We start from the raw sequence: 111,562 nt of genomic DNA, 5'->3' as shown, positions 1-111,562 counted from the left end.
AGCCCGTCGAGATCTCGAGCGCCCTGCGGCGCGAGCTCGACACCAAGGCCGCAGTGGTCTCCCGCGAGCGCATCCTCGTGCCGAACGAGTTCACCGTTCGTCTCGCGCCGCCGGACTGCACGCGCATGAACGACGTCGGTCGTCCACTCATCGACGAACTGACCCAGATGGTCCACCAACACGCCGTGGCGCAGAACTACTCGTTCTCCGGCCCGGTCACCATCCGGCTCCAGCAGGACGGCACACTCTCGACGGGCATCCTGCAGGTCGACTCCACCACCGTGCAGCGCGACGTGGCCTGGATCCCCGTGCTCGACATCGGCTCCCAGCGGCACCGACTGCACCGCGGGCGCACGGTGATCGGGCGCGGCAGCGACGCGGACATCACCATCGCGGACACCGGGACGAGCCGCAAGCACGTCGAGGTCCTGTGGGACGGCAAGCACGCGCAGGCCACCGATCTCGGCTCCACGAACGGCTCGAAGCTGAACGGTCAGCACTTCCAGCAGGCGATCGTTGAGCCGGACTCCACCATCGAGATCGGTCGGACCCGTATGGTGTTCCGGGTGATCCCGGAGAACGACGGAGGTGCTCGATGACCACAGGCCTGACCCTGCTCGTCCTGCGCTTCGTGTTCCTCGCGGTGCTCTGGCTGTTCGTCTTCGTGATCGTGTTCGCCCTGCGCAGCGATCTCTTCGGCCAGCGCGTCCGCACGATCCCGACCGATCCCAAGTCGGCCCCGTCCGGGCCGAGCACCCCCACCGTCCCGGCAGCGGCGGCCCCCGGCCCCGCGTCCAGCGGCGCGTTCACGGACGTCATCGGACAGCCCGGTGGTGGGCAGCGTCCCGCCTCGCAGGCCGCGTCCCGCCTGGTCATCACCGAGGGTGCGCGCGAGGGCATGGAGATGCCGCTCGGTGGCGGCCCCATCACGATCGGGCGCTCGAGCGAGTCGAACGTCGTGATCCGCGACGACTACACCTCGACCAACCACGCCCGCCTCGACCTGCGCGCCGACGGCTGGCTCCTCACCGACCTCGAGTCCACGAACGGCACCTTCGTCAACGGTCAGAAGGTGAGCGCTCCCGTCCTCGTGGCAGAGGGCACGCCGATCACGATCGGGACGACGACGTTCGAGCTGCGGCGGTAACCCGGCATGACCGCTCGCACGCTGAGCGCCGCTGTGTCCCACGTGGGGCGCATCCGCGCGAACAACCAGGACTCCGGCTACGCCGGGGCGCACCTGTTCGCGGTGGCGGACGGCATGGGCGGCCACGCCGGCGGTGACGTCGCCTCGGCGATCGCGATCCGCCGCATCCGCGAGGTCGACCGCGAGTTCCCCTCGGCGCACGACGCCGAGTTCGCACTGCAGTCGGCACTCATCGCCGCGAACCAGCTGATCACCGAGACCGTGTTCGAGCACCAGGAGCTCACCGGCATGGGCACCACGGTGTCCGCGATGATCCGCGTCGGCGAGCAGATCGCGATCGCGCACATCGGCGACTCCCGCATCTACCGCCACCGCGACGGCGAGCTGCAGCAGATCACGTCGGACCACACGTTCGTCCAGCGACTGGTCGACAGCGGCCGGATCACGCCGGAGGAAGCCGCGGTCCACCCGCGCCGCTCCGTGCTGATGCGCGTGCTGGGCGACGTCGACGCAGCACCCGAGGTCGACACCGCGATCATGGACATCCAGCCGGGCGACCGCTGGCTGCTCTGCTCCGACGGCCTGTCGTCGTACCTGGCCGAAGAGCGGATCCGGCACGCCCTGGCGTCGAACATGGACGCCAACCAGGTCACGCAGCGCCTGGTGAAGGAGACGCTCGACCACGGCGCCCCCGACAACGTCACCGTCGTGGTGATGGACGTCACGGACACCGAGCCCGAGGACGACGACGACGCGGCCACCACCGTCGGGTCCGCCGCGGCGCCCCTCACCTTCGAGGCGTCGACCGGCCGCAAGCCGATCCGCCTCCCCACGATCCTGCTGCACCCGCTCAAGGTCACCACCGCGCCCGAGGACTCGCACTTCGAGCCCGAGTCCGACCAGTTCTTCGCCGAGCTCATCGCCGAGGACCGCCGACGCCGCATCCGTCGTCGGGTGTCCTGGACCGTCGCGCTCGTGGTCGCCGTCGCCGTGCTCGTCGGCGCCGTGTTCGTCGGTTGGCGGATCACCCAGGACCACTACTACGTCGGCACCGACCGGGGCACCGTCGCGATCTACAAGGGCGTGCAGCAGTCGATCGGGCCGTTGGCGCTGTCGGACGTGTACGAGGACAGCGACATCACGGTCTCGTCGCTGCCGGACTACACCCGCGAGAACGTCCGCTCGACGATCAACGCGCAGTCGCTCTCCGACGCCCGTGACATCGTCGAGCGCCTGCGCAAGGCCGCCGCGACCGGTGAGGACCAGGCCGGCACCGGCGGGGACGGCAACGCGAGTCCGTCGCCGTCGCCCTCACCGACGCGATCGTCCTCGCCGTCGCCGAACCCGACGCGGAGCTCGCGATGAGCACCGCCACGGCCGCCCAGTCCTTCACGCAGGCGATCACGATCAAGCTCCGGGAGCCCGCCCGTGCGCGGAACCTCGAGCTCTTCCTGCTCGTCATCGCCTGCGGCATCTGCGCGGGCGCGATGGTGCTCGTGCAGCTCGGCACCAAGGGCCGGCTGTTCGACCAGTCGGTGCTCTGGGTGGGTGGCGGCATCCTCGGCCTCGCGCTCGTCATGCACGTGGTGTTGCGCGTCGTCGCGAAGAACGCCGACCCGTTCATCCTGCCGATCGCGCTCGTCCTGAACGGCATCGGCATCGCCGAGATCTACCGCATCGACGTCCACAACGGCCTGTCCGGCTGGGACGCCATCGGCGTGAAGCAGATCGTCTGGACGATGCTCGCGATGGTCCTGGCGATCATCACGCTCGTCGCCGTCCGGAACCACCGGTTCCTGCAGCGGTACCGCTACATCTTCATGGCGCTGACGATCGTCCTGCTGCTCCTGCCCATGCTGCCCGGCATCGGCACGAACATCGGCGGCGCGCGGGTCTGGATCAAGATCGGCCCGTTCTCGTTCCAACCAGGTGAGCTCGCGAAGATCACCATGGCGCTGTTCTTCGCCGGGTACCTCGTCACCGCCCGTGACTCGCTGTCGATCGTCGGCAAGAAGTTCCTCGGCATGACGTTCCCGCGTGCCCGCGACCTCGGCCCCATCCTGGTGATGTGGGGCGCCGCGATGGCCGTGCTCGTGTTCCAGCGCGACCTCGGCACCGCCCTGCTCTACTTCGGCCTGTTCCTCGTGATGATCTACGTCGCCACGGCACGGGTCAGCTGGGTCGCGATCGGTCTCACGCTGTTCATCGGTGGCGCCCTCGTCGCACAGAGTCTCCTCGAGTACGTCCGTGGCCGCTTCGAACAGTGGCTCGACCCGTTCAACCAAGAGGTCTTCAGCCGCGACACCCAGGCGAGCTACCAGCTCGTGCAGGGCCTGTTCGGCTTCGCGAACGGCGGGATCACCGGCACCGGCCTCGGCCAGGGCCGGCCGTACATCACCCCGGTCGCCAACGCCGACTACATCGTCGCGTCACTCGGCGAAGAGCTCGGCCTGATCGGTGTCTTCGCGATCCTCGCGCTCTTCATCGTGTTCGCGTCCCGTGGCATCCGCGTCGGGTTCATGGCGCAGGACGACTTCGGCAAGCTGCTCGGTGTGGGCTTCGGCTTCATCATCGCCCTGCAGGTGTTCGTCGTCGTCGGCGGCATCACCCGGATCATCCCCGTCACCGGTCTGACCACCCCGTTCATGGCCGCGGGTGGTTCCTCGCTCATCGCCAACTGGATCATCGCCGCGATGCTGCTGCGCCTGACCGACGCGATCCCCGCCGAACAGCGTGTCCAGCAGGGCGCGATCCCCGCCGCGAGCGGGCGGTCCGCGCGCGCGACCAGGAAGGAGCGTCGTCGATGAACCGACAGCTCCGCGGTGTCTCGACCGTCATCGTGCTCATGTTCGTCGCACTCTTCGTGTCGACGACCTCGATCCAGTTCTTCTCGGCAGACTCGTTGCGCGCCGACTCCCGGAACTCCCGAACCATCTTGGACAGTTACTCGACCAAGCGCGGCGCGATCCTCGTGGACGGCAGCCCGATCGCCGAGTCGACCCCGGTGAACGACCAGTACGAGTACCAGCGCAAGTACACGAACGGCGACCTGTACTCCGCGGTCACCGGCTACTTCACGATCGGCCAGGGCAACACCGGCATCGAGAGCGCGGAGAACACCGTGCTGTCCGGCAACTCGGACGCCTCGTTCTTCCAGAACCTCAACTCGATCCTCACCGGCCAGGACGTCCAGGGCGACAACGTCAACCTGACCATCGACCCGGACGTGCAGCAGGCCGCGTACGACGCCCTCGGCACGAACAGCGGTGCGGTCGTCGCGATCCAGCCCAAGACCGGCAAGATCCTGGCGATGGTGTCGAAGCCGAGCTACGACCCGAACTCGCTCACCTCGCACGACACGGCCGAGGTCAAGCGGCAGTACGACGCGCTGCTCGGTGCCGACACCGCCCCGTTGCAGAACCGTGCCATCGGCGGCGACCTGTACACGCCCGGATCGGTGTTCAAGCTCGTCGTCGCCTCAGCGGCGCTCGAGGGCGGCAAGTACAACCTCGACTCCACGTTCCCGAACCCGTCACGGCTGCAGCTGCCGGGGACGAGCTCGTACATCAACAACGCCGAGGGCGGCACCTGCGGCGGCGGCGACAAGGTCAAGCTGCGCACCGCGATCCAGTACTCGTGCAACATCCCCTTCGCCGAACTCGGTCAGAAGCTCGGGTACGACGCGATCAAGGACATGGCCGACAAGTACGGCTTCGGCGACGCCATCGAGATCCCGATGGCCGCGACCGCCAGTCAGTACCCCGACGTCGACTCGACGGCGCAGCTCATGCTGAGCGCCTTCGGTCAGGCGAGCGTCCGGGTCTCCCCGCTGCAGATGGCGATGGTGTCGGCCGGCATCGCGAACGGCGGCAAGGTCATGCAGCCCTCACTCGTCGACTCGATCACCACGAGTGACCTGAAGACCGTCGAGTCCTTCTCTCCGAGGCAGTACAGTGATCCGCTGTCGTCCTCCGAGTCCGCTGACCTCACCGAGGCCATGCAGAGCGTCGTGAACGCGGGGACCGGTACCAATGCCAAGATCGACGGTGTCGACGTCGCCGGCAAGACCGGCACGGCTGAAGGCGGCACCGGCGATCCGTACACGCTCTGGTTCACGGGGTTCGCCCCCGCGAAGGACCCGGAGGTCGCCGTGGCGGTGGTCGTCGGGAACGGCGGCGGGCTCGGGCAGTCCGGAGTCGGCAACACGGTCGCGGCCCCGGTCGCGAAGAAAGTCATGGAGGCGGTGCTGAACAAATGAGACCCACCAGCGGACTCACCTTCGGTGGGCGGTACCAGCTCTCCTCCCGGGTCGCCATCGGCGGCATGGGCGAGGTGTGGCAGGCGACCGACCTCGTCATCGGCCGAACCGTCGCACTCAAGATCCTCAAGGACGAGTACCTCGGTGACCCCGGCTTCCTCGAGCGCTTCCGCGCCGAGGCCCGGCACGCTGCCCTCGTCAACCACGAGGGCATCGCCAACGTCTTCGACTACGGCGAGGAGGACGGCAGCGCCTACCTCGTGATGGAGCTCGTCCCCGGCGAGGCCCTGTCGACCATGATCGAACGCGAGCACACGCTCCCGGTCGACAAGGTGCTCGACATCGTCGCGCAGACCGCGAACGCCCTGCAGGCCGCACACGCGGTCGGCCTGGTGCACCGCGACATCAAGCCGGGCAACCTGCTCATCACGCCCGACGGTCGCGTCAAGATCACCGACTTCGGCATCGCCCGCATCGCCGACCAGGTCCCGCTCACCGCGACCGGTCAGGTGATGGGCACGGTGCAGTACCTGTCGCCCGAGCAGGCCAGCGGCCACCCCGCCTCGCCGTCGACCGACATCTACTCGCTCGGCATCGTCGCGTACGAGGCCCTGGCGGGTCGTCGTCCGTTCACCGGTGAGTCGCAGGTCGCGATCGCGATGGCGCACATCAACGAGCAGCCTCCGCCACTGCCCGGGGACATCCCCGAGCCGGTCTCGGCCCTGGTCATCTCGTGCATCGCGAAGAAGCCCGCCGACCGTCCCGCGACGGCAGCGAACCTGGCCCGCGCCGCCCAGGCGCTCCGCCGTGGTGACGTCGCCGCCGCCACCGTGGCCGTCCCCGCCATCGCGGGGAACGGCACCGTCGCGTTCAACCCGCCCCAGGGCCAGGGGAACGACGCCGCGACCGCACTCATCGGCACCCAGGCAGGATCGATGGCCGGCGGACCCGGGGCCCCCCGCTCGCCCGTCAGCGACGAGCCCGAGGAACCGAAGAAGAAGCGTGCCTGGATCTGGTGGGTCGTCGGCGTCGTCGTCGTGCTCGCCATCGCCGCCGGCACGGCGTACGCCCTGAACGCGAACAACACCCCGGAGCCCGAGCCCACGAAGTCCTCGAGCACGCCGAAGCCGTCCCGCACGCCCAGCGAGACGCCGTCCCCCGAGCCGACCGAGACCCGCGTCACGGTGTCGGCAGCCGACTACCAGGGGCAGAACGCCGAGGACGTCGCGAACCAGCTGCGTGCCCGGGGTCTGCAGGCCGAGGTCGTCGACGGATCGAACGCGACGACGTCCGACCAGGTCGGCACCGTCGAGTCGCTCAGCCCCGAGGGCAGCCTGGCACCGAACACGCTCGTCACGATCAAGTCCTACGGCGACGTCCTGACCGCACCGGCGCCCGAGCGTGCCACCGGTGGGACCGTCAGTGAGTCCGGTCGCGTGACCTTCAGCTGGCCGGCGTACACGAGCTGCCCCGCCGGGTACTCGGACGTCAGCTACACGTACACGATCGACAACGGCACCGTGACGTCGAACGGCAGCAGCTCCGGCTCCACCTCGGGCACCGCGGTGACCGTCGCCGGTGCCCAGTACGGCAAGGTCGCCCTGTCGTACAAGGTCACCTGCAAGTCGCCGCAGTCCGATGCCTCGGTCGTCTCGGCGTCCTCGCCGGGCGCCCAGGTCGAGTGGACCGAGCCCACGGACCAGGAGACGACGGACCCGGGTGACGGAACGGACCCCGGCGACGGGACCAACCCGAGCCAGCCCGGCCCGCAGGACGGCCAGTGAACGACCCCCGGACGGGGGCTGTCGACACCGTTCGGTAACGGTTCGGTCGACCCCTCTCCGGCCAGCGTCTCACCAGGTCGTGCTGCCGTACACTAGCCGGACGAACAGACGGAGGAGTACGTGCCAGAAGGTGTGACCGCGGGGATCACGCTCCTCGCCAATCGCTACGAGATCGGTGACGTCATCGGTCGGGGCGGCATGGCGACCGTGCACCTCGGCAACGACACCCGCCTCGGCCGCAAGGTCGCGGTGAAGCTCCTCAAGCCGAGCCTCGCCAACGACCCGGCCTTCCGCACGCGCTTCCGGCAGGAAGCCCAGGCTGCTGCGCGCATGGCACACCCGACCGTCGTGCGCGTGTACGACGCCGGCGAAGAGACGGTGTCCGAGCCCTCGGGTGCCGAGGTGCAGGTGCCCTTCATCGTGATGGAGTACGTCGAGGGCCGACCGCTCTCCGACATCATCGCCGAAGGTGCCGTCGCCCCGGACGAAGCCGTCCGCATCACCGAGGGCATCCTCACCGCGCTCGAGTACTCGCACCGCGCCGGCGTCGTCCACCGTGACATCAAGCCCGCCAACGTCATGGTCACGCACAGCGGCCAGGTGAAGGTCATGGACTTCGGCATCGCCCGGGCGATCACCGACACCTCGGCCACGGTGGCCCAGACCACCTCGATCCTCGGCACGGCCTCGTACTTCTCACCGGAGCAGGCCCGCGGCGAGACCGTCGACGCCCGCACCGACCTGTACTCCACCGGCGTCGTGCTCTTCGAGCTCCTCACCGGTCGCGCGCCGTTCCTCGGGGACACCCCGGTGGCGGTCGCGTACCAGCACGTCAGCGAGCAGCCGGTCGCACCGTCGACGATCTCGCCCGAGGTATCCCCGGCCCTCGACGCCGTGACGCTCCACGCCCTGGTCAAGGACCGCACGCGCCGGTTCCAGAACGCGGCCGAGTTCCGCGCGGACCTGCAGCAGGCCGCGGCCGGCCGGGTCCCCACCTCCACCAAGAAGCAGCAGCAGAACGCCCAGAACGATGCGTCGACCGTGCTGTTCGGCGTCGATCCCCGCACGACGACCAACGCCGCCTCGGCGTTCCGCGAGCTCGACGACGACACCGCCGAACACCGCCCGCAGCGCACGCAGAACCGTCCGCCGGTCGCGTGGATCTGGGTGGGCATCCTGCTCACCGTCGCGGTCATCGTGGCCGTGGTGTTCTTCGTCGCGAACCTGCAGCCCGGCAAGCCCCCGGTGTCGTCCTCGGTCAGCGTGCCGAACGTCGCAGGGTCGACGTACAGCTCCGCGGCCAGCGCCATCGAGAAGAAGTCCCTCAAGCCGGTCAAGGTCGAGGAGAACTCCGACAGCGTCGACAAGGGCCTGGTCATCCGGACCGACCCGGGTTCGGGCGTGAACGTCGGACGCAACCAGAACGTCAACGTCGTGGTCTCCATCGGACCGGAGCGCGTCCCCGTGCCCGAGCTGAACGGGCAGTCGCAAGCCGCAGCGCAACAGGCGCTCGACAACGCCGGCTTCCGCTTGGGCGCGATCTCGAGCGACTACTCCACCGACGTCCCCGAGGGCACGGTCCTGAGCTCCGACCCCGAGTCGGGTTCCCTGCACACCAAGGGCATCGTGATCAACCTGACGGTCTCCAACGGCAAGGTGCAGCTGCCCGACGTGACGCAGCAGCAGTACTCGGCGGCGAAGGCCACCGTGGAGCAGCTCGGACTCACCGTGAACCCGGCGCCGTCCTACTCGTGCACCGGCGGCGTGGTCACGCAGCAGGACACCCCCGCTGGCGACGTCGCGCAGGGCAGTGCCGTCACGCTCACCTACTGCGCACGAGCTGCGGCGCCGCCGAAGGCACCGTCGTCGAACAACAACAACGACAGCGGCGGCAACGGTGGTGACGGTGGGAACACCGACCGCGGTGGCGACGACGGTGGCGACGGCCGCTGAGCCGACCACGGGGCCGGGCGGCGAACCCGACCATCTCGTGACGGGGCCGTCCTGACGGACGGGTGACGGGCCTCCAGTCCGCGGACCGGCGTTGCGGTCGCGTGCGCTGGGCGCGTTCGTCACGGCGCCTTCGTCACGGCGTGTTCGTCACAGCCTGGAGGCACAGCGCACGCCCGCCCCAGAACGCGCGGCACGCAGGCGGCCCGGTCCAGTGCCAGGCACACGCCGGCGTGTCAGCGTGACGCCCCGCAACGCACGAGACGCCGCCGATTCCGGCGGCGTCTCGTGAAGACGACGGCGTCTGCCGCCGCGGAGGCTCGTCAGGCGCGGTGCGTCGCGATGAGCGGCCCGAGGCCGGCGGCACGCTCGGCCGCTCCGGACAGCCCGGTGGTCTCGAGCCAGTTGCCGACCATGCGGTAGCCGCCCTCGGTCAGGACCGACTCCGGGTGGAACTGCACACCGAACACGGGGTGCTCGCGGTGCTGCACCCCCATGATGACCCCGCCGCCGGTGCGCGCCGTCACGGTGAGTTCGTCGGGGACCGTGCCGTCGACGATCGCGAGCGAGTGGTAGCGCGTGGCGGTGAACGGGTGGGGGACGCCGTCGAACAGCGGACTGCCGTCGTGGTCGACCTGGGAGGTCTTGCCGTGCATGAGCTCCTCGGCGTGGGTGACCGTGGCACCGAGGGCCTCGGCGATGGCCTGGTGCCCGAGGCAGACGCCGAGGAGCGGGACCTCGGCGGCGATGGCGGCGTGCACGGTGGGGATCGAGACGCCCGCTGCCGCCGGTGTCCCCGGACCCGGGGAGAGCAGCACGCCGTCGTACTCCGCGATGCGGTCGGCGATCTCGGACTCGGGGAAGGCGTCGTTGCGGACGACGTCCGTCTCGGCGCCGAGCTGCTGCACGTAGCCGTTGAGCGTGTAGACGAAGCTGTCGTAGTTGTCGACGACGAGGATCCTGGTCATGGCGGTCCACCGTACTCGTGGGCGATGTGTGCGGCGGTCCGCGGGCCGATCCACACACGTGGTCACGGTAGGATACCGGCCATGGCCAAGGACAAGGACCGCACCAAGCCCGCCCGGAGGACCCGAGCCGACTCGGTCGACACCGCTGGGGATGCCCCCAACCCGGTGTGGTTCAAGCCGGTCATGTTCGGCTTCATGCTCGTCGGCCTGGTGTGGGTGATCGTCTTCTACATCTCGAACGCCACCCTGCCGGTCCCGAGCCTCGGCTCGTGGAACATCCTGATCGGCTTCGGCATCATGTTCGTCGGCTTCCTCATGACCACCCGGTGGCGCTGACTCCAGGTCGCTGCCCCCGACGCCCGTCGCACCGCAAGGTGCGGCGGGCGTCGTCGTTCTCCACAAGCAGGAGCGCCTCCAGACCGCACATCCTCGACGATCCTGCTGTTCTCCACATTTCTCCCCACTCTCCACACGATCATCCACAGCACCGCCCCGGAGTTATCCACAGCTGAGTCCACAGTGGGGATAATCACACTGGTGTAACTCACCACCTTCTCCACACCTGTGGATAACTCTCGGTGGCGCTGTGGACAGCTGTGGACGAGCAGGGCACGGACAGCACCGGGAACGACGAACGCCCCGTCGCAGTGCGACGGGGCGTTTGAGGAGCGCGTTGTGGCGGTGTCAGCCGATCGTGACCGCGTACCCGACAGCGGTGAGCGCGATGCCGAGCACCGCCGCTCCGATGATCAGGGCGATCTGCAGCGGTCGCTTCCGGACGTTGCGCGTCTGTGCGAAGACGAAGCCCATCAGGAACCCGCCGATGATCCCGCCGACGTGCGCCTGCCACGAGATATTGACTCCGGGCAGGAACCCGATGACCAGGTTCAGTCCCATGAGCACGAGGAGTTGCACTGCGTTGTTCCCCAGGCTGCGCTGCAGCACGAAGAACACGGCGAACAGCCCGAAGATCGCACCCGATGCTCCGACCACCCACGTGCCCGGAGCGAGGAACGTCACGAGCATGGACCCGAAGATCCCGGTGATGAAGTACAGCGCCACGAACCGCCAGGTACCGAGCATGTTCTCGAGCATCCGACCGAAGATCCAGAGCGCCCACATGTTGAACAGCAAGTGGAAGATGTACGGGAACGATGCGTGCACGAACAGCGCCGTCACCACGCGCCACGGCTGCGACGGGAGCAACAACGAGTTGTAGGCGAGCAAGCTCGTGAAGAACCGTCCGCTGACCTGGTCGAGCAACCAGATCGCCACCGTGATCGCCACGATGACGGTCGTGCCCTTCTGGTCGAGCATCGCGAACCGACGCCGAGCGACCGTGAACCCGCTGGGGGCTCCGGACGCTCGGCGGTTCGCTGCGAACTGTGCGCGCTGTTCACGCACGCACTCCGGGCAGTGCACCCCGACCGCCGCCGGCGTCTGGCACTCCGGGCAGATCGTCCGCCCACAGCGCTGGCAGAGCACGAAGCTCTGCCGGTCCGGATGCCGGTAGCAGGTGTTGTTCGGGTTGTACGCCTGGTCGGTCACGTGCGGGTCAGACGCCTTCGACGTCGATGCTCTGGATGACGACGTCCTCGACGGGCTTGTCGCGGCCGTCGGTCGGCACGGCCTCGATCGCGTCGACGACCGCGCGGGACTCGTCGTCGGCGACCTCACCGAAGATGGTGTGCTTGCCCTGCAGCCACGGCGTCGCCACCGTGGTGATGAAGAACTGCGAGCCGTTGGTGCCGCGGCCGCCCTGGATGCCGGCGTTCGCCATGGCGAAGATGTAGGGGTTCTGGAACGTGAGCTCCGGGGAGATCTCGTCGTCGAAGCGGTAACCCGGGCCGCCGATGCCCTGGCCGAGCGGGTCGCCGCCCTGGATCATGAAGTCCTTGATGATGCGGTGGAAGATGACGCCGTCGTAGAGCTTGTCGGTCGAGACCTTGCCCGTGCCGGGGTGGGTCCACTCCTGCTGGCCCGTTGCGAGGTCGACGAAGTTCTTGACGGTCTTCGGTGCGTGGTTGCCGAACAGGTTGACGCGGATGTCGCCCTTGTTGGTGTGGATCGTTGCGACAGCGGTGTGCAGAGACATGTTCCGATTCTCGCATGTACTCCTGACCGTGGACGGATCCCACAGCTACGGCTCCGTGACCTGTCAGGCAGTGTGGTGGCAGGATGGGGTCACGCCGATCCGATGGAGGTACCAGATGACGACGATCGAGATCCCGCGAAAGCGTCGGAAGCAGATCAAGAAGCTCAAGGGCCAGACCGCCTCGCTCCTCGGCGAGCAGCGCAAGGTCCTCGAGCACGCGAACGCGATCCTGGCTGAGGCCCGGACCAACGCCGCGGACGCAGCTCGCAAGGACATCGCACCCCGCGTGCAGAACGCGATCGACAACGGGATCCGTCCCGCGTTCGCGACCGGCGTGCACGCTGCCACCTCGGCAGCGCAGAGCGCTTCGCACAAGTTCCAATCCGAGGTGGTCCCCGGACTCGTCTCGACCGCTGGTTCGGTGCTGAGCGTGACCGATCTCGCGAAGGACCCCCGGGTCAAGAAGATCGTGAAGAACGCCCAGAAGAAGGGCAAGAAGGCCAAGAAGGCCGCTGCGAAGTACGTCCCGTCGCAGCAGAAGAAGGGCCTCGGCTTCGGCGGAGTCGCACTCATCATCGTCGGCGTCGTTGCCGTCGCCGGTGCTGCGTACGCCGCGTACCAGACGCTCCGTGCCGACGACGACCTCTGGGTCGCCGACGACGCTGACACGGCGGAGAAGCCCGCCGCCTGACCTCCCGGTTCGTACGAAGGGCCCCGGCACCAGCCGGGGCCCTTCGTCGTTCCCGGGCTTGGCGACCATGCACCCGCGCGCGGTGACGCGCCCTGAGCGCGCCCACCCACCCGCCTGGAGGCCCGCACCGGCCTGGCACCGCGCCTCCCGTCCGGCGGGCCGTCACGCAACACGCCCTGGGGCAGCCACCGACAGGTCGCATCCTGTCGTCCGGAGGACGCGCAGACGACAGTTCCAGCCACCTCGGCAAACCGCACGCGGCATGTCGTGACCACTCGACAAGAAGCAACCTGCAGGGAGAGTGGCAAACCCAACCATCGCGGAGCGGCGCGTCGCCGAAGGCGCGCAGACAAGCACGACGACCGAAGACGGCGGAGCGAGGAACGAGCGAAGCAGGACTCGTGCAGAGGGAGTGGAGCCTGGGAGAATCGAACTCCCGACATCCTGCTTGCAAAGCAGGCGCTCTACCAACTGAGCTAAGGCCCCGAGTGCCACCGAGGTGATCGGCGACAGGATCGGATTGTCGTGCTGTTCCGGAGAACTGGTGGGGCTACAAGGACTTGAACCTTGGACCTCTTCGTTATCAGCGAAGCGCTCTAACCGCCTGAGCTATAGCCCCTCAGACCGGATGAAAGCATACCGTACCGATCCCAGAGAACGAAATCGAGCGGTCGGCCTCATCCGGCCGGGTGTGTCAGTTGTTCGTGAAGCCCACGAGCAGCCCGCCCGTGATCCGCACACTGAGGTTGTAGAGCACGCTCACGATGGCGCCGAGCACGGTGCCGACGACCACGTTGAGGATGCCCACGACGATGGAGAACCCGAGGATCTGACCCAGCGAGAACTGGTCCATGATCGAGTAACTGTTCTGACCGGTGACGTCCTTCAGCAGGGCGTCGATCTGGGTGAACACACCCGTCTGGTTCAGGATGACCCACACCAGTGCCGTGGCGACCACGATCACGATGCTGCCGGCCAGGGCGATGAGGAAGCTCAGCTTCACCATCGACCAGAAGTCGACGTAGACCAGTCGCAACCGCACCTGGCGGGTGCCGACGGGTCGCTTCGCCTTCTTCTGGAGCTTCTCGGCGACACTACTCATTGCTTGACTGGTCCTCTCCGGCCTCGTCTGCGACGGGCTCGGTGTCGATGGGATCAGTGGAATCCGGGGCCGCTTCGGCAGGGCTGACCGTCTCCACCGGGCCCGCGGGCTCGATCTCGGCGTCGTCCTGGTCGTCCAGGTTCCGCTCGGTGTTCCGGGCCACCGCGATGATCCGGTCGTTCTCCGCGAACCTCGCGAAGACGACGCCCATCGTGTCACGGCCCTTGGCAGGGACCTCGGCCACGGCAGACCTTACCACCTTGCCCGATTGCAGCACGACGAGCACTTCGTCGTCCTCGCCGACGATGAGAGCGCCCACAAGATCGCCTCGGTCGAGCGCCAACTTGGCCACCTTGATGCCCAGACCGCCACGGCCCTGCACGCGGTACTGGTCGACCGCGGTGCGCTTGGCGTAGCCACCCTCGGTCATCACCCAGACGAACCCGTCGTCGGAGACGACCCGAGCCGCGAGCAGCGAATCACCGTCGCGGAAGGACATGCCCTTCACACCCGAGGTCGATCGACCCATCGGACGCAGGGTGTCGTTCGTCGCCGTGAAGCGGAGCGACATGCCCTGGCGGGACACCAGCAGCAGGTCGTCGTGCTCGTCGACGAGCAGCGCCTGGCGGAGCTTGTCGCCGTCGCGCAGGTTGATCGCGATGATGCCGCCGGTGCGGTTCGTGTCGTACTCGGTCAGCGCGGTCTTCTTCACCAGGCCGTGCTCGGTCGCGAGGACGAGGTACTGGGCGACCTCGTAGTCGCGGATGTCGAGCACCTGCTGGATCTGCTCGTCGGGCTGCATCGCCAGCAGGTTCGCGACGTGCTGGCCCTTCGCGTCACGGCCGGCCTCCTGCAGCTCGTACGCCTTGGCGCGGTAGACCCGTCCCTGGTCGGTGAGGAACAGGAGCCAGTGGTGCGTCGTCGTGACGAAGAAGTGCTCGACGATGTCGTCGGCGCGGAGCTGGGCCCCACGGACACCTCGGCCACCGCGGTGCTGCGAGCGGTACTGGTCGCTCCGCGTGCGCTTGACGTAGCCACCGCGGGTGATGGTGACGACCATCTCCTCTTCGGGGATCAGGTCTTCCATCGACATGTCGCCGTCGTAGCCGAACATGATCTCGGTGCGGCGGTCGTCGCCGAAGCGGTCGACGATCTCGCTGAGCTCGTCGCGGATGATCGAGCGCTGACGGCTCTCCGACGCCAGGATGTCCTGGAAGTCGGCGATCTTGCGCTCGAGTTCCTCGGCCTCGTCGTGGATCTTCTGGCGCTCCAGGGCCGCGAGGCGACGGAGCTGCAGCTCGAGGATCGCGCGCGCCTGGATCTCGTCTACGGACAGCAGGTCCATCAGGCCGGTGCGGGCCTCTTCGACGTCGGGCGAACGACGGATGAGCGCGATGACCTCGTCGAGGGCGTCGAGCGCAGCCAGGTACCCGCGCAGGATGTGGGCGCGCTTCTCGGCCTCGCGCAGCCGGTACTGCGTGCGGCGCACGATGACGTCGACCTGGTGGGCGACCCACGCCGAGATGAAGCCGTCGAGCGGCAGGGTGCGGGGCACGCCGTCGACGATCGCGAGCATGTTCGCGCCGAAGTTCTCCTGCAGCTGGGTGTGCTTGTACAGGTTGTTCAGCACGACCTTGGCGACGGCGTCGCGCTTCAGCACGATGACCAGGCGCTGCCCGGTCCGACCGGAGGTCTCGTCGCGGATGTCGGCGACACCGGCGAGCTTGCCGTCCTTGACGAGCTCGGCGATCTTGATCGCCAGGTTGTCCGGGTTGACCTGGTACGGCAGCTCGGTGACGACGAGGCAGGTGCGCCCCTGGATCTCCTCCACCGAGACCACGGCACGCATCGTGATCGAGCCACGGCCGGTGCGGTAGGCGTCCTGGATGCCCTTGGTGCCGAGCACCTGCGCACCGGTCGGGAAGTCCGGGCCCTTGATGCGCTGCATGAGCGCGGCGAGCAGCTCTTCGCGGGTGGCGTCGGGGTTGTCGAGCGCCCACTTCGCACCCTCGGCGACCTCGCGCAGGTTGTGCGGCGGGATGTTCGTGGCCATGCCGACCGCGATGCCGACGGACCCGTTGACGAGCAGGTTCGGGAACCGGGCCGGCAGGATCGCCGGCTCCTGCGTGCGGCCGTCGTAGTTGTCCTGGAAGTCGACGGTGTCCTCGTCGATGTCGCGGACCATCTCGAGCGCGAGCGGCGCCATCTTCGTCTCGGTGTACCGCGGGGCGGCGGCGCCGTCGTTGCCGGGCGAACCGAAGTTGCCCTGGCCGAGCGCCAGCGGGTACCGGAGCGACCACGGCTGCACCAGGCGGACCAGGGCGTCGTAGATCGCCGAGTCACCGTGCGGGTGGAACTGGCCCATCACGTCACCGACGACGCGGGAGCACTTCGAGAACGCACGGTCCGGGCGGTAACCGCCGTCGAACATCGCGTAGATCACACGGCGGTGCACCGGCTTGAGGCCGTCGCGGACCTCCGGCAGGGCACGACCGACGATGACCGACATCGCGTAGTCGAGGTACGAGCGCTGCATCTCGAGCTGCAGGTCGACCTGCGAGATGCGGTCACCGGAGACGACGATGTCCCCGCTGTCGCCGTGGACGATCTCGGGCTGCTCGTCGGCGCCGTTCTCGTTGTCGTCAGCCATGTGGCTTCGTTCCCTTTCTGGACAGCCTGGAAGCTGTGGTTCCGTTGGTCGCGCCGGGCGCGACCACAGGTGGTCAGGACTGGTCGACGCGGCTCACACCGCGCCTCCTGGCCGTTAGATGTCGAGGAAGCGGACGTCCTTGGCGTTCTGCTGGATGAACTGGCGACGCGCGTCGACGTCCTCACCCATCAGCGTCGAGAAGGTGCTGTCGACCGCGGCTGCGTCCTCCAGCGTGACCTGCAGGAGCGTGCGGGTGTCCGGGTTCATCGTGGTGTCCCAGAGCTCCTTGTAGTCCATCTCGCCGAGGCCCTTGTAGCGCTGGATCCCGTTGTCCTTCGGGATGCGCTTGCCGGCGGCGAGGCCGGCCTGCATCAGGGCGTCGCGCTCCCGGTCGCTGAACACGTACTCGTGCGCCGAGTTCGACCACTTCAGGCGGTACAGCGGCGGCTGCGCGAGGTACACGTACCCACGCTCGATGAGCGGACGCATGTAGCGGAAGAGCAGCGTGAGCAGCAGCGTCGTGATGTGCTGGCCGTCGACGTCGGCATCGGCCATCAGCACGATCTTGTGGTACCGGGCCTTGTCCGGGTCGAAGTCCTCACCGATGCCGGCGCCGAACGCCGTGATCATCGACTGGATCTCCTGGTTGGCGAGGGCACGGTCGAGCCGGGCCTTCTCGACGTTCAGGATCTTGCCGCGCAGCGGCAGGATCGCCTGGGTCATCGGGTTGCGGCCCTGCACGGCGGAACCACCGGCCGAGTCGCCCTCGACCATGAAGATCTCCGACAGGGTCGGGTCCTTCGACTGGCAGTCCTTGAGCTTGCCGGGCATGCCGCCCGACTCGAGCAGCCCCTTGCGACGGGTGGTCTCGCGTGCCTTGCGGGCCGCGAGCCGAGCCTGCGACGCCTGGATCGCCTTGCGGACGACGTCGCGTGCCTGCGTCGGGTTGCTCTCGAACCAGTGGGTCAGCTCGGTGCCGACGACGCGCTGCACGAACGACTTCGCCTCGGTGTTGCCGAGCTTGGTCTTCGTCTGCCCCTCGAACTGCGGCTCGCCGAGCTTCACGGAGATGACGGCGGTGAGCCCTTCGCGGATGTCGTCACCCGTGAGGTTGTCGTCCTTCTCCTTGATGATCTTCGCCTCACGCGCGTAGCGGTTGACGAGGGTCGTGAGCGCGGCGCGGAAGCCCTCTTCGTGGGTCCCGCCTTCGTGCGTGTTGATCGTGTTCGCGAAGGTGTGGACGCTCTCCTGGTACGAGGTGTTCCACTGCATCGCGACCTCGAGCGCGATCTTGCGGTCCGGGTCCTCGGACTCGAAGCCGATGACGTCGGGGTGGACGAGGTCGGCCTTCTTCTGCGCGTTGATGAACTCGACGTAGTCGGCGAGCCCACGCTCGTACATGAAGGTGTCGTTGCGAGCTTCTTCCCCTTCTTCGGGGGCGCGCTCGTCGCGCAGGTTGATCCGCAGACCCTTGTTCAGGAAGGCCATCTGCTGGAAGCGCGTGCGCAGGGTCTCGTAGTCGAAGACGACGGACTCGAAGATCTCGGCGTTCGGCCAGAACGTGATCGTCGTCCCGGTCTCGTCGGCCGGTTCGTCCTTCGAGACGGGGGCCACTGGGACACCGTCGGTGTAGCTCTGACGCCAGACGTGGCCCTGCCGACGGACCTCGACGTCGAGCTCGGAACTCAGCGCGTTCACGACGGACGAACCGACGCCGTGCAGACCGCCGGAGACGGCGTAGCCGCCACCACCGAACTTGCCGCCGGCGTGCAGGACGGTGAGGACGACCTGCAGGGTCGAGACCCCCTCGGCCGCGTGGACGTCGACCGGGATGCCACGGCCGTTGTCGACCACCCGGACGCCACCGTCTTCACGGATGCTCACGTCGATGGTGTCGCAGTACCCGGCGAGGGCTTCGTCGACCGAGTTGTCGACGATCTCCTGGACCAGGTGGTGCAGACCGCGGGGACCGGTCGAACCGATGTACATACCGGGACGCTTGCGGACCGCCTCGAGCCCCTCGAGCACCTGAATCTGGTCTGCGCCGTAGGACGGTTCGCTCTGCGGGGTCTCCGCTTTGAGCGGGTTCTGCGGGTCGTCTTCAGATTCTGATGCCATGTCGAGCGTGCTCCTGCCTGCGCGCGGAACGCCCGCGCACTGCACCTCCCAGTCTACCGCAGAGCCCCCTCTTTCGAGGGCTCATCTGCCCCACAGACGGGCTTTTCTGGCACTCCAGGATGATTTCGTCGCCTCAACCGTAGGTGTCGCGAGGACCGCGCCCCTGGACCGTCCTGGGGCCGCGTTTCCAGGTGGGGGCGTCCGGGCCGGAAACCCTGATCGACTCGACCCCTGCTTCCGGGTGCCGTTCCGCGATGGTGGTCGTGACCGTCGCGCGCATCAGTCGGAGCTGGGTCGCCCAGGCCGTCGAGTCGCACCGGATGACGAGTGCGCCGTCGTCGATGGTCACCGGGCGGGAGTGCTTCGCCAGCTCCTCGCCGACGACGCTCGGCCAGTCCACGAAGAGCTCGGAGCGGGCGAGTGGTTCGGTCCACCCGAGCTCGTGGGCGAGCGACCCGACGATGTCGGCGAGGCCCTTCGGCTCACGGCCGCGCCCGTACGGCACGGTGTCGGCGTCGAACTCGCGAGCGCGTCGGCGGCGGGCATCGGTGCCGCGCTTGGACGGGTCGCCGAACACGGCGCGCAGGTGCCGGTACACCTGCGAGGGTTCGGTGGGCTTGCGGGGCTTCGGCATCAGGCGTCGGCTCCGGCGGGGGTGGGGTCGTCGTCGGTCGGATCGGTCTTGCTGTCGGCGCCCGCCTTGGTGTCGGCGTCCGCCGGCTCCGTCGCATGGGTCTCGACCGTCGCGCCCGCCCGGTCCGTCGCGCCCGTCCGGTCCGTCCGGTCCGTCGACGGACTGGAGGCGCGGGTCGCGTCCGCCTCGTCGGTCACGATCGTGCCCGCTTCGATCCGCACCGTGTGCGCCGCCAGCTTCGGGGGCACGTCACCGAACACCGCTGCCGTGATGAGCACCTGCTCGTAGTCGGCGACCGCGTTCGCCAGCCGTTCCCGTCGCGATTCGTCGAGCTCGGCGAACACGTCGTCGAGGATGATGATCGGGTCGCCCAGGTTCGACTCCGCGCGCAGGATGGACGCGCTCGCGAGCTGTATCGCCAGCGCGAAGGACCAGGATTCGCCGTGACTCGCGTAGCCGCGGGCCGGTAACCCGTTCAGTTGGAACAGCACGTCGTCCCGGTGCGGTCCGACGAGGGTGAGTCCGCGGTCGAGTTCGTCCCGCCGACGTCGTTCGAGCGCTGCCGCGAACGCCTCGGCCGCCGACGCGACGGTGACCGGTTCGTCGGGCGTCCCGAGCACGGGGTCGGTGGCCGCCGCGGACTCCGGGTCGCCACCGCGGATCGACAGGACCCCCGTGATCGAGGCGTCGTGGTGCTCGCCGGCGACGGTGGCGTAGGCCTCGGCCACGAAGGGGGCGAGGCGTCGGGTCAGGTGGTCGCGGGCCGCGACGATCTCGGCACCGAGCCCCACGAGGCGGTCGTCCCAGACGTCGAGCGTCGACAGGGCGTTGGCCTTCGCACCCGTGGCGCGGGCCGACTTCAGCAGGGTGTTCCGCTGCCGGAGCGTGCGGTCGTAGTCGGCGAGCACACCCTGCATCCGCGGCGCGATCTGACCGAGCAGCTCGTCGAGCATCCGGCGTCGCCCGGCCGGTTCGCCCCGCACCAGGGCGAGGTCCTCCGGTGCGAAGAGCACCGACGTGCAGTAGCGCGGCAGCTCCCGCGGCTTGATCGCCGAACGGTTCACCTGCGCACGGTTCGCACCGGTGCGGTTGATCTGCACCTCGGCGAGGATGCTGCGGTCTTCGTGCGCGAGTCGAGCCCGGACGATCGCGGCGTCACAACCCTGGCGGACGAGCGCTGCGTCGGTGGGGACGCGGTGCGAGCCGAGGGTGGAGAGGTACCCGATCGCCTCGACCAGGTTGGTCTTGCCCTGTCCGTTGCGTCCGACGAACAGGTTCGGCCCGCGTGCGAGGTCGACGTCCGCCTCCCGGTAGTTCCGGAAGTCGGTCAGTTGGAGATGGTCGACGTGCACGCGGGCCGAGGCCGGGTTCCCCCGGGAAGTCCTAGGACTTCTTGACGGCGTGACCGCCGAACTGGTTGCGGAGCGCCGCGACGGCCTTCATCGTCGGCGAGGCACTGCCCTGGCGCGAGACGAAGCGCGCGAAGATCGACGCCGAGAGCGCCGGCATCGGCACGGCGAGCTCGATGCCCTCTTCCAGCGTCCAGCGACCCTCGCCCGAGTCCTCGACGTAGCCCTCGAGCTCGTCGAGCTTCGGGTCTTCGTTCAGGGCGAGGACCATGAGGTCGAGCAGCCAGGAACGGACGACCGTTCCGCGCTGCCACCCGGCGAACACGGCGGGGACGTCGGTGATGAGGTCCTTGGCCTCGAGGAGCTCGTAGCCCTCGCCGTACGCCTGCATGATCGCGTACTCGATGCCGTTGTGGACCATCTTCGCGTAGTGGCCGGCGCCGATCGGGCCGGCGTGCGAGAAGCCTTCTTCGCGGGGGCCCTCGGGGCGCAGGGCGTCGAAGACCGGCATCGCGAACTCGACGTCCGCAGCGTCACCGCCGACCATCAGGCCGTAACCGTTGTCCTTGCCCCAGACACCACCGGAGACGCCGGCGTCCATGTAGCGGATGCCGCGCGCACCGAGCTGCTCGGCGTGCTTGGTGTCGTCCAGCCACTTCGAGTTGCCACCGTCGATGACCAGGTCGCCCTCGCCGAGGACACCGGCCAGGTCAGTGATCACGTCGTCGGTGATCTTGCCGTGCGGGACCATAACCCACACGAGGCGCTTGCCCTCCGGGAGGGCAGCGGCGAGGGCGCCGAGGTCAGCGACGTCGGAGACGGCGGGGTTGGCGTCGTACCCGGTGACCTCGATCCCTGCGTTGCGGAGACGGGCACGCATGTTGTTGCCCATGCGACCGAGGCCGACAAGACCGATGTGCATGATTTCCTCTTCTGTTCGTCGTCGCGCTGATGCTGCCGGTGGTGTGCGCCAGCGCAGGTTGCCTGTTGCGCCTATCGCAGCAGCAGGTTGGGCTGCAGCAGGTACCGGTATCCATCGGTCGCTGCGGCCTCTTGCGAAGTCTGGCCGGTGATCAGCACCGGGCCCGGCTTGTTGGGGTTCTCCGTCTTGGTGAAGGAGATGCGGACGAACTCGGAGTGCACCGCGTTCAGCCCGTCCAGGAGGAAGGCGGGCTTCAACGAGACCACCGTTTCCTCGCCGGTCAACAACGCACTGATCGACTCTGACGCCTGCGCTTGTTCGGATCCGATCGCCTCGAGCGTGAGCCCGTCGACCGTGAAGGAGAACCGGAGCGCGGCTTCGCGCTCCAGGACGAGGGAGACCCGTCGGACCGCTTCGACCAGCTCCGCGGTGTTGATCACCGCGTGGTCGTTGACGGTCTCGGGGAAGAGCCGGCGGACCGGCGGGTAGTTGCCCTTGATGAGCAGCGACGTCACGGTCTTGTCGTCGGCGTGGAAGGCGATGAGCTCGCGGTCCGAGTTGCCGCTGATCGACACCGACACCGTCGACGCCGAACCGAACGTGCGGCCGACCTCTTGCAGGGTGCGGGCCGGGACCAGTGCGTGCAGGGGGTCCGAGCCGACTCGGCCGGAGTCCCACGCGATGGTGCGGACGGCGACACGGTAGCGGTCGGTCGCGATGAGGGACAGGTCGTTGTCGCCGACCTCGAGCTGCACGCCGGTGATCACCGGGGTGACGTCGTCACGGCTGGCGGCGACGGCGACCTGGGACACGGCTTCGGAGAACGCGTCGCCCGGGATGACACCCGTCTGCGGACCGATCTCCGGCAGCGTCGGGTACTCCTCGACCGGCATGGACAGCAGCGTGAAGTGTGCCGAACCGCAGGTGACCGAGATCTTCGCGTCCTCGGTGGTGAACGACACAGGGGCGTTCGGCAGCCGGCTCGCGATGTCGTTCAGCAGCCGGCCGGAGACCAGGACGGTGCCCGGTTCGTCGATCTGCGCCGAGATCGACGTCTGCGCCGAGACCTCGTAGTCGAACGACGAGAGCGTCAGGCGATCCCCGTCGGCGTGGATCAGGACGCCCGACAGGATCGGCAGGGTCGTGCGCTGCGGGAGGAGCTTCACTGCGAAGGAGACGGCTTCGGAGAAGACGTCCCGGTTGACCTCGAACTTCACAGCTGGAACCCCTGTCGATCGGCTTGGACTGTCCGGCCGCCCCATTCTGGCACAGGCGGAGGAGCGCCGGATTTCTTGTCATCCCGCCGTCCACAAGGTTGTCCCGCGGAGATTGATCGTTAACCAGGAGTAATGGTGTTAACGCCTGTGCACACTGTGGATAACCCTGTGCATCCCGGTCCGGAGTAGGGAACTACACGCTTGTGACTTGTGAGCGGTGTGTGAGCGTTAACGGGATGAATGAATCTCATCTATCCACTTCCATCCCCAGTCTCCACAGGCGACCCCTCACCTGTGTACAAGCGGGCGGCGTGTCCTCCACAGTTATCCACAGGCTATCCACACTGTGAGAACTCCGGCCCATGGAACCGTCTCAGATGGTGGATGGGTCCGGGAACCCGCCGATCTCAGCGGTAGCGGCGGTCCTGTTTGATGCGGCTGGTGAGCTCGGTGACCTGGTTGTAGATCGACCGACGCTCCTTCATCAGCTCGGTGATCTTCTTGTTCGCGTACATGACCGTGGTGTGGTCGCGGTTGCCGAACAGTTGCCCGATCTTGGGCAGGGACAGGCTCGTCAGCTCACGGCACAGGTACATCGCGATCTGTCGTGCCGTGGCGATCGCCTGGGAGCGGGACGAGCCGTAGAGGTCGTCGACGGAGAGCTTGAAGTACTCCGCGGTGTGGTTGATGATGTCCGTCGGCGCGACGACGTTGTCCTCGTCGAGGGTGATCAGGTCCTTGAGCACCGTCTGCACCAGCGCCATGTCGACGGCCGTCCGGTTCAGGCTCGCGAACGCGGTGACCCGGATCAGGGTGCCCTCGAGCTCGCGGATGTTGCTCGACACCTTCGACGCCATGAACTCGAGGATGTCGTCGGGCACCTGCAGATGGTCGGACTGCGCCTTCTTGCGGAGGATCGCGATGCGCGTCTCGAGCTCGGGCGCCTGGACGTCGGTGATCAGACCCCACTCGAAGCGCGACCGCATCCGGTCCTCGAACCCGGTCAGGTGCTTCGGCGCCACGTCCGACGTGATGACGACCTGCTTGTTGTGGTCGTGCAGCGTGTTGAAGGTGTGGAAGAAGGCCTCCTGGGTGGAGTCCTTCCCCTGCAGGAACTGGATGTCGTCGATCAGCAGGATGTCGATGTCGCGGTAGCGCTGCTGGAACTGGTTCGACCGGTTGTTCGCGATCGAGTTGATGAAGTCGTTGGTGAACTCCTCGCTCGACACGTAGCGGACGCGGATCCCCGGGTAGAGGCTCTCGGCGTAGTGCCCGATGGCGTGGAGCAGGTGGGTCTTGCCCAGTCCGGAGTCCCCGTAGATGAAGAGCGGGTTGTAGGCCTTGGCCGGTGCCTCGGCGACGGCGACGGCTGCGGCGTGGGCGAACCGGTTCGACGAGCCGATGACGAAGTTGTCGAAGTTGTACTTCGGGTTGAGCCGCGACTCCGGGCGCCCGCTGGTGCCGGGAGAGTCGATCTGGCTCGGGACGAACGGCGCCTCGATGTACTGACGCGGCGCGGCACTCTGCTCGACGGCTTCCTGCACGGGTTCGGCGTACTCCGGCACGCTGGGGTCCACCCGCGGCTCCGACGCCATGTCCGGGTTGACCGTGATCGCGAAGTTCGCGACCGAGTCGTCGCCGATGCGTGCGACGGCCTCGGTGATCGGGATGCGGATTCGCTGCTCGAGCATGCCGCGGGTCAGGTCGTTCGGGACCTCGAGGTACAGGGTGCCGGCGAGCACGCCCTTCGGCTCGACCAGGTTCAGGAACCCGTGGAGCTGCGGCGTGATGCGGGGGTCCTCGGCGAGGATTCGGAGTACGGATGACCAGAGGTCCTCGACGGGGTCGGCCGGCATCGTCATGTCGCGCTCGTCTCCAGGGGTCGTGTCGTGCGTTCGCTGCCGGACGAGAGTGCGTCCCGCGGGGTCGGACATGCCGTGGCGTCCTCGGCGACCGCACTCGGGACAGGGTCGTCTCCGGCGGATCGTCGGTGGCTCCGGAGAGTTCTCCGAAGCCTCGTTGCCACGGAGGTTCCCACAGGGTTGTCCACAGTGTTGTCCACGACCGCTCCGAGTCGTCCGACAGGAGTACTTCCCTGTCGTACCGGGCCTTCGAGGCGATCGATCACACCACTGTAAAGGACCGGACCGAGTCCCACCGAACGGAAGTTGTCCCCAATGTGGAGAATGGGCTCGAGCGACACCAGCCACGGGGTGACGGCACCACCTGTCCGCGTGGGGTTTGACCTGCCCGCCGCTGTCACGTACCGTTAACCAGTTGACTGCGGCCCTTTGGTCGCGCCCATCTGCGTCGTCCGCACCCGGACGACTACACATACGTGACGGCTCGCCGCGAGCAGCCGTGTGGAGAACATCATGAGCAAGCGCACCTTCCAGCCGAACAACCGTCGCCGCGCCAAGAAGCACGGCTTCCGCCTCCGCATGCGGACGCGTGCCGGCCGCGCCATCCTGTCGGCGCGTCGCGCCAAGGGCCGCACCGAGCTCTCGGCCTGATCAGGCTCATCCGCCTGATCCGGTCCTCGGTCTGACCCCGGCGTCGCAGTGTTGGCCAGCGCCAACCGCATCGTGCGCGGGGACGACTACCGGAACGTCGTGCGTCGTGGTCGCAAGAGCGCCACGGCGCACGTCGTCGTGTCCGTGGTCCGCCAACCGGCCGACCGCGACGGACCGACACGGTTCGGCTTCATCGTCGCGAAGACGGTGGGCAACGCCGTGACCCGGAACCTGATCAGGCGGCGGCTCAAGGCGATCGCGCACGACCTGCTCGTCGAGTGCCCAGAAGGGTTCGACGTGGTGGTGCGTGTACTGCCAGCCGCATCGCAGGCCGGATGGCCTACCCTGCTCGAAGACGTCACGCGCTCCTTCGCGCGCGGGGTGGAGAAGGCAGCATGAACCGCACTCTGTGGACCCGGCTGGCCTGGGTCATCGCGTTGCTCCCACGCAACGCGTGCGTCGTCGTGCTCCGGGCCTACCGTGCGGTGATCTCCCCGCTGTACGGCAACGTCTGCCGCTACCATCCGTCGTGCTCCCGGTACGCCCTCGACGCGATCCAGCAGTACGGCGTCGTGCGCGGATCCGCCATGGGCGCCTGGCGCATCGCCCGCTGCAACCCCTGGGCTGCCGGCGGCATCGACGACGTCAAGGAACGTCGTCACCCGTTCGTCGTCAACCGGTTCGGGTTCGTCCTCGCGCCGATCCCGCAGCAGCCGCACCCCGCGGTCGGAACGGCCCGGCCGGTCCTGCTCCCCCAGCGCACTCGAAAGGCGTAGCCGTCCCCATGGACATCATCGGAACGATCCTCTGGCCGCTCAAATGGGTGGTCTCGGCCATCCTCGTCGGCTTCCACTGGATCTTCGAGAGCATCGGGATGGACCCGAGCGCGGGCATCACGTGGGTGCTCTCGATCATCTTCCTGACGTTCGTCGTCCGCGCCGCGTTGATCCCGATCTTCGTCCGGCAGATCAAGTCGCAGCGTCGCATGCTCGAGGTCGCGCCGCAGCTGAAGAAGATCCAGGACAAGTACAAGGGCAAGAAGGACCAGTTCTCGCGCGAGGCCATGAGCCGCGAGACGATGGCGCTCTACAAGGAGACCGGGACCAACCCGCTCAGCTCCTGCCTGCCGCTGCTGCTGCAGATGCCGATCTTCTTCTCGCTGTACTCAGTGCTGCACGAAGCGCAGATCAACAAGACCGGCATCGGCCTGCTGACGAACGACCTCGCGGCCTCGTTCGGCAACGCGGCGCTGTTCGGCGCTCCCCTGCACGAGACGTTCACGAACGCCTCCGGCTGGGAGGTCCGCGCGATCGCCGGCTTCATGATCGTCGTCATGACCGCGTCGCAGTTCATCACGCAGCTGCAGCTCGTCGCCAAGAACATGTCGCCGGAGACCAAGGAGTCTCCGATGTACCGCCAGCAGAAGATGATGCTGTACATCCTCCCGCTGGTCTTCGTGATCTCGGGCCTCAGCTTCCCCCTGGGCGTCATGTTCTACTGGCTCGCCTCGAACCTCTGGACGATGGCGCAGCAGTACTTCGTCATCCGCAGCATGCCGACCCCGGGTTCCGAAGCTGCTCTGGCTCGTGAAGCCCGCCTGGCCAAGAAGGCCCAGCGTCGCGGGACCGCCACTCCGGTCCTCGCCGAGGCCGGCGCCGGCGTCGGCGCGACGGAGATCGAGCCCGTGCGCGTCACCACCCAGCGTCAGCAGCCGGTCGGCAAGCAGCGCCAGAAGAAGAACGGGAAGAAGTAAGTGACCGAGCAGGACACCGCGGCCGCCGTCGAGACGACGGACACCGAGACCGAAGACGTCCGCGACGAAGCGGACATCGCAGCGGACTACATCGAGGAACTCCTCGACATCTGTGATCTCGATGGTGACATCGAGATCGAGGAACGCGGCGGTCGCGTGTACCTGTCGGTCACGGACGACGGAGAGGCACTTCGTGTCCTCTCGAAGCCCGACACGGTGACCGCACTGCAGGAACTCACCCGCATCGCGGTGCAGGCGGAGACCGGCGAGTTCAGCCGACTCATCCTCGACGTCGGCGGCTCGCGCGACGCCCGTGCCGAGGAACTCCAGCGTCTCGTCGACACCGCGGTCGAGCGGATCGAAGCCGGTTCGTCGACGGCAGCACTCCCCCCGATGTCGTCGTACGAGCGCAAGCTCGTCCACGACCTGGTCGCTGAGAAGGGCTTCCACTCGGAGTCCGAGGGTGAGGGTCGGGACCGCCACACGGTCGTCACCCGATGACGGACGAGCCAGTGGCCCCCACGGCCGCACCGGTGCTGGAGACCGAGCCTGCTGCCGCCGTGACGCTGTTCGGCGACCAGATCGAGGTGGCGCGGTCGTTCACGGACGAGCTGGCGCGACGAGGTGAGGAGCTGGGCCTGATCGGCCCGCTCGAACTCCCCCGGCTGTGGACTCGACACATCCTCAATTCTGCGTTGCTGGCGCCCCTCCTGGAGGCGCGTGGCCGGGTTGCGGACGTCGGTTCCGGGGCAGGACTGCCGGGCCTTGTGCTCGCCATCGCCCGCCCCGACGTCGAGTTCGTGCTCATCGAGCCGATGGAGCGTCGGACGGATTGGCTCCGCGCTGAGGCCGACCGGCTCGGCCTGCAGAACGTGACGGTGCTCCGTGGCCGTGCAGAGGACGTCGCTGACGAAGTGGTGGTCGACCAGGTCACCGCTCGGGCCGTCAGCGCGCTCTCGAAGCTGATCCCCCTGACCGTGCCCTTGGTTCGGTCCGGTGGCCAGCTCATCCTGATGAAGGGTGCGCGTGTCGACGAAGAGATCGAGAAGGCCCGCAAGGTGATCCTCCGGAAGCGCCTCTCCGACGTCGAGGTGCTCGAGCTCGGAGACGGTGTGGTCGACGAGACCACTCGCGTCTTCCGGGCTACAGTTGACTGACGCTGCGGCTCGGGCCGGGTCATCCGGCCGCCAGTGGCTCCGCGTTCCACGTGAAACATCGAACCGGGGAAGAGGCACTCGTTGAGTTCATCGACCGACTACGACGCGTCGACACCGCTCGCTCGCGAGATCGCCGACCTCAACCGTCGCCGCCGCGCGATTGCGACGCAGCAGTTCCCGCTGCCTGCTGAGACGCGGATCATCACCGTCTCGAACCAGAAGGGTGGCGTCGGCAAGACGACATCGACGGTCAACCTCGCAGCGGGACTCGCCCACGGTGGCGCTCGAGTGCTCGTGATAGACCTCGACCCGCAGGGCAATGCGTCGACCGCACTCGGCGTCGATCACCAGGCCGAGGTCGCGAGTATCTACGACGTCATCGTCGATGAGGCACCGATGGCCGACACTGTCCAGGCCTCCCCCGAGTCGGACACGCTCTGGTGTGTGCCGGCAACGATCCACCTCGCCGGTGCAGAGATCGAGCTCGTCTCCCTCGTTGCACGTGAGCAACGCCTGCGGACCGCGCTCGACATGTACCTGCAATCGCTCGACGAGCCGTACCACTACGTCTTCATCGACTGCCCGCCGTCGCTCGGTCTGCTGACGATCAACGCGTTCGTCGCGGCACAAGAGGTCCTGATCCCGATCCAGTGCGAGTACTACGCGCTCGAAGGGCTGAGCCAGCTCCTGCGGAACATCGAGCTGATCGAGCGCCACCTCAATCCGAACCTCCGGGTGTCCACGATCCTCCTCACGATGTACGACAGCCGCACGAACTTGGCGAACCAGGTGGCGAACGACGTCCGGGAGCACTTCGGTGACCAGGTACTCAAGGCGATGATCCCCCGCTCCGTCCGAGTGAGCGAGGCACCCAGCTACGGGCAGAGCGTCGTCGCGTACGACGTGAACTCCACCGGGTCGCTGTCCTACCTGGAAGCGGCCGCCGAGATCGCAGCACGAGGAGCAAAGCACTGATGGCACCGAAGCGAACCGGGCTCGGCCGAGGCATCGGCGCCCTGATCCCCACAGCGACGGACCAGCAGGACCGTCCCGTGGATGTGTTCTTCCCGACCGGCGGCTCCCCCGCCTCCGCGCCGACGGCGGACGATCTCGTGGCAGTGCCGGGCGCCCGTCTGGCGAACCTCAACCCGCTCGACGTCATCCCCAACGCGCAGCAGCCGCGGAAGGAGTTCCGCGAAGAGGAGCTCCAGGAGCTCGTCCACTCCATCCGCGAGATCGGCGTCCTACAGCCCATCGTCGTGCGTCCCATCGCCGGAGCGACAGGGACGGACCCGCAGTACGAGCTCATCATGGGTGAGCGTCGTCTGCGAGCCACCAAGGAACTCGGGCTGAGCACGATCCCTGCGATCGTGAAGGACACCCCTGACGACGCGATGCTCCGGGATGCACTGCTCGAGAACCTCCACCGGGCACAGCTCAACCCCCTCGAAGAAGCGTCTGCCTACCAGCAGCTCCTCGCGGACTTCGGCATCACGCAGGAGCAGCTCGGTCAGCGCATCGGTCGGTCTCGACCGCAGATCACCAACACCATCCGGCTCCTGCGCCTCCCCTCCCCCGTCCAGCGCCGAGTGGCCGCAGGTGTCCTCTCTGCCGGGCACGCCCGTGCCATCCTCGCTGCGCCGGACGCAGAGGCGATGGAGTACCTGGCAGAGAAGATCGTCAACGAAGACCTCTCGGTCCGGGCGGCTGAGGCGATCGCGCAGCAACTCGCTGCGAAGACCCCGCAGACGAAGCCGAAGCCCGAGCCGTCGAAGCGACAGGCGCACTTCGACGACCTCGCAGAGCGGCTCGGTGACCGGTTGAACACCCGGGTGAAGATCGCGGTCGGCGCCCGGAAGAGCTCGGTCACCATCGACTTCGCGAACGGCGACGATCTCAACCGGATCCTCGCCGAGCTCGGCGTACGGGACCTCGAGAGCTGAAGCAGGCCTCACGCGGCGCTGTGGGGCGCTGTGAGCCTCTGGGACGCCGGAGCCGGGGTCCAAGACGCGCTACTCCTGCCGCGCGCTCTGGCGGCAACGCAGCGCTCCGGACGATGCTGCGCCGTCGGCGGACGCGATCTGCCTCAGCTGAGATGGTGGTGTGGTGACCACCAGCGGCTCGCCCTTCACGCGAGCGATCCGGGGAACGATCTTCCGCGCCGTGGATCCGAGGTTCCGAGAGTTCGCGATCGCGGGATCGCGCTCCGTGGGCCGGTATTCCAGGGCCGATGAGCCGACGTTGTACCTCAGTGCGTCGGTCGGAGGAGTCGAAGCTGCGATGGTCGCGCACAGGGACGTCCGTGCGGAGACGTTGGAGATCGTCGCGATCGATGTCGACGCTGCACGAATCGTCGACTTGCGTGATCCAGGCACGCTCGATTCGATCGGCATCGACCTGCAGGACGCTGTTGCTCCATGGCAGGACATCGCCGCCGCCGGTGGTACGCCCGGCTCGTGGCAGGTGCGCGACCGCTTGCTCGAGATCGGCGCCGACGGACTCATCGATCCGTCTCGGAAGAGCCCCGGCCTGTGGCACTTGGTGCTGTTCCGGTGGAACGAGGACGACGCGCCAGCCGTTGTGATCCGTCGATGAGATCGGCCGGACGAGCAGTGCGACGTTCCACGTGGAACATCGAAGCCCGTCAATCACGCCGGCGTGGTCCCGAACGCGCGGTGTTCCACGTGGAACATCGCGCGGCACTGATCAGGCGCGGTGGTCCCGGATGGCCTGCTCGGCGAGCTCGGCGTAGGTCCAACCGAGGTCGAAGCCCGACGCTGAGAGCGCTTGCGGCAGCAAAGACGTCTCCGTGAGCCCGGGGAGCACGTTGGCCTCGAGGAACCACGGTGTTCCGGCGCCGTCGATGATCAGGTCAACGCGCGACAGGTGACGGAGTCCCAAGGCCGTGTGCGCGGCGACTGCTGCTTCTGCCGCTGCCGCCGCGAACTCGTCTGACAGCCGCGCCGGCGTGTAGAAGGTCGTCTCCCCCGCGTTGTAGCGAGCCTCGAAGCCGTAGATACCGTTGCGGGGCACGATCTCGACGGCGGAGAGGGCGACCGGGCCGTCGCCGGTGTCGATGATCCCCACGGCCACCTCGGTGCCGCGGATGAGCTGCTCGACCACGACGTCGTCGCAGTACGTGTAGGCAGTGACCATGGCGCGTGGCAGGTCGTTGACGTCGTCGACGAGGGTCACGCCCTGGGCGCTCCCGCCACGTGCGGGCTTCACGGCAAGTGGCACCGGGTGCTCGGTGGCGATCGACTCGAGGACGCCGACGGCGCCGAGCTCACGGAAGACGTCGTGGGACAGCGTCACCGAACGAGGGGTCCGCACGCCGGCGCGGGCGACCAGTGCGGACGCCGTGGGCTTGTCCCATGCCAGCCGAGCCGAGGTCGAACGCGAGCCGACGAACGGGATGTCGACGGCCTCCAGGATGCCCCGCAGGGCCCCGTCTTCACCGGAGGCGCCGTGCAGCGCCGGCCACACGACGTCCGGGCGGGACTCCGCGAGGGCGGGCAACAGGAGCGCGTCGGCGTCGCGGAGATCGACATGCCAGCCGTAGCCGGTCAGTGAGTCGGCGACCCGGCGACCGGATCGCAGGGAGACGTCCCGCTCGTGCGAGATGCCTCCGGCGACGACGACGACGTGACGACGGGTGAGCTCGGCCATGCGGGGTCCTCCGGTGTGGAACTGCGGTGCTGTGCGATCAGCGTCGCGCAAAAGTGCTGATCAGGAGATGTTCGGCGGCGGTGCACTGACGGACGATGTCGCTCGCACCACCGTGTTGGGGCGCGTGGTCGGCCCGAAGGTCTCGATGAGTTCGAGCTCGTCGTTGACGACGTTCGCCAACCGCTTGACGCCGACGCGGATCTGCTCCGGCGTCGGGTAGCAGAACGACAGGCGGATGTGTCCACCGCCACGTCCGTCGGCGTAGAACGCCGTCCCCGGTGTGTAAGCGACGAGCTCCTTGACGGCACGCGGCAGCATGCCCTTGGAGTCGAGCGACTCCGGCAGCGTCAGCCAGACGAAGAAACCACCGTTCGGCTTGGTCCAGGACAGGTCGGGCAGGAACTCCCCCAGCGCGGACAGCATGGCGTCACGTCGCTCGGCGTAGATGCCCCGGAAGGTGTCGACCTGACCCTTCCAGTCCGCGGCGTCGAGGTAGGCGTTCACGACGTACTGGCCGAAGGAGTTCGGGGCGAGGACGGCCGACTCGTTGGCGAGCACGAGTTTCTCGCGGATCGCGTGCGGCGCGAGTGCCCAGCCGACGCGGAACCCGGGCGCGAGCGTCTTGGAGAAGGAGCCGAGGTACACGACGCCCTCTTCGTCGATCGAGCGGATGGCCTGGGGTGCCGGCTCGTCGAACCAGAGGAGTCCGTAGGGGTTGTCCTCGAGCACGAGGATGTTGTTCGACCGGCAGATGTCGAGCACCTCGATGCGTCGCTCTCGGCTCATCGTGACGCCGGCCGGGTTGTGGAAGTTCGGGATCGTGTAGAGGAACTTGATCCGCTTGCCCTGGGTGCGGAGGTTCGCGATCGCCTCACGCAGCGCCTCGGGGACCAACCCGAGCTTGTCGGTCGTCACGTGCACCGTCTCGGCCTGGTACGACCGGAAGACACCGATCGCACCGACGTAGGACGGCGACTCGGCGAGCACGATGTCGCCCGGATCGATGAACAGCCGCGTGACGAGGTCGAGCGCGTGCTGCGAGCCCGTGGTGACCACGACGTCCTCGGCGCTGGCGCGGATGCCCTCGAGGCTCATGACGTCCACGATGTGCTCGCGGAGGGAACGCAGGCCCTGTCCCCCGCCGTACTGGAGCGCCATGGCGGCGTGCTCGTTCATGACACGGTCCAGGGAGCCCGTGACGAGCTCCCTGGGGAGCGCGGAGACGAACGGCATGCCGCCGGCCAGTGAGACGACTTCGGGGCGCGAGGCGACGGCGAACAGGGCTCGGACCTCGGAGGCGCTCAACCCGGCGGTGCGCTGGGCGTAGGAGTCGTACCAGGGGTCGAGGCTGTTGCCGTTCGTCATCGAGTGCTCCGTTCAGTGGGACATTCCCGCCACACTACGACATCGGCCCGGGGAACCCGGGTTCCGCGACGGGGCCGATCGGCATCCGGTGGCTCCGGACGAGAACGGCCCCGCTCTCCGGGGAGAGCGGGGCCGTTCGTGCGGGGGGACCTACGCGAGGAACTCGGCGAGGTCGGCCTCGAGCGCGGGCTTCGGCTTGGCACCGATGACGGTCTTGACGACCTCGCCACCCTTGAAGACCTTCATCGCCGGGATCGACGTGATCTGGTAGTTCATGGCCGACTGGGGGTTGTCGTCCACGTTGAGCTTCACGATCTCGATCTTGCCGGCGTGCTCTTCGGCGATCTGGTCGAGGATCGGCGAGACGGCGCGACACGGGCCACACCACTCGGCCCAGAAGTCGACGAGGATCGTCTTGTCGGACTTGAGGACCTCGTCCGAGAAGGTGGCGTCGGTGACAGCCTTGGCGTTGGACATGTGTGCTCCTTCGAGAAGTCGTTCAGGGGGTACAACGGCGATGCCGTCGTGGTATTCCGAGACTGCTCAGGCCCGGGAGGCGATGACGTCGACCATGGCGGGTTCGGTCGGACCGACACCCTCGGCCTCGTTCGTCAGTTCGTCGTCGAGCTCGGCGAGGTACTTCTCGGCGTCGAGCGCGGCGACCGTACCCGAACCGGCGGCCGTGATGGCCTGGCGGTAGGTCGGGTCGATGACGTCACCGGCGGCGAAGACACCCGGCAGGTTGGTCTTCGACGAGCGGCCCTGGACAGCGATCGTGCCCTCGGGCGCGATGTCGATCTGGCCGTGGATCAGGTGCGTGCGCGGGTCGTTGCCGATCGCGATGAACAGGCCGTCCAGTGCGAGCTCGGACTCCTCACCCGTCACGGTGTCCGTGAGGGTGACGCCCTCGACCGCGGAGTCACCCGTGATGCCGGTGACCGCCTTGTTCCACGCGAACTCGATCTTCGGGTCGTTCATCGCGCGGTCCTGCATGATCTTCGACGCACGCAGCGAGTCCTTGCGGTGGATGACCGTCACCTTGTCGGCGAAGCGGGTGAGGAACGTCGCCTCTTCCATCGCGGAGTCGCCACCGCCGACGACAGCGATGTTCTTCTGGCGGAAGAAGAAGCCGTCGCAGGTCGCGCACCACGAGACACCGTGGCCGGACAGGCGCTCTTCGTCGGAGAGACCGAGGTGGCGGTACGCCGAGCCGGTGGCGTAGATGACCGCGAGGGCCTCGTACGTCTCGCCCGAGCCGACGGTGACCTTCTTGACCTTGCCGGTCAGGTCGACGGAGACGGCGTCGTCGTACAGGACCTCGGCACCGAACTTCTCGGCCTGCTCCTGCATCTTGATCATGAGGTCGGGGCCCTGGATCCCCTCGGGGAAGCCGGGGAAGTTCTCGACCTCGGTCGTCTTGGTGAGTTCACCGCCCGTCTCGACACTGGAGGCGACGATGAGCGGCTTGAGCTCTGCGCGCGCTGCGTAGATGCCGGCGGTGAACCCGGCCGGACCGGAACCGATGATGATGAGCTGGCGCATGCCTGATTGCCCTTCCGTTGCGTCTGACCGGGTCAACCCATCGTACCGGCGTGGCATTCCGCACGACCCGTGAGCGTGCGGTGCTCGGCTGGGATCAGCGGCCGAGCTTGCTGCGGAGCATCCGGACGGCGTTGCCGATCTCGCCGTTCTTCGCGACGACCAGGGCTCCGAAGTACACGGCGACCATCGCGGCGCCGGTCAGGACGATCGTGATGAGGGCCCCGGTGCGGTCGGACATCGCGAACCCGGACTCCGAGAAGGCACCGAAGAAGTTCACGACGAGGAGCCCGACGACGCCGGAGATCAGCGCCGCGATGACGAACTGGACGTGCGACCGGGTGATCACCGGCCCCTCGATGTGCCCCAGCCGCTTGCGGACGACCACGAGCGCGACGATCGTCTGCGCCGATCCGGCGATCGTGGTGCAGGCGGCGACACCGATGCCGATGACCGAGGTCGGGAACGTCGAGACCGCCAGGGCCCCGATGACGAAGAGCACCGACTGGATGCACTGCATGAGGAACGGGGTGCGGTGGTCGTGCATCGCCCAGAAGACGCGCTGGATGACGAACAGCATGCTGAACAGGACGAGACCCGGCATGTAGGCGACGAGCACGGCACCGACCTGCAGCGCGCTCTCGAACGTTCCCTCGTACAGGCGGCCGAACGGGACCGCGACGACGATCAGTGCCACCGAGGCGAAGACGGTGAACAGCCCGACGATGCGCAGGGACAGCGACAGGTTGCGGCGGACCGCGTCGAGGTCACCGCGCTCGGCGTCGTGGCTCATCCGGGTGAAGTAGGCCGTCGCGATGGACACCGTGATGATCGAGTGCGGGAGCATGAAGATCAGCCAGGCGTTTCCGAGCACGGCGTTGCCCGGACCGTCGTCCCGTCCGAGCCACGCGACCTGCGACTGCACGATGCCGGCGATCTGGGTGACGAGGATCATCGCGAAGAGCCAGCCGGCAGCGGTCCCCGTGGACTTGAGGCCCACGCCGCGCCACCGGAAGTCGGGGCGGAACGACAGGCCGGCGCGCTTCCAGAAGAACGGCAGGAACGCGGCCTGGGCGAAGACACCGAGCGATGCGCTGCCGGCCAGGAGTGCGATCTTCGCCGGCGTCCACTGGTCGAGCTGGCTGCCGCTGGTGCCGTACAGGGCGATGAACACGACGAGGCCGCCGATGGCGATGACGTTGTTGAGCAGCGGCGCCCACGTGAACGGCCCGAAGACCTGCTTCGCGTTGAGGACCTCGCCGAGCAGCGAGTACATCGCGTAGAAGAGGATCTGCGGCAGGCACCAGAACGCGAAGGCGACGGCGAGGTCGGTCGCCTCGGGCCCGGAGCCGACCGATGAGCTCGTGTAGAACCGGACCAGCAACGGTGCGAACACCGTCGCCACGATCGCGATGACGACGAACACGGATCCACCGAGCGTCACGATCTTGTTGACGTACGCCTGGCCGCCGTCCGTGCCGGTCTTCATCGCGCGGACGATCTGCGGGATGAGCACGGCGGACAGCAGACCGCCGGCGATGAGCGCGTAGATGTTGTTCGGCAGCTGGTTCGCGACCGCGAAGGCGTTGGCCGAGGGGCTCGCGTTCTGCCCGATCGCGTACGCGAGCACGAACGTCTTCGCGAAGCCGAGGATCCGGCTCACCATCGTGCCCGCCGCGAGCATCGCGCTCGCCCGGCCGAGACTGCGCTCGGCGACCGGCTCGGCGTCGACGTCGGGCTGGGGCTGGCTGGCGCTGATGGTCGGCTCCTCGGCGTCGCGGTCGTCCGCGACGGTGGTGCGTGCGCCGTCGGACGGGAGGCGCGGCTCGGCCCCGGCGCGCGCGATGGCGTCCTGCAGGGGGCCGTGGTCCACCGCCGCGGCGGCCGGCGTTCCTGCGGCCGCAGCGGCCGTGGACGCGGCCACGCTGGGTGCGGTGGCTGCTCCGGAGGGGTGATCCGTGCCTCCAGGCCGGGTCGTCGTCGCCTGCGCGCCCCCGACCGTCGGCTGGACCGCCAGGGGGCGGTTCGGGTCGTCGTCGTCCTCGTCGTCGAGTTCGCCGTTGCGGCGCCGGATGCGCTTGCGGATGCTGCGGAAGATGCCGAAGCCGAAGATGCCGATCAGGGCGATCGCAGCGACCGCGGTGATGACGGTCTCCCACTGCGCCTGCACGTTGAGCTCGACCGTGGCGGGCTGGGCGACGGCGACACCGGTCGGACTCGAGAGCGACATCGTCAGTTCGACCGTGCCGTTCGCGACCGACTGCACCGGGACGGTGGCACGGGTGGAGGAGTCCGGCTGGATCTCGACGACGATGTCGTTGCGGACGACGCGGAGCGCCGAGTTGGACGGCTGCACGGACAGGTGCACCGTGACCGGGTAGTCGGAGCTGTTCCGGATGGACACCGGCAGCGACGACCGGTCGCCGAGCAGGGTGAGACTGCTCGAGTCGACGATGCCGACCTCGGTCGTGCTCTTCGCCCACGCGGCCGCTCGGGCCTCCACCGCGGCTGCGAGACCCTGGTCGTCATCGCGCCAGGCGTTCGAGGCGAGGGCGAGCAGGCGGAGCCGTGCCGGGGCCGTCAGCTGGTTCGGGTCGCCGAGGATCGTCGCGAACGCGGTGAGGCCCTGCTCCCCCCGCACGAGCTTCTGGAGCTGGTCGATGCGGGATTCGCCGGTGGACGCGCTGGCGAGCGTCAGTGACCCGGGTGTGGCGTCCGAGGCGGTGGAGAGGTCGGCGGGAGCGACCCACGGGGTGCCCTCGAGCGCGTCCAGCGCCTGGCTGAGCCGCGTGGAGTCGGACGGCCACTCGCGACCCAGGGTGAGCAGGATCGGGCCCGTCGCCGAGCCTTCACGGGCCGAGGTGGCCAGTGTCGCGGTGAGCTCGGACATCGTCGACGACCAGCTCTGGCGGTCGGGGGCGGTCGCTGCGCGGCGGAGCATCGACGACATCGACTGGTCGGAGACGAGCACGTGGTCGCCGCCGATCTTCTCGGACGCGGCGATCGTGGTGTCCGCGCCGGCCGAGGTGTTGCCGCTCGAGACGATGGTGGTCTTGGTACCGGCTCGCCGGAGTGCGGGGAGGTCGTCGGAGGACACCGTGCCGTCGGTCGGCCAGGCGATCGGGTCCATCGAGTAGGGGAAGTCGAGCAGGGACTCCGTGGTGGGCAGGGTCTCCTGCGCCTGGTCGGTCCCCGGGTCGGTCGTGGCGTCGTCCGGGGCCTGGGCGGGCGCCGGTGACGAGGTCTGCCCCGGGGTGGCGCTCGGCGTCGGCGCCGGGGTCTCGGCGCCGGGGAAGTTCTCGGCCTTGACGGACTCGTCGAGGGAGATCGGCGACAGGATGCCGTCGGACCCGGCCTGCCGGAGCCCGGTCACGTCGGCGTCGGCGTATGGCAACGCGAAGGTCTCGTTGCGCATGGCCTGCAGGCGTTGGAGCCAGCTGACCGCGCTCGAGGGGGCGTTCTCGCCGAGGATCCGGATCGAGGCGATGATCCGCGGGTCGACGGCCACGGCGACGTTGTGGTCTTCGGCCGCGTCGAGCTGCTGCGTGAGGGTGCCGTCCACCGAGGTCGCGGCGGCCAGCACGGCAGCGCTGAGGATGCCGTCGGTGGACTTCGGCACCGTGACGGGCATCGCCACGGACACGCTGACCGGAGCCTGCTCGAAGTCCGGGTACCAGGTGATCGCGGACCGGTCGACGGCGAAGGCGTCACCCGCCGTGTACTCCGCCGCGATGCGCCGGGCACCGAACGACGAGTACCCGCCGAGTGCCACGTTGCCGGAGACGATGTCGACCGAGTCGATCGTGACCGAACGGTGCGCCGGGACCGCCGGGATGTCCACGGAGTCCATCGGGGCGCCGAGGTAACCGGTTGTGGTGGTGTCGTTGAGCCAGCTCGCCAGGACGTCCCGGGTGCTCACCGAGCGGAAGATGTCGAACTCCGCGGTGCCCGCCGGCAGGGCTGCGTCGGTGTCGTTCGTGACGGTGACCGACAGGGTGAGGTCCTGGTCGCGCTGGACGATCCCCCGGTTCGCGGGGGCGATCGAGATGGTCGCCTTCCCCGCGTCGGCGGCGGCTGGGTCGGCGACGTGGCTCTTCGGTGCGGAGACCGTGGCGGCCGAGGCGTGGTCGGTGGTGACGGGCGCGACGACCAGGCCGAGCGCGACGAGGGTCGACGCGGCTGCGGCGAGCGTGGTGCGGAGCATCTGCATACGGGGAGCGGGCCACGGGGTCGGTTCGGGCCGAGCACGAGTGTATGAGGCGCGACCATGAACAGGACCCGTGCGCGCGCGGCTTGTGGAGAACTCGGGCCCTCGATCTGGGAGGATGAGCACCGTCATGCAGTCCGTTGCCCAGGCCGTCGAACGACTCGACGCACTCGCCACCACCGAGCCCGTCGACCTCCTCGCTCGGGCCTTCGCCGACGCCGGACACGAACTCGCCCTGGTCGGCGGGCCCGTCCGTGACGCGTTCCTCGGCCGTCCGGTGACCGACCTCGACTTCACGACCGACGCCCGGCCCGACGACATCCTGCGGATCGTCGAACCCATCGCGAGCGCCACGTGGGACGTCGGCCGCCAGTTCGGCACCATCGCCGCACGGGTCGCCGGCGAGCAGGTCGAGATCACCACGTACCGCAGCGACGTCTACGACGGCGAGACCCGCAAGCCCGAGGTCGCGTTCGGCGACACCATCGAGGACGACCTGCTCCGTCGCGACTTCACGGTGAACGCCATGGCGCTGCGGCTGCCGGCCCGCGAACTCGTCGACGTGCACGGCGGTGTCGAGGACCTGCTCGCCGCCCGGCTCCGGACGCCGCAGACCGCGGTCGTCTCCTTCCGCGACGACCCCCTGCGGATGATGCGCGCGGCCCGGTTCACGTCCCAGCTCGGGTTCACCGTCGACGACGACGTGCGCGCCGCGATGCAGGAGCTCGTCGCGTCGATCGACATCGTGTCCGCCGAGCGCGTGCGCGACGAGCTCGTCAAGCTCCTCAACACCAGCGACCCCGTCCCCGGCATCCGGCTGCTCGTCGACACCGGCCTCGCCGAGCGGTTCCTGCCGGAGCTGCCCGAGATGCGGCTCGAGGTCGACGAGCACCACCACCACAAGGACGTCTACGAGCACTCGCTCACCGTGCTCGAGCAGGCCATCGGATACGAGGCCGAACGGCACGCCGGCGATCCCCCGGACACCGTGCTCCGGCTCGCGGCGCTGCTGCACGACATCGGCAAGCCCGCGACGCGCAAGCTCGAGCCCGGCGGCGCCGTGAGCTTCCACCACCACGACCTGGTCGGCTCGAAGATGGCGAAGAAGCGACTCCGTGCGCTCCGCTTCGACAACGACACCATCGCCGCGGTGTCCCGGCTGATCGAGCTGCACCTGCGCTTCTTCGGGTACACCGAGGGCGCCTGGACCGACTCGGCCGTCCGCCGCTACGTCCGCGACGCCGGGGACCAGCTCGAGCGACTGCACGAGCTCACCCGCTCGGACGTGACCACCCGCAACCGCCGCAAGGCCGATCGATTGGCGTTCGCGTACGACGACCTGGAGGAACGCATCCGGGTGCTGTCGGAACAAGAGGAACTCGAGTCGATCCGACCGGACCTGACCGGTGACGACATCATGCGGATCCTCGACATCCCGCCGGGGCGTGCCGTGGGCGAGGCCTACCGGTTCCTGCTCGAGGCCCGGATGGACGAAGGACCCCTCGGCGAGGAGACCGCCGAGGAGCGCCTGCGCGAGTGGTGGGCCGCCCGGGGCGAGACCGGCGGCACCGGCGCCACCGGCGCCTGAGACGCGACCGCCTGACAGGCGGAACCGTTCTCCACAGGCCGGTGGCGCGCCTCCAGGCAGTCCGGTAGGCTACCCAGGTTGCCCCTCGCGCACCTGCGTGGTCTGGGGCACATGCATCAACCCTCCTGCCCCGGGAACCGCCCGGGGCCGCTGAGACCAGAGGAGGTGGGTTCCGCATGCACCAGTACGAACTGATGGCGATCCTCGACCCCGAGATCGATGAGCGTACCGTCGCTCCCAGCCTGGACAAGTTCCTGGCCGTGATCCGCAACGCGGGTGGCACCGTCGACAACGTGGACGTCTGGGGCCGTCGCCGGCTCGCGTACGAGATCGCGAAGAAGTCCGAGGGCATCTACGCCGTCGTCGACTTCACGTCGTCGCCCGAGGCCGCCAAGGAGCTGGACCGTCAGCTCGGTCTCTCCGAGGCCGTGCTCCGCACGAAGGTCCTCCGCGCTGAAGAGGGCATCGCGCAGGTCGCCGCCCAGAAGCAGCGTGACGAGGCACGGGCGGCCCGCAAGGCCGCCAACGCCTCCCAGGCCGCAACCGCGACCGCGAGCGCCGAGTAACCCGTGGCCGGCGAAACCGTCATCACGGTGGTGGGCAACCTCACCGCGGACCCCGAGCTGCGCTACACGCAGAACGGGCTCGCCGTGGCGAACTTCACCATCGCGTCGACCCCTCGCACGTTCGACCGTCAGGCGAACGAGTGGAAGGACGGCGACGCGCTGTTCCTCCGTGCGAGTGTGTGGCGCGAGTTCGCCGAGCACGTGGCGGGTTCGCTGACCAAGGGCTCGCGCGTCATCGCGCAGGGTCGTCTGCGTCAGCGTTCCTACCAGGACCGTGAGGGCCAGCAGCGCACGAGCATCGAGCTCGAGGTCGACGAGATCGGCCCGTCGCTCCGCTACGCGACCGCACAGATCACCCGCGCAGCGGGTGGCAGTGGCGGCGGTCGTGGCCAGGTCGGCGGCGGCGGCAACGCCCCCGCGGGCAACGGCGGCGGCAACTGGAACAACAACGGTGGCGCTCAGTCGGACGCGCCCTGGTCTCCCCAGGGCGGCCAGCAGGGTGGCGGCAACGCACAGTCGAACGACGTGTGGAGCACCCCCGGCGGCAACTTCGACGACGAGACCCCGTTCTGATCGGAGCACGCAGCGCCGCCTGACAGCGGCAACTGCGAGTTCCGGACTGACCCTCCCGGTTCCGACGGACACACAACTTTTCTTCTAAGGACAAATCACTATGGCTGGAAAGAGCACCGGCGACCGCCGGAAGCCTCGCGGCAAGGGCGGCAAGAACGCTGCTCCCGCGAAGTCGATCAAGGTCGGCGTCATCGACTACAAGGACGTTGCGACCCTTCGCAAGTTCATCTCGGAGCGTGGAAAGATCCGCGCCCGTCGCATCACCGGCGTCTCCGTCCAGGAGCAGCGCCTCATCGCCCGTGCCGTGAAGAACGCCCGTGAGATGGCGCTCCTCCCCTACGCCGGCTCCGGCCGCTGATCGGAGGTCGACACATGTCGAAGCTCATCCTCACCCACGAGGTCTCCGGCCTCGGTTCCGCTGGTGACGTCGTCGACGTCAAGAACGGCTACGCCCGCAACTACCTCATCCCCCAGGGCTTCGCTGTCGCGTGGTCCAAGGGCGGCGAGAAGCAGGTCGAGTCGATCCGTGCCGCGCGTACCGCGCGCGAGCTCGCCACCATCGAAGAGGCACAGGACCTCAAGATGAAGCTCGAGAACGCGACCATCACCCTGTCGGTCAAGGCCGGCAAGGACGGTCGTCTGTTCGGCTCCGTCCGTCCGGGCGACGTCGCTGACGCCGTCCAGGCGCAGGGCGTCGGCTCGCTCGACAAGCGCAAGGTCGAGGTCCCCGCGACCATCAAGACCGTCGGTGACCACGAGGCCACCGTGCGCCTGCGCGAGGACATCACTGCCGTGATCTCGCTCCAGGTCGTCGCTGCCAAGTAGCACTGACGTTCCGCTCCACGACGGGCGGGTCTCCTCCGGGAGGCCCGCCCGTCGTTGTGTTCCCGGGGCGGTCGCGCGGCTTGTCGTACGGCTGTCGCCGAGACGGTCGCCAGACTGGAGGCGCGGCTCGACTCGGCCTGGCTGGTTACGGTTCAGACGGGGTCACGTTGGCTGGGAGCGGGCCGAGAAATCTTCCCACAGGAGGGGTGCTTGTCAAGTCGTTTTACACAGTGGAAACGTGTCAAATCGGAACCTTCAAGGGGTAGTTGAACCCCACTTTTCCACACACCGTGTGCAACACAAAAGACCAGGTCAAGCGGTCGAAAGTGTGTTCGTACGGGCCTTTTTCCACAGGCTCCTCCACAGTTGTCCACACAGCAGTCCGGCGTGTTCCGCAGCCTCTCCACAGAGTTATCCACAGGTCCGTTTGTTGGGGATAACTCTCGGGCCGTACCTTGGGCCAGCGACTCGGGGATGTCGGTCGCCGGGGGTAGAAACAGGGGTGCGGGTTCCGGCCGGTGGGTGCTGTCCCGCCGGTTCCGGTCCGTGTCGTCAACAGAGGAGAGCGTGTGTCGATCGCACATCTTGAGCCCGCACCGCAGGACTACGCGGAGCGCGGCATGGAACGCACCCCGCCGCACGACATGCTCGCGGAGCAGTCGACCATCGGCGGCATGCTCCTGTCGAAGGACGCCGTCGCCGACGTCATTGAGACCGCACGCGGCGTGGACTTCTACGTCCCCAAGCACGAGGTCATCTTCGACGCGATCCTGTCGCTCTACTCGCACGGTGAACCCACCGACGTCATCGCCGTCACCGACGAGCTGACCAAGACCGGCCTGCTGTCCCGTGCCGGCGGGGCCGAGTACCTGCACAGCGTCACGAGCATGGTGCCGACCGCCGCGAACGCCGGCTACTACGCCGGCATCGTCGCCGAGAAGGCCGTGCTCCGTCGGCTGGTCGACGCCGGCACCCGCATCGTCCAGATGGGCTACGCGTCGGAAGGTGAGGTCACCGACCTCGTCAACAGCGCCCAGGCCGAGGTCTACAACGTCGCCGGTGGTGTGCAGACCGAGGACTACGTCCCGCTGACCGACGCCATCTCCGCCGCCCTCGACGAGATCGAGGCCGCCAAGGGCCGCGACGGCCAGATGACCGGCGTGCCGACCGGGTTCGCGCAGCTCGACGGCCTGACCAACGGCTTCCACCCCGGACAGCTCATCATCGTCGCCGCCCGCCCTGCGCTGGGCAAGTCGACGCTCGCGCTCGACCTGTGCCGCGCCGCCGCGATCAAGCACGACCAGACCGCCGCGTTCTTCTCGCTCGAGATGGGCCGCGCCGAGATCGCCATGCGTCTGCTCTCCGCCGAGACCAGCGTGCCGCTGCAGAACATGCGCAAGGGCACCGTGGACTCCCGCGACTGGACCACCATCGCGCAGACCCGCGGTCGCATCAACGACGCCCCGTTCTTCATCGACGACTCCCCCAACATGACGCTCGTCGAGATCCGCGCCAAGTGCCGTCGACTCAAGCAGCAGCACAACCTGAAGCTCGTGGTCATCGACTACCTGCAGCTGATGACGTCCGGCAAGAAGGTCGAGAGCCGCCAGCAAGAGGTCTCCGAGTTCTCGCGTGCCCTGAAGCTGATGGCCAAGGAGCTCCAGGTCCCCGTCATCGCCCTGTCGCAGCTGAACCGTGGGCCCGAGCAGCGTGCCGACAAGAAGCCCGCGATCTCCGACCTGCGTGAGTCCGGCTCCATCGAGCAGGACGCCGACATGGTCATCCTGCTGCACCGTGAGTCGGCGTACGAGAAGGACAACCCACGTCAGGGTGAGGCGGACCTGATCGTGGCGAAGCACCGTAACGGGCCGACGGACACCATCACCGTGGCGTTCCACGGGATGTTCTCGCGGTTCGTCGACATGCCGCAGTAGGTGCAGGATGTGTTGCGACGAGTGTGAAGCGAGCACAAGTTGTCGCGAGCCGCTGGGCCGCTGTCCCATGCGTCCAAGCAGAAGTGTTCAGTTCCAGAACTTGTGAAGTCCCGGCTTCTCTTGTGCATGCCGACGACCTTTCGTCCACAGGGCTGCTGCCGGTGTCTGTCCGAGAAGCGTCCAGATGCTCAGTAGGCGAGGCCTGCCGCCGCATGTCGAGAAGGTTGCGGTCAAGTTCCGCGCCGTCGTGCCAAGTTCACCTGCAGTGCCGCGTGTCGTAGAAGGCGCGCGTCACAGACCCGCTATCAGCGAGAATGAAGGAATGCTCTCTTTCGTGACACGGTTGCACACCTGGTGGCAGGGTGTTACCTGTCGGGTAACGGTGTCGTAGGATGGAGGTACTCTACTCAGACAAGAAGCTCCGGCAGATTTGCACGTCGGACAAGGCGATGCGGAAAGCTCACCCGGAGCCGATCCCGAAGAACCTCCGCAACCGCATCAAGCAGTTGGAGTCCGCGCTTGTCGTCGCTGACGTCCTCGACGGTCTCGGCAAGTGGCACCCGCTGACAGGACGGGGAGTGCTCGTCTACGGCGCGAGCTTGTCCGCCAACTACCGTCTCGTCGTGCAGTTCTCTGAAACAGGTTCCAGCTGCACCGCCGAAGTTCAGAGCATCGAGGACTACCACTGAGAGGAGCGCGACATGTCTACGAGCACCGACTACGCCGTTCCCACAGGCGAGTACATTGCCGAGTGGTTGGAGGAGAGCGGCGTCTCCCAGGCCGAGCTTGCTCGCCGCATGGGAGTGACGCCGAAGCACGTGAGCAAGCTCCTCGGAGGAGCGCCGCTTACACCCGACGTCGCAACGAAGCTGGAGCTGGTTACGGGTATCGCTGCGCGTGTCTGGCTTAGCCAGGAAGCAACGTACCGAGCTGATGTCGCCCGACTCGGTCTCACGGAGGAGCTTGTAGCAGCGAAGGAGCTCGCGGCTTCCTTCCCACTATCGCACCTTCGAAAGATCGGCAGGATCACAGGGACCCTGAAGAAGCCAGGCGCCCTAGCGATGGAACTCCTTGCCTTCTTCCAGGTTGGATCAGTGGACGCACTTCGGCAAGCCATCGCGCGGCAAGCCGTCGCGTATCGCCAAGGCACCGCCCATCCGGTTGATGAATATGCGCTCGCGACGTGGCTCAAGCTGGGCGAGATGGAAGCTGCAGCTTCAACAGATGCGTTGCCGGCTTTCGACGACGTGGTGCTACAGGAGCTGCTTCCGGAGATTCGACAGCTCTCTATGACGCCCTCGAAGACCTTCGGTGCTGAACTGGTCGCGTCGCTCGCGAAAGCGGGCGTTCAGTTGATCTACGTTCCGGAGGTTCAGGGCGCCCGTATGTACGGAGCGACCAGATGGATCAACGGGCGCCCGGTGATCGCCCTGACCGCCCGAGGCCGAAACGACGGCCAGTTCTGGTTCACCCTCTTCCACGAGATCGGTCACGTGCTCCTGCATCAAGACCAGCGCACCCACATCCGCCCTGCAGACGCTGATGTAGAGGCCGACCCCGCGGAGCGCGAGGCTAATGACTTCGCGTCAATGACGCTCATTCCGCGCTCACAAGAGCAGCAGCTGCCGTCCCTGAAGAGCAAGGAGCAGGTGCGCGCGTTTGCGGATTCCATCGGTGTCAGTCCGGGTGTCGTTGTCGGGCGACTGTGGCACGACAAGCTTTGGGACTATCGCGCTGGACACGATCTTTGTCTGAAGCTCGTCATCGTCGACGACGAGTGACGACTGTTGTTCTGACGGTTGTGGTGCAATCGCTGCTACTGGCGATCGTAGGTTCGATGTAGCTCGCCGGGCTGCTGATCGTGACAGGGTCGGCGGGAGTCTGGACCAGCAGGGTGGGGTTGTTGGTGACGTCGAGCGCCCGGGAGCGGGCCAGTTCTGCGGCGGTACCTTCAACGGTCACCGAGGGCTGCAGTGCGGCGAGTACCTCGTCGACGTCAATGCCTTTTGGATTGGCGATCGACCGGTAGGTGTCCGGGCCGGAGAGGCTAAGGCGGTCATGGTGGAGAGCTCACCGCATGGCGCGGGCCTTGTCGATGCCGCGATCACCGCAGATCTGCGGAGAGGTCTCGCCCAGTGACGACCCGTGCTGCTGCTTCGTGTACGGATATCCCGGATAGTTTGTCCGGAGAATCGGCCCCTGCAGTCGGTACTGAATCCATCCGCGGACCATCTGATCTGAACAACCGGTGCTGCCCGTCGCCGGTCGAGACCGCGGTCGAAGCGGGTGTCCGGGTGGCCCAGTAGGGTGACAGGACAACGACGCGGAGCGAGGCAATGAATAAAGTCACGTTGCGCGGTACGCGGTGAGGGTGGATTGTCATGTCGGGTTCAGGGGGCGCGGACGCCGCGGCGGGTTTCCGATATCAGCATCTGGTCACGATTGAAGCGCTCTTAGACGCCTTTGACGCCGACGCAGCCGGGTCGTGGCGGATCGGTGTCGATGTGCGAGGGCAGGACTCGGCCGACTACGTTTTGATCAGCTCTCCGGGTGATGCGCCGCGGGTAGCCGTTCAGGTGAAGTCGTCACTGCCCACTTCATCAACGCAGCTGTCACGACCCGACGTGATCTCGATGCTGTCGACATTGCATGCGGAGCATGCGGGGTCAGGTCGATTCGAGATCCGCACGAATCGGCGGCTCACCGGGCCCGCGCAAGACGCTGTCTCGGCCCTTGCGGCCGGTTTGCCTGTTGAAGGGCTGGCCCCTCAGGCGGCACGGGTCTCGACAGTTCGCACGGACGTGTCGGAGACGTTGGGATCGATCGCGGAACGGTTGCGCGATCGCGTCGCACGGTATCGGTCAATCATCCACGCCGAGAACGCGGGCAACATCACTCAACTCGTGGTGTCACGGCTGCGAGATCTCGTCGACGAGAAGGCGACTGCTGTGAGGGACCAGTACATCGACGCTCCCATGGTGGCCGCAATCCTTCGGCTGCCTGGACAGCAGCTAGCGCAGACATCGGGGGGGCGTCAGTACGGTCGTCTTCTAGGCCTCCCCATCGGTGAGGTGATCGATCGGGACCGCGTGACGTCATTCCTGGACACCGAACTCCTCGGGGCCTCCGGGGGAGTGCCACGCGTCGCCGTGTTGACGGGGGCGGCGGGGACCGGCAAGTCGAGTGCGGTGAGTGGGTGGGTCAAGACCAACAGCGAACGGTTCTTCTGTGCGATCTGGTTAGCCGCCGGGTCCGAGGAACTCCTGCAGGCACAGGTGCCAACGTTGTTGGAGCAGCTGGGACAGCCGTTTGATCCTTCGGTGTCCCCCTCCCAGGCGCTGAGGGATGTGCTGGCGTCGATCCCATACCCCTGGCTACTTGTCCTGGATGGTGCACCCTCGATGGCATCGATCGACGGTTGGCTGCCCTCGTCCGGGTTCGGCGACGTGGTCATCACGTCGCAGGACGGTAACTGGCCGGCATCTCATGCGCGCGTGTGTCCGATCGGCGCGTTCACACTGATGGAGACCGCCGAACTCGTACGCCGGCGTCTGGGTGCGGGCGACGATAAGGGGCACGCTCTGACGAAGGATGTCGAACAGTTGGCATCGACTATGGGGTACTGGCCTCTGGCGATCGACATGGCCTGCCATTGGATTGCCCGTCGTGGGGGTCGCCTATCCACACTGCCGGACTATCTCATTGGTGTAGGAGAGGTGGATCTCGATGAGGACCAGTCCGTGCCGGCCGGATACACGCACACCGCCGTCCAAGCGATCCTCCTCGCCTGGAATGATCTGAGCGAGCCGGCACGTGTTGTTCTCTTAATGGGCCTTCTGTGTGGCGGGGACGACGTGCCCCTTGATGCGTTGGTGGGCGCCGTCGAGGCGCTCCCCGAGGATCTCCGCCTGGATAGTTTCGAGCAGGAGGTCGTTCTCAAGGAGTTGTGTAGCTCGTCGTTGGTGACGCGGTTCCTGAAGGACTCGCGTGACCAGGATGCTCCTGGGCGCGATCGGATCGCCATCCACGAATCGTTGGGTCTTGTGGGAGATGGCCGCTGGGAGTACCCGGGGGTGTACATCCCTGCACTGAGCAATGCGCTGGACGGCCGCGCGCGCCCATTGCGTGACGCGGGACGCATTCGAGCAGCGGCGTCCTACCTGCCTGCAGGCACCAGTGTGTTGAGCGCTGCTGTCACGATGGTCGAGGTCGGAGATCAGCTTCAGCTTGCGCCGGCCATGCACAACGCCGGGGATCTCTTGCTGCTAACCGGGTCGGCTGAGCAGGCCGCGTTCTGGTTGACGCAGGCAGCGGGGGTGTACGCCGAACGCATCTCGGACAACCCGCTCCCTGGAACAGTGCTGGTGGAGTACTTCTTCGTTAGCGCGGCTCGACTCACAATAGCGCTGGCACGGACACCGCACACGGATCGCATAAGCCGGGTCGTAGAGTTCGCGCTGGACGTGGCAAACGGTCATCCCGATGCACTTTCGACCCCGATCATTCAGGCAGCGCTGGAGACGATGGCTGGAACTCTGCGCATTCTCGGTACCCCGGAGCCAGGGCTACTCGCCGAAGTGCGAAAAGTCCAGTTGCTAGCGGGGTTCAGCGACGATCCGATCCCCGACACAGCGTTTGCTAGTTGGTCGATCCAGTTGGCGGAGGCCGCGGAGCGGGCGCTGATCCTGATGCAACACGAACAGTGGGACGAGGCGATGGACTCGTTCCTGATCGCTGCGAACGCGGCACGTGACACGGGCGCAATGGAGCACGAGATCGTAGAGACTGGAATATACGTGGGTGTGGCACTTCTCAACAGCCTGCAGCAGCGGATGCTCGCACAGCTACCTCCCCGCTGGCACACATCGTGGAAGCGATTCCTCGAGTGGCACAGCAGCTTGGAGGATCTCGCGCCCCATCAGTGGGCGCGACTCACGATCCTCAAGGGGGCCAGCGCTGAACATCCGCCTCTGGACAAGATGCATGAGGCGCTGCGGGTGGTCGAAGAGCATGCGGGCAAACCTCTGAGATCTGATGAGGTGTCGATGTGGAGCGAGCAGGTGACAATTCTCGATCGTTCGCATGCCCTCAGCCTGCCGTGGGAGCTGTTCTCGGAGGGGTTTCTCGCGGACCGAAACGTGGAACTGACGCGTATGTACGACGGCGGCCGGGACGTTATGGTGTGGCTGTTCGCGTCCCCGGTTGGTTTGCCGGGAGTGGCGTTCTTCAACATCAGCGCGACAACGAACCGAGGGCACGGATGGGAGGATCCCCAACCCAGGGCTATGCGCCTGGCTGGGTTCCCGGAGCACGACCCGACCCGCGATGCTTTAGAAGTTCCCGCCGGCTGGTCCGTCAGGCTCGCCGGCGATGAGCTGTGCCTGACGGATGCGGATGAGACCCGTTGGCTGACAATCGACCTGACGGACTTCGAAATGTCCAAGATCTGGCGAGAGCAGTTTCGGCGGGCGCGGTTCCTACACGTGGTCTACGGCGATCTTGGAGGTGCTCGCATTGAGGAGCTGCTTGGTCTCCCCGATCAGGCGGCCGTCACAATTGATCGCCCTCGACGGTGGTGGCGCTGGCCTAAATGAGGGCACCCCTATCCGGTGTGCTCGAGGACAACATGAACGGCCTATGTCGAGAGACCTGCCCCTGCCTGGAGGCATCGAGGTCGTACTGCCAATATCCCGCCCTGCAAAGTCTTCGCCGTGAAGGTCGAGCGAGGGGGAGTACGGGCGATGCCGATGCCCAGACGTCACGGACGTCGCTCCCGCCGGCTTCTCCATGACTGCCTACGTGCCCGATCCTCGACGGGTCCTCCGTCCCTCCGACCTCGCTCTCGGTGTCTCCTGCAACCTCGCTTTCCGGATCAAGGGCACGCCCAGTCGGTCATCGTCCTCCGAGGTCGGTGGCACCGGTAGGGCTCCAGGATCCGGGCCGGAGGACATTCACGTGTTAGGTTGTGCACAACCTAATGGAGCACAACGTGAAACTGACCAGCTGGATCGACCTCGTCACCGGTGGGCTGTTCGCCAGGTACGGCATCAGCACGGTTCGCCGCACGCCGCTGCGCGCACGAGCCCAACAGATGCAGCGCCGGGGCTTCGAGCCGGGCGTTCCACACGCGCTCGGCATCCCGGCTCTGGAACTCCTGTCCGGGCTCGGACTCGCCGCTGCAGCGTTCCGCCGTGCACCCGGGAGTCACCTGGTCGGCACCGGCTCCACCATCGCGGCGACCGCCCTCGGCGGGACCCGGCTCGTGATCGACCTCGAAGACCGGCAGGCGACGACCACGACCGGTGCTGCCGGGGCACTCGCACTCGTCGGCGCACTGCGGCTGGCCGCCTCGACCCACGGCCGTCCGGCCGCCCGGATCCTCACGCTCGGTGCCGCCGCTGTCGCGATCACGTTCGAGGCCGCACGCCGACGCCGAGTCCTCCGCAGCCGCAGCCGCTGACCTCGGCTCCACCACTCCACCGAACCCCACCACGACCATGAAAGGCACCACCCCATGGCAACCCGCACCCCCGCAGTCCGCTCCACCCGCCCCCGGACCATCGTCCGCATCCTGTTCGGCGCGATGCTCACGTGGGCCGGCATCAGCCACCTGACGGTCGCGCGCGAGGAGTTCCAGGCGCAGGTGCCGAAGTTCGTGCCGCTGCCGACGGACGTCACGGTGATCGCGTCCGGCGTGGTGGAGATCTCGCTCGGCGCTGCGCTGATGCTCCTGGCGCGGCGACAGGTGACCGTGGGGTGGGTCGTCGCGGTGTTCTTCCTGGCGGTCTTCCCGGGCAACATCGCGCAGTGGATGCACCACCGCGACGGCTTCGGTCTGGACACCGACACCAAGCGCTTCGTCCGCCTGCTGTTCCAGCCCGTGCTCATCGCGATCTCGCTCTGGTCCACGAACGCCCTGCGCAAGCGCCGCTGAACTGCCCTGCGCAAGCGCCGCTGAACTGCGCCGCACTCGCGCCGCGCGGACGATGGGTGCAGAATCGGCCCCATGAGCGGGGACGACGAGGACCAGCCGCGCGTGGTCGCGGTCAGCAAGGACGGCGAGCACCGGTTCAGCAAACCGTTGGTCGACGCGGTGACCCTGGTCGCCGGGTGGGGCATCGAGGGGGATGCTCACGCCGGCACGACCGTGCAGCACCGCTCCCGGGTCGCGCGTGACCCGTCGCAGCCGAACCTGCGACAGGTCCACCTGCTCCACGCCGAGCTGTTCGACGAGGTCGCCGAGGCCGGGCTCAGCGTCGAGCCGGGCCAGATGGGCGAGAACGTCACGACGAGCGGCATCGACCTGCTCGGGCTGCCGGAGGGCACGGTGCTGCACCTCGGCGACGACGCCTCCGTCCGGGTCACCGGCCTGCGGAACCCCTGCCAGCAGATCAACGGCTTCGAACCGGGGCTGCTCCGCGCGGTGCTCGGACGAGCCGAGGACGGCACCGTCGAGCGCAAGGGTGGTGTGATGAGCGTCGTGCTCACCGGTGGCACGGTCCGACCGGGCGATCGCATCCGGGTGGAGCTGCCCACCGGCGAGCGGCGAGCACTCGAGCCGGTCTGATGCCGCAGCCCACGCGACGCGTCCTGGTGCTCGGTGGAACCGGCTGGCTCGGACGGACGATCGTCGACGAGCTGTTGGTCGAGGGTGCCGACGTCACGTGCCTCGCCCGGGGCACCACCGGCAGCATTCCCGAGGGTGCACGCTTCGTCCAGGCGGATCGGTCCCTGCCCGGCGCCTACGAACCGGCCACCGGCACCTGGGACGAGGTCATCGAACTCGCTCACGCCCCCGAGCTCGTCGCCCCGGCGCTCGACGCCCTCGCCGACCGGGCCGCCCACTGGACGCTGGTGTCCACGGTCTCCGTCTACGCGGAGAACGACGAACCGGGCGCCGATGAGTCCGCCCGGCTGGTGGAGCCGAAGGACCCGTCCGCCTACGCCGACGCGAAGGTCCTCGCCGAGCGCACCACGCGGCTCCGGCTCGGGTCGCGGCTGCTCATCGCACGCCCGGGGTTGATCGTCGGCCCGGGTGACCCCAGCGACCTGTTCGGCTACTGGCCGGCACGCCTCGATCGCGGCGGGCCCGTGCTGGTGCCGACGTCGGCGGAGCGCTTCGTGCAGGTGATCGACGTCGCGGACCTCGCCTCCTGGCTCGTCCGGGCGGGGCGCGACGGGTCCGTCGGCACGGTCAACGCTGTCGGGGCACCGGTGCCGCTGCACGACTTCCTGCGGTGCGTGGCGGAGGTCACCGGGTTCGACGACGAACTCGTCGCGGTCGACGACGACGTCCTGCTTGCACACGACGTGGCCTACTGGGCGGGCCCCCGATCACTCCCCCTGTGGATCCCGGTGTCGGACGCGGGGTTCGCGCAGCGCTCCGCAGTGGCGTTCACCGACGCCGGCGGGGTGACCAGACCCCTCCGGGACACCGTCGTGCGGGTGTTCGAGGACGAGCGTGCCCGCGGGACGGATCGGGAACGCCGTGCTGGCCTCACCTCGACCGAGGAACGGGCGGTCCTCGCCAGGTAGACCCTCGGTCCCCACCAGGAAGGTCAGGACGCAGCGGCAGCCTGCTCGTACAGACTCGTCGCCAGGTCGTTGAGCACCTCGTGCAGTTCACCCTTGTGCGCCCCGTCGACGGCCCGGAGCATCGCCGCGTACCGCTCCTGGTAGTCCGACACGACGACATGGCCCGGGGGCAGCAGCCGCAGCAGTGATCCTCGGCGATCGGCCGGGTTCGGTGCGCGCTCGAGGAGCCCGGCGGCGCTCATCCGGTCGATCATGTTCGTCACCGCACCGGAGGTCAGCCCCAGGTACCCGGCGACCTCGGTCGGCGTGGAGTACCCGGTGTCGCTGATGAGCACCATGGCCCGGAGCGCGTTCTCGTGCACGCCCGCGCGAGCGCTCAGCTGACTCACCAGGCTCGCGTTCGCGCGCACCACAGCGGTGAACGCGGTCATGAGCTCGGCTGCGCTGTCACCGCTTCGTGCTGCTGTCACGACGGTCTTCCTCCGGGTCGGGTGATGGGGGGACAAGGGCCGTCCCCCGCACTGGGGTAAGTATACGAGTCGCACACATGCTCAATCACTGACTATCTTAACCATTGAAGCAAAACAGCCCGAATGTCTTGCTCCCCCCGACCACTGAGCATCACCGAACGAAGAGGTACCCCGTGTCCACCAAGCTCCGCACCTCCGCACTGAAGCGGATCCGCTTCGCCCCCGTGGCCCTCCTCGCGGGCATCTTCGCCGCCGTCCTGCTCTCCCTCTCGCTCACCGGCACCCTGTCCGGATTCGCCGCGAGCATCACCAACAGCAGCAACACCGCCGCCAGCGGGACGCTGATCATGCAGGAGCAGAACGCCGGCGCCACCGTCACCTGCCTCAGCACCGACGGCGGCTCGGTCTCGACGAACTCGGCGACCTGTTCGACGATCAACAAGTTCGGCGGCAGCACGACGATGACCCCGGGCAACACGGTCAACACCGCGATCTCGATCAAGAACACCGGCACCGCGAACGCCAGCACCTTCACGCTGAACCCGGGCGCCACGTGCACCCAGTCGGCAAACGGTTCGGCCAACGGCACCGCGACCGACCTGTGCGCCAAGATGAACCTCGTCGTCACCTCTGGCTCGACCACCGTGTTCAGCGGCACCCTCGCCAGCTTCAAGGGTGCGGCCGCGTCGGCCATCACGATGCCGCAGGCCCCGGCCGCCGGCGCGAGCGTCCCGTTCAACTTCGCGGTGACCCTGGACTCCTCGGCCGGCAACACCTACCAGGGCCTTGCCGCCTCGGTCCCGATGACCTGGACGTTCACGGCCTGATCCGGCCCGATCCGGTCCCCATCACCACTCCCCAGACCGGCGACGCTCGGCCGACCCCCCTCCGGTCGAGCGTCGCCGTTTCCCTGAACCCCCGGAGCAGCACCCATGAGCCAGACCGCAGCGATGCCGCTCAGCGGCATGCTCGACCGCCCGGTCCTGCGCGGCCGCCAGGTCACCCGCTCCGAGACCGTCCTGGCGTGGGCGGTCGCCGCGATCGCTGCACTCCTGCTCACCGCCGCCGTCCTGTTCCTCTCCGCCGGCGGCCGCTGGTTCGTCGTCGAGACCCCCTCGATGGGCGAGGCTGCCCCGGTCGGCACCCTCGTGCTCGACCTGCCGGTGGACGCCTCCACCCTGCGGGTCGGCGAGATCGTCTCGTTCGAGACCTCCGCCAACCCGGACGTCGTCTACACGCACCGCATCGTGTCGATCGACGCGGACGGTGGGCTCCACACCCGTGGTGACGTCAACGGCGCGATCGACCCGTGGACGCTCACCCAGGCGGACGTCATCGGCACCCCGGCGCTCCTGGTCCCGCACCTCGGGTGGCTGTTCCGGGCCGCCTCGGTCCTGCTCATCGGCACGCTGATCATCCTGACCCTGACCAGCGCGTTCACCGACCGGGTGACCCGCACATGCCTGCGGATCACCGGCGGCGCCCTCACGGCCGCGTACGCGGCCTTCGTGTTCAAGCCGTTCGTCAACGTGACGACGATCACGAACACGTCGAGCCCGAACGGGGTCGAGGCGACCGTGGTCTCGTCCGGGATCTTCCCGGTCCGCATCGACGCCCACGGCGGCAACAGCGTCCACCTGGTCGACGGCGAGGTCGGGCGCGTCGTCATCCACGAGCTCACGGAGCACGGGAACTACCAGCTCATGTCGAACATCGACCTCGACCCCCTGGGTTGGGTCGCCCTGATCGCCGTGTGCCTGGTGCCGCTCGTGGCCTGCCTGGCGGTCGGCCGTGTCGAGGCGGTGCGTCCCTCGTGATCCTCGGTCGCCTGCGCGACGGCCGCGTCGTCGCCGTCCTGCTCGTGGTCGCCCTGGCCGTCGTCGTCCTGCTCAACCAGTTCGCGCCGACCCGCTCGGCCTTCAGCGCACGTGTGACGAACAGCACGAACACCGCGGCGACCGCGCCGTACTTCACGTGCACGGGTGCGGTCGGCGCCGACACCGCGAACGCGCTGTTCGCCTACCGCCTGACCGAGGCCTCGGGGTCGAAGACCGCGACCGACTGGTCGGGTCGCGGCTCCAACGGCACCTACCAGGGCACCATGACCGCGACCACGCCGAGTCCGAACGCCTGCCCACGTGACAGCGGTAGCGCCTACGCGCTGAACGGTTCCACCAGCTACGTCTCGACCCCCCGCTCGGTCGCGAACCCGACGACCTTCAGCGAGGAGGTCTGGTTCCGCACGACCGTCGCGGGCGGCATGCTCATCGGCTTCGGGAGCAGCCAGACCGGCGCGTCGAGCCAGCACGACCGGAAGCTCTACCTGACCACCACGGGGCAGCTCGCCTTCGGTACCTACACCGGCAGCGCCACGCAGGTGCTCACGTCGCCGAGGTCGTACACCGACGGCAGCTGGCACCACGTGGTGACGACGATGTCGCCGACCAACGGCATGCGCCTGTCCGTCGACGGCAAGCTCGTCGCGTCGAACGCGGCCTTCACGACCGCCGAGAACTTCACCGGGTACTTCCGCATCGGCTACGACGTCGTCAGCGGCTGGCCGGGTGCTTCCAGCAACCCGTACTTCACCGGGTCCATGCGGTACGCCGCCGTCTACAGCACCGAACTGACGGCCAGCCAGATCGCCGCGCACGCGGCCGCAGGTTCCTGACGCACTGACTGCCGGCCTGGAGGCGCATCGCGGCGCCGCCACGGGCCTCCAGTCCGTCCACTGGTCACGTCGACGACGTGGGCCGGGTTGGCGGACCGGGCCCACCAACCCCCAGATTCGGCGCGACGAATCCCGCTGATCAGGCCTTTTCGTGCCCCGGACCGTGCCAGGATCGTCAGGTCCTGAGACGTCGGCGTCTCCGTCCGACCCTCTCGAAAGGCGCCGTTCCCATGTCGTTCTGGGCCCTCTTCCTCATCGCGCTCGGCGTCTCCGCAGACGCCTTCGCCGTCGCCCTCGGCAAGGGCCTGCACATGAAGCGCTTCGACGTGCGGCACGCGATCGTGATCGCGCTGACGTTCGGGGTGTTCCAGGCGGTGATGCCCCTGATCGGCTGGCTGCTCGGGTCCGCGTTCGCGCAGTACATCGCGGCCTTCGACCACTGGGTCGCGTTCGGGCTGCTCGCGCTGATCGGCGGGAAGATGCTGTGGGAGGCGTTCTCGAAGCACGAGGACACCGAGCAGGACACCGATCGGCTGCCGGTCCGGGAGCTCCTCGTGCTCGCGGTCGCGACCAGCATCGACGCCCTGGCGGTCGGGGTCACCCTGGCGTTCCTGCCCGTGTCGATCGGCGGCGCGGTGCTGCTCATCGGGATCACCACCGCGGTGCTGTCGTTCGTCGGGGTCCTGGTCGGTCGCCGTGTCGGCGCCCGCTTCGGCAAGCCGGCGGAGATCGCGGGTGGTGTCGTGCTGATCCTGATCGGCCTGAACATCGTGCTGGAGCACACCGGCGTCATCGGCTGAGGCCGCGTCTCCGGAACCGACCCCGGACACACCGGAGGCCCGTGGCGAGCTGCCACGGGCCTCCGGTCTGGTGCTGGTGCTGGTGCGCGTCAGTAGCCGGTGGTGCTGCCCGCCGGGGCGTTCGCGACGGCTGTGATCACGAGGATGATCCACAGGATGCCGAACACGACCGACAGGGCGCTGATGATGACGCCAGCGAGGGCCAGGCCGCGGCCGCGCTCCCCGGTCTTCTTGATCTGCGAGAGGGCGATGATCGACACGACCAGGCCGGCGATGTTCACCACGAAGGCCAGGACGAACCCGACGATCGCCATGACGTTGAAGCGGTCGGACGACGGCTGCATGGGCGCACCGTACGGCTGTGGTCCGCCGCCGGCGTAGGGGTTCGGGTTCTGCTGGTTGAACTGGGGCGTGCCGTCACTCATGGCGCCGCGTCCTCTCTAGTCAGGGATTGTCGACACAGGAAACGTACAGGACCAGCGGGCTGAACGGGGGGTGGGATCATCGGAACATGGGATGGCTGCGCCGACACGTGCTGCACGGCGGCCGGTACGACGAGCGTGATCGACGTGACCAGCTCCGGCGCTACGTCGTCCGGGGCGACCGGCTCGTCGCGTTCCTCACCGGTCACGGCGATCCGTCCGCCGCGCGGGTACGGGCGCGCGTGGACCATGCGCGGGAGCTGCTCGAGCACGGATGGTCCCGTGACGACCTGCTGACGGTCGCCGCCCCGGTGTGGGCACCGTGGCCGAGCAGCAAGGGGCGTGATGCGGGGGCGCCTGCTCCGGAGGACGCCGACCGGGCGGACGGGTTGATCGCGGACCTGAACGCCGTGGCACGCGAGCTGCGCGCCGTCGCCGAGGTCTGACGGTGCACTGACCGGCAGCACGACACCCGTCAGATGTCGAGCACTCCGTCCACCGCGTCCGACCGGTCAGCGATGTGGCCGGTGGCGATCTCCTCCTCCAGGTGCACCGTGACGTACGTCCAGTCCTCCACGTGCCCGGCGTCGTCGAACACCCGGTAGCGCCGGCGGAGCCGCAGGTACGGCACGGCGCGGTGCTCGAACGACACCACGAGCTCGGTCGCCGGCCACTCCCCCTCGACGGTGACGTCGACCGCCCGGTAGTCGCTCGCCGACCGGCGGGGCTCGGGGTGGTCGCGGGTCCACAGGATGCCGGGCTGGTCGAGGGCTTCGAACACGGCCACGAGGTCCGCGACCGCGCGCTCCCGTGCGGCAGCGTCCAGGTCGTGCAGCGGCCAGTGCGCGCCCTCGACGTCGGTCAGGTCGAACCGCTCCGTCCACGGCGCGAGGGCTGCTTCCAGACGCTCCTGTTCGTCCTCCCACGACGTCTCGTCCTCGTCGCCCGCGGGGCGGGACGGCAGGTCCTCCGTGGTCACGGTGGCGGGCAGGCCGCCGCTCACGTCGAGGTCGACCTCCCGGGACACGTAGACGATGCTTCGGAACACGGACGCGTCGGGGTCCCGTCGCGGACCGGTCGGTGCGTACCGGATGGTGAGGACCGAGCCCGTGCGGCGGACGTCCTCGACCAGGTGGTCGACGGCGATCGTCGTCCGGCTGCCGTCGGTCCGGACGAGCACCAGTTCAGTCGGCGGGGTCGGCAGGGGCGGAGCGGGTTCCGCCTGCGGTTCAGGCGGCGGGACGAAGCCGCCCTCGACGCCGCCGAAGCTGACGCTCCAGTACCGGGGCCCATCGTCGTCATCGTCGTCCAGCAGCTCGGGGTCGTCGTCCTCCGGCTCCTCGCCGGCAGCGAGCGTCGCCGCCCACTGCTCCGGCGACGGCCAGAACGGCTCGGACGGCGCCCACGGCAGGGTCTCCGGGTCGACGCCGTCGAGCGGGTCGTCCGAGTCCCCGTCGTCGTCCTCGACCGCCTCGTCGTCCTCCGGATCCTCGGAGTCCTCGTCCTCACCCATCCACATCGACGCGTCACGCGGGTCGCCGATCCACAGCCCCTCGACGTCCGCCCCGAGCACGCGTCGATCCCCGAGGTCGACCGCGCACGTCACCCCGGCCGGCGTGACGTGCACGGCCGTCCGCGACTCTGTGTCGAGGTCGCCTTCAGCGTCCTCGCGCGACAGGTAGACCACCCAGGCGCCCCCGTCGGTCGCGAGGACCCCGACCTCGTCGACCGCACCGTCCGGCAACGGCGCGTCCGGCCACGTCACCCACCGCACGTCGTCGCCCGTGACGACCGCCGCGACCGGTCGTGTGGCGTCCGGCACGATCGTCGCGTCACCGACGCCGACGGCGTCGACGGGCTCGAGGAAGCTGCTCATGCAGCGACCGTACCGCGGGCCTGTGGCCAGCCCGTGAACCAGACAGGAGGCCCGTGGCGGGCCCGCACCGTGCCTCCCGTCCGACCGTTGCCCGTCCACCTGCCGGACCCGCCGCAGCGGCCGGGCGCATGATGGGCGGATGGCACGCATCCTCGTCACCGGATCCACCGACGGCCTCGGGCGGGGGACTGCCGACTCGCTGCTCCGCAGCGGACACGACGTCGTCGTCCACGCGCGCAACACGGCCCGCGCCGAGGCGGTCGCCGACCTGGTGGAGCGCGGCGCCGAACTCGTCGTCGCCGACCTGGCGGACCGCGACGCCGTGATCGCCACCGCTCGCCAGCTCGACGCCGGCACCCCGCTCGACGCCGTCGTGCACAACGCCGGCGTGATCTCGGGCCGTTCCCTGGTGCCCGTCAACGTCGTGGCGCCCTACCTGTTCACCGCGTTGCTGCGCTCGCCGGAGCGGCACGTGTACCTGAGCAGCGGGATGCACCGGGGCGGCCGTCCGCGCCTGGATACCATCGACTGGACCGGCGCGTCGGAGACGAACTCGTACTCCGACACGAAGCTGTTCGTGACGGCACTCGCCGCCGAGGTGCCGCTCCGACGCCCGGGCGTGCTGAGCAACGCCGTCGACCCGGGCTGGGTGGCGACCAAGATGGGCGGGGCCGGCGCTCCCGACGACTTCGAGCTGGGACACCGCACGCAGGAGATGCTCGCGACCGACCCGGACCAAACCGTGACAGGTGGTTACTGGTTCCACGGAGAGCGGCAGGAACCGCACCCGGCGGTCGCCGACCAGCGGTTCCGCACCGAACTGCTCGACGCGCTCGCCGAGGCCACCGGCATCACGCTCTGAGTCGCTGACGGAACCACCGCGACCGGTCGGGTGCTCCTGCGAAGGCGTTCGTCGCGCCCGGACGAGGATGGCGTCGACGCGACGAACGGAGGACCCGGTGACCCTCGGCCTGCACAACGGATCGAGTGGGTGGCGGCGCGTGCGACGGCACGACCTGCTCCTCGCGAACGTCGCCGTCTTCGTCGTGTGCTTCGTCGGCATGGTGTTCTCCGGGTGGCGGGTGTCCGTGGCGGACGCGCTGCAGCACGGCGAGGCGGCCGTGTCGCTCTGGGGCTTCCTGACGAGCGGGGACTTCGCCGAGGCGACCTTCGAGAACTGGGAGAGCGAGTTCCTGCAGATGGGCGCGTACATCGTGTTCACGGTGTTCCTGTTCCAGAAGGGGTCGAGCGAGTCCGAGCCCCTGGACGAACAGAGCCCGCAGGACGATGACCCCCGGGAGCACGCCGACGACCCGAAGGCGCCGTGGCCGGTGCGCCGGGGCGGGATCGTGCTCGTGCTGTACGAGAACTCCCTGCTGATCCTGTTCGCGGTGCTGTTCCTCGGCAGTGTCGTCGGGCACGTGATCGGAGGCGCTGCGGCCTACAACGAGGAGCAGCTCGAACACGGTGACAGCGTCGTCTCGGCGTGGGGCTACCTGGGCACGAGCCAGTTCTGGTTCGAGTCGATGCAGAACTGGCAGTCGGAGTTCCTGGTCATCTCGGTGATGGTGATCGCCACCGTGTCCCTGCGGCAACGAGGGTCGAGCCAGTCGAAGCCCGTGGCCGCGCCGACGGAGCAGACCGGCGCCTGACCGGACGGGAGGCCCGTGGCGGGCCCGCCACGGGCCTCCCGTCCGGTCCGCACCACGCTGGTGCGGTAGCGTCCTGCCCAACGCAGTCCGCACACGTGAGGGGGGCGCCCGATGGCGCAGGGGCACCGCTCTCCACCCACGATGAGCGACGTCGCCGCCGTTGCAGGTGTCTCGAAGAAGACCGTCTCGAACGTGCTGTCCGGCTACGAACACGTCTCCGTCCGCACCCGTGACCGCGTGATGGCCGCCGTCGACGAGCTCGGCTACGAGCTCAACGTCTCGGCCCGCAACTTCCGCGCGGGACGCTCCAAGGTGCTCGGCCTCGCGGTGCCGGAGCTGCGGCAGGCGTACTTCGCCGAACTCGCCGATGCCGTCATCCGCGCTGCCGGCGCCGTGGGCTACACGGTGCTGATCGAGCAGACCGCGAGCGGCGTGCGCGAGGCGGACGCGATCACCCGGATGCGCGAGCACTCCATCGACGGCATCATCTACAGCCCGTTGACCGTCCGTCCGAGCGACGCCGCCGCACTCGAGGTGAAGTTCCCCCTGGTCGTGCTCGGTGAGCCGATCCCGGACGCACCCGTGCCGTTCATCGCGATGTCGAACGCCGACGCCCTGCGCGACGCGACCACCCACCTGCTCGACGCCGGTCGTCGTTCGATCGCGTTCATCGGTTCCGATCCGGCGGGCCCGGTGCGCACGGCGCAGGAGCGGTTGCGGGGCTACCGCGAGGCACTCGACGACCACGGCGTGCCGTTCGCGCCCGAGCGCGTCGTGCCGACCGCGCTGTGGCACCGGGCCGAGGGGGCGGCGGCTGCACGACAGCTCCTGGAGGCCGGGGTGCCGGTCGACGGGATCGTCTGCTGCAACGACGCGCTGGCACTCGGGGCGATGAGCGCGCTGCAGCTGGCGGGCCGGACCGTGCCGGACGACGTCGCGGTCGTCGGGTTCGATGACATCGAGGAGTCGGCGTACTCCACCCCGGCGTTGACCACGGTGTCGGCCGACTTCGACCGCACAGCGGCGACGGCCGTCGGGGTGCTCGTCGCCCAGCTCGAGGAGGGTGCCCCGGCGACACCGGGCGTGCTGCGCTCGCGCCACGCGCTGGTGGTGCGAGCGTCGTCAGCGACCCGCTCGGGACGCGAGGCCCGTGGCGGACCCGCCACGGGCCTCCCGTCCGTCCTGGGGTGGTGTCTCAGGCCGCGACCGGCTCCGCAGGTCGGTCACGCAGTGCCGGGCAGTGCTCGGCGGTGGGGTGCTCGGTGATCGCGATGACCTGCTCGAGGCGCCCGCGGACCGCCTCGAGCTCGGCCAGCTGCGCGGTGATCCGGTCCCGCTCCGCGAGGAGGAGCGCGAACGACTCCGGCGTCGACTCCCCGCGGTCGACGCACGGCAAGAGCTGCACGATCGTGCGGCTCGCGAGCCCGGCGGCGAACAGCTGCTGCACGAGCTGGACCCGCTCCACGGCTGCGTCCGTGTAGGTCCGCTGCCCGCTCGCGGTGCGCGACGCGGTGAGCAGTCCCTGCTCCTCGTAGTACCGCAGCGAGCGGACGCTGACGCCGGTCGCGGCTGCGAGGTCACCGATGCGCATGTGGACTCCGATCCGGGCTTGCCCCTGACATGGGTGTGAGGTCTTAGCGTAGCCGAGCCGCTGCGGGAGACACCCGCGCGGCAGGAGGAGACACCATGGACATCGCTGGATCGGTCGCACTCGTCACGGGCTCGAACCGGGGCATCGGACGCCGCTTCGCGCTGCAGCTGCTGGAGCGCGGCGCCACCAAGGTCTACGCGACCGCACGTCGACCCGAGCTCGTGGACATCGAGGGCGTCGTGGCGCTGCCGCTCGACATCACCGACCAGGCATCGGTCGAGGCGGCGGCCGCCGCCGCGGGCGACGTCACCCTGCTCGTGAACAACGCCGGCATCTCGACGACGGGCTCGCTGCTCACCGACGACCTCACCGATGCGCGCCGCGAGATGGACACGCACTACTGGGGGAACCTCGCGATGATCCGGGCGTTCGCGCCGGTGATCGAGCGGAACGGTGGCGGCGGCATCGTGAACGTCCTGTCCGCACTGTCCTGGTTCGTCTACCCGGGATCCGGCGCGTACGCGGCGGCGAAGGCCGCCGAGTGGAACCTGACGAACGCCGTCCGGCTCGAGCTCGCAGGCAAGGGGATCAGCGTGCAGGGGCTGCACCTCGGGGCGGCGGACACCGACATGATGGACGGCTACGAGGGGCCGAAGGTCGACCCGGCCGACGTGGCGCGGGCCGCGCTGGACGGCGTCGAGCGCGGTGCGGCCGAGGTCGTCGTCGACGACTGGAGCCGGATGGTGAAGGCATCGCTCGCCGATGCACCGGAGCGCTTCTACGCGCAGTTCGCCTGAGCGTCGCCCCTGACTGGGGGCATGTCCCCGCAGCGCAGCCCTGGACCCGGCGCTGGGTCATCAGCGACCATGGACCCGGATCAGGAACGGGGGGCACGTCGCCCGCCGCTGGAAGGGAACCATGCGTCCTGTCAGGAACGCACTCAGCACCGGGGCGATCGTCGCGATCCTCGCCGGGCTCACCATCACCGCAGCACCCGCCCAGGCGGCGACCCCGGGGACCGGCGCGAGCTGCGCCCCGGGGACCCTGTCGGTGCAGACGCTCGAGAGCGGCTGCACCGCGACGTCCGGCACGGTCGTCACGCCCGACGGCCGCACCTTCGCGCTCCCCGCACCGGGTGAGAGCGTGATGGCGAGCAGCACCTCGGCGCCGGGCGCGCCCGAGCTCGCCGACGTCCTCATCGCGAACAACGGCTCCGCCGGCGTCGCCGTCCGCGTGGACGAGGCATGGCGCGGGTCCGCTCCCGCCGTCCAGCAGGAACGTGCGCAGAGCCAGGCCGCGACCGCGCAGGAGCCCGCCGCGACGACCGCTGCGACCACGAAGTGCACGAGCACGGCGTGGAAGGCGTCCGGCTACAGCTGGGCGAGCACGGTCAAGTGGTACTACAACCAGACCGGCCAGAAGTCGACCTACGCCAAGGACGCCCTGCGCAAGGGCGCGAACGCGTGGAACGGCACCATCTCGGCCTGCGACCGCACGGTGACGTCGACGGCGAAGAACGACTACCTGCGCCTCGCGACCCAGAAGCCGAACCTCACCGACCAGGGCGGCTGCTCGCGGAACAACGGGTACAACGTGATGGGCTGGGGCAAGCTCCCCACCGGCACCCTCGGGGTCACGTGCGTCTGGTTCGACGGCAACGGCAACGCCCGTGAGGCCGACCAGCGCTACGCCACCGGCTTCAAGTGGAGCTCGACGGCCACCTGCTCGGGCGCCCGCTTCGACACCCAGGTCGTCGCGACGCACGAGTGGGGCCACCTGTACGGGCTCGACCACGTCGCCACCGGTACCGGTCAGGTCATGGAGCCGTCCGGCGGCTACTGCGAGCTCGGCGGCCGCACGCTCGGCCGTGGCGACATGACGGGCATCTCGACGCTCTACTGAGCTCGATGCGCTCCTGGGACAACGACGGGGCCGCGGCGGAGAACCGCCGCGACCCCGTTCGTCTGTCTGTGGGGCTGGAGGTCTTGCTCAGACCGCGTCGGCGCGCAGGAACTCCGCCACCGGGGTCGACCCCTCGTTGAACCGGAAGGTGTTGCCGGCCGTGCCCGGGTTCTCGACCACGTCCGCGACCACGTGCGCCACGTCACCGCGCGGCACCTGGCTCGACGTGCCGTCCCAGTCGACGGACCCGGTCGGCTCGTCATCGGTCAGGGTGCTCGGGGCGACGATCGTCCACTGCAACCCGGAGTCGCGGAGCACGGCGTCGGCGATCATCTTGGACTGCGCGTAGGCGAAGAAGTCCTGGTCCTGCGGGACCCCGTGGTCGAGCTGCGAGCCGGAGAACGACACCATCACGTAGCGGTCGACCCCGGCCTGCTTCGCCCCCTGGATCGAGAGCACCGCGGCGTCGCGGTCGATGGCCCAGGTGCGCTCGACGGAACCGCCACCGGCACCGGCCGACCACACCACCGCGTCGTGCCCGCGCACGAGCTCGGCGAAGTCGTTCAGGGACTGCTGCTGGATGTCCGCGACGTGCGGTTCGCCGCCGTGCGCCCGGATCTCGTCGGACTGGTCGGCGTTCCGGATGACGGAGGTGACGGTGTGCCCGCGCTCGGACAGGATGCGGGTGGCGAGGAGTGCGACCTTGCCGTGGCCGCCGAAGACGATGACGTTGCTCATGGTCCGGACGCTACTCGGGGCGGCTCCGTGCCCGGGGAACGCGGGACGTCCGCTCGTCGCTCGTCGCCTGCGATGCTCGGAACACCCGGGGGCACCGTGCGTACCGTCGGGGGCAACACGACAGGAGTCACGATGAGCAAGCAGCACGAGCAGCACACCCTGGTCCGCACCCTGGTCCTCGGCATCATGAGCGGCGGCCGGAGCGCCACCCCGCTCGCCGTCCTCGCACTGAACCACGACCGGTCCTCGTTGAAGGGGTCGTGGCAGCAGTGGAAGGTCTTCAGCACCCCGCTCGGCCGTGGGCTGCTCGTGGCGTCCGCGGTCGGTGAGCTCATCGGCGACAAGCTGCCGAAGACCCCGAATCGCATCGCCCCCTCTGCGCTGCTCGGTCGCGTCGCGTCCGGTGCCCTCGCCGGTGCGGCCCTCGGCACCACCGGCAAGCGCGACCTGCGCATCGAGGGCGCGATCCTCGGTGGCGTCGGCGCCCTCGTCGGCAGCTTCGTCGGCTGGGGCGCGCGCAAGCTCGTCGGGAGCACGGGACTTCCCGACCCGGTCGTCGCGCTCGCCGAGGACGCCGCGGTCGTCGCGGGCTCGGTGAAGGTCATCACCGCCGACTGAGGGGCGGGAGCGGCGGTCAGGACGTGCCGCTCAGGTCCGTGGGGTGGTCGCGATCTGTCGGTCGCCGGGTCGGTGGCCGACAGTTCGTGACCGGTCGGCATTCGCCTCGCGACGTGTCGTGACCGGCCGACGGATCGGCCGACGGACCGACGGACCGACGGACCGACTGACCGACGGACGGGAGGCGCGGTGCCAGGCCGCCACGGGCCTCCCGGCGGGCAGGTGCGAGCGGTCAGGACATGCCGCTCAGGTCCGTGGGGTGGTCGCGAAGTGTCGGTCGGCGGGTCGGCAGTCGACAGTTCGTGACCGGTCGGCGTTCGCCTCGCGACGTGTCGTGACCCGCCGACCGACGGCCCGACCGACAGGCCGACAGCGGTCGGCACGGTGCCCGATCGCCATATCCGACCGTTCCTGCTCACGATCCACAGGCCGCGGCCTACGGTGGCCCCATGCACATCGTCGTCATCGGAGCCACCGGCCACATCGGCTCGTTCCTCGTCCCCCGTCTCGTCCGCTCGGGTCACCGGGTCGTCGCCGTCACCCGCGGCACGAGCACCCCGTACGCCGACGCCCCGGAGTGGCAGCAGGTCGAGCGGATCACCGCCGACCGCGAGCAGGAGGATCGCGACGGCACCTTCGGCAGCCGCATCGCCGCGCTCGGTGCCGACGCCGTCGTCGACCTCGTCTGCTTCACCGAGTCCTCGGCCGCAGCGATGGTCGACGCGCTTCGTGGCACCGGCACGCACCTGGTGCACTGCGGCTCGATCTGGCGCGCGGGTGTGTCGCACGTGCTGCCGATCACCGAGCAGAACGCGACCCAGCCGTTCGGCGACTACGGCGTCCAGAAGGACGCCATCGCGCGGATGCTCAAGGAAGAAACTGCATCAGGCGGTTTGGTCACGACGTCCCTGCACCCCGGGCACATCAGCGGGCCGGGCTGGACGCCGATCGGTCCGCTCGGCAACCTCGACACGTCGGTGCTGACGAAGCTGTCCGCCGGCGAACCGCTCGAGGTCCCCGGGCTCGGTGCCGAGACGATGGCACACGTGCACGCCGACGACGTCGCGCAGGCGTTCCAGCTGGCGGTCGAACACCGCAACGCTGCGGCCGGCGAGGACTTCTTCATCACGGCCCCGACGGCGCTCACCGCGCGCGGGTACGCCCACCTGGCAGCGTCCTGGTTCGGCCAGGAGGCCCGGCTCGACTCCGTCACGTGGGACCGGTTCCGCGAGACCACGGCTCCGGAGCACGCTGACGCCAGCTGGGAGCACCTGTCCCGCAGCCAGGTCTTCAGCACCGAGAAGGCGAACCGGCTGCTCGGCTACGGCCCGGCGTTCACCGCCGAGGAGACCGTGCTCGACGCCGTGCGCTGGCTCGTCGACCACGGGGAGCTCGAGGTCGCGAACCCCCTGGTCCGCTGAGCACCGTGGTCACACCCGCTCCGGCTCGACCACGAGCCCGCGGTTCCGGTGCACGACCCAGACCGTCGCGGCGAACCCGGTCAGCACCGCGGCGCCGATCGTGACCGCTGTCCAGCCCCCGGCGTTCCACAGCACCGACGCCAGCGCGGAGCCGATCGCCCCGCCGATGAAGTTCGAGGTGACGAAGGCGGTGTTGAGCCGACTCCGCGCGGCCGGGTCGACCGAGAACAGCCGGGTCTGGTTGAGCACGTTCGCGGCCTGCACGGCGACGTCGAGCAGCAGCACGGCGAGCAGCACCACGACGATCGAGTGCGCACCGATCCCGGCGACGACCAGGGAGACGAGCAGGAGCACGATCGCTCCCCCGGTGACGGGTACCGACAGCCCCCGGTCGTGCAGTCGCCCGACCCGCTGCGCCGCCACGGCACCCGCGAGCCCCACCAGGCCGACCAGCCCGATGCTGCTGGTGGAGAAGTCGTAGGGGTCGCTGCTGAGCAGGAACGTCAGGGCGGTCCAGAACATCGTGAACACGGCGAAGACCGACGAGCTGATCACGAGCGTGACCTGCACGGTCCGGTGGGTCCCGATGGCACGGAACACCGACAGGATGAGCTGCGGGTACCGCACCCCGCCGCGGGCTTCGAGCTCCGGGATGGCGCGCCGCAGCAGCAGGGCGAGGACCACCGCGACGACAGCGGCGAGCACGTAGATCGCACGCCACCCGAACGCGTCCGCGACCAGGCCGCTGATCGTCCGCGACACCAGGATGCCGGTGAGCACCCCGGACGCGATCGTGCCGACCACGCGTCCGCGCTGCGCGGGGTCGGCGAGGTCCCCGGCCAGCGGGATGAGGAGCTGCCCGGCGACCGTGGTCAGCCCGACCAGCGCCAGGGCGACCAGGAGCGTCGCGAAGGTCGGAGCGATCGCGGCGAGCAGCAGCGCGACGGCGGAGGCGACGAGCACCCAGGGGATGAGGCGCCGGCGGTCGAGGACGTCCCCGAGCGGCACGACGAGCAGGATGCCGAGGGCGTAGCCGACCTGGGTCAGCGTGACGAGCAGTCCGGCGAGCGACGCCGAGGTGCTGAGCGACGATGCGATGTCGTCGAGCAGCGGCTGCGACCAGTACAGGTTGCCGACCGCCGCGCCCCCGGCGACGGCGAACAGCAGGGTCCGGCCCGTCGACATCGAGTGCTCCGTGCTCATGCTGCGGGTGCTCCGAGCGAGGCGTTCCGCAGGGTCTCGTCCACGAAGTCGGCGTGGTTCCGGGTGAACTCGGGGTCGGTGTCGACGAACGGCATGACCTCGACGCTAGGGCCGACCGCGGGGCCGTGACAGGTGCTGTCTTCCCCCCTCAGCCGTCACCGCCGCCGGAACAGCTCCCCCAGGTGCCACGGCCCGGGCGCGAGCCGCACCGCTGCCTCGGCTCGGACCCGTTCCTCGAGTTCGCGGTCGCGGGTGAGTTCGTGGATCTCCTGCTCGGCACGCCACCGGAACCGCAGTCGACCGAGGAACCCGGTCGTCGGAGCCTGGACGACGGTCTCGACGGACTCGGTCTCGTTCACGCGTCCTCCCCGGCAGCAGCGGCGGCAGCGCCAGCAGCACCAGCGGAGATGGTGTCCGTCGACACGGCCGTCGCGCTCGTCGCAGCGAGGTTCGCCAGCAGCTGCAGCCGTTCCTCGGAGGACGACCCGGGCTCGGTGCCGTACACGACCAGGGTCAGTCCGGAGTCGGTGACGAGCTCCATCGTCTCGTAGGTCATGTCGATGTCGCCGACGTCCGGGTGGTGCACCCGCTTCACGCCGCTCCGGTGCCGCATCACGTCGTGCGCGGCCCAGCGTCGCCGGAACTCGTCGCTGCGGGTGGAGAGCTCCCCGATCAGGTCCGTCAGCCCCTTGTCGTACGGCGAGCGGGCCGCCTCGGCGCGCAGTGCGGCGACCACGTCCCCGGCGACCGAGTCCCAGTCGCGCCAGAACTGCTGCCCCCGCGGGTCGAGGAACGCGAAGCGCGCGGTGTTCGGGGTACCGGAGGGCGAGAGGAACAGCGGCGAGTACACCGCTCGGGCGAGGCTGTTGCCGGCCAGGAAGTCGAAGCGTCCGTTGCGGACCCAGGCGGGCGCGCTGATCGAGTCGAGCACCCGCTGCACGTTCGGCCGCACCTTCGACGTCGGGGTCGTCCGGCGCGAGGCCCCCGAGGCGTTCTGCAGGCGGGCCAGGTCGAACAGGTGCGCGTGCTCGGCGTCGTCGAGACGGAGCGCGCGGGACAGCGCTTCGAGGACGCCCTCGGACACACCGGTCAGGTTCCCGCGCTCGAGGCGGACGTAGTAGTCGACGCTCATCCCCGCGATCAGTGCGAGCTCTTCACGACGCAGTCCCTTGACGCGGCGGACCCCGCCGAAGTCGGGCAGCCCGACCTGCTGCGGCGTGACGCGCTCGCGGCGTGTGCGCAGGAAGTCACGCACTTCGCTCCTGGTGTCCATGCGTCCACGGTACGGCCGGCAGGGTGGCGGAAGCAGGGGCTGCTGGTACCCGTCAGGTGGCGCCCGGCGGTCTGACGCGACCACGAGCGGCCTGGAGGCGCGGTGCGGGCCGCGCTCAGCCGTGCGGTGGTCGCCACCACCGCATCAGGCGACCTGGTGCGAGCGAAGGGCCACAAGCCTCCCGTTCACGTTCACGTTCACGTTCACGTGCGCGTGAACGGGACGGAGACGATCCGGTCGTCCCCGCTCGACGGCGTCCCGCGGCCGTCGGTGTTGTTCGTGACGAACCAGAGCGTGTCCGACGGCCCCTCGAGCACCGTCCGGATGCGGCCGAAGTCACCCGCGAAGTACTCGGTCGCGGTGCCGGGCTCGTCGGCGGGGACCGCCCGGAGCACCTCGCCCCGCAGGTTCGCGACGAACACGGTGTCGTCGACGACGGCGAGGCCGCTCGGGGACGCCTCATCGGTGGACCACTGCTGCACGGGGTCGACGAAGCCCTGGTCCTCGCCGCCGGTGCCCTCGACCTCGGGCCAGCCGTAGTTCGATCCCGGTTCGATCACGTTGAGCTCGTCGTGCGTGTTCTCGCCGAACTCCGACGCGAACATCGTGCCGTCCGACGACCACCCCATGCCCTGCACGTTGCGGTGTCCGAGGCTCCACACCGGTGACCCGTTGATCGGGTTGTCGGCGGGGACGTCGCCGTCCGGCGTGAGCCGCAGGATCTTGCCCGCGAGCGAGTCCTCGTCCTGCGCGTCCGTGCTCGCGCCGGCGTCCCCGACGCTCGCGTAGAGCATGTCGTCCGGACCGAACGCGATCCGGCCGCCGTCGTGGAACGAGTTCTTCGGCAGACCGTCGATGATCGTCGTCGCCTCGCCGAGCCCCCACGACCCGGTGTCCCCGGTCAGCTCGTACCGCTGGATCCGGTTGCCGTCGTCGGCCGTGGAGTACACGAACAGGTCGTCGTCGTGCAGTGCGAGCCCGAGCAGTCCTCCCTCGCCGCCGTGGCTGACACCGTCGATGGTGCCGACCTGGCGGGTGGTGCCGTCGGACCGCAGCTCGAGCACCCGGGCCGAGTCGCGCTCGCTGACCAGCGCGTCGCCGTCGTCACCGGTCAGGACCACCGACCAGGGGGCCTCCAGGCCGGTGACCACGTCGGTGGTGTCACCGTCGAGCGCCACCTGACCGGCCGCCAGGTCGGCGGGTGCGGACGCGCGCGCCGTCGGTGCGCCGCCGCGGCCGGATCCGTCCCGCTCTGCTCCGTCGCCACTCGTGCAGGCGGAGAGGACCAGGGCGGCGACCGCGGCGAGGCCGGCCACCGACCAGAGGCGGCGGCTGCGGGGTGTTCCGGCGGGTGTGTCCACGATGATCCTCCCGGGGTCGTGGGTCGATCACACACGCTGCGTTCGGGAAACCCCTGAGGGGTTCTGTCGGCACCTCTCGACGGTGCGCACAGCGGCCTACCGTCGTCGGCATGCAGATCGAACCGAAGCAGCCGACCGTCAAGAACCCGCCCGAGCAGTTCACCGGCGACGTGTACCTCGACGCCATCGCCTCGCCGAAGGAGCCCGGTCAGACGATGACCGTCGCCAAGGTCCGGTTCCTGCCCGGCGCCCGCACCGCCTGGCACTCGCACGCCAAGGGGCAGACCCTGCACGTCACCGAGGGCGTGGCGCGGATGGGCACCCGGGACGGACACGTCATCGAGGTGCAGGCTGGACAGACCGTCACCACGCCGGCCGGCGAGGAACACTGGCACGGCGCGACCCCCACCGACTACATGGAACACCTCGCGATGCTCGATGCCGCCGACGACCCGGCGACGACCACCACCTGGCTCGAGCACGTGAGCGACGAGGAGTACACCGCATGACCACCATCGCCATCGTCGGGGCCGGCAAGGGCCTCGGCCTCGCCGTCGCCGAGCGCTTCGCCCGCGAGGGCTTCGCCGTCGCCCTGATCTCCCGCAACCAGGACCGCCTGGACGGCCTCGCCGCGGAGCTGCGTGAGCGCGGCCACACCGCAGCCGGGTTCGCCGCGAACGTCCGTGACGGGGACTCCCTGCGCACCGCACTCGAGCGCGCCACCGAGCAGCTCGGCCCCATCGAGGTGCTGCAGTACAGCCCGCTCCCCGCCAAGGAGTACATGCGCCCCGTGCTCGAGACCACGGCGGACGACCTGGTCGGCCCGATCGAGTTCTCGGTCTACGGCTCGGTCAACGCCGTCCGCCAGGTGCTGCCCGGCATGCGCGCGATCGGCCACGGCACGATCCTGTTCGTCAACGGCGGCAGCGCGGTCCGACCGGGCGCCCGCGTCACCGGCACGTCCGTCGCCTTCGCGGCCGAGAGCGCCTACGCGCAGCTCCTGCACGACGCCGTCCGCGACGAGGACGTCCACGTCGGGCAGCTCATCATCCCGTTCGGCATCGACGACGGGCAGCCCGAGCACTCCGGGGAGTCCATCGCCGACCGCCTGTGGGCGATCCACACGGAGCGCGGCGACTTCCGCGCCTACGCGGAGGCGCTGCCCGAGCTCCCGTGAGCGGCATCGAGTGAGCAGAACGCGACGGGTCCGGAGACGCGACCCGTCGTCTTCTGCTCACTCCCTGACGGACTGGAGGCCCGTGGCGACGCCGCCACGGGCCTCCAGTCCGAGCAGCCGACTCGACATCTTCTGCTCACCAAGCGAAGCCTCACGCAGCACGCGCGTCAGTGCGCCCGTCGCACCGCCACCCGCCGCCGACCCCGCGACGTCAGCCACGCCCCGGCCGTCACCACGAGGGGCAGGCCGATCGCGAGCAGCGCCAGCACCGGCCAGTCCGGCACGAACGGCATGTGGTTCACCCCGACCGGACTCTCGGTGAACCGCAGGGTCAGGGCGCGGATCGGCAGGAGTCCGAGCAGCGTGCCGATCACCGAGCCGACCGTGGCCAGGATCGCCGCCTGCCAGGTCGACACCCCACGGCGCAGACGCGGAGCGGCACCGATGGCGTCGAGCACCTCGTCGTCCCGACGCCCGTCGGACCGTGCGAGTCCGATCGCCACCGCCGTCGCACCGATGGTCACGGCCGCGGCGAGTGCGAGGACGATCGCCCGGATGAGCGCCTCGTTGTCGGTGGGACCGGCTTCGTACGTGAACGTCGGGCCGCTCCACCGTGCACGGTCGTCGCCGCCGAAGCTCTGCCACGCCGAGCTCAGCTCGTCCGCCTGGGCAGGGTCGAGGTCGTGCGGCAACCTCGTGACGAGCATGCCGTCGACCACGGGGACGCCGTACTGCTCGGCAGTGGCCTTCGTCATGAAGACGCCGACCTGGATCCGCGGGGTCTGCACGTCGAGCACCGCGGGGATCGAGACGCTGGCCGCCGGTCGGGTGCGCTCGGTGATGGGCTCGCTGTCCCACGTCCGGTCGTGGAACGTGTCGACGCGGACCGCGCCGTCGTGGGCGTACTCGGGCCAGAGCGACACGGCCCGACCGCCCTCGAGTGCGCTCCGGACGGCTGCGGACGGCTGGTGTCCGGTGAGCACGGCGTAGTCGTCGACGGTGCCCGTCCAGATGTGCGGCATCGACGCGCTCGCCGTGTCCAGGTAGTACGAGCAGCTCGTCGTGTCGTTCGCCGGGCAGTCGTACGCGCTCCAGCGGTGCGGGATCGTGACGGTCGAGGGGGTGTCGCCCGGCTGCTCCTGCGTGACACCGAGCACCCGGATGCGGTCCTGGTCGAAGACCCCGGACACCACCTTCGCGGCGTGGGCGGTCAGCTCCGCGTCGTGGCGACCGGTACTGCCGCCGTCCTTCGTCTCGGTCAGCACCTCGGACGTCGCCACCCCGACCGCCGTCGTGTACTCGTACCCGCGGACGTACTGGGCGTGGCTCGATGCACTCCACGTGATGACGACCGAGGCCACGAACACGACGCTCATCACGCTGGCGAGCACCGGCACCGTGCGGACCGGGTTGCGGCGGGCGTCGCGGGCGGCCAGTCGCGCCGACAGACCGGCCCGCGAGGTGAGCCGGGTGACCAGGGCGAGCAGCCACGGTGAGCAGATGGCGATGCCGAGCTGCATCAGGCACGGTCCGAGCGCGACACCGGCACCGACCACCCAGGCCCAGTGGTCGTCCTGCACGGGACGGTCGTTGAGCATGAGCACCCCGACCCCGCAGGCCATCGTCGTCAGGGCCCCGAGGACCACGAGCAGCGGCCCCCAGATGCGCCGACGTCGGCGGGCCGGACGGCTGACGGGCACCGGACGGAGCGAACCCCGCAGGGCTGCGAGCACGTTGATCCGGGTGGCCGACCGTGCGGAGACGAGCGCGGAGACGAGCCCGGCGAGCACCCCCGCGGCGGCGATGGACAACAGCAGGAGCGGCGGCACGTGCAACCCGGGGAACGACACCACGTTGCCGTTGTCGATGAGTCGGTAGGCGAGCACGCCGACCCCGGTGCCCACGGCCACGCCGAGGACCGCGCCGACGAGCCCGAGCACCAGGCCGGACCCGGCGACGATCGTGCGGACGAACCGTTTGTCACCGCCGACGCTCGTGACGATGGCGTACGAGCGGGTGTCCGCCCGGGTGCCGACCAGGAACGCGGCACCGGCGAGCAGGGCGACCTCGAACATCGCGAAGACGCCGAGCAGTGCCATCGCGCCGAGGTACCAGCCGATCGTCGAGCTCATCTGACCGCCGGGGAGCCGGGCGTCCGGCGGGTCGAGCACGACCGGACGCGACTGCACGACGATGCCGTGCGCGTTGAGCTGCCGGATCTCCGACCAGGTCGGGGCGTCCGACGGCAGGTACACGGTGACGTCGGTCAGCCCGACGTCGTCGGTGGTGTCGGTCGTCGAGAGCGTCGTGCCCCAGGGCAGGAAGATGCCCTGCGATCCCGGGTCGGTGCCCAGGTCGGTCATGGTGCCGGTGATCGTGAAGCGCTTGGTGACGGGGTCGGTCAGGTCCACCGTGTCACCGATCCGCGTCCCGAGGCGGTCGAGCGTGGCCGGCGTGACCATGAGCTCACTGCGTGTGGTCGGCCGGGAACCCTCGAGCACGTGCCAGTGACCGTCGAGCGACGGGTCCCAGACGCTGCCCTCGACGGCGGTCAGCCCGACCGGACCCTTCGGCCCCTGGAGCACGACGGGCGTGCTGCCGACCGGGATCGACAGCGCACCGTCGGGCACGTGTGCCAGGACGTTCGCGAACGGGGAGTCCTGGTCCGACTTCGTGACCGGGCTGTTCCGCTTCGAGTCGGTGAACTCCCACTGCACCGGGTCCTGCACCATGCCGGGCAGGTCCGGGCCGGACACCCGCATCTGCGCCGATGCGTGCCCGAGGTCGTGGTCGAGCCGCTCGGTGGAGGTGGCCTGCGTCGACTGCACCACGACGGCGACGGCCGCGAACCCCGCGGTGGGGATCCCGATGAGCGCGATGATCAGTGCCGCGCGGCTTGCCTTCGCGAACGCCAGCCGACGCCCCAGACGGAGCGCCGGTCGGAGGGCGAACGGCGTCCGGGCGGTCCCGGAACGCCGGCCCCGGCTCACGACGCGGTCCGGTCCGTCAGTGCGGTCTCGACGCCCGAGTACACGGTCTCGTCGACGACACGTCCGTCGCGCAGGAACACGATCCGGTCCGCCCAGGCGGCGTGCCGGGCGTCGTGCGTCACCAGGAGGGCGCCCGCCCCCGCGTCGACGTGCCGACGGAGCATGCGGAGCACGACCTCGCCGGTCTGCGAGTCGAGTGCGCCGGTCGGTTCGTCGGCGAGCACGAGTCGACGTTCACCGACCACGCCGCGGGCGATCGCGACGCGCTGCTGCTGCCCGCCGGACAGGTCGTCCGGGTAGGCGTCGGCACGGTGCGACAGCTCGACGTTGTCCAGCGCGAGTTCCGCGGCGCGGCGGGCCTGCGAGGCCTTCCACCCGTCCAGTTCGAGCGGCAGTGCCACGTTCTCGACCGCGGTCAACGAGGGGATCAGGTTGAAGTCCTGGAACACGAACCCGATCAGCCGGCGCCGCAGCGCTGCGAGTTCCCTGGCGGGACGGTCGGAGACGAACGCGCCGTCGATCAGGACCTCGCCGCTCGTCGGCGGCAGCAGGGTGCCGGCGCAGGCGAGCAGCGTCGACTTGCCCGACCCCGAGGTGCCCATCACGGCCACCATCTCGCCGCGTTCGACCCGCAGGTCGATGCCGGCCAGGGCGGTGACGGCCTTGGCGCCGGAGCCGTAGTGCACGCTCACGGCGTCGAGCTGCAGGAGCGGTGCGGCGGTCACCGTGCGCTCCGGGGCGCGGCAGCGGAAGCGGAGGCGTCGGCACTGGCCGGTGCCGCCGGGTGCTCGTCCGGCCGGTACCGCGCCACGCTCGACTCCACGTGGTCGAGCCAGCGCACCTCGGCCTCGGCCTGGAACACCATCGACTCGAGCACGAGCGACCACGCCAGGTCCGTCGACGGGTCGGTCGTCCGCTTCAGCCGCGTCAGGTCCTGCAGGTTCCGGATCGCGGCACCACGCTGCACCTGCACCAGCCGGGCGACGTCGACGCCGGGCACGGTCACGGCGAGGGCGAACTTGATCGCCAGCTCGTCGCGGCCGCGCTTGGCCGGCACGGGCTCGCTGAACCAGCGGGCCACCTCCGCGCGGCCCGCGTCGGTCGCCGTGTAGACGACGTGGCCGTCGTCGTCGGCGTCGCCGCGGGCGACCAGGCCGTCGCGTTCCAGGCGGTCCAGGGTCGTGTAGACCTGGCCGATGTTCAGCGGCCAGCTCCCGCCGGTGCGGTGCTCGAACTCCCCCCGGAGCTGGTACCCGTAACCGGGTCCCCCCACCAGCAGCGCGAGTACGCCCATCCGAACGCTCATGACACTTCCCCTGTCCCGGGCCACCATGGCCATACCGAGTATGCACATACCCGGTATGCGCACGCAAGCGCGGATCTGGACAGGGCGAAAAACGGACGGGAGGCGCGGTGCCAGCTGGCACCGCGCCTCCTGTCCGTCGGCTGGTCGCGTTCGCGACCCGCGGTCGCGTCCGAAGGGTCAGTGACCCAGCTTCGCCAGCTCCTCGAACTCGTCGTCGGTCAGCTCGACCGTGGCACCCGCCAGGTTGTCCTCGAGGTGCGCGACGCTCGACGTGCCGGGGATCGGCAGCATCACCGGGGAGCGCTTGAGCAGCCACGCGAGCGCGAGCTGCGCCGGGGTGGCGCCCTTGCGCTCGGCGATCTCGGTGAGCGGCGAGTCCTCGCCGGTCAGGCCACCCGTGGCCAGGGGGAACCACGGGATGAAGCCGATGCCCTGCTGCTCGGACCAGTCGAGCAGCTCCTCGGCGTCACGCTTCTGCAGGTTGTAGAGGTTCTGCACGGAGACGATCGTGGCGATCTGCTGCGCGGCCTTGACCTCGTCGACGGAGACCTCGGACAGGCCGATGTGGCGGATCTTGCCCTCGTCCTGCAGCTTCTTCAGCTCGCCGACCTGGTCCTCGAGCGGGACCTTCGGGTCGATGCGGTGCAGCTGGAACAGGTCGATGCGCTCCAGGCCCAGGCGGCGGAGGCTCATCTCCGCCTCTTGCCGCAGGTACTCGGGGCGGCCGACGGGCGGCCAGACGTTCGGGCCGGTGCGGGTCAGGCCGGCCTTCGTCGCGATGACGACGTCGTCGCCGTAGGGGTGCAGGGCCTCCTTGAGGAGCTCCTCGGCGACGTAGGGGCCGTACGAGTCGGCGGTGTCGAAGAAGTTCACGCCGAGCTCGACGGCGCGCTTGAGGACGCGGATCGCCTCGTCGTGGTCCTTCGGCGGTCCCCAGACGCCGGGGCCGGTGAGCTGCATGGTGCCGTAGCCGAGCCGGTTGACCTCGAGGTCGCCGCCGATGCGGAAGGTGCCGGAGGACGCGGCCGGACGGTTCGTGGTGTCAGTGCCTGTGGTCATGTCCCCGGTCTACGCCCGGTGCGTTGCCGGTCCCTGAGTCGGTGTCCCCCGACCGCTTGCCGTGTTCGCAGAGTCCACGGACGGGTTCGTGCGCGCCGTGGCGTTCGGAGCGGTGGTGCTGCCGTTCAGGCCGCGCTGCTGCTGATCCGGGTCGCGCTCGCCCAGTCGTGCACCCAGTCGGGCAGGGTCAGGTCGCGGTCCGCGCCACCCGCAGCCTCGAGCAGGTCCGCGGTCGGCACGGTCCCGCCGGCACGCCGCAGGAACCGGGCCTGCACCACGGCGCGGGCCATCACGGCACCGCCCCGCACGAACGTCTGCTCCAGGTACACGGCGCGGTCGTCGACCCCGAGCACGTGGGTGCGGAGCTCGAACCGCTGCCCGAGCGTCAGCGACCGCTTGTACGTGATCGTCTGCGCCGACACGACGGGGTACCAGCCACGTTCGGACAGCGCCGCCCAGTACCCGGAGCGGAGCATCAGGTCGAGCCGACCCAGGTCCAGCATCGACAGGTACTTGCCGTTGTTGACGTGCCGCAACGGGTCGAGGTCGGTCGGAGCGACCCGGAACGGCGTCCGGACCTCGTCCCAGAGCGACGCCCGGCGGCGTCCACCGACCCGAGCGCGCAGCTGCAGCAGGAGCAGTCGGAAGTACAGGTTCACGGATCGATCACACCAGTGGACCGCGTGCTCGTGCCAGCACCTTGGAGGAACCTCACCAAGCGCGCGGGCGACCGGCGAACCGGAACGCCTGGTCCCGACAAGCGGCGCGAACGGCGGGGCCGACAGTCCAGCTCGGCCGGTTCAGCCGGGGATGCCGCCGCCGGCGCCGGTGATGCCGGGATGCGCTGACTTGGCGAGCCCCTCGGTCCTGGAGTGCGCCGCATCGGCTTCGGCCGCGGCGCGTGCGCTGTCACGCGGATCCGACAGGTCTTCGATCGATTCGAGCGCCCGCCGACGACGACGGTTCTGCACCTCGAGCACGGTCAGCAGGGCGCCGATGACGACGACCACGGCGATGACGATCCACATGACGACCACGACACTCCCCCGAACCCGGGGCCCCTGCCCCGTCCTGGCAGCGTAGCGATGACGAGGCGGGTACAGCCAGTGCCTCCCGCCGTCCCGGGGACCGGGAGTAGACCTGCAGCATGCACACACGCAAGCTCGCAGACCTCGAGGTCGGACCCATCGGCCTCGGAACCATGGGCATGAGCGCCTTCTACACGGGCGCCGGCACCGACGACGACGAGTCGATCCGCACCATCCACCGCGCGATCGACCTCGGCGTCACCCTGTTCGACACCGCCGAGGCGTACGGCCCCTACACGAACGAGGAACTCCTGCGCCGCGCGCTCGAGGGCCGTCGTGACGACGTCGTCATCGCGACCAAGTTCGGCCTGTACCGCCACGAGGCCGGTGAGGAGACCCCGACGCAGCAGCGCGGTCTCTCCAGCCAGCCGGAGTCCGTGCGCGAGGCGCTCGAAGGCTCCCTCCGTCGCCTCGGTACGGACCACATCGACCTCTACTACCAGCACCGCGTCGACCCCGCCGTCCCGATCGAGGACGTCATCGGCCAGCTCGCCGGCTTCGTGCAGGAGGGCAAGATCCGGCACATCGGGCTGTCCGAAGCCGGAGCCAAGACCATCCGCAAGGCCCACGCCGTCCACCCGATCACCGCACTGCAGAGCGAGTACTCGCTGTGGACGCGGGACCCCGAGGGCGACGTGCTCGACACCCTGCGCGAGCTCGGCATCGGCCTGGTGCCGTACTCGCCGCTCGGCCGCGGGTTCCTGACGGGTGCCATCACGAAGCCGTCCGACCTGGACTCCGACGACTTCCGCCTGGCGAACCCGCGCTTCCAGCAGGAGGCGTTCGCGCAGAACATGCGCATCGTCGACGCCGTCAAGGACATCGCGACCGAGGCCGACGCCACTCCGGCGCAGGTGTCGCTCGCATGGCTGCTGGCCCAGGGCGACGACATCGTCCCGATCCCCGGCACGAAGCGGGTCTCACGCCTCGAGGAGAACGTCGGCGCAGCCGACCTGACCCTCACGACGGACCAGCTGTCGCGCCTGTCGGCGCTGCCGGTCCCGACCGGTGACCGCTACCCCGACATGTCGACCATCGGTCGCTAGACGCGACCGGTTGACGGACGGGAGGCCCGGTGCCAGCTGGCACCGGGCCTCCCGTCCGTCGTCAGTCGCGTTGGCGGACGCGAGACGCCGGCGTCAGCGCGTGACGCCCCTGAATCCGGCGGAGTCTCGCTGACTCGGCGGCGTCTCGCCACGACGCCGGCGTCTCAGACCTCGGCGGCGAAGGACGCGGCCCGGACCTGCAGGTCCTCGATGCGCCGGAGCCGCGCTGCCTCGACGTCGTAGCCCTCGTAGGCGGGCGGCGGCAGCTTCCGGACGTTCCGCGAGCACTGGAAGTCCTGGCACACCAGGGTGCCGACGGTGTTGCCGTTGCGACCGGCCGGCCCGGACCGCTTGGCGCTGTAGAACGTGACGTCGTTCGGCAGCTTGACGTCCTGGCACCACGAGCACTGGGCGCGGGAGCGCGGCGAGGCCTCTGCCTGCCGGAACAGGATGCCGATCAGTTCGCCGTCCAGGGTCGGCACGACGGCGTACGCCCGCCGACCGATCTTCGGGTCGCGCCAGCCGAGGTAGTCGAGCGCGTCCCAGTCGAGCGTCTCGAAGCCGGCGGGCAGTGTGATGTCGGTCGTCTCCTTGCGGGAGGCGTTGACGAAGGACGTGCGGAGGGTCTTCTCCACGATGGGGAGCATGGGTGATCGCTTTCGAGCAGGCCCGGGGTGTGCGGGAGCACACCGCACCGGGCGGAGGAGGTCAGGGTTCGACGAGGACGGCCGCGCCCGAGGGCACGACCGGGGGCCTCACGCCCTGATGCCGGCGATACGGGCGCCGACCACCTCCTGGAAGCTCACCCGACCAGCCTACGACCGGGTGTCAAGCCCGGGCCGGGCCGGTGCCGCCGCGTTGATCGTCCGCGGTCAGTTCGGCGTCGCCGTGACCAGGACGACGGAGCCCTCGTCCGTCGGGCGGATCCGGAGCGACCCGTGCCGTCGGTCCCACTCCCCCGATTCCAGCGCGGTCCGGAGCGCAGCGACCGACCGCCGGACGGTGAACTCGTCGACCAGGTCCCATGCCGGGTCCGCGCGGCGCACGGCTGGGTCGAGCAGGCGTTCCGGGCGGGCGTAGTACGCCTCGGAGAACCCGTCGACGCACGTGAACGGGATCGGCAGCGGGGTGCTCGTCACGGTGTCGTCGCCGAGCGCGTCGGCGATCCGGGGCAGTGCCGGGTGGCGACGGGCCTCGGCCGCCAGCACCTCGGGGGCGTACTCGGCGAGCCAGGAGCGCTCGATGCGGTCGGGGTCGAACGTCACGAGCACGATCGGCCCTCGGGTCAACCGACGCACCTCGGCGAGCCCGCGCTCGAGGTCGGCCCACCCATGCAGCGAGAAGGTCGACACCGCGGCGTCGAAGGTGTCGTCGGCGAAGGGAAGGTCCTCGGCGGCCTGCACCGCGGTCACGTCGCGGTCGGTCGGCGCGTAGGACCCGGCGGCACCGGCACCGGCACCGGCACCGGCACCGACACCGACGTCGAGCACGGTCCGGGCGTCGCCGAGGGCCTTCGCGACCGCACGGGCGAATGCGGGCTCGGGCCGGCGGTGCTGCCGACGGTCCGCATCCCCTGCTGAGCCGTCCGTCGTCCTGGTCACGTCCCCACCCTACGAACCCGCGCTGCTATCTTCGGCAGATGCTCGCAGACAGTGGTCTCGGATTCGTCGTCGTCCTGTACGCCCTGTTCGTGCTGGCGCTCGCCGTGCTGGCCGTCGCCCTCATCGTGCTCGTGTTCGCCGCGATCCGCGTGCTGCGGTTGTCGGCGACGGAGCGTCAGCTGCGCATCGAGCGGATGCGCTCACCGGAGCTGTTCGACGGCGACGTCCCGCCCCAGGCCTGACGGTCCGATCGCGGCGCTGACGCACCTGCCCGTCGGCGGGCCGGGTCAGTCGACGGACTCGGACTCGGACTCCGACTCGCGGACGGCCGCGTACTGCTCGGCCCGTTCCGTCGCGGCCCAGCTGCCGAGCAGCGCGAGCGACCGCTCGGAGTCGCTGCCCGGTTCGGCCGAGTACGAGAACAGCGTCAGACCGGGGTCGGCGACCAGGTCGAGCGCCTCGTAGGACAGTCGGAGCTCCCCCACGATCGGGTGGTCGATGCGCTTCTTGCCGGTCCGCTGCATCCGGACGTCGTGTGCGGCCCACCAGCCGCGGAACTCCTCGCTCCGGGTGGAGAGCTCACCGACGAGCGTGATGAGCCCCGGCTCGCAGGGGTTCGACACCGCGGCGGTCCGGAGCACGGCCACGGCGTCCTTCGCGGTCTGCGCCCAGTCCGGGAAGAAGTCGCGGGCCGCCGGGTCGAGGAACGTGAAGCGTGCGGTGTTGACCGGGCGCCCGGGCCCGGCGAAGAGCGGTGCGTACAGGGCACGGCCGAGTTCGTTCGTCGCGACGACGTCCCCGCGCTCGTTCCGCACCCAGGCCGGGGCGCCGGTGATCGCGTCGAGCAGGCGCTGGACGCCGGGGCGGACGCGGGTCGGCACGTTCCGGTGCATGACCTTCGCGCCGGAGTTCGCCAGGCGCGTCAGGTCCCACAGGTGCGCACGCTCGTCCTCGTCGAGCTGCAGGGCGCTCGCCAGACCCTCGAGCACACTGTCCGAGACGCCCTTGAGCGAGCCGCGCTCGAGCCGCGTGTAGTAGTCGACGCTGACGCCGGCGAGCATGGCGACCTCGTGCCGACGCAGCCCGGGGACCCGCCGCACCCCGCCGCCGAACGACGGCATGCCGACCTGCTCGGGGGTGAGCCGCGCCCGCCTGGAGGACAGGAAGTCGCGGATCTCGTTGCGCACGTCGATACCCATGCGACGAGCGTACGTGCCCGGGCCGTGCGGCACGCGGGCGGGAGAGCCGTGGCGGGGCCGCCGGCCGTCGCCGACTGGTCACGACACGTCGCGTGCTGCCCGCCGGGTGGTCGCGACCTGTCGGCTGGTGGCGCCGCAGGCGACGGCCTGTGACCGCTCGTCGGCGTCTGGCGGGGTGTTGTGACCACCCGGAGCGGACGGGAGGCGCGGGACGGCCCCGCCACGCGCCTCCCGTCCGCCGTCTGGTCGCGTTCCGTTGCGTGACCGGCCGTGCCCGACTGGTCACGAAACGTCGCGTGCTGCCCGCCGGGTGGTCGCGACCTGTCGGCTGGTGGCGCCGCAGGCGACGACCTGTGACCGCTCGCCGGCGCCCCGCGGGGTGTTACGACCGCCTGCCGCCACGGGCCTCCCGACCGCTGGGGGGCCGCGGTCAGGGCGCGGCGTCGGCCCCGATGCGCACCCGCGCGACGCGGTGACCGTCCATGGCGGTCACCTCGAGGCGATGGCCGCCGGCCACGACGACGTCGCCGACCTCGGGCACGCGGTCCAGCTGCACCTGCACGAGCCCGCCGACCGTCTCGTAGTCGCCGTCCGGCAGCACCGGTCCGCCGTCCGCTGCCAGGTCCTCGAGCACCGTGGCGCCGTCGACGCCGTCGTGCGCCAGCACGGACTCGTCGTGCTCGGCGGTGTCCCACTCGTCCCTGATCCGACCGACGAGGTCTTCGAGCAGCGCCTCGAGCGTGACCATGCCCGCGCTGCCGCCGTACTCGTCGACGACCAGGGCGATCTGGTGGCCGTCGGTGCGCATGTCCGCGATCGCACTCGACAGCGACTTCGTCTCGGGCAGGGCGAGCACCGGCCGGATGAGCGTGGCGACCGGGGCCGCGGGGTCGACCGGACGCAGCAGGTCGCGGAGGTGCACGAAGCCCTGGACCTCGTCACGCCCGCCGGAGGTCACGAGGTACCGGGTGTGGCCGGCCGCGATGGCCCGGTCGGTGGCCTCGGCGACGGAGAGCCCGGTGTCGAGCGTCGACACGTCGTACCAGGGGCGCATCGACTCCCGCAGGATGCGGTCGCCGGCGTCCAGGGCGCTGCGGGCGATGCGGCGGCCCTGCTCGTCGACGCCGGTGTGCTCGTCGACCAGGCCGCGGAGTTCCTCGGTGCTCATCGACTCGCTGCGGGCGTCCGGGTCGCCACCGAGCAGCCGCACGACGGTGTCGGTGGACTTCGAGAGCAGCCAGATCACCGGGCGCATGAGCACCGCGAAGCGCTCCAGGGTCGGGGCGACGGCCATCGAGAAGCCCTCGGCACGCTGCAGGGCGAGGCGTTTCGGTACGAGTTCGCCGAACACGAGCGACAGGTACGCGATGACCAGGGTCATGAGCACCAGGGCAACGGCCTCGGACGTGCCCCGCTCGAGCCCGAGTCCCTGGAGGAGCGGCGCGACGTCGGGCGCGATCGACGACGCTCCGTACGCGGCGGAGAAGAACCCGGCGACGGTCACACCGATCTGCACGGCGGACAGGAACCGGTTCGGGTCGCGGCCGAGCTCGGCGACCCGCACGCCCCGGGGGCCGCGGCGTTCGAGCTGCTGCAGCTGCGATTCACGCAGGGAGACGAGTGCGATCTCGGCGGCCGCGAAGACCCCGCCGACGAGCACGAAGAGGATGACGAGCCCGAAGGCGATCCAGGTGTCGGCGCCCATCAGCGGGCAGCTTCCTCGGATCGACGACGGGCGGGCGGTCTGTGGGGATCGTCCATGCCTGTGAGTCTGCACAGGACGACTGGGACATCACCGTGCTGGTGCTCGACAACGGCTGTGGATCGTCGCGCGGCGACGGGGCGTGGTCGCTACAGGGTGAGCGAGCGACCGATGCGGGCCTCGAGCCACGCCTTCGGGTCGATCGGCGTGACGCCGTCCATCAGGACCTCGAGGTGCAGGTGCGCGCCGGTCGAGACGCCGGAGGACCCGACGAGTCCGATGAACTGTCCGGCCGCGACGGTGTCGCCGACCTTGAGCGGCGACGACCCGGGGATCATGTGGCCGTACAGCGTGGACACCTGACGGCCGTCGACCACATGGTCGATGATGACCGCGTTGCCGTACGAGAAGTACGTGCCGGAGACCCGGACCTTGCCCGCGGCGACGGCACCGATCGGCGTCCCCATGCCCGGGGTGAAGTCGAGGCCCTGGTGCAGCGACGAGCACGCGCCGCACGGTGCCGAGCGGTAGCCGAAGCCGGAGCTCATCTGCACGGGGCCGGGGAACGGCGAGCGGACCGCGCCGCCGAACGACACGGCGCCACCGGCGGTGCCGGAGGACCCTGCCGTCTTCGTCGTGACGGTCGACCCGCCGCCGACGGTGAACCCGTCGCGGTCGGAGCCGGCGGCCGTGACCGCCTGGGTCACGGCGTAGTCCTGGGTGCGCACGATCGGCGCGATGGTCGAGGTGGCCATCGAGGTGCCGGCGCTGGCGTGTGCGGGCATCGCCGACGCGGCGAACATCGCGATGGCGGCGGCGGCGCTGGTGAGCGTGATGCGTCCGGCGCGGGCCGACCGGGAGGCCCTGGGTGCGGTCGCCGTGCGGGTTGCCCGGGGTGCGGGGCGGCGGACCACGCGCTGGATGCGGTCGTCGACGTGCTCGGTGGTGGCGCGCGCGGCTGCGGCGCGGCGGCCGGTCGGCTCGGTGGTGGCGAGGACGAGGGGCTTCGCTGGCTTGGCGGGTTTCGCGACCTTGGCCGGCTTGGCGACCTTGGCTGGGTTCGCGACCTTCGCCGCCGGAGCCGCCTTGCTGCGACGCTGCGGTCCGCGGGCGGCTGCGCGCTCGGCTTCGAGGGCGGCGCGACGGGACAGGTGCACCACCGGGGTCGCCGGGTGCTGTTCGGGTTCGGGTGCAGTCGTCATGGCCGCCAACCATTCTGCACGACTCTGTCGCTTTGTACAGGCCCTTCCGTGATCTTTTCGTTACCGAGTCGGCTGGGAGGGGCCTGATCACCCTGTGCTGCCGCGTCCCCCGGGCAGCCCCGATCAGTACGGTCGAGGGAAAGCGACGGAAGGACCCGCACCATGGCCCGAACGCCGCGCGAGCGGTACGGAACGGTCGACCTGTCGTCGGCCGACGTCGTGCTGGCCGGTACCCAGGAACTCCTGCCCGTGCTCCGGGCCGCGGCCGTGCGCGCCGGCATCGACGCCGCACGGATGCGGGTCATCGGGGTCGACGACCTGCCGGACCCCGAGGAGACCTGGGATGCCGCGCTCGCCGTCATCGCGATCCGTCGCCCCGGTGACGACCCCGCGTTCCACCGGGCCCAGGCGGCGGCCGAGCTCATCGCGCCGCTGCTCGCGCCGCACGCCGTGCGCATCGTCGTCACGGTGTCCGGGGTGACCCGCCTCGCACCGAAGCTCGAGCGCACCCTGACGTCCGAGGTCCTGCACCAGATCGACGCGGCGTCGGCGTCGTCCGGGTTCCGACGCCCCTTCCGGCCCCTGCGCATGCGGCTCGGCCTCGCCGGGCTCCGTGCCGCGGGCGTCCGGGTGTTCCGCGTCTCGCTCGGCGACTGACGCGCTCACGCCCCACTCTGGGGGGCGATGTATCTTGATGTCGAGACATCCTGCGCCACGAGTACCGTGGACGTACCGACGGTCGAACAAGGGAGTACCCGCCAGCATGGCCAAGATCATCTACACCCTCACGGACGAGGCGCCGTTCCTCGCCACCCACTCCTTCCTCCCGGTCATCCAGGCCTTCGCCGGCACCGCGGGTGTCGACGTCGAGACCCGCGACATCTCGCTCGCCGGCCGGATCATCGCCCAGTTCCCGGAGCGGCTCACCGACGAGCAGCGCCTGGACGACGCCCTCGCCGAGCTCGGCGACCTGGCGAAGACCCCCGAGGCGAACATCATCAAGCTGCCGAACATCTCGGCGTCGATCCCCCAGCTCAAGGTCGCGATCAAGGAACTGCAGGCGCAGGGCTACGATCTTCCCGACTACCCGGACGAGGCCACCACCGACGAGCAGCGCGAGATCCGGGCCCGCTACGGCCGCGTCCAGGGCAGCGCCGTCAACCCGGTGCTGCGCGAGGGCAACTCCGACCGCCGCGCACCCCTGTCGGTCAAGAACTACGCCCGCAAGCACCCGCACCGCATGGGCGCCTGGTCGCGTGACTCGAAGACGAACGTCACCACCATGGGCGTCGACGACTTCCGGTCGAACGAGAAGTCCTGGATCGCCCCCGCCGACGACGTCCTGACGATCACCTTCGTGGCCGAGGACGGCACCGAGCAGGTCCTCAAGCAGTCGATCCCCGTGCTGCAGGGCGAGGTCGTCGACGGCACCGTGCTGCACGTCGCCGCCCTCGAGTCGTTCCTGCGGAAGCAGATCGAGCGTGCCGCGGCCGAGGACGTCCTGTTCTCCGTGCACCTCAAGGCCACCATGATGAAGATCTCGGACCCGATCATCTTCGGCCACGTCATCAAGGCGTTCTTCCCGACGGTGTTCGAGCGCTACGGCGCCGACCTCGCCGCCGCCGGTCTCACCCCGAACGACGGCCTCGGCTCGATCCTCGCCGGCCTCGGTGCGCTGCCGAACGGCGCCGAGATCGAGCGTGCCTTCAAGCAGGGCATCGCCGACGGCCCCGAGCTCGCCATGGTCGACTCGGACAAGGGCATCACGAACCTGCACGTGCCGAGCGACGTCATCGTCGACGCCTCGATGCCCGCGATGATCCGCACCTCGGGGCACATGTGGGGTCCGGACGGCGACGAGCACGACACCCTCGCCGTCATCCCCGACTCGAGCTACGCCGGCATCTACCAGGCCGTGCTCGACGACTGCCGCGCCCACGGCGCCTTCGACCCGTCGACGATGGGCTCCGTGCCCAACGTCGGCCTGATGGCGCAGAAGGCCGAGGAGTACGGCTCGCACGACAAGACCTTCGAGCTCCCCGGCGCCGGTGTCGTCCGCGTCACGACCGCCTCGGGCGACGTCGTCATCGAGCACGACGTCGAGCCCGGTGACATCTGGCGCGCCTGCCAGACCAAGGACGTCGCCATCCGCGACTGGGTCAAGCTCGCCGTCACCCGCGCCCGTGCCTCCTCGACGCCGGCCGTGTTCTGGCTCGACGAGACCCGCGCGCACGACGCCAACCTGATCGGGCTCGTCCGGAAGTACCTCGGCGAGCACGACACCGACGGCCTGCAGATCGAGATCCTCGCGCCCGAGGACGCCATGCGCTTCTCGCTCGAGCGGATCCGCCGCGGCGAGGACACCATCTCGGTCACCGGCAACGTCCTGCGCGACTACCTGACCGACCTGTTCCCGATCATGGAGCTCGGCACCTCGGCGAAGATGCTCTCCGTCGTCCCGCTGCTCGGCGGCGGCGGCCTGTTCGAGACCGGTGCCGGTGGTTCCGCGCCGAAGCACGTGCAGCAGCTCGTGCAGCAGAACTACCTGCGCTGGGACAGCCTGGGCGAGTTCCTGGCCCTGGCGGTCAGCCTCGAGCACCTGGCCGGTGTGACGGGCAACGAGCGGGCGAAGATCCTGGGCGAGACCCTGGACCGTGCCACCGGGACCTTCCTGGAGCAGGACAAGTCCCCTGGCCGCAAGCTCGGCTCGATCGACAACCGCGGCAGCCACTTCTACCTGGCGAAGTACTGGGCCGAAGAGCTCGCCGCGCAGACCCAGGACACCGAGCTCGCGGCGTCGTTCGCGGACCTCGCGGCGAAGCTCGGTGAGCAGGAGCGCACCATCGTCGACGAGCTCGTCTCGGTGCAGGGCCACCCGGCAGACATCGGTGGCTACTACCGCCCCGACGACGCCAAGACGAGCGCGGTCATGCGCCCGTCCGCCACGCTGAACGCGGCGCTGGCAGCGCTCTAGCAGCGCCCAGCCCACGGACGGGAGGCCCGGTGCCAGCTGGCACCGTCCCTCCAGGCACGGCCGTCACCCCGCTGGCGCGGTGCGCCGGTACCGGCTGGTGGGGCCCACCTCCAGGCACGGCCGTCACCCCGCTGGCGCGGTGCGCCGGTACCGGCTGGTGGGGCCCACCTCCCGTCCGTCCGTGGTCGCGACCACGGCCGCGTCGAGTGAGCAGAAGACGTCGGGTCCCGCTTGCGAACCGGACGTCTTCTGCTCACTCGTTGATCAGCCGGGGGGCGCTCGTCGCCTCAGCCGCGCGACGGCACGGGCGGGCCGACGGCCAGCAGCCCGGTGAAGACCAGGGCGACGGCCACGACCCCGATGCCGGCGGCCACCGCGGGACGACGCACGACGAAGAACAGCAGGCGGTCCCAGAAGCCCGAGTGGGCGTCCGGCGAGCGGCGCCACGACCCCTCGAGCATGCCGCGGCGGGCGACCGCGACCTCGAACGGCACGGTGGCGTACGGCACGACGGCACTGACCCAGCCGAGCACGAGCGCCCCGAACGACCACCGCTGGTTCACGGCGACGACCGTCGTGACCACCAGGTACGCCAGGAACACGAAGCCGTGCACGCCGCCGCCGATGCGGACGCCCCAGTCGCCGGCGTCCAGCCCGTACTTGAGCACCATCCCGGCGATGAGCAGGGTCCAGGTCACGAGTTCGGCCACCGCGGCGGCGCGGAACAGGGAGCGCGGAGTCATGCCGTCAATCGTGGCGGACCCGGTTGACAGACAGCAGAACGCCCCGGATCGTCCGACCCGGGGCGCGCTGCAGGTCTGCTCAGTGCTGTACGACCACCGTCTGACCGAGGCGGTTCACGCCCGTGCTCGCGTCCCACGTGCCGGTGTTCGCCGTCTGGATCGCGAACGCGGGGTCCGTCGCCACCGAGGCCTCCGGTGCTGGCAGGGCCAGTGCGACGCTCCAGCGCCCGTTCGGCACGTCGGCGAGGGACGCCCGGACGGTCACGGTCCGTCCCGGCTGCCAGGACGACGCGTCGGCGGCCACAGGCACGGTCACCCGGCGGTCGCCGTCGGTCAGGACGAGCTGCACCGGGCGGCTGTTGTACGGCGCCGCCCAGCCGTCGTTCCGGATCGACACCGCCACCGACGCCTTCGCGCCCGAGGTGGCGGTGCTCGAGGTCATGGTGAAGCGGTAGCCGAGCTTCTTCGCGGCGTCGGTCATGCCGTCCGTGCCCCAGGTCGCCAGGACGTCCTTGTTGTAGTCCAGGTTGAGGTAGCTGTAGTGGTACTTCGCCATCTCGGCCGAGGCGGACGGGTAGTCGGTCCGCGGCGTGTTCACGGCGCAGGTCTCACCGCCGACGGGGACGTACCGCGACTCCGCCGCCAGGTAGTCCTGGTCGAGGGACAGCGGGTTGCTCAGGAACGTGCCGAAGTCGTCCGCCGAGGCGAGGAAGCAGTCGTTGTGGTGGCCGATCCGCGACGCCGGGGAACCGTCGTGCGCCTGCTCCGGGGTGAGCGCCCCGGCTGTGCCGGACGGGGTGCGGAGCGCGTCCTGCTTCATCTGCATGGTGCGGACCTGGACCGATCGGCTGGACGGCAGGGCGGCGAGCTCGGCCTGCAGGACCTGGCGTCTGGCGTCCTTGTCGGCCTCGGTCAGCACCCCCGGGTTCGCCGGGTCGCTGGCGAAGTGGTCGGTGTAGTAGCCCTCGCCCCAGAGCCCGATGAAGCCCCCCTGCAGGGTCGGGATGACGTCGGCGTTCCGGCGGAGCGTCGGGGTGAGCTGCTCGATGTGCGCGAGCACGGTCGGCAGGTCGGCGTCCCCGTAGGGCGCCGAGTACGGGTACGAGCCGCCCTGGACGTACGCGAACCGGGTGATCACACCCACGCCGGCTGCACGTGCGGTGTCGTAGTCGTGCTGCACGAGCGCGAGCCAGGCCGGGCTGAGCTGCCGCTGCTGGACGAACGCCTCCATGTAGAACACCCGGACGACCTGGGTGACGCCCTCGGCCCGGTAGCCCCGGAGCGTCGCGGCGTCGAGCGGCGTGTACCCGGTGCCGTCGGCGCGGTAGTGCGTCTCGGTGGTGTGGTCGAACCCGCGCGAGGGGTTCGGGATGACCGCGTCGCTCGCCGTGTAGGTCACGGTCGAGGTGGTCGCGGTCCGCTGCTGGTGGTGACCGGTGGGCGATGCCCACGCGGCGGTCGGTACGGCGAGTGCGAGCACCGCCGCGAGCGCGACGGTGGTGATGGTTCGGTGCTGCATCGGACGAGCCCCTGTCCTCGGCGCGGACGGGGATCGGTACCCCCTGGTACCGCCGTCTGCGCGTTTGTGATCCGAAGCTAGGCGAAACGATCAGAAAACGCCAGTGTCTGCGCAATCCGATCACGGGTAGCGTTGGTCCCATGTCGCCGTCGACCGAGAACCGTCCCCTGAACATCGTCGTCTGGAACGAGAACGTGCACGAGACCCGCGGTGACGCGACGGTCACCGGGCACTACCCCGACGGCATGCACACCGTGATCGCCGAGGCGCTCCGGCAGTCGCAGCCCGGGGCCGACGTCTCCACCGCCACCCTGCAGGAACCCGACCACGGCATCACCGCCGAACGACTGGCCACCACGGACGTGCTGTTCTGGTGGGGGCACGTCGCCCACGACGAGGTGCGCGACGCCGTCGTCGACCTGGTCGTCGACGCCGTGCACGCCGGCATGGGGCTGGTGGTGCTGCACTCCGGCCACTACTCCAAGCCGTTCAAGCGCCTGATGGGCACGACCTGCTCGCTGAAGTGGCGGAACGACGGCGAGCGTGAACTCGTCTGGACCGTCGCGCCCGAGCACCCGATCGCCGCCGGGGTCCCGCACCCGATCGTCATCGACCGGCAGGAGATGTACGGCGAGTACTTCGACATCCCGCGCCCCGACGAAGAGGTCTTCCTGTCGACCTTCGCGGGCGGCGAGGTGTTCCGCTCCGGCGTCGCGTACCGCCGTGGTCTCGGCCGGGTCTTCTACTTCTCGCCGGGCGACCAGGAGTACCCCGTGTACCACCACCCGGACATCCAGCGCGTGCTGTCGAACGCCGCCGCCTGGGCTGCACCGGTTTCCGAGCGCCGCGCGCTGACCGCCGACCCCCACCCGAGGGACTGGTTCCTGGCGGACGATGCGGGTAGACAGGCCGGGTGACCAACCATCTCGCCGATGCGGACCGCCGCACCGCGGTGATCGAGGCGCTCGCCATCTTGGGATCAGGACCCGAGGAGCGCTTCGACCGCATCACCCGCATGGCCCACGAGGCGTTCGACGTCCCGTTGACCTTCCTCAACCTCGTCCACCACGACCTCGTCACCACCCAGTCGACCTTCGGCTGGCACCAGGGGTCGAGCGTCCCCGCGAGCGAGCAGTTCTGCGCGACGACCGTCCTCTCCCGCGAACCGATGGTGATCCCGGATGCGTCGCTCGACGCCCGCTTCGCCGACACGGCCGCGGTGGCGGAGCACGGCATCCGGTTCTACGCCGGCGCACCACTGACCATGATCGACGGCACCCGGGTGGGCACGCTGTGCCTGATGGACGCGGTGCCGCGCACGTTCTCCCCCGAGGACGTCGCCCTGCTGCGTGACCTCGCCCGGTGGACCGAGCGGGAACTCGGCGTCGCCATCGACCTGGGACGGGTCCGTCGGGTGCTCGACGGGCTGGTGCCGGACCCGGTCGCGGTGCCGGGGTACGCCCTCGACGTCCTGGTCGCCCAGCACGACGGTGGCGGGGGTGACGTCGCCGACTGGCGCCTCGCCCCGGACGACGCCCTGCACGTCACCGTCGGCCGGGTGAGCGCCGCCGGACCGGCGTCCGGCCTGCTCGCCGCGGTGGTCCGCGGCGCCGTGGTGGCGCGGACCGGTGCCGAGGTGCAGGACACGATCGTCGGCCTGGAGGCCCAGGTCACCGCCGACCTGTCGGCCGCGGACGCCGTCGGCTCGCTCTTCCACCTGCGGCTCGACCCGACGTCGGGGCACGTCGACTTCGGCGACGCCGGCCACGGGCTCGCGGTGCTCGTCCCCGCGGACGGGCCCGCTCGGGTGCTGCGCCCGGTCGACCTGCCGCTCGGGTTGCAGCCGGTGTCGATCCCCCGGTCGTCCGGCTCGCTCGACCTGGCACCCGGCGACCGGTTGGCGATCTGCACGCAGGGTGTCCTGACGCTGGACGGGACCCGCCGCCTGGACGACCTCGCCGCGCTGGTGCGGTCCGCTCCGGACGGGGCGGGCGTGATCGAGCGGGTGCGCACGGCGGTCACCGTGGACGCCGAGGTCGACGTCACGCTGGTGGTGCTCACCCGACTCTGAGCGCGGAGCACGTCCGGGCGCCGAGCGTTGCCACGGGGGCGGTCAGGAGCGGAAGCGGTCCTGCCGGGGGCGTGGCGTGCCGGTCAGCGAGACCACGAGCAGGGTGGCGAGCAGGCCGAACCCGGCGAGCTCGATGCCCAGGCCGGCGAGCTGCCAGTAGGCACTGCCGACGGTCTGCGGCTGCGTGATCGACTCCGGCCACCACGACGCGATGAGCGGGAACGAGCCCGGGAACGGGTCGAGGCCGAACACCACCAGGCCGCCGAGCAGCAGCACGACCCCGAGGGCGGCCATGGCCCCACGGGACCGACCGAGCATGTGCACCACCAGGGCCGCTGCCATGCCGGCGAGCCCGACGACGGCGATCAGGAACGCGAGCACCACGATGGTCTGCGGCGCGAGCGCGACCCAGTCGAGCACCGCGATCGGCAGCAGCAGCCACCGGCCCGTCCGTGCCCAGCGCGCAGGGTTCCGCCATCCGTCCATGGCGACCGACCGTAGGGCACGCGGCCGAACGCCTGCCGAATGCGGCCAGGGCTCCCCGGCGATCGCGTGCGCTGACTACGATCGGACCCCATGGCGCAGGACCGACCGACCCGGCAGCAGCGGTCGCTCGCGACCCGCACCGCGATCATCGAGGGCGCGGCCGCGGAGTTCGACGAACGCGGGTACGTCGGAGCCTCGATGGACGGCATCGCCGAACGCATCGGGATGACCAAGGGTGCGCTGTACTTCCACTTCACGTCGAAGGCCGACATGGCGGGGGCCGTCGTCGCCGAGCAGCACGCGATCTCGCGCCGGTACGGCGAGGCCGCGGTGGCGCGGGGCACCACTCCGCTCGAGTCGATCATGTGGCTGTGCCAGGGGCTCGCCGTGCAGATGACCACCGAGGTCGTCGTGAGCGCCGGGGTGCGCCTGTCGACCGACGTGGCGGCGAGCGACGTGGACCGGCGGGACCCGTACACCGACTGGGCCGCGGTGGTCGCCGGGTTCGCGCGGCAGGCCGTGGACGCGGGAGAGCTCGATCCGCGGTGGGACCCGGAGCTCGTCGGCCGGGTCGTCGTCCGTGCCTACACGGGCGTGCAGACCGTCTCGGACGTGATGACGCGGCGGGCCGACCTGTTCGCGGGCCTGCGGGAACTCTGGACGGTCCTGCTGGACGCGTTCGTCACCGAACGGCTGCGTCCGGAGATCCCGCGACTCGTCGCGCTCATCGCTCCGGAGTGACGCGGGTCCCCCCAGGGAAACACCCACGTCACCTCGCCTCTGAGACTACCGAGAAGCCGGTCGCGCCACCGGCCCCAGTTCGCGGGCATGTGTCCGGCGGCCCACTAGCCTGACGCGGTGCCCACACCCGCTGCCGAGGTCGACGTCGACGTCCCGCTCGTCCGCTCCCTGCTGCGTGACCAGCACCCCGACCTGGCCGGGCTGTCGCTCGAGGTCGTCGCGAACGGGTGGGACAACGTCGTCCTGCGTCTCGGTGACGACCTGGCCGTGCGGGTCCCCCGCCGGCAGCTGGCCGCACGCCTCGTCGAGCACGAACAGCGCTGGCTGCCGGACATAGCCGCCCGGGTCGGGTCGGTCGTCCCGGTGCCGGCTCCGGTGCGGACCGGCCGACCCGCCCTCGGGTACCCGTGGTCGTGGAGCATCGTGCCGTGGCTCCCCGGCACCCCGATCGGCGCACGCGCGGCCGGGGTCCCCGTGGCCGAGGCGCTCGCCGCGTTCGTCGGGCTCCTGCACGTGGCGGCCCCGGCCGGTGCCCCGGCGAACCCGTTCCGTGCGGTGCCGCTCGCGTCGCGGAGCGACGCGGTGCTGGCGCGACTCGATGGCCACGACGTGCACCGGGCCGGCGAGCTGGCCGCGCTCTGGCGGGCCGCAGCCGCGGCGCCGGCGCACGCCGGGCCTCCTGTCTGGGTGCACGGCGACCTGCACCCCTTCAACCTGCTCGTCGACTCGTCATCCGCAGGCGTCGACCACCTGTCAGCCGTGATCGACTTCGGGGACGTCACCGCGGGCGATCCCGCCGTCGACCTCGCGACCGCCTGGTTGACGTTCGACCAGCCTGGGCGACGCGCGTTCCGTGCCCGCGTCGCAGCCTCGGACGCCACCTGGCAGCGCGCTCGCGGGTGGGTGGTGGCGCTCGCATCCGCCCTGGCGACCGCCGACGAACGCGCCTTCCGGAGCGTCGCCCGACGGAGCATCGACGCGGTGCTGGACGACTGAGTCTCCCCGGGGCTATCGTGACCGCACCATCCGTGCACAGTCGATCGGAGGGGCCGCCATGACCCTCGAGCTCCGCGTCCAGCACGACGTCGCCACCGACGCCTCCCCCGCCCCCGTCCGACGCGGTCTCCGCGGCTTGGTCGACCGACTCGCGGACCGCCGCGCCACCGCACGCGCGCGACGGGTCGACGACCGGGTGCGCGAACTCGGCGAACTCGTCCACCTGCTCTCCGACGCCCGCGCCGTCGTCGAGCGCGGCTGGGTGCAGCACGCCTGGTTCGCCTACCTCGACGAGCACGGCCACGAGCGGAAGGCCTCCAGTGCCGCCGCGATGGACGTGCAGGGCCGACCGCTCGTCGGCGCGTGCCTGGTCGGTGCGGTCGTGTCCGCAGCCGGTGGGCCGCTCGCGGTGCACGCACCGCGGGTCCAGCACGCGCTCGACGTCGTCTGGCACGCCCTGGCCCGCGACGAGGGCGAGCCCGTGCTGTGGTGCCCCGCGCCGGACATCCGGATGGGGCGCGTGCGCGACCTGACGAGCTGGAACGACGCCCCGGCACGCTCCGGTGCCGAGGTCGCGGGTCTGCTGCTGACGGCCGAACGGGTCGCGGTGCAGGAATCGACACGCCTGCAGGAGCTCCGGGTGGCACGATCGGGGGCATGAGCGACGTCGAAGCGGTCCCCGAGGTGCACCCCGCGAGCACCAGCACACTGGCGGCCAGCGGCAACGCGCTGCTGTCGGACGAGGGGTCCGCGCCGACCCCCGACCAGGCGGCTGCCGACGCCGCGGTGAAGCAGACGCTGCACCGGTACCTGCAGAAGCACCGAGCAGCACTGCTGGCCAAGCTCGACGGGCTGGCGGAGCGACAGGCACGCTGGCCGGTGACGCCGACGGGCACGAACGTCCTCGGGCTGGTGAAGCACGTCGCGGGCGTGCAGGCCGGCTACTTCGGCGAGGTGTTCGGGCGCCCGCTGCCGGACCCGCCCGCGTGGCTCGAGTCGGAGGACGGCGACGACATGTTCGCCCCGCTGGACGAGACGATGGCGGACGTCGTGGCCTTCCACCACCGGAGTGCCGCCCACGCCGACGCGACCATCGAGGCGCTCGACCTCACCGCGACCGGCACCGTGTCGTGGTGGCCTGAGGAGCACCGGCACGTCACGCTGCACCGGATCCTGGTGCACATGGCCTACGAGACCGCGCGGCACGCCGGGCACGCCGACATCGTGCGCGAGATGCTCGACGGCCTGGCCGGTGACGGCGACGGCAACCTGGCCGACAAGACGCCGGACGAATGGGTCCGGTGGCGCGAGCAGCTCGTCGACATCGCGGAGCGCGCCGGGTTGCGTGACCTGAGCGCATAGCCGGGCACCCAGCCCGATCGTTACCGTTCTCCCAGGCTTGCCCTGGTGTTCCCCCTCTGACCAGGGGTTGTCCTCATCGCAACTGCGAGGGAAACTGCCGCCTCGGCAGGGTTGCGTTGTACAACCGGTCCAGGTGCTGCGTAGCTTTGGCCGAGCTCGTGCCCCGATCTGTGGGCAGTTCAGCCGACCGGAAGGGGAGCGCCCACCCGTGTTCCAGTACGTCGTGGAGCGATGGAACCAGATCTGGTTCGCATCGTGGCAGCACTTCTCACTGGTCGTCCAGTGCGTCGTCCTCGCCACGGTCATCGCCGTGGTGCTCGCCACACTCGTCTACCGCAGCCCGCGCTTGACCGCGTTCGCGAACGGGGTGTCGGCCATCGGCCTCACCCTGCCGTCGTTCGCCGTCATCGGCCTGCTCATCGTCCCGCTCGGCTTCGGCGTCCTGCCGTCGGTCGTCACGGTCGTCTTCTTCGCCGCACTGCCGATCCTGCGCAACGCGGTCGTCGGTCTCGCCGAGATCCCGCCCACCGTCGTCGAGTCGGCGCGCGGCGTCGGCATGAGCCGGTTCCGCACCCTGCTGCAGATCGAACTGCCGATGGCGTGGCCGATCATCCTGAGCGGCGTCCGCGTCTCCGCACAGATGGTGATGGGCATCGCCGCCATCGCCGCCTACGCGCTCGGCCCCGGACTCGGCGGCTTCATCTTCTCCGGGCTGTCCCGCCTCGGCGGCGCCAACGCCCTGTCCTCCGTCGTGGTCGGGGTGGTCGGCGTCGTCCTGCTCGCCCTCGTCCTCGACCTGCTCCTCATCGGCCTCGGCCGCCTGACCATCTCGAGAGGTATCCGTGTCCAGCACTGACTCCGCCACCACCACCGCGCCCGACGGGGACGTCACCGGGCGCAGCATCCTGCTCGACGAGGTCACCAAGCGGTACCCCGGGCAGTCGAAGCCCGCCGTCGACGGCATCACGCTCGAGATCCCGGCTGGCAAGATCGTCATGCTCGTCGGCCCGTCCGGCTGCGGCAAGACGACGACGCTGAAGATGATCAACCGCCTGATCGAGCCCACCCAGGGCCGGATCGTCGTCGGCGACGACGACGTCACCGGCATCGACGGCGACGAACTCCGCCGCCGCATGGGCTACGTGATCCAGGCCGGCGGTCTCTTCCCGCACATGACCGTCGCGGCGAACATCGCGATCGTGCCGAAGATGCTCGGCTGGTCGAAGGAGAAGATCGCGGCGCGCGTCGACGAGCTGCTCGACCTGGTCTCGCTCGACCCCGACACCTACCGGGACCGGTTCCCCCGCGAACTCTCCGGCGGCCAGCAGCAGCGCGTCGGCGTGGCCCGTGCGCTCGCCGCGGACCCGCCCGTCCTGCTCATGGACGAGCCGTTCGGCGCGGTCGACCCGATCACCCGCCAGCGCCTGCAGGACGAGCTCCTGCGTATCCAGGAGGAACTGCACAAGACGATCGTCATCGTCACGCACGACTTCGACGAGGCCGTGAAGCTCGGCGACTGGATCGTCATCTTCACCGAGGGTGCGCACATCGTGCAGTACGACACCCCGGAGCGGATCCTGGCGGAGCCGGCGAACGAGTTCGTCGAGAACTTCATCGGCTCCGGCGCCGGTCTGAAGCAGCTCACGCTGAACCGCGTGCGCGACGTCGAGGTCGAGTCGGCCGTGACGTGCTCGCCCGGCGAAGAGGTCAAGGCCGTGCTGCAGCGGATGCACGAGGCCGGTGGGCACCAGCACGCCGTCGTCGTCGACCACCGCCAGCGGCCGATCGGGTGGCCGTCGCGCCGCCAGCTCGAGCGCCTCGACCGCATCCCCGACGGCGTCGAGCCCGGCCTGCCCGTCGTGGGCGAGGCCGCGACCCTCAACGACGCGCTCGACACCATGCTCGTCTCGAGCGCGGGTGCCGCACTGGTCACCGGTCGTCGCGACGCGTTCCGCGGGGTCATCACCGTCGAGACCGTGATGGAGGCGATCACCCGCTCCCGCGCGACCGCCGCCGGCGACCAGGCCTACACGCCCGTCGGCACGAACACGAACCCGATCGAGACCATGCCGTCGTCGCCGGTGTCGGCGATGCCCACCGGAGAAGACCTGTGAGCGCAGTCGCCGTCGCCGGTCCCGCCACCGGTGCGAGCACCTCGTGGAAGGGCCTGCTGTTCCAGCCGATCGCGATCCTGGTCGTCCTGGCCGGCTTCGCGGTGTGGCTCGCGACGGCGGACCTGACCCCGACCGAGCGCACGACGCTCAACCCGGCGGACATCCTCTCCCTGACCGGCCAGCACCTCGTCCTGACCCTGCAGTCGACGGTGCTCGTGCTCGTGATCGGGATCCCGCTGGGCGTCCTGCTCACCCGCGGCGCGCTGCGCCGGGCGAGCCCGTACGTGCTCGCCGTCGCGAACTTCGGGCAGGCTGCACCGGCCGTCGGCCTCATCGTGCTGCTCGCCGCCTGGCTCGGCCTGAACACGCGGTCGGCCGTCATCGCGCTCGTCCTCTACGCGATCCTGCCGGTGCTCCGGAACACCATGATCGGCGTGCAGAGCGTCGACGCCCGACTGGTCGAGGCCGGTCGCGGCATGGGCATGAGCGCCTTCAGCGTGCTGATGCGCGTCGAACTGCCGCTCGCGGTGCCGGTCATGCTCTCCGGCATCCGGACCGCGCTCGTGCTGCTCGTCGGCACGGCGAGCCTGGCCACCTTCGTCGGTGCGGGCGGACTCGGTCTGCTCATCACCACGGGCGTGACCCTGTTCCTGCCGAAGGTGCTCGTCTCGGGTGCCCTGCTGGTCGCCCTGCTCGCCCTCTCCATCGACTGGCTCGGCCGCGTGGTCGAGACGGTCGCACGACCGAAGGGACTCCGATGACCCGCAGCACCCGCCGCACCCGCCGCACCCGCACCCGGGTCGGAGCCGCCGCGTTCGTCGCCGGTGCCACCGCCCTCGTCCTGACCGGCTGCGGCCTGCAGCCCGCCACCTCGTTCGTGCCCGAGGCCGGTGCCGGCTCCATCCAGCGCATCGACGACCTGCCGGCCGGCGCCCACATCACCGTGACGTCGAAGAACTTCACCGAGCAGCTCGTGCTCGGCAAGATCGCCGTGCTCGCCGCCAAGGCCGCCGGGTTCGACGTCACCGACGAGACGAACGTGCCCGGCAGTGTCGCGGTCCGTGAGCTGATGACCTCGCACGCGGCCGACTTCACGTACGAGTACACGGGCACCGCCTGGCTGACCTTCATGGGCCACGCGAAGGGGATCCCGGACAAGACCGAGCAGTGGACGGCGGTGAAGAAGGAGGACGCCGGCAACGGGCTGACCTGGCTCAACCCGGCGCCGATGAACAACACATACGCCTTCGCCGTCCGTGACGAAGCGGTCAAGGAGCTCGGGAACGTCAAGACGCTCTCCGACATCACGAAGCTGCCGGTCGACCAGCGCACGTTCTGCGTCGAGTCGGAGTTCAACTCGCGTGCCGACGGCTTCAAGCCGATGCTCAAGAAGTACGGCTTGGAGCTCGGTGGCTCGGGGGCGAACGGCGTGCCGAGCAGCAACGTCAGCATCCTCGACACCGGCACGGTCTACACGGCCACCGACCGCGGCAAGTGCAACTTCGGTGAGGTGTTCACCACCGACGGCCGCATCAAGTCGCTCGGTCTGACGGTGCTCGAGGACGACAAGGGCTTCTTCCCGGCGTACAACGTCGCGCCCGTCATCGACTCGAAGACGCTCAAGGAGTACCCGCAGCTCGAGGGGATCTACGACCAGATCTCGCCGAAGCTCACCGACGCGGTGCTGCAGGAGCTGAACCGTCAGGTCGACGTCGAGGGGCGCGAGCCGGCCGACGTCGCCTTCGACTGGATGGTGAAGGAGGGCTTCATCACGAAGCCCTGACCGTTCTCGACGCATCCACGTCACGGACGGGAGGCACGGTGCCAGCTGGCACCGTGCCTCCCGTGCGTTCGTGGTCGCGTCTCAGGCCGCGGCGATGCGCGCCGCCGTGTCGCGGATCGCCGCGACCACTGCCGCCCGCACCTGTTCGGGGTCGGAGCCCTCGTGCCGAGCGGCACTGCGCAAGCCCGTCATGCACATGCCGAGGAGCATCTCGGCCGCCTGCGGGGTCGCGGCGTCCGGCCCCCAGGCCGGGTCGCGTTCGAGGATCGTGCGCACCGCGCCGGTCATCGCCTCGGCGACCGTGGTCATCCGCGCGACCTGCCGACGCATCAACTGCGGGAACCGCACGATGACGGCCTTGCGCTCGAGCCGCTCGTGCTCGTCGCCGAACGACGACCCGAACACCAGGAACGCCAGGTCGACGACCGCCTGCGCTGCCGGCTCCCCCGAGACGGATTCCAGGTGTGCCTGGAGGGTGGCGGGTTCGAGGTCGAGTTCGGTGTGCCCGAGGACCGCGTCCTCCTTGCTCTCGAAGTAGTTGAAGAACGTCCGCGGGGACACGTCGGCGCGGGCGGCGACCTGCTCGATCGTGGTGCCGTCGACGCCCTGCTCGAGCACCAGGGACCGAGCGGCCTCGGCGATGCGGTTGCGGGTCTCGATGCGCTTGCGGTCACGGAGACCGAGTTCTGACGGCGTCGCGGAGTCGGGCATGGCCCGACTGTAACCGGAACGTCACATGATCTACAGCAAACGCAAACTTGCAGTCGTGCACCGGACACTACGGTGAACCCATGACCACTCCCGTGCTCGAGGCCCGTGACCTCGCCAGGACCTACGGCCGCGGCGCGACGCGGTTCGACGCGCTCAAGGGGGTGTCGCTGGCGGTGCACCAGGGCGAGAGCCTGGCGATCGTCGGCAAGTCCGGCTCCGGCAAGTCGACGCTCATGCACCTGCTCGCGCTGCTCGACAAGCCGTCGGCCGGACAGGTGCTGCTCGACGGCACCGACGCCGCGACGCTCGGTGCCCGCCAGGTCAACCGCACCCGGAACAGCACGTTCGGCTTCGTGTTCCAGCAGTTCTTCCTGACACCGAAGACCTCGGTGCTCGACAACGTCGTGCTCCCGCTCAAGATCGCCGGCGTCTCCGGGGCCGAGCGGAAGCGACGGGGCATGGCGGCGCTCGACGCCCTCGGGCTGGCCGACAAGGCGAAGAACGACGCCAACGACCTGTCCGGCGGCCAGAAGCAACGCGTGGTCATCGCCCGCGCGCTGGTCGGTGAGCCGAGCGTGATCTTCGCCGACGAGCCCACCGGCAACCTCGACACGAACACCGGACAGGTGGTCGAGGACATGCTGTTCGGGCTGCAGCGCGAGCGGGGGATCACGCTCGTCGTGGTCACGCACGACGACGAGCTCGCCGCGCGCTGCGACCGCAGCGTCAACGTCCGCGACGGCCTGATCGTCGGCGGACCCGATGACGCGGTCGACGCGTCCGCCACGCACGGAAGGCACTCCGCATGAACTTCCTCGACCTCCTGCGCACCGCGGTCTCGAACACCTTCCGCTCGAAGCTGCGCACGACCCTGACCGTCATCGCGATCTTCATCGGCGCCTTCACGATCACGCTCACCTCGGCCATCGGCACGGGCGTCAGCAACTACATCGACACCCAGGTCTCGTCGATCGGCGACACCGGTTCCCTGACCATCACGAAGGCGGTCGACACCAGTTCGACCGACAGCGGACCGGCGAAGTACGACCCCGAGGCCTCTGGTCAGAGCGTCGACCGTGGCCCGGCGTCGTTCTCGTACCTGTCGCAGTCCGACGTCGACGCGATCGAGAAGACCGACGGCATCAAGAGCCTCCGCCCCGCGGTCGCCCTCGCGCCGAAGTACGCCGAGTACGGCGACCACGGCAAGTACGTCGTCTCGCTCACGGCCAACGCCGGCGAGCTCGACGCCGACCTGGCGAGCGGCAAGCAGCTCGACGACCAGACCGACGCCAACCAGGTGATGCTGCCGACCGACTACCTGAAGAACATGGGCCTCGGCAGCGCCTCCGCCGCCGTCGGCAAGGAACTCACGATCGCCGTCGACGACTACCAGGGCAAGGCGCACACGCTCACCGCCACGGTCGTGGGCGTGCAGAACGAGTCGCTGTTCGGCAGTGGGGCCGGGGCGAACGCCGCGCTGACCGACGCCATGCAGGCCGCGCAGGAGATCGGCAAGCCCGACTCGATCGCGACCTCCTACGCCAGCGCCACCGCGACGCTCGATCCCGACGCCTCCGTCACCACGGTCAAGAAGTCCCTGGCCGACGACGGGTTCCTCGGCCAGACCATCCAGGACCAGCTCGGTCAGTTCCAGACCGTCATCAGCGGCATCGTCGGGGTCCTGAACGCCTTCGCCGTGATCGCGCTCATCGCCGCCGGCTTCGGCATCATCAACACCCTGCTCATGAGCGTGCAGGAGCGCACCCGCGAGATCGGCCTGATGAAGGCGATGGGCATGGGCGGCGGCAAGGTCTACACGCTGTTCTCGCTCGAGGCGGTCTTCATCGGGTTCCTCGGCAGCGCCATCGGCGCCGGGGTCGCGATCGCGCTCGGCACCGGGATCTCGAACGTCCTGGCCGGCACGCTCCTCAAGGACCTGCCGGGGCTGCAGATCATGCAGTTCGCGCCCGGGTCCGTCGCCACGATCATCCTCGTCGTGATGTTCATCGCGTTCCTGGCGGGCACCCTGCCGGCACGACGAGCCGCACGGCAGAACCCGATCGAGGCGCTCCGGTACGAGTGACAGGCAGGGCTGCCTAGTGTCGGAGCGGTGACGACGTTCGGACGCGACCTCGGTGACGGCTCCACGCTGACGCTGCGCGACCTGACGACGGTCGACCAGGTGCTCGCACTCGTGCACGCCAACACCGATCGTCTGCGGGCCGCCGAGCCCTGGGCGTGGGACCCGCAGACACGCGAGGCCATCGCCCTGCACACCGAGCGGCTGCTCGGGCAGTACGCGATGGACCGCTCGCTGCCCTGCGTCATCCGCCACGACGACCGCGTGGTCGGGGTGGCCTCGCTGACGTTCGACCCGTACCTGGGGCAGGCGTCGCTCGGCTACTGGGTGGACGCCGGACAGGAGGGCCGTGGTGTCGCCCGGCGGGCCGCCACCGTGCTGATCGGCGTTGCCCGGGCCCGCGGCGTGGCCCGGGTGGAGATCCGGACGGCGGTCGACAACGTGCGGAGCCGGCGGCTCGCCGAGCGGCTCGGCTTCACCCACGAGGGCACCCTGCGTGGCGCCTTGCCGCTCGGCCCCGAGCGGGTCGACGTCGCGGTCTACGGCCTGCTCCTCTGAGGTCCGCCGCCCCCGTGCAGACGGACCGACACCGGTCGCCGGTATCGTCGGAGCATGGCCTTGTTCGGACGACGCAACCACGACGTGCGCGATCGACCCATCAGCCAGGTCGAACTGAAGCGTGCGGTCGACGAGGGCTTCCTCATCGCGAAGGCCGCCGTCACCATCGCGGTGGCCAACCGCATCATCACGAACGCCCTGCGTGACCAGGGGTACTTCGACCACGCACTCATCGCCGAGGCCACGCGCGAGGAACTCCACCGCATGGCCGAGGAACAACGGGGTGACGCCGCACGGATGCGCGACATCCGTTCCACCTCGAGCAAGCAGAAGGGCCGTTCCCGCCACCAGCACGACTACCGGCGCGGCGACGACCTGAAGCTCCGGATGCGCGAGGCCACGTACGAGCAACTCGCCGCCATGCTCGACAAGCGACGCGACGACCAGCACTTCGTCGACGGGATCGTCCTCGCCGCGCGGGCCCGCGCCTGGGACGACATCGGCACCACCGTCGTCGGACGCCTCGGCTGGGCACAGCGCCCGGCGGACGACTACGAGATCGGCCGCGACGACCGGTTGCAGCAGATGCTCGACGAGGACTTCGCCGAGTTGCTCGCCGAGCACCCCGTCGGATCGACTCCGGTCGACGCCGACGAACCGGACGACGCCGACGGTGACCAGGACGAGTCCGACCCGGCCGACCCCGACACCTCGCGCACCTGACCGACACCACACGCAGTCACGAGTCCCTAGGCTCGGGGCATGGTGGATGCGGTGGTCGTCGGAGCGGGACCGAACGGACTCGCGGCGGCGGTGACCCTGGCCCGCGCGGGCCTGTCGGTCGAGGTCGTCGAACGGAACGACACGATCGGCGGCGGTGCCCGCACGGCCGAGCTCACCCTGCCCGGGTTCCTGCACGACGTCTGCTCCGCAGTGCACCCGATGGCCCTGCAGTCCGAGTTCTTCCGGCGCTTCCGCATGGAGGACCGCATCGAGCTCCGCCTGCCCGAGGTGCAGTACGGCCACCCGCTCGACCACGGTCGCGCCGGCATCGCGTACCAGGACCTCGACCGCACCGCCGCCGAGCTCGGGGTGGACGGACCGGCCTTCCGGCAGCTGATGGCGCCGCTGGCGGAGAACGCCGACCAGGTCGCGGACTTCGCGACCGACGCACTGCTGCACGTGCCGCGGCACCCCCTGACCGTCCTGCGGTTCGGGCTGCGGGCGCTCGAGCAGGGCACCGCCGCGTGGAACCTGCGCTTCCGCGGCGAGGCCGCCCCGGCGATGGTGTCCGGCGTCGCGGCGCACTCGATCCAGCACCTGCCGTCCCTGTCCACCGCGGCGGCGGCACTGTCGCTCGGCTCGTACGCGCACGCCCGCGGCTGGCCGGTGCCGATCGGTGGCAGCCAGGCGATCGTCGACGCGCTCGCCGCCGACCTCGTCGCGCACGGCGGCCGCATCGTCACCGGACACGAGGTCCGGTCGCTCGGTGACCTCACCCCGGCGAAGGCGGTGCTGTTCGACACGAGCGTGCCGGGCATGCTCCGGATCGCGGGCAAGCAGATCCCGACCCCGAAGCGCGGCGCGCTGCGTCGCTTCCGGTTCGGCAACGCGGCGGCGAAGGTCGACTTCGCGCTGTCCGACCCGGTGCCGTGGACCAACGAGTCGCTGCGGAAGGCCGGGACCGTGCACATCGGCGGGACCCGCCAGGAGATCGCGGCGGCGGAACGGGCGGTGGCGCACGGGCAGCACGCCGAGCGCCCGTACGTGCTCGGGGCGGAGCCGACCGTGGTGGACCCGACCCGGGCCCCGGCCGGCAAGCACGTCTTCTGGGCCTACGCGCACGTCCCCGCGGGCTCGGACGTCGACCCGACCGAGGCCGTCACCCGTCAGATCGAGCGCTTCGCGCCGGGGTTCCGCGACACGATCCTGTCGTCGAGCTCCCGCACCGCCGTGCAGATGGGCGAGTACAACCCGAACTACGTCGGTGGCGACATCGCCGCCGGTGCCGCGAGCTTCTGGCAGCTCGTCAAGCGCCCCGTCCTGTCGAGCGACCCGTGGCGGATGGGCGGCGGCATGTACCTGTGCTCCGAGTCCGCGGCACCCGGCCCCGGCGTGCACGGCATGGCCGGCTGGCACGCGGCGAAGAGCGCGCTCCGGCACACCTTCGGACTGCCGGAGGACGTCGACCTCACCCCGGAAGGCTGAACACCATGGCGAAGAGCGTCCGCATCCTGCACTGCCGTCCCGAAGCCGTCTTCGACGTGCTCGGCGACGGGTGGCTCTACACGACCTGGGTGGTCGGGGCGTCGCGCATGCGCAAGGAGGAATCCGGGTGGCCGCAGGTCGGCACGCGGCTGCACCACTCGTTCGGCGCCTGGCCGATCGTCATCGACGACGTCACGACGTCGCTGGTCTGGGAGCCGCCACACCGCATGGTCATCCAGCCCAAGGGCTGGCCCATCGGCGAGGCCCGCGTCGAGCTGACGGTCGAACCGCACCGGCACGGCAGCAAGGTCACGATCACCGAGAACGCGGTGGCCGGGCCGGGGTCGCACGTGCCGGACTTCCTCATGCAGCCGCTCATCTGGATCCGCAACCGCGAGACGCTCCGCCGCCTCGAGTGGGTGGCCGTCGGGCGCGCGGCGACCGCCTGAGACGTCCCCGCGAACGGACGGGAGGCCCGTGGCGGCGCCGCCACGGGCCTCCCGTCACGGCCGTCGTGCCGCTGGCGCGTCACGCCGGAACCGGCGGGTGGGGCCCACCTCCCGTCCGCCCTGTGGGTGCGTCGACTACTCGGCGCGCGAGAACTCGCTGGCCCGCGCCACCTGGTCGTCGGTCAGGGCGACGCCCGTGTACCGCTCGAACTGACGGGCTGCCTGCAGGGCGATGACCTCGGCGCCGGTGATGACGTGCTTGCCGGCGTCGCGGCCCGCCCGCACGAGCGGGGTCTCCGACGGGAACGCGACCACGTCGAAGACGGTGTGGGCAGCCTCGATCCGCTCCGGCGCGAAGGCGAGTGCGTCCTGCTGGTCGCCGCGCATGCCGAGCGGGGTGACGTTGACGACCAGGTCGGTCTCCCCCGCCTCACGCTCGTCGGCGACCCACTCGTAGCCGTACTGCGTCGCCAGGGCCGGGCCGGTCTGCTCGTTGCGGGCGACGACCGTCAACCGGTCGAAGCCGGCGCCTCGGAACGCCGCCGTGACGGCCTTGGCCATGCCGCCGGAGCCGCGGAGCAGCACGCGCGAAGCCGGGTCGACGCGGTGCGACCCGAGCAGTGCGGCGATCGCTTCGTAGTCGGTGTTCGACGCGGTGAGCACGCCGTCGTCGTTCACGACCGTGTTGACCGACTGGATCGCGGCGGCGGAGTCCTCGATGTGGTCGACGAGCGGGATGATCGCCTCCTTGAAGGGCATCGACACCGAGCAGCCGCGGATGCCGAGCGCGCGGATGCCGGCGACGGCGCCGGGCAGATCCGTCGTGGTGAAGGCCTTGTACAGGAACTCGAGACCGAGCTCGTCGTACAGGAAGTTGTGGAAGCGGGTGCCGATGTTGCTCGGTCGCGCGGCCAGCGACATGCAGACCTGCATGTCCTTGTTCAGGATGGGCATGCTCTCAGTCTCGCACTGTCGCACGCCCGCACTCTCCTGCTCTTGCACGGATGGAGCGGTCCACGCAGGCCGGGTGCGGCGCTCCGGGGTAGCGTCGGTCCCGATGACTGAGATCCCGGAGACCATGCGCGCTGTCCGCTTCGACGAGTGGGGTGACCGATCGGTCCTGCACGTCGCCGAGGTGCCCGTGCCCGACGTGACCGCCGGGCGGGTGCTCGTCCGCGTGCGTGCCGCCGGGATCAACCCCGGTGAGTCGGCGATCCGCCAGGGCGCGTTCGGCGGCGACCTGCCGTCCGGGCAGGGCACCGACTTCGCCGGCATCGTCGTCGCCGTCGGGGCCGAGGTCGACGGCGTCGACGAGGGCGAAGAGGTCATCGGCTGGTCGTGGGACCGCGCGAGCCAGGCCGAGTACGTCTCGGTGCCGGCCGTGCAGGTCGTCCAGAAGCCACGCCTGCTCGACTGGACGGTGGCGTGTGGTCTCGACGTCATCGCGACCACCGCGGCGGCGGCCGTCCGCGCGGTCGACCCGCGTGCCGGTGAGACCGTCGTGGTGTCCGGTGCCGCGGGCGGGGTCGGCGGCTTCGTCACCCAGCTGCTCGCGAACGAGGGCATCGACGTCATCGCCGTCGCGTCCGAGGCGAACCACGAGTGGCTCCGCTCCAAGCGCGCACGACCCGTCGCGTACGGCGACGGCCTGCAGGAGCGCATCACCGAACTCGCGACGAACGGTGTCGACGCCGTGATCGACACCCACGGCGCCGAGTACGTCCGGCTCGGCATCGCGCTCGGGGTGCCGGTCGACCGCATCGAGACGATCATCGCGTTCGACGAGGCCGCCGAGGTCGGGGCGAAGACCTCGGGCAGTGCGGACACGGCCGATCCGGAGATCCTCGGCGCGCTCGCACTCGAGGTCGCGAACGGCGCGATCGAGGTGCCCGTCGCCGCGACCTACCCGCTCGACCGCGTGCAGGACGCCTTCGAGGAGCTCGAGCACGGCCACACGCGCGGCAAGATCGTCCTCATCCCCTGACCCCTCGACCACGCGGGTCCGGGGGTTTCCCCCACCACGCTCGGGGTGCGTCCCGGATGCGCCGGACCGGCGGCGTTGCGTAGCGTCGTCGGTATGAGCACACTCTCCCGTCCCCGCAACGGTCGTCTGCTGGCCGGTGTCTGCGCCGGTCTCGCCGACCGCTTCTCCCTGTCACGCACCCTGGTCCGGGTGATCTGGGTCATCCTGAGCCTGTTCCCCGGGCCGCTGTGGATCGCCTACGTCGTGCTGTGGTTCGTGATGCCGCCCGAGGGTGGTCGGCGGCGCTGATAACCGGTCCGTCCGGACGGGTTAGTGTGGCGGCGTGCCGGTCTCCGTCTTCGATCTGTTCAGCGTCGGTGTCGGCCCCTCGAGCTCGCACACCGTCGGCCCGATGCGGGCCGGTGCCGAGTTCGCGAGCCTGGTGCGTGGCCTGCCCGTCGCCTCCGTGGTGGTCGACCTGTACGGGTCCCTCGCGTCGACCGGGCAGGGCCACGGCACGCTCGGCGCCGTCGTCGCGGGGCTCATGGGTTCGCACCCCGAGACCGTCGACCCGGATGCCATGGCCCGCGCACTCGAGGCGCTTGAGCGCGACGGCGTCCTGCGGCTCGACGGCGGTGCGACCGTGCCGTTCCGCCTCGCCGACATCGTCCTGCACCCCCTGACGATGCTGCCCCGCCACCCGAACGCCATGCGGCTGCGAGCCCGTGACGCCGCGGGTGTCGACCTGGCCGACGAGACCTACTACTCGATCGGCGGCGGGTTCATCGCGCGGGACGACGAGGCCGAACCCGCCGTGGACGCACCGGCTGCCGTCGCCGGCGCCGCGATCCCCGTCGACGACGCCGTGCCGTACCCGTTCTCGAGCGGTGCCGAGCTGCTCGCCGCCTGCGCGGGTTCGGGCCTGCAGATCAGCGGCGTCGCCCTGGCGAACGAAGCCGTCACCCGGACGGACACCGAGGTCCGCTCGGGGCTGCTCGGGATCCACGGCGTGATGGAGTCGTGCGTCGACCGATCCGTCCGCCGGGGCGGGTGCCTGCCCGGCGGGCTCGACGTCCGTCGTCGCGCGGCCACCTGGCACGAGCAGCTCACCCGCGAGGACCCCGACCACGACCCGCTCTTCGCGATGGAGTGGGTGAACCTCGTCGCCATGGCGGTCAACGAGGAGAACGCCACCGGTGGCCGCGTCGTCACCGCCCCGACGAACGGTGCCGCCGGCATCATCCCCGCGGTCCTGTACTACGCGCGCACCTACGTCCCGACGGTCGCCGACGCCTCCGCGGACGAACGGGACGACGCCGTCGTGCGGTTCCTGCTGACCGCCGGGGCGATCGGGTCGATCTACAAGGAACGGGCGTCGATCTCCGGCGCCGAGGTCGGCTGCCAGGGCGAGGTCGGTTCGGCAGCGTCGATGGCGGCGGCGGGGCTCGCCGAGGTCCTCGGGGGCACGCCGGAGCAGGTCGAGAACGCCGCCGAGATCGCGATGGAGCACAACCTCGGGCTGACCTGCGACCCGATCGGCGGGCTGGTGCAGATCCCGTGCATCGAGCGGAACGCGATCGCGGCGAACAAGGCGATCAACGCCGCCCGGATGGCCCTGCGTGGCGACGGGGTGCACCACGTGTCGCTCGACCAGGTCGTCGAGACGATGCGGCAGACGGGGGCGGACATGTCCTCGAAGTACAAGGAGACCGCGATGGGCGGGCTCGCGGTGAACGTCCCGCTCTGCTGAGCGTCGCGGTCGCGCGTGCTCGTCTGCTCCGCTCGCTCGTCAGGCGTGCAGGAGCGTCAGCAGCCGTGCCGTCTCGGTGGCGATGGCGTCCCGGCCCGCTGCGACGTACTTGCGCGGGTCGACGACGTCCGGCCGCTCGTCGAGCACGGTGCGGAGCGCACGGGTGAACAGGCCGTTCAGGTGCGTCGAGATGTTGATCTTCGTCATCCCCGCGTGTACGGCGCCGCGGAGTTCGTCGTCGGACAGGCCCGAGGAGCCGTGCAGCACGAGCGGCGCCGGCACCGCAGCACGCAGGCGCTCGACCAGGTCACGGTCCACCGACGCCTCGCGGGTCTGCATCGCGTGCGACGTCCCCACCGCGACCGCCAGGGCATCGACGCCGGTGTCGGCCACGAACGCGGCGGCGTCGGTCGGATCGGTGCGGACGCCGGGTGCGTGCACGCCGTCCTTGCCGCCGACCTCGCCGAGCTCGGCCTCGATCGCGACCCCCGCGGCGTGACACCGAGCAGCGAGTTCCCGCGTTGCAGCCACGTTCGCGGCGAAGTCCAGGTGCGAGCCGTCGTACATGACCGAGTCGACGCCCAGGTCGACGCCGGCCGCCACCAGCTCGGGGTCCTCGATGTGGTCGAGGTGCACGAGGACCTCGACGTCGGCCGCACGTGCGACGGCCTGGGTCGCGGTCGTGATCGGTGCGAGGCCGCCGTGGTACCGGACGCAGTTCTCGCTGATCTGCAGGATCACCGGCAGCCCCGCCAGCTCGGCACCGGAGACGATCGCCTCGGCGTGCTCGAGCAGCACCACGTTGAACGCGCCGACCCCGCGGCGTGCCGTGCGGGCGGTGTCGAGCAGGCCGGTGAGGGCGAGGTCGGTGATCATGCGGAGGTCCTCGTTCGGTCGTGTGCGGGAGCAGGAGCGGGCGGGGTGGACAGGAAGCGGTCGACGTCAGCCGGGTCGACCGCGCCGGCCACCGGCTGGAGGACGGCGGCAGCCCCGTGTGCGGCGGCGGACCGCAGCGCGCGGAGCAGGGTGGCGTCGTCGGGGGCGCTGACGCTGCCCTCGGGCGTGGGGAGGCCGGCAGCGACGAGCGCACCGACGAGTCCGGCGGTGGCTGCGTCGCCGGCGCCGGTGGGGTTGCCTGAGACCCCGGGGACCGCAGGCACTTCGAGCACGTGGTCGGCGGTGTGGGCGGCGATGCCCTCGGAACCCCGGGAGACCACGACGACCGCGGCGCCGAGCCCGAGGAGTCGGAGCGCCCCCGACCGCTCGTCGTCGGCGCCGGTGGCCTCGACCAGTTCCTCGCGGTTGGGCTTGCAGACCGTCGCCCCGGCCGAAGCGGCAGCCAGCAGCGCGGTGCCCGAGCAGTCGACCACGGAGAGCACACCGCGGCGACGGGCGGCGGTGACCCAGCGGGCGACGACCGCGGGGTCGGTGTCGCGGGGCAGGGAACCCGACACCACCAGGGCCGCGGCGTGCGGGGCATCGGCGGCACCGTCGGCACCGGCGGCACCGCCGACGAGCAGTGTCTCGACCGCGGTGGTGACGGTGTCCCACTCGCCGGGGCTGAGCACGGGCCCGGG

111 protein-coding genes and 2 tRNA genes (2 of these 113 only partly in view) are annotated in these 111,562 nt (G+C 69.8%); 68 read left to right on the top strand and 45 right to left on the bottom strand.

What is annotated here, in order from left to right; all coding sequences use genetic code 11:
• From BOSE127_RS03580 to pknB, 7 genes are all read left to right on the top strand, one after another.
• Positions 1-599, top strand: the 3' portion of a protein-coding gene (locus tag BOSE127_RS03580) for an FhaA domain-containing protein (protein WP_017887797.1). It extends 82 nt beyond the left edge of the window; 599 of the gene's 681 nt are visible here — the last part of the coding sequence; its start codon lies off the left edge, out of view; it ends in the stop codon at positions 597-599.
• The gene (locus BOSE127_RS03575; RefSeq protein ID WP_017887798.1) at positions 596-1,147 is read left to right on the top strand and encodes an FHA domain-containing protein FhaB/FipA; all 552 of its coding nucleotides are present in this window, start codon (positions 596-598) and stop codon (positions 1,145-1,147) included. Before BOSE127_RS03580 ends, BOSE127_RS03575 begins: the two co-directional genes overlap by 4 nt.
• Positions 1,148-1,153: 6 nt before the next feature.
• Positions 1,154-2,512: a Stp1/IreP family PP2C-type Ser/Thr phosphatase gene (locus BOSE127_RS03570; protein ID WP_017887799.1), complete on the top strand. Its 1,359-nt coding sequence runs from the start codon at positions 1,154-1,156 to the stop codon at positions 2,510-2,512.
• Positions 2,509-3,954, top strand: a complete 1,446-nt coding sequence (locus BOSE127_RS03565) for an FtsW/RodA/SpoVE family cell cycle protein (RefSeq protein WP_017887800.1) — start codon at positions 2,509-2,511, stop codon at positions 3,952-3,954. The genes BOSE127_RS03570 and BOSE127_RS03565 overlap by 4 nt, the downstream gene beginning before the upstream one ends.
• On the top strand, positions 3,951-5,405 hold the full coding sequence (locus BOSE127_RS03560) for a peptidoglycan D,D-transpeptidase FtsI family protein (protein WP_017887801.1): 1,455 nt from the start codon (positions 3,951-3,953) through the stop codon (positions 5,403-5,405). The genes BOSE127_RS03565 and BOSE127_RS03560 overlap by 4 nt, the downstream gene beginning before the upstream one ends.
• The gene (locus BOSE127_RS03555; protein WP_159556185.1) at positions 5,402-7,189 is read left to right on the top strand and encodes a serine/threonine-protein kinase; all 1,788 of its coding nucleotides are present in this window, start codon (positions 5,402-5,404) and stop codon (positions 7,187-7,189) included. Before BOSE127_RS03560 ends, BOSE127_RS03555 begins: the two co-directional genes overlap by 4 nt.
• Positions 7,190-7,309: 120 nt before the next feature.
• A complete protein-coding gene (gene pknB, locus BOSE127_RS03550; RefSeq protein WP_152427298.1) occupies positions 7,310-9,142 on the top strand; it encodes a Stk1 family PASTA domain-containing Ser/Thr kinase in 1,833 nt (610 codons plus the stop codon).
• A 320-nt stretch (positions 9,143-9,462) separates the two neighbouring features.
• Here the strand turns inward: pknB and BOSE127_RS03545 are convergent, their stop codons facing one another.
• On the bottom strand, positions 9,463-10,107 hold the full coding sequence (locus BOSE127_RS03545) for an anthranilate synthase component II (RefSeq protein ID WP_017887804.1): 645 nt from the start codon (positions 10,105-10,107) through the stop codon (positions 9,463-9,465).
• Positions 10,108-10,188: 81 nt separating this feature from the next.
• Here BOSE127_RS03545 and BOSE127_RS03540 point away from each other — a divergent pair, with 81 nt between their 5' ends.
• The gene (locus BOSE127_RS03540) at positions 10,189-10,443 is read left to right on the top strand and encodes a cell division protein CrgA (RefSeq protein WP_017887805.1); all 255 of its coding nucleotides are present in this window, start codon (positions 10,189-10,191) and stop codon (positions 10,441-10,443) included.
• A gap of 348 nt (positions 10,444-10,791) precedes the next feature.
• On the opposite strand, the gene BOSE127_RS03535 is transcribed toward BOSE127_RS03540, so the two are convergent.
• Together BOSE127_RS03535 and BOSE127_RS03530 are read right to left on the bottom strand one after the other, a co-directional pair.
• Positions 10,792-11,655: a rhomboid family intramembrane serine protease gene (locus BOSE127_RS03535; RefSeq protein ID WP_159556184.1), complete on the bottom strand. Its 864-nt coding sequence runs from the start codon at positions 11,653-11,655 to the stop codon at positions 10,792-10,794.
• A gap of 7 nt (positions 11,656-11,662) precedes the next feature.
• Entirely contained in the window at positions 11,663-12,202 is a 540-nt protein-coding gene (locus BOSE127_RS03530) for a peptidylprolyl isomerase (RefSeq protein WP_017887807.1), read from the bottom strand.
• A gap of 115 nt (positions 12,203-12,317) precedes the next feature.
• On the opposite strand from BOSE127_RS03530, the gene BOSE127_RS03525 reads away from it, so the two are divergent.
• On the top strand, positions 12,318-12,893 hold the full coding sequence (locus BOSE127_RS03525; RefSeq protein WP_017887808.1) for a hypothetical protein: 576 nt from the start codon (positions 12,318-12,320) through the stop codon (positions 12,891-12,893).
• A gap of 413 nt (positions 12,894-13,306) precedes the next feature.
• On the opposite strand, the gene BOSE127_RS03520 is transcribed toward BOSE127_RS03525, so the two are convergent.
• The 10 genes from BOSE127_RS03520 to dnaA all read right to left on the bottom strand — a co-directional run bounded on the left by BOSE127_RS03520 (position 13,307) and on the right by dnaA (position 24,747).
• Positions 13,307-13,379 (bottom strand) — tRNA-Ala (locus BOSE127_RS03520).
• A gap of 56 nt (positions 13,380-13,435) precedes the next feature.
• Positions 13,436-13,512: transfer RNA gene (locus tag BOSE127_RS03515), tRNA-Ile, on the bottom strand.
• A gap of 75 nt (positions 13,513-13,587) precedes the next feature.
• A complete protein-coding gene (locus BOSE127_RS03510; RefSeq protein WP_159556183.1) occupies positions 13,588-13,995 on the bottom strand; it encodes a DUF3566 domain-containing protein in 408 nt (135 codons plus the stop codon).
• Positions 13,988-16,645, bottom strand: a complete 2,658-nt coding sequence (gene gyrA, locus BOSE127_RS03505; protein ID WP_017887810.1) for a DNA gyrase subunit A — start codon at positions 16,643-16,645, stop codon at positions 13,988-13,990. The genes BOSE127_RS03510 and gyrA overlap by 8 nt, the downstream gene beginning before the upstream one ends.
• A 114-nt stretch (positions 16,646-16,759) precedes the next feature.
• Positions 16,760-18,763, bottom strand: coding sequence for a DNA topoisomerase (ATP-hydrolyzing) subunit B (gene gyrB / locus BOSE127_RS03500; RefSeq protein WP_159556182.1), 2,004 nt, complete (start codon positions 18,761-18,763; stop codon positions 16,760-16,762).
• Positions 18,764-18,896: 133 nt separating this feature from the next.
• Positions 18,897-19,397 (bottom strand): DUF721 domain-containing protein, encoded by a 501-nt coding sequence (locus tag BOSE127_RS03495; RefSeq protein WP_017887812.1) that lies wholly within the window; start codon positions 19,395-19,397, stop codon positions 18,897-18,899.
• Positions 19,397-20,749: a DNA replication/repair protein RecF gene (gene recF / locus BOSE127_RS03490; protein WP_159556181.1), complete on the bottom strand. Its 1,353-nt coding sequence runs from the start codon at positions 20,747-20,749 to the stop codon at positions 19,397-19,399. Before recF ends, BOSE127_RS03495 begins: the two co-directional genes overlap by 1 nt.
• 31 nt (positions 20,750-20,780) lie before the next feature.
• Positions 20,781-21,668, bottom strand: a complete 888-nt coding sequence (gene gnd, locus BOSE127_RS03485; protein ID WP_017887814.1) for a phosphogluconate dehydrogenase (NAD(+)-dependent, decarboxylating) — start codon at positions 21,666-21,668, stop codon at positions 20,781-20,783.
• Positions 21,669-21,739: 71 nt separating this feature from the next.
• Complete coding sequence (gene dnaN, locus BOSE127_RS03480) at positions 21,740-22,885, bottom strand: DNA polymerase III subunit beta (protein WP_017887815.1); 1,146 nt, start codon at positions 22,883-22,885, stop codon at positions 21,740-21,742.
• 407 nt (positions 22,886-23,292) lie between these two features.
• Entirely contained in the window at positions 23,293-24,747 is a 1,455-nt protein-coding gene (gene dnaA, locus BOSE127_RS03475) for a chromosomal replication initiator protein DnaA (protein ID WP_159556180.1), read from the bottom strand.
• Between the two features lie 513 nt (positions 24,748-25,260).
• Here dnaA and rpmH point away from each other — a divergent pair.
• From rpmH to BOSE127_RS03430, 9 genes are all read left to right on the top strand, one after another.
• Positions 25,261-25,398, top strand: coding sequence for a 50S ribosomal protein L34 (gene rpmH / locus BOSE127_RS03470; RefSeq protein ID WP_022889115.1), 138 nt, complete (start codon positions 25,261-25,263; stop codon positions 25,396-25,398).
• Positions 25,399-25,446: 48 nt separating this feature from the next.
• Positions 25,447-25,797 carry a ribonuclease P protein component gene (gene rnpA / locus BOSE127_RS03465; RefSeq protein WP_017887818.1) on the top strand — a complete coding sequence of 117 codons (351 nt, stop codon included), beginning with the start codon at positions 25,447-25,449 and terminating at the stop codon, positions 25,795-25,797.
• Positions 25,794-26,174 (top strand): membrane protein insertion efficiency factor YidD, encoded by a 381-nt coding sequence (gene yidD / locus BOSE127_RS03460; RefSeq protein WP_017887819.1) that lies wholly within the window; start codon positions 25,794-25,796, stop codon positions 26,172-26,174. Before rnpA ends, yidD begins: the two co-directional genes overlap by 4 nt.
• 8 nt (positions 26,175-26,182) lie before the next feature.
• Positions 26,183-27,151, top strand: a complete 969-nt coding sequence (gene yidC, locus BOSE127_RS03455; RefSeq protein ID WP_017887820.1) for a membrane protein insertase YidC — start codon at positions 26,183-26,185, stop codon at positions 27,149-27,151.
• Entirely contained in the window at positions 27,152-27,652 is a 501-nt protein-coding gene (locus tag BOSE127_RS03450) for a Jag family protein (RefSeq protein WP_017887821.1), read from the top strand.
• Positions 27,649-28,308 carry a 16S rRNA (guanine(527)-N(7))-methyltransferase RsmG gene (gene rsmG, locus BOSE127_RS03445; protein WP_071249963.1) on the top strand — a complete coding sequence of 220 codons (660 nt, stop codon included), beginning with the start codon at positions 27,649-27,651 and terminating at the stop codon, positions 28,306-28,308. Before BOSE127_RS03450 ends, rsmG begins: the two co-directional genes overlap by 4 nt.
• Before the next feature lie 81 nt (positions 28,309-28,389).
• The gene (locus BOSE127_RS03440) at positions 28,390-29,283 is read left to right on the top strand and encodes a ParA family protein (RefSeq protein WP_017887823.1); all 894 of its coding nucleotides are present in this window, start codon (positions 28,390-28,392) and stop codon (positions 29,281-29,283) included.
• Positions 29,283-30,251 carry a ParB/RepB/Spo0J family partition protein gene (locus BOSE127_RS03435; protein ID WP_159556179.1) on the top strand — a complete coding sequence of 323 codons (969 nt, stop codon included), beginning with the start codon at positions 29,283-29,285 and terminating at the stop codon, positions 30,249-30,251. Before BOSE127_RS03440 ends, BOSE127_RS03435 begins: the two co-directional genes overlap by 1 nt.
• A gap of 163 nt (positions 30,252-30,414) precedes the next feature.
• Positions 30,415-30,903: an RES family NAD+ phosphorylase gene (locus BOSE127_RS03430; RefSeq protein WP_236559489.1), complete on the top strand. Its 489-nt coding sequence runs from the start codon at positions 30,415-30,417 to the stop codon at positions 30,901-30,903.
• A gap of 111 nt (positions 30,904-31,014) precedes the next feature.
• Here the strand turns inward: BOSE127_RS03430 and BOSE127_RS03425 are convergent, their stop codons facing one another.
• The 5 genes from BOSE127_RS03425 to BOSE127_RS17300 all read right to left on the bottom strand — a co-directional run bounded on the left by BOSE127_RS03425 (position 31,015) and on the right by BOSE127_RS17300 (position 39,091).
• Positions 31,015-31,977: a D-alanine--D-alanine ligase family protein gene (locus BOSE127_RS03425; RefSeq protein ID WP_071249969.1), complete on the bottom strand. Its 963-nt coding sequence runs from the start codon at positions 31,975-31,977 to the stop codon at positions 31,015-31,017.
• 60 nt (positions 31,978-32,037) lie between these two features.
• Positions 32,038-33,342 carry an aminotransferase-like domain-containing protein gene (locus BOSE127_RS03420; protein WP_159556178.1) on the bottom strand — a complete coding sequence of 435 codons (1,305 nt, stop codon included), beginning with the start codon at positions 33,340-33,342 and terminating at the stop codon, positions 32,038-32,040.
• A gap of 150 nt (positions 33,343-33,492) precedes the next feature.
• Positions 33,493-33,819: a thioredoxin gene (gene trxA, locus BOSE127_RS03415; protein WP_017887828.1), complete on the bottom strand. Its 327-nt coding sequence runs from the start codon at positions 33,817-33,819 to the stop codon at positions 33,493-33,495.
• A gap of 66 nt (positions 33,820-33,885) precedes the next feature.
• Positions 33,886-34,884, bottom strand: coding sequence for a thioredoxin-disulfide reductase (gene trxB / locus BOSE127_RS03410; RefSeq protein ID WP_159556177.1), 999 nt, complete (start codon positions 34,882-34,884; stop codon positions 33,886-33,888).
• A gap of 94 nt (positions 34,885-34,978) precedes the next feature.
• On the bottom strand, positions 34,979-39,091 hold the full coding sequence (locus BOSE127_RS17300; protein WP_236559488.1) for a DUF6049 family protein: 4,113 nt from the start codon (positions 39,089-39,091) through the stop codon (positions 34,979-34,981).
• A 127-nt stretch (positions 39,092-39,218) separates the two neighbouring features.
• Between BOSE127_RS17300 and BOSE127_RS03400 the strand changes: the two genes are divergently transcribed.
• The 13 genes from BOSE127_RS03400 to BOSE127_RS03340 all read left to right on the top strand — a co-directional run bounded on the left by BOSE127_RS03400 (position 39,219) and on the right by BOSE127_RS03340 (position 53,109).
• On the top strand, positions 39,219-40,676 hold the full coding sequence (locus BOSE127_RS03400; RefSeq protein WP_159556176.1) for a CCA tRNA nucleotidyltransferase: 1,458 nt from the start codon (positions 39,219-39,221) through the stop codon (positions 40,674-40,676).
• Positions 40,677-40,852: 176 nt separating this feature from the next.
• Complete coding sequence (rpsF, locus tag BOSE127_RS03395; RefSeq protein ID WP_056072707.1) at positions 40,853-41,242, top strand: 30S ribosomal protein S6; 390 nt, start codon at positions 40,853-40,855, stop codon at positions 41,240-41,242.
• A 3-nt stretch (positions 41,243-41,245) separates the two neighbouring features.
• Positions 41,246-41,815 (top strand): single-stranded DNA-binding protein, encoded by a 570-nt coding sequence (locus tag BOSE127_RS03390; protein ID WP_017887833.1) that lies wholly within the window; start codon positions 41,246-41,248, stop codon positions 41,813-41,815.
• Between the two features lie 100 nt (positions 41,816-41,915).
• Positions 41,916-42,173, top strand: a complete 258-nt coding sequence (gene rpsR / locus BOSE127_RS03385) for a 30S ribosomal protein S18 (protein WP_017887834.1) — start codon at positions 41,916-41,918, stop codon at positions 42,171-42,173.
• A gap of 14 nt (positions 42,174-42,187) precedes the next feature.
• The gene (gene rplI, locus BOSE127_RS03380) at positions 42,188-42,640 is read left to right on the top strand and encodes a 50S ribosomal protein L9 (RefSeq protein WP_017887835.1); all 453 of its coding nucleotides are present in this window, start codon (positions 42,188-42,190) and stop codon (positions 42,638-42,640) included.
• Positions 42,641-43,209: 569 nt separating this feature from the next.
• Entirely contained in the window at positions 43,210-44,574 is a 1,365-nt protein-coding gene (gene dnaB, locus BOSE127_RS03375; RefSeq protein ID WP_031260130.1) for a replicative DNA helicase, read from the top strand.
• A gap of 392 nt (positions 44,575-44,966) precedes the next feature.
• Positions 44,967-45,263, top strand: a complete 297-nt coding sequence (locus tag BOSE127_RS03370) for a hypothetical protein (protein WP_042539965.1) — start codon at positions 44,967-44,969, stop codon at positions 45,261-45,263.
• Positions 45,264-45,275: 12 nt separating this feature from the next.
• Positions 45,276-46,355 carry an ImmA/IrrE family metallo-endopeptidase gene (locus BOSE127_RS03365; RefSeq protein ID WP_042539962.1) on the top strand — a complete coding sequence of 360 codons (1,080 nt, stop codon included), beginning with the start codon at positions 45,276-45,278 and terminating at the stop codon, positions 46,353-46,355.
• A gap of 600 nt (positions 46,356-46,955) precedes the next feature.
• Entirely contained in the window at positions 46,956-50,168 is a 3,213-nt protein-coding gene (locus BOSE127_RS03360; RefSeq protein WP_159556175.1) for a hypothetical protein, read from the top strand.
• Between the two features lie 395 nt (positions 50,169-50,563).
• Positions 50,564-51,034, top strand: coding sequence for a hypothetical protein (locus BOSE127_RS03355; protein ID WP_159556174.1), 471 nt, complete (start codon positions 50,564-50,566; stop codon positions 51,032-51,034).
• A gap of 54 nt (positions 51,035-51,088) precedes the next feature.
• On the top strand, positions 51,089-51,508 hold the full coding sequence (locus tag BOSE127_RS03350) for a DoxX family protein (protein WP_159556173.1): 420 nt from the start codon (positions 51,089-51,091) through the stop codon (positions 51,506-51,508).
• Between the two features lie 72 nt (positions 51,509-51,580).
• Complete coding sequence (locus tag BOSE127_RS03345) at positions 51,581-52,141, top strand: MOSC domain-containing protein (RefSeq protein WP_159556172.1); 561 nt, start codon at positions 51,581-51,583, stop codon at positions 52,139-52,141.
• Positions 52,141-53,109 (top strand): NAD-dependent epimerase/dehydratase family protein, encoded by a 969-nt coding sequence (locus tag BOSE127_RS03340; RefSeq protein WP_159556171.1) that lies wholly within the window; start codon positions 52,141-52,143, stop codon positions 53,107-53,109. The genes BOSE127_RS03345 and BOSE127_RS03340 overlap by 1 nt, the downstream gene beginning before the upstream one ends.
• Before the next feature lie 23 nt (positions 53,110-53,132).
• On the opposite strand, the gene BOSE127_RS03335 is transcribed toward BOSE127_RS03340, so the two are convergent.
• A complete protein-coding gene (locus BOSE127_RS03335) occupies positions 53,133-53,579 on the bottom strand; it encodes a MarR family winged helix-turn-helix transcriptional regulator (RefSeq protein WP_139179589.1) in 447 nt (148 codons plus the stop codon).
• Between the two features lie 173 nt (positions 53,580-53,752).
• Here BOSE127_RS03335 and BOSE127_RS03330 point away from each other — a divergent pair, with 173 nt between their 5' ends.
• The 4 genes from BOSE127_RS03330 (at position 53,753) to BOSE127_RS03315 (ending at position 57,050) form a co-directional block, all read left to right on the top strand.
• Positions 53,753-54,406 carry a hypothetical protein gene (locus tag BOSE127_RS03330; RefSeq protein WP_017887851.1) on the top strand — a complete coding sequence of 218 codons (654 nt, stop codon included), beginning with the start codon at positions 53,753-53,755 and terminating at the stop codon, positions 54,404-54,406.
• A gap of 105 nt (positions 54,407-54,511) precedes the next feature.
• A complete protein-coding gene (locus BOSE127_RS03325) occupies positions 54,512-55,396 on the top strand; it encodes a S26 family signal peptidase (RefSeq protein WP_159556170.1) in 885 nt (294 codons plus the stop codon).
• Positions 55,393-56,250, top strand: coding sequence for a LamG domain-containing protein (locus tag BOSE127_RS03320; RefSeq protein WP_042539953.1), 858 nt, complete (start codon positions 55,393-55,395; stop codon positions 56,248-56,250). Before BOSE127_RS03325 ends, BOSE127_RS03320 begins: the two co-directional genes overlap by 4 nt.
• A 230-nt stretch (positions 56,251-56,480) precedes the next feature.
• Positions 56,481-57,050 (top strand): manganese efflux pump MntP, encoded by a 570-nt coding sequence (locus BOSE127_RS03315; protein ID WP_017887854.1) that lies wholly within the window; start codon positions 56,481-56,483, stop codon positions 57,048-57,050.
• A gap of 89 nt (positions 57,051-57,139) precedes the next feature.
• On the opposite strand, the gene BOSE127_RS03310 is transcribed toward BOSE127_RS03315, so the two are convergent.
• Positions 57,140-57,475, bottom strand: a complete 336-nt coding sequence (locus tag BOSE127_RS03310; protein WP_017887855.1) for a DUF4190 domain-containing protein — start codon at positions 57,473-57,475, stop codon at positions 57,140-57,142.
• Positions 57,476-57,561: 86 nt separating this feature from the next.
• Between BOSE127_RS03310 and BOSE127_RS03305 the strand changes: the two genes are divergently transcribed.
• On the top strand, positions 57,562-57,918 hold the full coding sequence (locus tag BOSE127_RS03305; protein ID WP_140448609.1) for a hypothetical protein: 357 nt from the start codon (positions 57,562-57,564) through the stop codon (positions 57,916-57,918).
• Positions 57,919-57,947: 29 nt separating this feature from the next.
• On the opposite strand, the gene BOSE127_RS03300 is transcribed toward BOSE127_RS03305, so the two are convergent.
• Positions 57,948-59,348, bottom strand: coding sequence for a hypothetical protein (locus BOSE127_RS03300; RefSeq protein ID WP_159556169.1), 1,401 nt, complete (start codon positions 59,346-59,348; stop codon positions 57,948-57,950).
• 139 nt (positions 59,349-59,487) lie between these two features.
• Between BOSE127_RS03300 and BOSE127_RS03295 the strand changes: the two genes are divergently transcribed.
• The 3 genes from BOSE127_RS03295 to BOSE127_RS03285 all read left to right on the top strand — a co-directional run bounded on the left by BOSE127_RS03295 (position 59,488) and on the right by BOSE127_RS03285 (position 62,266).
• Positions 59,488-60,210 (top strand): SDR family NAD(P)-dependent oxidoreductase, encoded by a 723-nt coding sequence (locus tag BOSE127_RS03295; RefSeq protein WP_140448607.1) that lies wholly within the window; start codon positions 59,488-59,490, stop codon positions 60,208-60,210.
• Between the two features lie 97 nt (positions 60,211-60,307).
• On the top strand, positions 60,308-61,000 hold the full coding sequence (locus BOSE127_RS03290) for a DUF6766 family protein (protein ID WP_236559487.1): 693 nt from the start codon (positions 60,308-60,310) through the stop codon (positions 60,998-61,000).
• Between the two features lie 141 nt (positions 61,001-61,141).
• Complete coding sequence (locus tag BOSE127_RS03285; protein ID WP_159556168.1) at positions 61,142-62,266, top strand: LacI family DNA-binding transcriptional regulator; 1,125 nt, start codon at positions 61,142-61,144, stop codon at positions 62,264-62,266.
• Here BOSE127_RS03285 and BOSE127_RS03280 read toward each other — a convergent pair.
• Positions 62,196-62,591, bottom strand: coding sequence for a MerR family transcriptional regulator (locus BOSE127_RS03280; RefSeq protein ID WP_159556167.1), 396 nt, complete (start codon positions 62,589-62,591; stop codon positions 62,196-62,198). The genes BOSE127_RS03285 and BOSE127_RS03280 overlap by 71 nt on opposite strands.
• A 95-nt stretch (positions 62,592-62,686) precedes the next feature.
• Here BOSE127_RS03280 and BOSE127_RS03275 point away from each other — a divergent pair, with 95 nt between their 5' ends.
• Together BOSE127_RS03275 and BOSE127_RS03270 are read left to right on the top strand one after the other, a co-directional pair.
• Entirely contained in the window at positions 62,687-63,388 is a 702-nt protein-coding gene (locus tag BOSE127_RS03275; RefSeq protein ID WP_042539945.1) for an SDR family oxidoreductase, read from the top strand.
• A 121-nt stretch (positions 63,389-63,509) separates the two neighbouring features.
• Positions 63,510-64,493 carry a matrixin family metalloprotease gene (locus BOSE127_RS03270; RefSeq protein WP_159556166.1) on the top strand — a complete coding sequence of 328 codons (984 nt, stop codon included), beginning with the start codon at positions 63,510-63,512 and terminating at the stop codon, positions 64,491-64,493.
• An 87-nt stretch (positions 64,494-64,580) separates the two neighbouring features.
• Here the strand turns inward: BOSE127_RS03270 and BOSE127_RS03265 are convergent, their stop codons facing one another.
• A complete protein-coding gene (locus BOSE127_RS03265; protein WP_159556165.1) occupies positions 64,581-65,231 on the bottom strand; it encodes an NAD(P)H-binding protein in 651 nt (216 codons plus the stop codon).
• Positions 65,232-65,363: 132 nt separating this feature from the next.
• Here BOSE127_RS03265 and BOSE127_RS03260 point away from each other — a divergent pair, with 132 nt between their 5' ends.
• Entirely contained in the window at positions 65,364-65,849 is a 486-nt protein-coding gene (locus BOSE127_RS03260; RefSeq protein ID WP_042539939.1) for a DUF4126 family protein, read from the top strand.
• A gap of 449 nt (positions 65,850-66,298) precedes the next feature.
• Positions 66,299-67,270, top strand: a complete 972-nt coding sequence (locus BOSE127_RS03255; protein WP_159556164.1) for an NAD-dependent epimerase/dehydratase family protein — start codon at positions 66,299-66,301, stop codon at positions 67,268-67,270.
• A 9-nt stretch (positions 67,271-67,279) separates the two neighbouring features.
• On the opposite strand, the gene BOSE127_RS03250 is transcribed toward BOSE127_RS03255, so the two are convergent.
• From BOSE127_RS03250 to BOSE127_RS03235, 4 genes are all read right to left on the bottom strand, one after another.
• Complete coding sequence (locus tag BOSE127_RS03250) at positions 67,280-68,473, bottom strand: MFS transporter (protein ID WP_071250010.1); 1,194 nt, start codon at positions 68,471-68,473, stop codon at positions 67,280-67,282.
• A gap of 155 nt (positions 68,474-68,628) precedes the next feature.
• The gene (locus BOSE127_RS03245; RefSeq protein ID WP_017887867.1) at positions 68,629-68,832 is read right to left on the bottom strand and encodes a hypothetical protein; all 204 of its coding nucleotides are present in this window, start codon (positions 68,830-68,832) and stop codon (positions 68,629-68,631) included.
• Positions 68,829-69,746, bottom strand: a complete 918-nt coding sequence (locus BOSE127_RS03240) for a helix-turn-helix transcriptional regulator (RefSeq protein ID WP_159556163.1) — start codon at positions 69,744-69,746, stop codon at positions 68,829-68,831. Before BOSE127_RS03240 ends, BOSE127_RS03245 begins: the two co-directional genes overlap by 4 nt.
• Positions 69,747-69,949: 203 nt before the next feature.
• Positions 69,950-71,107 carry a PQQ-dependent sugar dehydrogenase gene (locus tag BOSE127_RS03235; RefSeq protein WP_159556162.1) on the bottom strand — a complete coding sequence of 386 codons (1,158 nt, stop codon included), beginning with the start codon at positions 71,105-71,107 and terminating at the stop codon, positions 69,950-69,952.
• Positions 71,108-71,217: 110 nt separating this feature from the next.
• Between BOSE127_RS03235 and BOSE127_RS03230 the strand changes: the two genes are divergently transcribed.
• On the top strand, positions 71,218-71,616 hold the full coding sequence (locus BOSE127_RS03230) for a (R)-mandelonitrile lyase (protein WP_159556161.1): 399 nt from the start codon (positions 71,218-71,220) through the stop codon (positions 71,614-71,616).
• Positions 71,613-72,284 (top strand): SDR family NAD(P)-dependent oxidoreductase, encoded by a 672-nt coding sequence (locus BOSE127_RS03225; RefSeq protein ID WP_017887872.1) that lies wholly within the window; start codon positions 71,613-71,615, stop codon positions 72,282-72,284. Before BOSE127_RS03230 ends, BOSE127_RS03225 begins: the two co-directional genes overlap by 4 nt.
• 167 nt (positions 72,285-72,451) lie before the next feature.
• Here the strand turns inward: BOSE127_RS03225 and BOSE127_RS03220 are convergent, their stop codons facing one another.
• From BOSE127_RS03220 to BOSE127_RS03195, 6 genes are all read right to left on the bottom strand, one after another.
• Positions 72,452-75,274 (bottom strand): ABC transporter permease, encoded by a 2,823-nt coding sequence (locus tag BOSE127_RS03220; protein ID WP_159556160.1) that lies wholly within the window; start codon positions 75,272-75,274, stop codon positions 72,452-72,454.
• Positions 75,271-75,999, bottom strand: coding sequence for an ABC transporter ATP-binding protein (locus tag BOSE127_RS03215; protein WP_017887875.1), 729 nt, complete (start codon positions 75,997-75,999; stop codon positions 75,271-75,273). Before BOSE127_RS03215 ends, BOSE127_RS03220 begins: the two co-directional genes overlap by 4 nt.
• On the bottom strand, positions 75,996-76,580 hold the full coding sequence (locus tag BOSE127_RS03210; RefSeq protein ID WP_056072238.1) for a PadR family transcriptional regulator: 585 nt from the start codon (positions 76,578-76,580) through the stop codon (positions 75,996-75,998). The genes BOSE127_RS03215 and BOSE127_RS03210 overlap by 4 nt, the downstream gene beginning before the upstream one ends.
• Before the next feature lie 177 nt (positions 76,581-76,757).
• A complete protein-coding gene (locus BOSE127_RS03205; protein ID WP_017887877.1) occupies positions 76,758-77,639 on the bottom strand; it encodes an aldo/keto reductase in 882 nt (293 codons plus the stop codon).
• 125 nt (positions 77,640-77,764) lie between these two features.
• Positions 77,765-78,298: an acyl-CoA thioesterase gene (locus tag BOSE127_RS03200; protein ID WP_140448596.1), complete on the bottom strand. Its 534-nt coding sequence runs from the start codon at positions 78,296-78,298 to the stop codon at positions 77,765-77,767.
• 141 nt (positions 78,299-78,439) lie between these two features.
• Complete coding sequence (locus BOSE127_RS03195) at positions 78,440-78,667, bottom strand: hypothetical protein (RefSeq protein ID WP_139179590.1); 228 nt, start codon at positions 78,665-78,667, stop codon at positions 78,440-78,442.
• Between the two features lie 119 nt (positions 78,668-78,786).
• On the opposite strand from BOSE127_RS03195, the gene BOSE127_RS03190 reads away from it, so the two are divergent.
• Positions 78,787-79,773 (top strand): aldo/keto reductase, encoded by a 987-nt coding sequence (locus BOSE127_RS03190; RefSeq protein WP_159556159.1) that lies wholly within the window; start codon positions 78,787-78,789, stop codon positions 79,771-79,773.
• A gap of 164 nt (positions 79,774-79,937) precedes the next feature.
• Here the strand turns inward: BOSE127_RS03190 and BOSE127_RS03185 are convergent, their stop codons facing one another.
• Both BOSE127_RS03185 and BOSE127_RS03180 read right to left on the bottom strand, forming a co-directional pair.
• Positions 79,938-80,420, bottom strand: coding sequence for an FBP domain-containing protein (locus tag BOSE127_RS03185; protein ID WP_017887881.1), 483 nt, complete (start codon positions 80,418-80,420; stop codon positions 79,938-79,940).
• A gap of 225 nt (positions 80,421-80,645) precedes the next feature.
• Positions 80,646-81,374 carry a class I SAM-dependent methyltransferase gene (locus BOSE127_RS03180; protein WP_159556158.1) on the bottom strand — a complete coding sequence of 243 codons (729 nt, stop codon included), beginning with the start codon at positions 81,372-81,374 and terminating at the stop codon, positions 80,646-80,648.
• A 38-nt stretch (positions 81,375-81,412) separates the two neighbouring features.
• Between BOSE127_RS03180 and BOSE127_RS03175 the strand changes: the two genes are divergently transcribed.
• Positions 81,413-81,616, top strand: a complete 204-nt coding sequence (locus BOSE127_RS03175) for a hypothetical protein (RefSeq protein WP_017887883.1) — start codon at positions 81,413-81,415, stop codon at positions 81,614-81,616.
• A 45-nt stretch (positions 81,617-81,661) separates the two neighbouring features.
• On the opposite strand, the gene BOSE127_RS03170 is transcribed toward BOSE127_RS03175, so the two are convergent.
• From BOSE127_RS03170 to BOSE127_RS03160, 3 genes are all read right to left on the bottom strand, one after another.
• Positions 81,662-82,573: a helix-turn-helix transcriptional regulator gene (locus BOSE127_RS03170; protein WP_017887884.1), complete on the bottom strand. Its 912-nt coding sequence runs from the start codon at positions 82,571-82,573 to the stop codon at positions 81,662-81,664.
• Between the two features lie 430 nt (positions 82,574-83,003).
• Entirely contained in the window at positions 83,004-84,278 is a 1,275-nt protein-coding gene (locus tag BOSE127_RS03165; RefSeq protein ID WP_159556157.1) for a hemolysin family protein, read from the bottom strand.
• Positions 84,279-84,424: 146 nt separating this feature from the next.
• Positions 84,425-85,477 carry a M23 family metallopeptidase gene (locus BOSE127_RS03160; RefSeq protein WP_017887886.1) on the bottom strand — a complete coding sequence of 351 codons (1,053 nt, stop codon included), beginning with the start codon at positions 85,475-85,477 and terminating at the stop codon, positions 84,425-84,427.
• Between the two features lie 162 nt (positions 85,478-85,639).
• Between BOSE127_RS03160 and BOSE127_RS03155 the strand changes: the two genes are divergently transcribed.
• Positions 85,640-86,134, top strand: coding sequence for a hypothetical protein (locus BOSE127_RS03155; protein ID WP_017887887.1), 495 nt, complete (start codon positions 85,640-85,642; stop codon positions 86,132-86,134).
• A gap of 106 nt (positions 86,135-86,240) precedes the next feature.
• Complete coding sequence (locus tag BOSE127_RS03150; protein WP_159556156.1) at positions 86,241-88,451, top strand: NADP-dependent isocitrate dehydrogenase; 2,211 nt, start codon at positions 86,241-86,243, stop codon at positions 88,449-88,451.
• A gap of 287 nt (positions 88,452-88,738) precedes the next feature.
• Here BOSE127_RS03150 and BOSE127_RS03145 read toward each other — a convergent pair whose 3' ends face one another.
• Positions 88,739-89,194, bottom strand: a complete 456-nt coding sequence (locus BOSE127_RS03145; RefSeq protein WP_017887889.1) for a DUF3817 domain-containing protein — start codon at positions 89,192-89,194, stop codon at positions 88,739-88,741.
• A 79-nt stretch (positions 89,195-89,273) separates the two neighbouring features.
• Positions 89,274-90,713 carry a DUF4832 domain-containing protein gene (locus tag BOSE127_RS03140; protein WP_159556155.1) on the bottom strand — a complete coding sequence of 480 codons (1,440 nt, stop codon included), beginning with the start codon at positions 90,711-90,713 and terminating at the stop codon, positions 89,274-89,276.
• Positions 90,714-90,853: 140 nt separating this feature from the next.
• On the opposite strand from BOSE127_RS03140, the gene BOSE127_RS03135 reads away from it, so the two are divergent.
• Both BOSE127_RS03135 and BOSE127_RS03130 read left to right on the top strand, forming a co-directional pair.
• Positions 90,854-91,630, top strand: a complete 777-nt coding sequence (locus tag BOSE127_RS03135) for a ThuA domain-containing protein (RefSeq protein WP_017887891.1) — start codon at positions 90,854-90,856, stop codon at positions 91,628-91,630.
• Complete coding sequence (locus tag BOSE127_RS03130) at positions 91,627-92,784, top strand: PP2C family protein-serine/threonine phosphatase (protein ID WP_017887892.1); 1,158 nt, start codon at positions 91,627-91,629, stop codon at positions 92,782-92,784. Before BOSE127_RS03135 ends, BOSE127_RS03130 begins: the two co-directional genes overlap by 4 nt.
• A 42-nt stretch (positions 92,785-92,826) precedes the next feature.
• Here the strand turns inward: BOSE127_RS03130 and BOSE127_RS03125 are convergent, their stop codons facing one another.
• On the bottom strand, positions 92,827-93,270 hold the full coding sequence (locus BOSE127_RS03125; RefSeq protein ID WP_017887893.1) for a hypothetical protein: 444 nt from the start codon (positions 93,268-93,270) through the stop codon (positions 92,827-92,829).
• Positions 93,271-93,360: 90 nt separating this feature from the next.
• Here BOSE127_RS03125 and BOSE127_RS03120 point away from each other — a divergent pair, with 90 nt between their 5' ends.
• From BOSE127_RS03120 to BOSE127_RS03085, 8 genes are all read left to right on the top strand, one after another.
• Positions 93,361-94,011, top strand: coding sequence for a ScbR family autoregulator-binding transcription factor (locus BOSE127_RS03120; protein WP_017887894.1), 651 nt, complete (start codon positions 93,361-93,363; stop codon positions 94,009-94,011).
• A gap of 117 nt (positions 94,012-94,128) precedes the next feature.
• Positions 94,129-95,007, top strand: coding sequence for an aminoglycoside phosphotransferase family protein (locus BOSE127_RS03115; RefSeq protein ID WP_042537601.1), 879 nt, complete (start codon positions 94,129-94,131; stop codon positions 95,005-95,007).
• Positions 95,008-95,065: 58 nt separating this feature from the next.
• A complete protein-coding gene (locus BOSE127_RS03110) occupies positions 95,066-95,668 on the top strand; it encodes a DUF6197 family protein (RefSeq protein WP_017887896.1) in 603 nt (200 codons plus the stop codon).
• Positions 95,665-96,369 (top strand): DinB family protein, encoded by a 705-nt coding sequence (locus BOSE127_RS03105; protein ID WP_017887897.1) that lies wholly within the window; start codon positions 95,665-95,667, stop codon positions 96,367-96,369. The genes BOSE127_RS03110 and BOSE127_RS03105 overlap by 4 nt, the downstream gene beginning before the upstream one ends.
• 208 nt (positions 96,370-96,577) lie before the next feature.
• The gene (locus BOSE127_RS03100) at positions 96,578-97,225 is read left to right on the top strand and encodes an ABC transporter permease (RefSeq protein WP_017887898.1); all 648 of its coding nucleotides are present in this window, start codon (positions 96,578-96,580) and stop codon (positions 97,223-97,225) included.
• Positions 97,212-98,483 carry an ABC transporter ATP-binding protein gene (locus BOSE127_RS03095; protein WP_042537597.1) on the top strand — a complete coding sequence of 424 codons (1,272 nt, stop codon included), beginning with the start codon at positions 97,212-97,214 and terminating at the stop codon, positions 98,481-98,483. Before BOSE127_RS03100 ends, BOSE127_RS03095 begins: the two co-directional genes overlap by 14 nt.
• Positions 98,480-99,244 (top strand): ABC transporter permease, encoded by a 765-nt coding sequence (locus BOSE127_RS03090; protein WP_042537595.1) that lies wholly within the window; start codon positions 98,480-98,482, stop codon positions 99,242-99,244. The genes BOSE127_RS03095 and BOSE127_RS03090 overlap by 4 nt, the downstream gene beginning before the upstream one ends.
• On the top strand, positions 99,241-100,266 hold the full coding sequence (locus BOSE127_RS03085; RefSeq protein ID WP_042537593.1) for a glycine betaine ABC transporter substrate-binding protein: 1,026 nt from the start codon (positions 99,241-99,243) through the stop codon (positions 100,264-100,266). Before BOSE127_RS03090 ends, BOSE127_RS03085 begins: the two co-directional genes overlap by 4 nt.
• A gap of 81 nt (positions 100,267-100,347) precedes the next feature.
• Here the strand turns inward: BOSE127_RS03085 and BOSE127_RS03080 are convergent, their stop codons facing one another.
• The gene (locus BOSE127_RS03080; RefSeq protein WP_052481655.1) at positions 100,348-100,977 is read right to left on the bottom strand and encodes a TetR/AcrR family transcriptional regulator; all 630 of its coding nucleotides are present in this window, start codon (positions 100,975-100,977) and stop codon (positions 100,348-100,350) included.
• 80 nt (positions 100,978-101,057) lie between these two features.
• Between BOSE127_RS03080 and BOSE127_RS03075 the strand changes: the two genes are divergently transcribed.
• From BOSE127_RS03075 to BOSE127_RS03050, 6 genes are read left to right on the top strand one after another with little or no spacing between them, the layout of a single operon-like run.
• Positions 101,058-101,786: an ABC transporter ATP-binding protein gene (locus tag BOSE127_RS03075; RefSeq protein WP_159556154.1), complete on the top strand. Its 729-nt coding sequence runs from the start codon at positions 101,058-101,060 to the stop codon at positions 101,784-101,786.
• Positions 101,783-103,060 (top strand): ABC transporter permease, encoded by a 1,278-nt coding sequence (locus BOSE127_RS03070; RefSeq protein WP_159556153.1) that lies wholly within the window; start codon positions 101,783-101,785, stop codon positions 103,058-103,060. The genes BOSE127_RS03075 and BOSE127_RS03070 overlap by 4 nt, the downstream gene beginning before the upstream one ends.
• A 27-nt stretch (positions 103,061-103,087) precedes the next feature.
• Entirely contained in the window at positions 103,088-103,615 is a 528-nt protein-coding gene (locus BOSE127_RS03065; RefSeq protein WP_017887905.1) for a GNAT family N-acetyltransferase, read from the top strand.
• A 54-nt stretch (positions 103,616-103,669) separates the two neighbouring features.
• Positions 103,670-104,338, top strand: coding sequence for a hypothetical protein (locus BOSE127_RS03060; RefSeq protein WP_017887906.1), 669 nt, complete (start codon positions 103,670-103,672; stop codon positions 104,336-104,338).
• A 39-nt stretch (positions 104,339-104,377) separates the two neighbouring features.
• Entirely contained in the window at positions 104,378-105,823 is a 1,446-nt protein-coding gene (locus tag BOSE127_RS03055) for a phytoene desaturase family protein (RefSeq protein ID WP_159556152.1), read from the top strand.
• A gap of 5 nt (positions 105,824-105,828) precedes the next feature.
• Positions 105,829-106,272, top strand: coding sequence for an SRPBCC family protein (locus tag BOSE127_RS03050; RefSeq protein ID WP_159556151.1), 444 nt, complete (start codon positions 105,829-105,831; stop codon positions 106,270-106,272).
• A gap of 135 nt (positions 106,273-106,407) precedes the next feature.
• Here the strand turns inward: BOSE127_RS03050 and BOSE127_RS03045 are convergent, their stop codons facing one another.
• Positions 106,408-107,226 (bottom strand): shikimate 5-dehydrogenase, encoded by an 819-nt coding sequence (locus tag BOSE127_RS03045; RefSeq protein ID WP_042537588.1) that lies wholly within the window; start codon positions 107,224-107,226, stop codon positions 106,408-106,410.
• Positions 107,227-107,329: 103 nt separating this feature from the next.
• Here BOSE127_RS03045 and BOSE127_RS03040 point away from each other — a divergent pair, with 103 nt between their 5' ends.
• The 3 genes from BOSE127_RS03040 to BOSE127_RS03030 all read left to right on the top strand — a co-directional run bounded on the left by BOSE127_RS03040 (position 107,330) and on the right by BOSE127_RS03030 (position 109,985).
• Positions 107,330-108,256, top strand: coding sequence for an NADP-dependent oxidoreductase (locus BOSE127_RS03040; protein WP_236559486.1), 927 nt, complete (start codon positions 107,330-107,332; stop codon positions 108,254-108,256).
• A 93-nt stretch (positions 108,257-108,349) separates the two neighbouring features.
• A complete protein-coding gene (locus tag BOSE127_RS03035) occupies positions 108,350-108,544 on the top strand; it encodes a PspC domain-containing protein (RefSeq protein WP_042537585.1) in 195 nt (64 codons plus the stop codon).
• A 34-nt stretch (positions 108,545-108,578) separates the two neighbouring features.
• Positions 108,579-109,985: an L-serine ammonia-lyase gene (locus BOSE127_RS03030; protein WP_042537583.1), complete on the top strand. Its 1,407-nt coding sequence runs from the start codon at positions 108,579-108,581 to the stop codon at positions 109,983-109,985.
• A gap of 39 nt (positions 109,986-110,024) precedes the next feature.
• Here the strand turns inward: BOSE127_RS03030 and BOSE127_RS03025 are convergent, their stop codons facing one another.
• Together BOSE127_RS03025 and BOSE127_RS03020 are read right to left on the bottom strand one after the other, a co-directional pair.
• Positions 110,025-110,861, bottom strand: coding sequence for a class II fructose-bisphosphate aldolase (locus tag BOSE127_RS03025; protein ID WP_201300419.1), 837 nt, complete (start codon positions 110,859-110,861; stop codon positions 110,025-110,027).
• Positions 110,858-111,562 carry the 3' portion of a 1-phosphofructokinase family hexose kinase gene (locus BOSE127_RS03020; RefSeq protein WP_017887914.1) on the bottom strand. The gene runs 315 nt beyond the window's last position, so only the last 705 of its 1,020 coding nucleotides appear in the window; its start codon lies beyond the right edge, outside the window; its stop codon occupies positions 110,858-110,860. The genes BOSE127_RS03025 and BOSE127_RS03020 overlap by 4 nt, the downstream gene beginning before the upstream one ends.

The organism is Curtobacterium sp. 8I-2 (genome assembly GCF_902506155.1).
GTDB classification, from domain to species: Bacteria; Actinomycetota; Actinomycetes; order Actinomycetales; family Microbacteriaceae; genus Curtobacterium; species Curtobacterium poinsettiae.
This window is presented reverse-complemented; position numbering and strand designations above follow the sequence as displayed.

Bases quoted from the DNA above. Each gene is read 5' to 3' on its own strand.
- BOSE127_RS03575 (WP_017887798.1), top strand. From the start codon at position 596: ATGACCACAGGCCTGACCCTGCTCGTCCTGCGCTTCGTGTTCCTCGCG.
- BOSE127_RS03570 (WP_017887799.1), top strand. From the start codon at position 1,154: ATGACCGCTCGCACGCTGAGCGCCGCTGTGTCCCACGTGGGGCGCATC.
- BOSE127_RS03565 (WP_017887800.1), top strand. From the start codon at position 2,509: ATGAGCACCGCCACGGCCGCCCAGTCCTTCACGCAGGCGATCACGATC.
- BOSE127_RS03560 (WP_017887801.1), top strand. From the start codon at position 3,951: ATGAACCGACAGCTCCGCGGTGTCTCGACCGTCATCGTGCTCATGTTC.
- BOSE127_RS03555 (WP_159556185.1), top strand. From the start codon at position 5,402: ATGAGACCCACCAGCGGACTCACCTTCGGTGGGCGGTACCAGCTCTCC.
- BOSE127_RS03545 (WP_017887804.1), bottom strand. From the start codon at position 10,107: ATGACCAGGATCCTCGTCGTCGACAACTACGACAGCTTCGTCTACACG.
- BOSE127_RS03540 (WP_017887805.1), top strand. From the start codon at position 10,189: ATGGCCAAGGACAAGGACCGCACCAAGCCCGCCCGGAGGACCCGAGCC.
- BOSE127_RS03530 (WP_017887807.1), bottom strand. From the start codon at position 12,202: ATGTCTCTGCACACCGCTGTCGCAACGATCCACACCAACAAGGGCGAC.
- BOSE127_RS03525 (WP_017887808.1), top strand. From the start codon at position 12,318: ATGACGACGATCGAGATCCCGCGAAAGCGTCGGAAGCAGATCAAGAAG.
- BOSE127_RS03510 (WP_159556183.1), bottom strand. From the start codon at position 13,995: ATGAGTAGTGTCGCCGAGAAGCTCCAGAAGAAGGCGAAGCGACCCGTC.
- gyrA (WP_017887810.1), bottom strand. From the start codon at position 16,645: ATGGCTGACGACAACGAGAACGGCGCCGACGAGCAGCCCGAGATCGTC.
- gyrB (WP_159556182.1), bottom strand. From the start codon at position 18,763: ATGGCATCAGAATCTGAAGACGACCCGCAGAACCCGCTCAAAGCGGAG.
- BOSE127_RS03495 (WP_017887812.1), bottom strand. From the start codon at position 19,397: ATGCCGAAGCCCCGCAAGCCCACCGAACCCTCGCAGGTGTACCGGCAC.
- gnd (WP_017887814.1), bottom strand. From the start codon at position 21,668: ATGCACATCGGTCTTGTCGGCCTCGGTCGCATGGGCAACAACATGCGT.
- dnaA (WP_159556180.1), bottom strand. From the start codon at position 24,747: ATGACGATGCCGGCCGACCCCGTCGAGGACCTCTGGTCATCCGTACTC.
- rpmH (WP_022889115.1), top strand. From the start codon at position 25,261: ATGAGCAAGCGCACCTTCCAGCCGAACAACCGTCGCCGCGCCAAGAAG.
- yidD (WP_017887819.1), top strand. From the start codon at position 25,794: ATGAACCGCACTCTGTGGACCCGGCTGGCCTGGGTCATCGCGTTGCTC.
- yidC (WP_017887820.1), top strand. From the start codon at position 26,183: ATGGACATCATCGGAACGATCCTCTGGCCGCTCAAATGGGTGGTCTCG.
- rsmG (WP_071249963.1), top strand. From the start codon at position 27,649: ATGACGGACGAGCCAGTGGCCCCCACGGCCGCACCGGTGCTGGAGACC.
- BOSE127_RS03435 (WP_159556179.1), top strand. From the start codon at position 29,283: ATGGCACCGAAGCGAACCGGGCTCGGCCGAGGCATCGGCGCCCTGATC.
- BOSE127_RS03425 (WP_071249969.1), bottom strand. From the start codon at position 31,977: ATGGCCGAGCTCACCCGTCGTCACGTCGTCGTCGTCGCCGGAGGCATC.
- BOSE127_RS03420 (WP_159556178.1), bottom strand. From the start codon at position 33,342: ATGACGAACGGCAACAGCCTCGACCCCTGGTACGACTCCTACGCCCAG.
- trxA (WP_017887828.1), bottom strand. From the start codon at position 33,819: ATGTCCAACGCCAAGGCTGTCACCGACGCCACCTTCTCGGACGAGGTC.
- trxB (WP_159556177.1), bottom strand. From the start codon at position 34,884: ATGCGCCAGCTCATCATCATCGGTTCCGGTCCGGCCGGGTTCACCGCC.
- BOSE127_RS17300 (WP_236559488.1), bottom strand. From the start codon at position 39,091: ATGCAGATGCTCCGCACCACGCTCGCCGCAGCCGCGTCGACCCTCGTC.
- BOSE127_RS03400 (WP_159556176.1), top strand. From the start codon at position 39,219: ATGCAGTCCGTTGCCCAGGCCGTCGAACGACTCGACGCACTCGCCACC.
- rpsF (WP_056072707.1), top strand. From the start codon at position 40,853: ATGCACCAGTACGAACTGATGGCGATCCTCGACCCCGAGATCGATGAG.
- rpsR (WP_017887834.1), top strand. From the start codon at position 41,916: ATGGCTGGAAAGAGCACCGGCGACCGCCGGAAGCCTCGCGGCAAGGGC.
- rplI (WP_017887835.1), top strand. From the start codon at position 42,188: ATGTCGAAGCTCATCCTCACCCACGAGGTCTCCGGCCTCGGTTCCGCT.
- BOSE127_RS03370 (WP_042539965.1), top strand. From the start codon at position 44,967: ATGGAGGTACTCTACTCAGACAAGAAGCTCCGGCAGATTTGCACGTCG.
- BOSE127_RS03365 (WP_042539962.1), top strand. From the start codon at position 45,276: ATGTCTACGAGCACCGACTACGCCGTTCCCACAGGCGAGTACATTGCC.
- BOSE127_RS03360 (WP_159556175.1), top strand. From the start codon at position 46,956: ATGTCGGGTTCAGGGGGCGCGGACGCCGCGGCGGGTTTCCGATATCAG.
- BOSE127_RS03350 (WP_159556173.1), top strand. From the start codon at position 51,089: ATGGCAACCCGCACCCCCGCAGTCCGCTCCACCCGCCCCCGGACCATC.
- BOSE127_RS03345 (WP_159556172.1), top strand. From the start codon at position 51,581: ATGAGCGGGGACGACGAGGACCAGCCGCGCGTGGTCGCGGTCAGCAAG.
- BOSE127_RS03340 (WP_159556171.1), top strand. From the start codon at position 52,141: ATGCCGCAGCCCACGCGACGCGTCCTGGTGCTCGGTGGAACCGGCTGG.
- BOSE127_RS03325 (WP_159556170.1), top strand. From the start codon at position 54,512: ATGAGCCAGACCGCAGCGATGCCGCTCAGCGGCATGCTCGACCGCCCG.
- BOSE127_RS03315 (WP_017887854.1), top strand. From the start codon at position 56,481: ATGTCGTTCTGGGCCCTCTTCCTCATCGCGCTCGGCGTCTCCGCAGAC.
- BOSE127_RS03310 (WP_017887855.1), bottom strand. From the start codon at position 57,475: ATGAGTGACGGCACGCCCCAGTTCAACCAGCAGAACCCGAACCCCTAC.
- BOSE127_RS03305 (WP_140448609.1), top strand. From the start codon at position 57,562: ATGGGATGGCTGCGCCGACACGTGCTGCACGGCGGCCGGTACGACGAG.
- BOSE127_RS03300 (WP_159556169.1), bottom strand. From the start codon at position 59,348: ATGAGCAGCTTCCTCGAGCCCGTCGACGCCGTCGGCGTCGGTGACGCG.
- BOSE127_RS03295 (WP_140448607.1), top strand. From the start codon at position 59,488: ATGGCACGCATCCTCGTCACCGGATCCACCGACGGCCTCGGGCGGGGG.
- BOSE127_RS03285 (WP_159556168.1), top strand. From the start codon at position 61,142: ATGAGCGACGTCGCCGCCGTTGCAGGTGTCTCGAAGAAGACCGTCTCG.
- BOSE127_RS03280 (WP_159556167.1), bottom strand. From the start codon at position 62,591: ATGCGCATCGGTGACCTCGCAGCCGCGACCGGCGTCAGCGTCCGCTCG.
- BOSE127_RS03275 (WP_042539945.1), top strand. From the start codon at position 62,687: ATGGACATCGCTGGATCGGTCGCACTCGTCACGGGCTCGAACCGGGGC.
- BOSE127_RS03270 (WP_159556166.1), top strand. From the start codon at position 63,510: ATGCGTCCTGTCAGGAACGCACTCAGCACCGGGGCGATCGTCGCGATC.
- BOSE127_RS03265 (WP_159556165.1), bottom strand. From the start codon at position 65,231: ATGAGCAACGTCATCGTCTTCGGCGGCCACGGCAAGGTCGCACTCCTC.
- BOSE127_RS03260 (WP_042539939.1), top strand. From the start codon at position 65,364: ATGAGCAAGCAGCACGAGCAGCACACCCTGGTCCGCACCCTGGTCCTC.
- BOSE127_RS03255 (WP_159556164.1), top strand. From the start codon at position 66,299: ATGCACATCGTCGTCATCGGAGCCACCGGCCACATCGGCTCGTTCCTC.
- BOSE127_RS03250 (WP_071250010.1), bottom strand. From the start codon at position 68,473: ATGAGCACGGAGCACTCGATGTCGACGGGCCGGACCCTGCTGTTCGCC.
- BOSE127_RS03240 (WP_159556163.1), bottom strand. From the start codon at position 69,746: ATGGACACCAGGAGCGAAGTGCGTGACTTCCTGCGCACACGCCGCGAG.
- BOSE127_RS03230 (WP_159556161.1), top strand. From the start codon at position 71,218: ATGCAGATCGAACCGAAGCAGCCGACCGTCAAGAACCCGCCCGAGCAG.
- BOSE127_RS03225 (WP_017887872.1), top strand. From the start codon at position 71,613: ATGACCACCATCGCCATCGTCGGGGCCGGCAAGGGCCTCGGCCTCGCC.
- BOSE127_RS03210 (WP_056072238.1), bottom strand. From the start codon at position 76,580: ATGAGCGTTCGGATGGGCGTACTCGCGCTGCTGGTGGGGGGACCCGGT.
- BOSE127_RS03205 (WP_017887877.1), bottom strand. From the start codon at position 77,639: ATGACCACAGGCACTGACACCACGAACCGTCCGGCCGCGTCCTCCGGC.
- BOSE127_RS03195 (WP_139179590.1), bottom strand. From the start codon at position 78,667: ATGTGGATCGTCATCGCCGTGGTCGTCGTCATCGGCGCCCTGCTGACC.
- BOSE127_RS03190 (WP_159556159.1), top strand. From the start codon at position 78,787: ATGCACACACGCAAGCTCGCAGACCTCGAGGTCGGACCCATCGGCCTC.
- BOSE127_RS03185 (WP_017887881.1), bottom strand. From the start codon at position 80,420: ATGCTCCCCATCGTGGAGAAGACCCTCCGCACGTCCTTCGTCAACGCC.
- BOSE127_RS03175 (WP_017887883.1), top strand. From the start codon at position 81,413: ATGCTCGCAGACAGTGGTCTCGGATTCGTCGTCGTCCTGTACGCCCTG.
- BOSE127_RS03170 (WP_017887884.1), bottom strand. From the start codon at position 82,573: ATGGGTATCGACGTGCGCAACGAGATCCGCGACTTCCTGTCCTCCAGG.
- BOSE127_RS03165 (WP_159556157.1), bottom strand. From the start codon at position 84,278: ATGGGCGCCGACACCTGGATCGCCTTCGGGCTCGTCATCCTCTTCGTG.
- BOSE127_RS03160 (WP_017887886.1), bottom strand. From the start codon at position 85,477: ATGACGACTGCACCCGAACCCGAACAGCACCCGGCGACCCCGGTGGTG.
- BOSE127_RS03155 (WP_017887887.1), top strand. From the start codon at position 85,640: ATGGCCCGAACGCCGCGCGAGCGGTACGGAACGGTCGACCTGTCGTCG.
- BOSE127_RS03150 (WP_159556156.1), top strand. From the start codon at position 86,241: ATGGCCAAGATCATCTACACCCTCACGGACGAGGCGCCGTTCCTCGCC.
- BOSE127_RS03145 (WP_017887889.1), bottom strand. From the start codon at position 89,194: ATGACTCCGCGCTCCCTGTTCCGCGCCGCCGCGGTGGCCGAACTCGTG.
- BOSE127_RS03140 (WP_159556155.1), bottom strand. From the start codon at position 90,713: ATGCAGCACCGAACCATCACCACCGTCGCGCTCGCGGCGGTGCTCGCA.
- BOSE127_RS03135 (WP_017887891.1), top strand. From the start codon at position 90,854: ATGTCGCCGTCGACCGAGAACCGTCCCCTGAACATCGTCGTCTGGAAC.
- BOSE127_RS03125 (WP_017887893.1), bottom strand. From the start codon at position 93,270: ATGGACGGATGGCGGAACCCTGCGCGCTGGGCACGGACGGGCCGGTGG.
- BOSE127_RS03120 (WP_017887894.1), top strand. From the start codon at position 93,361: ATGGCGCAGGACCGACCGACCCGGCAGCAGCGGTCGCTCGCGACCCGC.
- BOSE127_RS03110 (WP_017887896.1), top strand. From the start codon at position 95,066: ATGACCCTCGAGCTCCGCGTCCAGCACGACGTCGCCACCGACGCCTCC.
- BOSE127_RS03105 (WP_017887897.1), top strand. From the start codon at position 95,665: ATGAGCGACGTCGAAGCGGTCCCCGAGGTGCACCCCGCGAGCACCAGC.
- BOSE127_RS03085 (WP_042537593.1), top strand. From the start codon at position 99,241: ATGACCCGCAGCACCCGCCGCACCCGCCGCACCCGCACCCGGGTCGGA.
- BOSE127_RS03080 (WP_052481655.1), bottom strand. From the start codon at position 100,977: ATGCCCGACTCCGCGACGCCGTCAGAACTCGGTCTCCGTGACCGCAAG.
- BOSE127_RS03075 (WP_159556154.1), top strand. From the start codon at position 101,058: ATGACCACTCCCGTGCTCGAGGCCCGTGACCTCGCCAGGACCTACGGC.
- BOSE127_RS03070 (WP_159556153.1), top strand. From the start codon at position 101,783: ATGAACTTCCTCGACCTCCTGCGCACCGCGGTCTCGAACACCTTCCGC.
- BOSE127_RS03060 (WP_017887906.1), top strand. From the start codon at position 103,670: ATGGCCTTGTTCGGACGACGCAACCACGACGTGCGCGATCGACCCATC.
- BOSE127_RS03055 (WP_159556152.1), top strand. From the start codon at position 104,378: ATGGTGGATGCGGTGGTCGTCGGAGCGGGACCGAACGGACTCGCGGCG.
- BOSE127_RS03050 (WP_159556151.1), top strand. From the start codon at position 105,829: ATGGCGAAGAGCGTCCGCATCCTGCACTGCCGTCCCGAAGCCGTCTTC.
- BOSE127_RS03045 (WP_042537588.1), bottom strand. From the start codon at position 107,226: ATGCCCATCCTGAACAAGGACATGCAGGTCTGCATGTCGCTGGCCGCG.
- BOSE127_RS03040 (WP_236559486.1), top strand. From the start codon at position 107,330: ATGACTGAGATCCCGGAGACCATGCGCGCTGTCCGCTTCGACGAGTGG.
- BOSE127_RS03035 (WP_042537585.1), top strand. From the start codon at position 108,350: ATGAGCACACTCTCCCGTCCCCGCAACGGTCGTCTGCTGGCCGGTGTC.
- BOSE127_RS03025 (WP_201300419.1), bottom strand. From the start codon at position 110,861: ATGATCACCGACCTCGCCCTCACCGGCCTGCTCGACACCGCCCGCACG.